The organism is Streptomyces sp. NPDC020742 (genome assembly GCF_040641675.1).
Taxonomy (GTDB): Bacteria; Actinomycetota; Actinomycetes; order Streptomycetales; family Streptomycetaceae; genus Streptomyces.
This window is the reverse complement of sequence record NZ_JBFAEA010000001.1, coordinates 458,920-571,186: the sequence shown is the minus strand read 5'-3', so window position 1 is coordinate 571,186 and position 112,267 is coordinate 458,920. Positions and strand designations below refer to the sequence as shown.

The following is a 112,267-nucleotide window of genomic DNA, read 5'->3' as shown; positions in this document are numbered from 1 at the left end:
GATGTGGTTCTTGTACTGCGCCAGGCCCGGCTGGCGGTACTGGTCGGAGTCCACGCCGATCGCCCAGGCGCCCTTGTGCTTGCTGATCTCCTCGATGGAGCCGGCGCCCGACTGTCCGGCCGCCGTGTAGATCACGTCGATGCCGTTGTCGAGCATGCCGCCGGCCTTGGCCTTGGCGGCGGCCGGGTCGTTGAACCCCTTGTCGTTGTTGGGGTACAGGTACTGCGAGGTGACCTTGGCCTTGGGGTCGGTGTCCCGCACCCCCTGCTCGAAGCCGGCCTGGAACTTCTGGATCAGCGCGTTGTTCACACCGCCGATGAAGCCCACCTTGTGGGTCTTGCTCTTCAGCGCGGCGGCCACGCCGGCGAGGTAGGAGCCCTCGTGCTCGGCGAAGACCATGGCGTCGACGTTCCTGCCCTGCGGTACGGCGTCCACCACGCCGAAGGTAGTGGCGGGGAAGTCCTTGGCGACGTTCTGCACCGCCTGGCTGTAGGCGAAGCCCACGCCGATGACCGGGTTGTAGCCGGCCTCGGCGAAGGAGCACAGCCGCTGCTCGCGGTCCGCCTCGGTCTCGCCGTTCTTGGCGGTCAGCATCTTGACCTTGACGCCCAGCTGCTTCCGGGCGTTCTCGGTGCCGCGGGCGGCCGCCTCGTTGAACGAGTGATCGTCCCGGCCGCCGATGTCGAAGGCCAGCCCGACCCCGGCGTGCTTGGCTCGATTGGCCTCGGCAAAGCTCTGGCCGCACGCGGTGGCGGTGAGCGCGAGACACGCTGTGGCGGTAGCCGCGGCGGCAATCCTGATGACCCGACGCACGGGGCCTTCCCTTCGCTCTAAGCGCCCCCTTTGGCGCTGGCTTGTCGGGAGATTAACGCGCGTAGACCTGGCGCAAAACCCTCCACTGCGCGGACGTTATCGATTCGAGGCGTAGGACATCGTGTAGGGAACCCCCACAAGATCACGGCCGCCACCGGGGGACGGTGACGGCCGTGACGCGGGGTCGATGCAGGGTGGCGCTATGTGTGCTCCAGCAGCGCGGCGGCCGTGAAGAGCTCCACGCCGACCTTGATCGCGTGCTCGTCGACGTCGAAGTCGCCGCGGTGCAGGTCGAGGCGGCTCGGCTCGCCGGGCGGCCGCACGCCGAGCCGGGCCATCGCGCCGGGCACCTGCTCCAGGTACCAGGAGAAGTCCTCGCCGCCCAGGGACTGCTCGGTGTCCTCGACGCTGTGCGCCCCGCGCCGGGCGGTCATCGCGTCCTGCAGCAGCTGGGCGCTGGAGGCCTCGTTGACCACCGGGGGCACCCCGCGGACGTAGTTGACCTGCGACTTGGCGCCGTGCAGCGCGGCGATCTCGTCGATGGCGGCGAGCACCATGTCCGGGGCCCCGCGCCAGGCGTCGAGATCGAGACAGCGGACGGTGCCGGAGAGCTCGGCGTGCTGGGGGATGACGTTGCAGGCGTGCCCGGACGCCAGCCGGCCCCAGGTCACGACCAGCCCGGCCCGGGCGTCGATCCGGCGGGCGAGCAGGGCCGGCACATCGAGGGCGACCCGGGCGGCTGCGGTGACCAGGTCGGTGGTCAGATGCGGGCGGGCGGTGTGGCCGCCGGGCCCGTCCAGCCCGACCTCCAGCCGGTCGCAGGCCGAGGTGATCGGCCCGGTGCGCAGCCCGATCCGCCCGGCGTCGACCCGCGGGTCGCAGTGCACGGCGAGGATCCGGCCGACGCCGTCCAGCGCACCGGACTCGATCGCGTCGGGGGCACCGCCCGGCAGCACCTCCTCGGCGGGCTGGAAGAGCAGCCGCACCGGGCGGGGCAGCGCGCCGGCCCGGGCCAGCCCGGCCAGCACCAGACCGGCGCCCAGTACGACGGTGGTGTGCACGTCGTGGCCACAGGCGTGCGCCCGGCCGGGGACCGTGGAGGCGTAGTCGACGGTCTTGGTGTCCGGGATGGGGAGAGCGTCGATGTCCGCGCGCAGGGCCAGCAACGGAAGCTCGCCGCCACCGGCACCGCCGGCAGCGTCGCCCGCGCCCGTACCGATGTCACAGACCAGGCCCGTGCCGGTGGCCAGGACGCGCGGCTGCAGCCCGGCCCGCTCCAACCGCTCCTTGATCGCCGCGGTGGTGCGGAACTCCTGGTTGCCGAGCTCGGGGTTCCGGTGCAAGTCGCGCCGGAAGGCGATGAGTTCGGCGCACAGCGCCTCGGGGAGCGTGCCGGGGAGCGAGGCTCCTCGGGCGGCGTCGGCGGGGGCGTCGGAGTCGTCGGTGGCGCGGGACTTCAGTTGGTTCACCCGTTGAAGGTTACGGGCCCCGACCGGGCAACTGTCCCTCGATCAACAAAAGTTCAGCCCGTTAGGGGAAGAGAATCTAGGCCGCTCGGCGCATGGACGGCTTATGGGAAGGGTATGAACTTTGGCTTCAACCGGCTGCCATCCGCTGGGTGAACGGCAGTCGTTGCACGTCACGGGCGGTTCCGGTGACCCCGTCGAGGAAGCCCTGTGCACGCGGTGAGGCGTTGGCCGTGAGCCACTGGGGATCGATGTCACAGACCGCGACCTTCACCCCTGTACCCAGCAGCGCGAGCGGCAGGGTGTGCACCACGGTGGAGGGGAAGCTGACGATCAGCCGTCCGATCGGGCCCCGCCGGGCGATCAGTTCGAGCGGCAGGTCGGGCCGGACGATCTCCAGCCCGCTCTCGGCGGCCAGCCGGCGCAGCTTCTCAGCGCTCTCCCGGCGGTGCGCGAAGTAGCGGGTCGCACCGTGCGTGGTGGCCAGGGTGCGGACCGCGTCCAGATACCGGTCGGCGTCCACCACCCCGGTCTCCACCAGCGAGGTGCCGACGATGTCGGCCGCACCCATCAGGCGGGGCGGGCCGAAGCGGTCCCGGGTCCAGGCGAACGCGTTGGTGGTGACGCACACCCCCGGCGGTGCCTCGACGGGCATCGAGCTGAACAGGCCCACGGTGCGCCGGCCGCCCTCGGGCGCGGGGGTGAGCCGGCGCCGGGCGGTGGCGGAGAACGGCGCGAAGACCAGGTCGCGGGCGCCGCGCCCGTTGCCGTGCCGGTGCCAGCGCACCAGCCGCTCCCCGCGGGCGAGTTGGGAGATGAACTCCATGGTGGCGGTGCCGTCGTCGACCACCACCAGGTCACGGGCCCGGGTGAGGGTGAGCAGCAGCTGCACATAGCGGGAGAACGGGTCGCCGATGACGATCCGGCGCGCACGGCGCAGCAGCGGGGTGAGCCCGCCGATGGTGCGCACCGGCGCGGTCGGACCGCCGCGGGCCTCCTCCCAGCGCACCGTATGGCCTTCGTCGCGGGCGAGTTCGGCCATCCGGCGCAGCTGGCCGCGGGTCATCGGGTCGTGCGGGGAAAGCACGACCACGGTGATCCCGCTGGCGGGCCGGGGTCCGGCGTCACCAGCCGGGGAAGCGCATGCCGCACGTGCCGTGTGCGCCCATTCCAGGACGTTGAGCAGCTGCACCGGGCTCTCGACGAAGGCGAGGGTGCCGGTGTCCGGGGCGGTGGCCCCGGGTGCGGTGCGGTGGCGCTGCCGCGGCACCCCCAGGAGACGGCGGGCGGGAGAACCCGCCGTCTCCTGGGGCAGGACCCCGGCGCCGGGCTCAGACGGCGCGGCGCGGGTCCCCTCAGGTGAGCTCACTTCGGCTCCCGTCGGCTCGTGGGCCGGTGTCAGACGGCGGCCGGCTCGGCGGCCTCGGCCTCGGCGACCACACCGGCGACCCGGCGCAGCTTCTTCATCGGGCCGAGCTCGCTCTCGTAGACCTTCTTGACGCCGTCGCCGAGGGAGTCCTCGATGGTGCGGATGTCGCGGACCAGGCGGGTCAGGCCGCCGGGCTCGACGGAGGCGGCCTGGTCGGAGCCCCACATGGCGCGGTCGAGGGTGATGTGGCGCTCGATGAAGGTGGCGCCGAGGGCGACCGCGGCGAGGGTGGTCTGCAGACCGGTCTCGTGGCCGCTGTAGCCGATCGGGACGTTGGGGTACTCCTCCTGCAGGGTGTTGATCATCCGCAGGTTGAGCTCCTCGGCCTTGGCCGGGTAGGTGCTGGTGGCGTGGCAGAGCAGGATGTTGTCGCTGCCCAGGACCTCGACGGCGTGCCGGATCTGCTTCGGGGTGGACATGCCGGTGGAGAGGATGACGGTGCGGCCGGTGGCGCGCATGGCGCGCAGCAGGTCGTCGTCGGTGAGCGAGGCGGAGGCGACCTTGTAGCAGGGCACCTCGAACTTCTCCAGGAAGGCGACGGACTCGACGTCCCAGGGGGAGGCGAACCAGGCGATGCCGCGCTTCTTGCAGTACTCGTCGATGGCGCGGTAGCCGTCCTCGTCGAACTCCACGCGGTGGCGGTAGTCGATGTAGGTCATCCGGCCCCAGGGGGTGTCGCGCTCGATGTCCCACTGGTCGCGCGGGGTGCAGATCTCGGGGGTCCGCTTCTGGAACTTCACCGCGTCGCAGCCGGCGTCGGCGGCGGCGTCGATCAGGGCGAAGGCGTTCTCCAGGTCACCGTTGTGGTTGATGCCGATCTCACCGGTGACGTAGACGGGGCGGCCGGGGCCGGCCTCGCGGTTGCCGAGCGTGCGGAGGCGGGTGTTGCTGCTCATGGGGAGGATTCCTTCGTGTGGATAAGGGGGGTGAGCGGATGGGGGGATCGGGGGTGGGTTACAGGGACGGGCCCAGGAGCCAGGCGGCGATCTCGCGGATCGCCCCACTGCCTCCGGGCGTCACGGTGAGCGCGCGAGCCGCACCGCGCACCGCGTCGTGCGCCCCGGCGACCGCGACGGGCCAGCCGACGAGGTCGAAGCACGGGAGGTCGTTGACGTCGTTGCCGACGTAGAGCACCCGCTCGGGCGCGATGCCGGCTTCCTCGCACCACTGTTTGAGGGCGAGGTCCTTGCGGTCGATGCCGTGCAGGACGGGCACCTGCAGCTTGCGGGCCCGTGCGGCGACGACCGGGTTGGTCTCGGTGGAGAGGATCAGCAGCTTCAGCTCCGCCTTGCGCAGCGCGGCGACTCCGAGGCCGTCGCCGCGGTGGACGGCGACGATCTCCCGCCCGTCGGCGTCGATCAGCACCCGGTCGTCGGTCTGGGTGCCGTCGAAGTCGAGCACCACCGCGTCGATGTCCTCGCGGGTGGGCAGGGCCCCGGGGCGCTCGGCGTCCAGCAGCGGCGCCAGCGCGCGGGCGCGGGCGAGGTCGTGCGGGTCGTCGATCTCCAGCACCCGGGCCGGGTCGGTCCGCACCAGCTCGGTGCGGCCGAAGAAGCGGTGGCCGCCGGCGCGGAAGCCGGCCGCGTCCATGGCGTACGCGGCGCCGGTCTCCAGCAGGTCCTGGGGGCGGTCCTGGCGGCGCGGCCGGAAGGACTTGTCGTGGTTGACGCCGTGGCCGCCGTCGGCCGCCCCGGTGACCTCCGCCTCGGCGTCGCGCCAGACGAAGCCGTGGAAGGGGGCGACGGTCAGCGCGCTGTCGGCGCCGTCCTCGACGACCGCGGCGGCCACCCCGTCTATGTCCTCGCGGACCAGGAACGGGCTGGTGCACTGGACCAGCAGCACCGCGTCGACGGTGGTGCCCTGCTCGGCCTCGTAGGCGTCTATGGCGTGCAGCACGGCGGCCTCGCTGGTGGCGGTGTCGCCGGCGATGTCGCCGGGGCGCCGTACGACCACCGCGCCGGCGCTGCGCGCGGCGGCGGCGATCCCGGCGTCGTCGGTGGAGACCACGACATCGGTCACCAGGCGGGCGGCGCGGCACTCGCGGACGGCGCGGGCCACCAGGGGCACGCCTCCGACGGCGGCGAGGTTCTTCGCCGGCACGCCCTTGGATCCGCCGCGGGCGGGGATGACGGCCACAACGGTGGGTGGCATAGCGGGCTCCTTGGTCGCAGTGGGCCGATCGGACGGCGCGGCACGGTGGGCTTCCCGCCGGACGGCGTCCGGGAGGGCCCCGTGCGAGGCGGCGGTGGGCTGGGGGTACCTCCCAGCGGTGGCTGGGGGAGGGTGGGCGGTCACAGCTGCCCCCAGCGGCGGATGGCGGGCGCGACGCGCTGGACGCCGTGCCGGTAGGCGCCGCGGGCGGCCTCGCGGACGGTCTCGCGGGCGACCCGGCGCAGTCCGCCGGTCTGCTCGGGGGCCTCGGCGTGGCCGGGCAGCGGTTCGCCCTCGGGGTCCAGGCCGTGCCGGGCGAGGATGCCGGGGAGGTAGCCGGGGGCGGTGCGGGGTGTGTAGTACGGGGCCAGGGCCGGCAGGCGGTCGGCCGCGCGCAGCTCGGTGACCCGGGCGCGGGCGGCGTCGAAGGCCTGCTCGTAGTCCCCGTCGGCGGCGACGCCCTGGGCGGCCAGCCACTCCCGGTCGGGCTGCGGGAGGTGTCCGGCATCCAGCTCGTCCCAGGAGGCCAGGCAGCCGGAGCCGAGGAAGTGGTGGTTGCCGAGGACCTCGCGGACGCCGAGGTCGGTGAGGACGGCGGTGGGGATGCCGCGGTGCAGCGACTCCAGGGCGGCGGTCGAGCTGACCGTCACCAGCAGGTCGGTGCGGTCCAGGACCTCGCCCATGTTCCCGTACACCAGGCGGCAGTTGGCGGGCATTCCGCCGGGGACCTTGGCGGCGAGCTTCTGGTAGGGCAGTTCCTCGATGTGGGTGGTGTGCTCGCCCGGCTTGCTGCGGAGCTTGATCAGCACCTCCCGGCCGGGGTGCCGGCGGGCGTGCTCCACCGCCCTGCGCAGCAGGTAGGTGCGGTCCGCGCGGCTGTCCGGGACGGAGGGCTGGGCGGCGAACACCACGGTGTGGGGCCGGCTTTCGGCGCCCGGGCCGGTGTAGCGGGCACCGCCCAGGAAGGGCAGCGCGCACTCCACGACGCTGTGGTCATCGGCGCCGACCCCGCGGTAGACCGCGCGGAACCGGTCGGCGTCGTAACGGGAGTTGGCGAGGACGACGTCCGCGCCGTGCCGCAGCAGCAGCCCGTCGGCGAGCTTCTCGTAGACCACCCCGACGTAGCCGGTGACGACCACGGGGCGGCGCTGCCCGGCGGCGTCCGCCGGCGCCTCCTGCTGCCAGGCGCGGGCGAGGCCGTGCAGCATCGCCTGCACCGCTCCGCCGACACAGGCCAGCACGATGACGTCGTACCGCGTACGGTCGAGGGACCGGACGAAGTCGACTCCCCTGATTTCGCGCAGCGAGTCCGCACGGGCGCCGACCTCGTCGAGCTGGCGGACCGTGGGAGTGGCGCGGCCGCGGAGCAGGTACCCGTCGAGTCGGATGTCCGATTGGATCCGGTACGCTGTCAAAGCGCCCCATTTCCACCGGGTGTCCGAATCGGCGAGCACGGCGATCCGCGGAGTAGAAGCGGTACGTGATGGCACGTCGATGACGCTAGGAAGGCATTCCGTTTGTCGGGCCAACTGGGTCGCAACAAAGGGTTAACAGCGGGTCGACGAATGGCTAACCGGCCCGACAATCGACCTGGTTAACCATCCCGCCATTCTTCGTTCACCTGGGTGCCCGCACCGCGTAAAGACGAATGGCGGCTCGGCACCTAACGTCACCCGGGTGGTTAAGCTCTCCGTCATCGTGCCGTTCTACAACGTGCAGACATACGCGCCCGACACCCTGAAAAGCCTGGCGGCGAACGCCCGCGAGGACTTTGAATTCCTGCTCGTCGACGACTGTTCGCGCGACGGGACCCCGGAGATCCTCGCGCGTGCCGAACGCGAGCTGCCGGGTGCCAGAGTCCTGCGGCACGAGCGCAACGGCGGCCTGGCCACCGCGCGCAACACCGGCCTGGACGCGGCCCGCGGGGAGTATCTGACCTTCCTGGACGGCGACGACTGGCTCGCCCCCGGCTATTACCCCGAACTCCTGTCCACCATGGAGGAGTTGGGGTGCGACTTCGTCCGCACCGACCACGTCCAGTGCACCGCCCGGGCGCGCACCGTGCACCGCGTGCCACACGGCCGGCGCGGAGTGGTGCTGGACCCGCGCTCGGTGATCCTGCCAGCCGACCGCTCCACCTCGGTCGACTACGCCTACGCCTGGGCGGGCATGTACCACCGCCGGCTACTGGACGACGGGGTGCTGCATTTCAAGGACGGACTGCGCACCGCGGAGGACCGGCCGTGGATCTGGCGGCTGCACCGCGAGGCGAGGTCCATGGCGGTGGTCGGACTGCTCGGCGTTTTCTACCGGCGCGGCGTCGCCTCCTCGCTCACCCAGATCGGAGACGTCCGGCAATTGGACTTCATTCGCGCATTCGACCAGGTGATCGAGGAAACCGCACAGGACCGTGATGCGGAATTGCTGCTGCCCAAGGCGGTGCGCACGTATTGCGCGATCATTTCTCACCACCTCGGTTCGATCGAACGATTCGAGCCGCAGGTCGCCCGTAAATTGCGCTCGATGAGCGCCGCGGCCATGAAGCGCATGCCGCAGGACGTACTGAAGGAAGCTCTGGATTCGATGGATGTGCAGCGCGCGTCCCGGCTGCGGCGGCTGCGCCGCCGTCCCTCCCCCACCGCGGAGGTGGCCGCCTGATGTCCACCCGACCGCTCACCCAGATCTTCATGGCGTCCACGCTCTACGGCGCCGCGACGCTGGCCGCCGCGCTGGACGCCGACTGCTTCGCACCGGCCGACCGCCGGCTGCTGCTGCTCAGCAACAACGCCATGACCCCGGAGACCGCCCCGTCGGTGGACACCATGCCCGGCTTCGACCGGCTCCGGAGCCGCTTCGGCCGGGTGCTGTCCTGGAACGAGACGATCAGCCCCTTCCACCCCGGCGGCTGGTCCCCGCGCGCGGGCGACGCCCCGCTATGGGAGCGCCACCTGCGGCTGCTGTGGGGGCTGGGCGACGACCGGATCGAGCTGGTGGTGGAGTCCATCCAGGTCAACCCGGCACAGGCGGTCGCCCAGCTCTTCCCCGACGCCCCGATCGACGTCTACGCCGACGGCCTGATGAGCTACGGCCCCACCCGCGACAAGCTCGACCCGCTGATCGGCACCCGGATCAACCGCCTGCTGCACCTGGACCTGGTGCCGGGCCTGACCCCGCTGCTGCTCACCGAGTTCGGCGTACCGGCGCAGACCGTGCCGACCGATGCCTTCACCAAGGTGCTGTCGGAGATCTCCGACGCCAGCGGGGAGCTGGACGTCCCCGAAGGAGCGGCCCTGCTGCTCGGCCAGTACCTCTCCGCGCTCGACATCCTCTCCCCCGAGGAGGAGGAGCAGCTGCATGTGCGGATGCTGCGCGGCGCGCACGAGCGCGGGCACCGGGAGGTCGTCTTCAAGCCGCACCCGTCGGCGCCGGCCCGCTGGTCGCGGCTGCTGGAGCAGGAGGCGGAGCAGCTGGGGGTCGCGCTGACCGTGCTGGACAGTCCGGTGCTGGCCGAGGTCCTGCACCAGCGGATGCGGCCCGCGCTGGTGGCCGGCTGCTTCTCCACCGCGCTGCTGACGGCGTCCTCCTTCTACGGCCTGCCGACCGCCCGCACCGGCACCGGCCTGCTGCTGGAGCGCCTCAAGCCGTACCAGAACAGCAACCGCATCCCGGTCACGCTGGTGGACGCGCTGCTGCCCGACCTCGGCGACACCAGCGACCACCCGAGGGCGTTCACCACCGCCGACCGGGTCGAGGGCCTGGTCAGCGCGGTCGGCTATGCGATGCAGCACCAGATCTACCCCGAGCTGCGGCCGGCCGCCGAGCGCTATCTGGCCGCCCACCTCGACGCCCACACCTGGCGCTACTTCAAGCGCCGCCGGCTGAGCGCGCTGGCACTGCCCGGGGCGATCCCCTCGCAGCTGTCGTTCATCCCGCGCAACGCCACGGTCCGCCGGGTCGCCCGCCGAGCCCGAGCGGTGCAGCGGCGGCTGAAGAAGCGGGCCGTGTTCGGATGACCGCCTCCCCGCTGACGGCCGGCGCGCCCCCGCTCGCGCCGGGCGACGCCGCCGGCCGGCAGTCCGTCATACCGGGGCGCAGCACGGGCGTCCCCCCGGCCGCACGGGCCGGGGGAGGGCCGTCCCGGCTGCGCGCCCTCGACGGGCTGCGGCTGCTCGCCGCCCTGATGGTCGCCGCGTACCACTACGGAGGGCGCGACGGCGAGATAGCCCAGGCCTGGGGCGGTTCCCCGGCCCATCAGTTCCCCACCGCGGCACCGCTGTTCGCCTACGGCTGCCTGGGCGTCCAGATCTTCTTCGTGATCAGCGGCTTCGTCATCTGCCTCAGCGGCTGGGGCCGTACGCTCAGGGCCTTCATCGCCAGCCGCATCTCCCGCCTCTACCCGGCGTACTGGGTCGCGGTCCTCCTGGTCACCGCGGTCTTCGCGCTCCCCTGGGTCGCCTACAAGGCGCTGCCGCCCAGTGAGGTGCTCACCAACCTCACCATGCTCCAACAGCCGCTCGGCGCGCACCGGGTGCTCGGCGTCTGCTGGACCCTGTGGGCGGAGATGCGCTTCTACGCGCTCTTCGCGCTCTGCGTCGTCCTGCCGGGGGCCACCCGCAGCCGCGTCGTCCTCTTCTGTGCGGGCTGGACGCTGGCCGCCGCGCTCGCCCAGGCGGCCCACCAGCCGTTCCTCGACACCGTCCTGATGCCGGAGTACGCCCCGTTCTTCATCGGCGGCATCGGCCTGTACCTGCTGCACCGCTACGGCGGCAAGGACCCCGTCGCCTGGGCGATCGTCCTGGTCAGCTGGCTGATCGGGCAGCACTACGCGGTCGCCGGCCTCTGGCACGCCCCGTCGGTGCACGCCTTCTCCTACCGCTCCACGGCCGGCATCATCGCCGTCGTCACCCTCGGCTTCGCCCTGGTCGCAGCGGTCGCCCTGGGCAAGCTGCACTGGGCGAACTGGCGCTGGCTGACCGTCGCGGGCGCGCTGACCTACCCCTTCTACCTGGTGCACGAGCACCTGGGCTGGGTCGTGGTGCACACCCTGCACCACGACCTCGGCCTGCCCTCGTACGCCACCTTGCTGCTGACGGTGGCCCTGATGCTCCTGCTGGCCTGGCTGCTCCACCGCTTCATCGAACGCCCGCTGACCCCCCGCCTGAAACAGGCCATCGACCCCCGCCGCGGCCCTTCCTGAGCACTGCGGCACCGGCCCTCGGGCCAGCTACGACGCCGAGGTACGGGCTTGGGATCGGCCCCCGTCGCCAGGGTGGGCTGCGGGAGCCAGTAGCTTGATTACGGCCTGTCGTCTCCGGGATCAGGTTCAGGTTGAAGGTCGTCGTCAGATGCGGGCAGGCGAGCCCCTCGGCTCTCCGCCACCCGGTGGACATCGGCAAGGGCCGCGGTCAACTCGACGGCCAGCAGGTGCAGTTCCCCGGGCGTCCACGTCCGGCCCGCAAGCATGCCACGGGCTTCCTCGATGAGTTCGGCAGCCGAATCGAGCTGCACCGCCTCCATCCTGTCAGCCATTCGCGAGACGTATCCGGTCCCGTCACCTGCCACGAAGCACGGCTTCCCCTCCGGGCTCGACCACGGCAGCAGACGCACGGTGTCCATGGGGTTCATCCGGCCGCCACCTCCACACTCCGCGCGGCGGGGTGGCCGCCCGCCGCGCGGTGGCGGCCCCCGGCAGGCAGTAACCGGCACAGCACCGGTTCCAAGATCTTCCCGATTGTGTGCAGCACTGTCTTCAACTCCCAGCGGTGAGTGCCACGCCCCCAGCCGGTCGGACGGTCGTGGGCTCTCGCATGTGGCCAGTCGGGTAGGGCAACCGCCCCTCAGGGGCGTTCGAGCCGTGGGGCAGCTCGTTCGTGTCGTCCTGCACAGGGCGGAGGAGTTGTCGCAGCACTCTCCTCGCCACCGCTGCTCGGATGAACGTGCGTCAAGACTCCTGGTCGCACACGCTGATAGCGAGGACTCCCAAAGGACTTTTCACTGCACCAATAAGGACTCTTGGCTCCCAATACGGGTGATGTGTGGCCACAGTGAGGACCCGGGCAGGACACTGCTCAGAGGCCCACAACGGAGGTGCAACATGGCGCGGCCCGTAGGTAACTTCAGGCTCAAGTCGGCCCGTGTGGCAGCGGGTTACCCCACCCAGCAGGCATTCGCCGAGGCGCTCGGCGTAGACGTACGCCAAGTCCGCCGCTGGGAGTCCGACAAGCCGCCATGGCCGCACCCCGACATGCAGCAACGCCTCACGCAGCTCACCGGCCAGGACATGGAAGCGCTGGGATTCGCCATCCCTGCCGGCCGCGACCGCCCGGCCGCAGGGCGAAGCACCCCGCACGTGCCACGCGGTGGATCGGCCCAACTGCCGGCCGTACCCTCACGGTCCGGCACGTCCCTGCAGCCCTCGTCAGTGGCAGCTGACTACGAGAGCGTCACCCGCTCCCACCGACACCTGTACTGGTCCGTGGCACCGGCCACCCTCCACCCCGCCGTCCGCGCGCACGCAGATCTGGGGTGCGCACTCCTCACTGAGACGGCTGGGCAGACTCGCCGGTCTGTGGCGACGGCCCTCGCTGAGACCTGGCTGCTCGCAGGGCGCATTGAATTCTTCGATCTTCGCGATCCTGATGACGCCGGCCCCACCCTGCTCCGCGCTCTTCAGGCCGCGGGCGAGGCGGACGACTCTCTGATCGGGGCCGCGATCCTCGCCCACAGCGCCTTCATCCCCGGATGGTCGGGCGACCGCGACGCTGCATTGGAGCGCATGGTGGCCGCCCGGACATACGCCCGGCGCGGCCCCGCCTCGACGGAGTTCCTGGCCTGGCTGGACGCAGTCGAGGCGGAGTGCGAGACCCGGTGCGGGAGTCTGCGCACGGCAATGCACCTGATCGGACACGCCGAAGAGACCCTCACCCAATGCTCCGAGCACCCCAGCCCGCCATGGATGGACTGGTTCAGCCCCGTACGCCTGGCCGCTTTCAAGGGCAACACCCAGCTGACGGCCGGGCACCTGCCCCAGGCGCGCACCACACTGCTCGACGTCCTCGATCAGATTCCGGCCGCACAGAACAAACAACGCACCGTGGTCTACGGTGATTTGGCAGCCGTCGAAGCCGCCGCCGGACAAGCACAGGAAGCATGCCGGTACGCCTGCCTCGCACTCGATCAGCTGGAGATCACCTGGTACGCGACCGGCATGGAACGCATCCGGGAGGTGCGCCGTGCTCTCGCCCCGCGCCAACACGATCAGTGTGTGCGGGACCTCGACGAGCGCCTCTACGGATGGGCGACGACCGTCAGCGCCCTGTCACGTTGAATTTCGCCACCGCTTCCGGGAGCTCCGCGAGGGACTCGACGCGGAACGTCGGAAGTTCACGCGCCTCCTGGGTGTTCCACTGGATCGTGGCCCACGGCCCGCGGTGCACAAGAGCGGTGTGCATTCCGGCGGCAGCGCCGGGCCGTAGGTCGTTGTCCACCCGGTCACCGACGTAAAGGATCTCTTGCGGCTGGAAGGGGACCGCCGCCGCGACGCTGGCGAAGAACTCGGGATCCGGCTTGCTGGCGCCCCAGTCGTCCGACGTGCCGATGAGGTCGACGTCGTCCGCGAAGAGACCACGCAGGATGCCGCCGGCGCGCACCGTCTGGTTCCCCGCGATGCCGAGCCACAGCCCCTCGCGGCGCAGATGCGCCAGGGCCGGCCGGACGTCCGGGTACAGGTCCGACTCGTCGAAGTGCTCTGGCTGCCCGGCAGCGGCGCGCGCCGCGCGCTGCTCGTACAGATCGAAGCCGGGCCGGAACTCCTGGAATACGTCGCGGTAGTCCCGTCCCTGCGCGATCACCGCCCCGAACATCGCCGCGAAAGTGTGCCGCGGCACGCCAAGCCAGTCAGCCCACGTGCCATACTCCCGCGTCTCGTCGACCAGGCACTCACCGACGTCGAAGACCACCGCACGAATCATGCGCACACCCTACTGACCACCCGAACCGCCCGGCTGCCGCTCGCCAAGCGGTCCATGCCCTCTCCTGACCGCCCGGCCGCTCACCCCCGCCCGCCGGAGGCCGTCGCCTCCATGCCCGCGATCACGATGCGCAGGCCGGCCTCGAAGTTCCGCTCGATGTCGCCGAACATCTCCTCGCCGGCCGCCGTCGCCAGCGGAAGGCCCTCCCCGATCTGGCGCGCTCGGAGTTCCAGGTCGTACGCCGGATCGCGGGTGTCCGGGGAGCCCGGTTCCGGGTGGACCGACTGCTCCTCGATCACCAGGCCGATGGTGAAGTTGTAGGCGGTCCACCACCCCTGGATCGCCTCGCGCAGGGTGAATCCCGCCCCGGTGAGCCGTTGCAGGATGCCCTCCAGCGGCCCGGCGAAGGTCTCATCGGTCATCCGGGTGCCGCTGAAGACCTTGCCGCCGTCGCGGTAGCCGAGCAGTTGGCGGCGCAGCTCCCGGCAGCCGGAGGCCATCAGCTCCTGCCAGCCGTCGTCCGGTGCGGGCCCCTCGGTGGATACGGCCACGAGCGGGGCGACCATCCGCCGGAACATCTCGGTGGCCATCTCGTCCAGCAGCTCCTGCTTGTTCTTGAAGTGCCAGTACAGCGCGGGGGCCTGGACGTTCAGCTCCTTGGCGATGCGCCGCAGGGTGAGCCCTTCGAGGCCGACCTCGTTCAGCTGCCGCAGCGCGGTGTCGACGACCTGTTTCCGATCGATTCGCGAAACCATGTTGACAACTTAACACCGTTAAGCCCATCCTCGGAGCCATGGAACTTAACAACGTTAAGGGCGCGTCCGGTGTTACCCACGACCTCCCCACGACCGTCGACGTACTGATCGCCGGCGCCGGCCCGACCGGCCTCGCGCTCGCCACCGACCTGGCGCGGCGGGGCGTGACCGCGCTGACCGTCGAGCGGCAGGAGCACCTCGCCCCCGGCGCCCGCGGCACCGCGGTACAGCCCCGCACCCAGGAGGTCTACGACGACTTCGGGCTGCTGGAGGCCCTGCACGCGGCGGGCGGGCGGTACCCGGACATGGCCCTGTGGCAGGACGGGCGGATCGCCGAGACCCAGGAGGTGATCGAGCGGGTCGACCCGACGCCCGCCGTGCCGTACTCCAACACCCTGATGGTGCCGCAGTTCCGCAACGTCGAGCTGCTGCACGACCGGCTGACGGAACTGGGCGGCGCGCTCCTCATGGACACCGAACTCACCGCGTTCCAGCAGGATCCGGCGGGCGTGACGGCCCACCTCCGGCTGCCCGGCGGCGCGTTGCACACCGTCCGCGCGCGCTACCTCGTCGCCGCCGACGGCGGGCGCAGCACCGTACGCCGGGCTCTGGGCACCCCGATGAGCGGCCCGGAGCTGGAGCCGGGCGCCGCGCTGCTCGCCGACGTCCGGATCGACGGCCTGGACCGCGACCACTGGCACCGCTGGATGCTGGCGGACCAGGGGTTCGTCTCGGCGCTGCCGCTCGCCGGCACCGACCGCTTCCAGGTCCTCCTCGCGGCGTTCGGCGAACCGCCCGAGACCACACCGGAGTTCGTCCGGTCCGCGTTCGCCCGGCACACCCACCTCGCCGAGGAGCAGGTCCGCGAGGTCATCTGGACCTCCGTCTACCGCCCCCGCGCCGGCATGGCCGACTCCTACCGCACCGGACGGGTCTTCCTGGCCGGCGACGCTGCCCACATCCACTCCCCGGCCGGCGGCCAGGGCCTGAACACCAGCGTCCAGGACGCCTACAACCTCGGCTGGAAGCTCGGCCAGGTGCTGCGGCACGGCGCACCCGACACCCTGCTCGACACCTACGAGGCCGAGCGCCGCCCGATCGCCGCGCGCATCCTGGAGACCAGCACCCGGCTGCACCGCTCCGGTACGCCGCGCCGCGGCCGGGACCTGCACCAGCTCGACATCGGCTACCCCGAGAGCCCGTTGAGCACCGAGCTGCGGACGGGCCTCCCGGAGGGCGTACGGGTCGCCGGGGACCGGGCGCCCGACGCGCCCTGCCGCACCGCCGACGGCACGCCCACCCGCCTCTTCGACGTCTTCCGCGGCCCGCACTTCACCCTGCTCGCGCTGTTCGGCGCCGAGATCGACGAGACCGCGCTGCCGTTGGGCCCGGAGCTGCTGCGCACCGTCCGGGTGGGCGGCCCGTCACCCGACCTGGTGGACACCGACGGCCACGTCCGCGACGCCTACGGCGCCGACCCCGCCGTGCTGCTCATCCGCCCCGACGGCTACCTCGCCCTGGGCGCACCGGCGCAGGACGCCACCGCGCGGGTGGCTGCGGCGCTGACCGCGTACGCGGGGGTGCCGGCCGCGTCGTCGGCCGCCTGACGACACGTACGAGGCCGCGCCCCGCGGGATGTCCGCGGAGCGCGGCCTCGTATCGGTGCCAGGCGCCTGAGAGGGGGGTGGGGCGCCCGGGGCGGTGCTCCGCCCCAGGGGGTTCGGCCGCTCGGTCCGTCCGCCGGGCGCTAACCAGCCGGGTGATCCGGAGCGTCCAGGGCACGCAGCGCGGCCACCGCACGGGCGGCGATCTGCGGCGGGGGGGCCGGAGACGTCCACGGCCACGCCCCGCTCGTCGCGCCCGAGCGGTTCGAGGGCGGCGAATTGGGAGTCCAGCAGGGCGGTGGGCATGAAGTGGCCCGTGCGGTCGGCCATCCGCGACACGATCAGCGCGCGGTCGCCGGTGAGGTGCAGGAAGACGAGGCCGGGGGCGGCGGACACCAGCCGGTCGCGGTAGGCGCGCTTGAGGGCGGAGCAGCTGACCACCCCGCCGCGCCCGGCCCGGCCGTGCGCCCAGGCGCCGATCGCGTCCAGCCAGGGGCCCCGGTCGGCGTCGTCCAGCGGGACGCCCGCCGACATCTTGGTGATGTTGGCCGCCGGGTGGAAGGCGTCGCCCTCGGCGTACGGGACGCCCAGTGCGGCGGCCACCAGCGGGCCGATCGTGGTCTTGCCGGTGCCGGCCACGCCCATCACGACGATGACGTCGCGGGCGGCGTCGGGGGTGCTCATCCGGTTGGTACCTCGCTGTCTTCCGTGACGTACGACCCCGCCCTCCCCGCCGGCCTCAGAACAGCGGCTGCTGACCCGGGAACGGGGGCTCCTCGGGGTCGAAGAGCCGCTCGGCCGGGGCCATCAGCGGAGCGACCTTCCGCGACCCCGGGCAGGAGATCAGCTCCAGCCCCGACCGGCGCCCCGGAGGGTCATGGCGGGCGAAGTGGCCGCCGACAACGGCGATCTCTCGGGCGCAGACGGGGCACGCACGGCGGGGTGACGACATGCCCTCAGTCTGACGCAGACCGGCAGGGGGCCCACACCGGGAGCCACCCTCGGCCGGCGGTACGGGCGCGACGGTCAGGGCCAGTGCGCCAGAACGCGATGCCCGGGGCCGGTGTGCTCAGAGCACGGTGGCCTGGCCGGTGCGCTCAGAACGCGGTGGTCGGCACATACGTCCCCCAGACCTCCCGCAGCGCGTCGCACACCTCGCCCACCGTCGCCCGCGCCCGCAGCGCCTCCCGCATCGGCGGCAGCACGTTGTCGGTGCCCTCGGCGGCCTTCCGCAGCGCGTCCAGGGCCGTCGTCACGGCGCGGCGGTTGCGGCGGGACCTCAGCAGGGCCAGCCGCTCGACCTGCTGGGCCTCGATCGCCGGGTCGACTCGCAGCGGCTGGTAGGGCTCCTCCTCGTCCAGCTGGAAGCGGTTGACGCCGACCACCACCCGCTCGCCGGAGTCCGTGTCCTGGGCGATGCGGTAGGCGTTGCGCTCGATCTCGTCCTTCTGGAAGCCCCGCTCGATGGCGGCGACCGCGCCGCCGCTCTCCTCGACCCGCTGCATCAGCGCCACGGCCGCCTCCTCCACCTCGTCCGTCATCGACTCCACGGCGTAGGAACCGGCGAACGGGTCGACGGTGGCGGTCACATCGGTCTCGTGCGCCAGCACCTGCTGGGTACGCAGCGCGAGCCGGGCCGCCTTGTCGGTGGGCAGCGCGATGGCCTCGTCGAAGGAGTTGGTGTGCAGCGACTGGGTACCGCCGAGCACCGCCGCCAGCCCCTGGACGGTGACCCGGGCGAGGTTCACCTCGGGCTGCTGGGCGGTGAGCTGCACCCCCGCCGTCTGCGTGTGGAACCGCAGCATCTGCGACTTGGGGTCGCGCGCCCCGAACTCCTCCCGCATGACCCGGGCCCAGATCCGGCGCGCGGCCCGGAACTTCGCGACCTCTTCGAGGAGCGTGGTCCGGGAGACGAAGAAGAACGACAGCCGCGGGGCGAAGTCGTCGACGTCCATACCGGCGGCCAGCGCGGTACGGACGTAGGCGATGCCGTTGGCGAGCGTGAAGGCGATCTCCTGCACGGGCGAGGCACCGGCCTCGGCCATGTGGTAGCCGGAGATCGAGATGGTGTTCCACCGGGGGATCTCGGACCGGCAGTACCGGAAGATGTCGGCGGTCAGCCGGAGCGAGGGCTGCGGGGGATAGATGTAGGTGCCCCGCGCGATGTACTCCTTGAGGACGTCGTTCTGGATCGTGCCGGTCAGCCGGTCCGGGGCCACCCCTTCCTCCTCCGCCACCAGTTGGTAGAGGAGCAGCAGCAGCGCTGCCGGGGCGTTGATCGTCATCGAGGTGGACACCCGGTCCAGCGGGATACCGCCGAACAGCACCCGCATGTCCTCGACGGAGTCGATGGCCACCCCGACCTTGCCGACCTCGCCGGCGGCGATCGGGGTGTCGGAGTCGTGGCCCATCTGGGTGGGCAGGTCGAAGGCGACCGACAGGCCGGTCGTGCCGTGGGCGATCAACTGCCGGTAGCGGGCGTTGGACTCCCGGGCGGTGCCGAAGCCGGCGTACTGCCGCATCGTCCAGGGCCGTCCGGTGTACATCGACGGGTACACGCCGCGGGTGTAGGGGTAGCTGCCGGGCGCACCGAGCCGGCTTCCGGCGTCCCAGCCGTCCAGCGCCGACGGCCCGTACACGGGCTCGATCGGCAGCCCGCTCTCGCTGTGCCGGACACCGTCCGATTCCTGCGCCATGGAGGTACGCCTCCCGTTGGGGGACCACTTCCGGGGCCCGTTCGCCAGTTCTCCGTCCCCCCGCCCTTCCTTCCCCTCCCCCTTTTTCCTGTTTTCTCCACTTCCTTGTTTCGCGCTTTCCCCACCTTTGTCACAGCATGCCCGGAGGTTCGCCGCGCCGCAGCGCTGGGAAGCATCACCGGTGGCCGGTCGGGCCGCCGAGATCCGGGGGTGAGCGCATGAAGCGGAGCAGCGGACGAGGTAGGGCGCCGGTGATGGCCACGGTGCTGGTGGTGGCGGCGCTCGCGGTGGGCTGCCGGCCGGTGACGATCACCAAGGCCGGCGGCCCGGACGGCAGAGGCGTCCAGTACGCCCCCACCACCCCCGCTCCCCCGCCGCTGGGCCGTCAGACGCCGCCGACCGCCCGGGCCGGACACCTCGCCCCCGCGCGCCCGCACCACACCGTCCGCGCGGCCCCGCCCGCGGCCCGGCCGGTGCTGGCCTTCGGCTCCCACGGAACCCGGGTCCGCGAACTCCAGGCGCGGCTCACCCAGCTGGGTCTGTTCCACCGGGCGCCGACGGGCCGGTACGCCACGGTCACCGCCACCGCGGTCCGCGCCTTCCAGAAGCAGCAGGGCCTGCCGCGTACGGGCACCGTCGCGCCGGCGACCTGGAGCGCCCTGCGCGCCCGGACCCGCCGGCCGTCGCACGGCGAGCTCCACCCGCCCACCGCCCGGCCGGTCGGCACGCCCGATCCGCGCTGCCTGCGGGGCCGGGTGATCTGCATCAGCAAGCGGAGCAACACCCTGGCGTGGGTGGTCGACGGGCGGGTCGTCTCGGCGATGGACGTCCGCTTCGGCTCGCAGTACACCCCCACCCGCGAGGGCACCTTCGCCATCACGTTCAAGAGCCGCCGCCATGTCTCGACGCTCTACCACACGGCCATGCCGTACGCGATGTTCTTCAGCGGCGGTCAGGCGGTGCACTATTCGGCGGACTTCGCGGCCCGCGGCTACACCGGCGCCTCGCACGGCTGCGTCAACGTACGGGACCGGGCGAAGGTCGCGGCGCTGTTCGATGCGGTGAAGAAGGGGACGAAGGTCGTCGTCCATCACTGAGACCTGGCAACTGCCGCCCGGGGCGGGGCCGGTGGGATGGGGCGCGGGCAGGGCCGGGGGAACGTGCCCCGCCCGCGCCGAGTGCGCGAAGCCGTAGGTACGGGGGGAACCCCGGCTCCTCGCTCAGCCGATGACCAGTCGGCTTCACTCAGTACTGCGTCACGGGGCGAAAAAACGTCACACCTTGCTGGTGGCCGTCGCGCCGGGCGCCGCGTTGCCCGGGTCAGCGGGGTTCACGGACGACTGGGGAGCAGAGGGGGAAGGGCCGGAACCGGAAGGAGCACCGGAGGACGAGGAGGGTTGCCCGTCCTCCTTGTCGCCGCCGGAGCCGCCGCTGTCGCCGCTGCCGCCGAGCCCACCGCCGAAGCCATCGTTGTCACCCGAGCCGCCGCCGGTTGCGGCGTGCGCCAGGTACGCCCGGCAGAAGGCGAGCACCTTGTCCGCACCGCCGGCCCGGCTCTCCAGGCGCCGCAGGGCGTCGTGGTCCATGCCGTCCCGTTTGCCGGATGCGTAGCTCTGACAGAGGGACAGCAGGAGGTCCTTCTTGGTGTCGTGTCCGCCCTTGTCGCCGCCGCGGCCCTTGCCGTTGCCGCCGGTGTTGCCCTGCCCGCCCGGCGTGCCGGGGCCCCGCGTCGCGCCCGGGCTGCTGCCGGGGGCCGGGCTGTCGGTGGGCTCGCCGGACTCGCCGCCCGGTGTGGCGTCGGGGGTCTGCGCCGTCGTGCCGTCGGTCTGGGCCCCTGGTTCGGGGGTGTCGATCGCCCCGGGGCTCTCGGCGGCGGAGACGCTGGAGGCCGGCTCGGGGTCGCCGCCCCGGAACGGGGTGGGCAGCACGCCGGTGCCGGCGGCCACCGCGACACCGCCGATGGCGCAGGCGGCGAGCGCGACGGCGAAGCCGCGCCGCAACGGACGGGCGACCCGGGTGCGTTCGGCGCGGACGGCCTGCTGCGCGCGGCCGGTGGCGCGCCCGGCGGACCGGGCGCCAGCACCCTGGTGGGCGGCCTGACGGAACGCCGCGAGGGCGGCCTCCTCGCCGGGCAGCGCGGAGTTCCCCGGCGGCGTGCCGCCGACCGCGGCGGCGGCCTGCAGGAGCTGTTCGAGTTCGCGTGCGCCGTCGCCGTGCCGGGCACCGACCGGTTCACCGCGCAGCAATCGCTCCGCGGCGTCCTTGTCGAGCCAGTTGTACCGGTCGTCGGCCATCACATGTCCTTCTGCGTTCGTGCGGCCGTTTCCGTCACACCTGGTACGTACGATTCCGCCACGCCATTCCGGCGTCTTCGGTCCTGGAGGGGCATTCCGCCCACTGTGCCGCCGCCCGCCTTCGGAGCCCGCGGGGGGCGACCGGAGGAGGCGTCCCCGGCGCGGTCGTCGGTGCCGTCCGCGCCATGACTGCCGGCACCCGGCGGCTCGCCGATCAGCTCGGCGAGCCGGCGTAGTCCGCGGTGCGCGGCGGTGCGCACCGCACCGGGCCGCTTGCCGAGCACCTGCGCGGTGCTCTTGGCGTCCAGCCCGACCACCACCCGCAGCACCACGGCCTCGGCCTGGTCCTGCGGCAGCCTGGCTATCAGCCGCATGGTGCGACCGGTGCCGAGGGCCTCCATCGCCTCGCCGGCGGTGTCGGACGCGGCGGGGGTGTCGGCCAGTTCGCTCTCGTCGCCGCCGACCGCCGGGCGCCGGCCGCGCATCCGGATGTGGTCCAGGGCGCGGTTGCGGGCGATCCGGGCGGCCCAGCCGCGGAAGCGGTCGGCGTCGCCGCTGAAGCGCCCGAGGTCGCGGGTTATCTGGAGCCAGGCCTCGGAGGTGACATCCTCAACGTCCGCTTCGCTCACCAACGTCCGCACATATCCCAGAAGTCGGGGATGTACGGCGCGGTAAACGGTACGGAACGCCGCCTCGTCGCCGCCCTGTGCCGCCTGCACGGCAAGCGTCAGCCGACGGTCGTCCGGCTGAATGTCGTCCCCTCGCACGGGTCCATCCTGTCGCACGTGGAATGTCCGCCGCCCGGTCCTTGCTGCTTTGTCGCCTCGCCCGGCTCCGTCGCCGGCCCGGCCGCCCCGCGACCGCGCCGGCTATCGCCCACCACCGCTGGTCAGGGCACGCCGGGAACCCCCGGTAACCCGGTGGTTCCTGCTGACCGTAACCCGTGAACACCTGTGCGCCGCACTCGGGATGGTCGAGCCGGCCGCCCGGCGGGCGCCGGAATCGCGTCGGCGGCGTCCGGTCGGCGCACCGGAGGAGTGCGCGCACCCATCCATCTGGAGCTCCCGGGGAGGCCGGTTCCGGCCGGGCACCACCGGGGGCGCGACCGGCGCGCCGATCGGCGCGGATCCGCACGTTACGGGCCTGTCCGGGCCCGCGTCCAGAGCACTGGCGGTGCCTCGCTCCGCACCCCGTGTGACGCTTTCGGGCCCCCCGGCGCTGTTACGGATAGAGGGTCGTCACGACCCTTCGCGAACGACGGCCGGGGCCTCTCCTGTGGGGGGTGGCGGCCCCGGCCGTCTCGTGTTCTCACACCCGTTTCTTACCCGGGTCGGCGCTCACACCCGTTGGGCCAGCGCCTTGAAGTCCGCCCAGCTCAGCGCCGGTTTCCCCGGGTGCCACGTCTTCTGCGCCAGCGCCGCCAACGGCAGGTGGATACCGGCCGCCACCTGCTGCTGGGTCTGCGCCTGGGACCGGTCGCACCAGATCGCGAAGCGCGCGCCGGGGATCCGGTCCGGGCCGGTCATGCTCGACGGCACCTGCACCGGCCCGGTCCCGCGGATCACCAGCGGCGTCCAGCTCTCGTAGATCCGCTGACCGGTCGGGTAGACGAACTGGTTGGGCTCGCCGAGGACGTAGTAGAGGAACTCGTCGTTGAAGTTCAGGACGTTGCGGCCCTCGCGCAGGAAGGCCTCGGGGGGACGCTTGCCGGCCTCCTTGCCGGTCCAGTAGTCGACCATCCGGTTCTTGTCGGCGCTGATCGCCGGGCTGGCGAAGAAGCCGTCGTTCCAGGCCTCGATCCGGTTCTTGCCCTGCCCCTCGACGGTCTTCTGCCGATCGTTGAGCCAGCCGGTCGTCAGGTCCTCGATGGTGCCGTTCGGCCCGTACTTCTGCCGGGCGGCCCGGGCGAGCTGGGGGTAGGTCGTCGACGGGGAGGACGACATCAGCGCCTGGTACTCGTCACCGCCCAGGTGCCAGTAGGCGGGGGCGCCCTTGGGGTTGGTGAACAGCTCGCTCATCTCCTTGAGGAGCGAGTCGATCAGCGGGCCCGCCTTGGGGTTGGAGATGTCGATGGCGCCGGTGATCACCCGGCCCGAGGCGTTGCGCAGCTGGAGGTCGGGGTAGTGCGCCAGCACGGCACCGAGGTGTCCGGGCGAGTCCAGCTCCGGGACGACGGAGATGTGCAGGCGCCGCGCCAGCAGGACGATCTGGCGGACCTGGGCCTTGGTGAGGTGGTCGGCGGAGACCACCTGGGGGTGGGTGTCGCTCTGGATGCGGAAGCCCTGGTCGTCGGAGAAGTGCAGCTGGAACTGGTTGAGCTTGAGGTCGGCGATCTCGTGCAGCCGGTCCTCGATCCAGCCCTGGGTGAACGGCTTGCGGGCGTTGTCCAGCGACATGCCGCGCTGCGGGCGGTCCGGCCGGTCGTCGATGGTCCCCTCGGGGAGCCCGCCGGCGGCGTGCACGGCCTGCTTGACGGTGCGGGTGCCGTAGAAAATCCCGGCGTCGGTGGGGGCCGTCAGAGTGAGCCGGGTGTCGCGGGCGGTGAGGGTGTAGGCCTCCTCGGCGGTCCCCGAGACCGGGAGGTTGTTTCCGGCGGCGCCCTTGTTCTTTCCGGAAAGCTTCACCTCGATGTCACCGGGCTGCACGGTCTCGTCGCCGTAGACCACGGGCAGGCCGCCCAGGTCCTGGGCCATCAGGCGGGCTTCGTCGGCGACATTGCTCTGGGCGCCGGCCGGGACGACCACCCGCGCCCCCTTCGACGGGCGCCAGCCGCGGCCGTCGGCCCGACGGAAGTCACGCACGGCCGGGATGACCTGTGGCGTTCCGGTCACCGGGGCCCAGGTCGGGGTGGCCGCCGACGAGGGCTTCACCTTGGCGCTCGTACTGCCCGGCGGCTCGGTGTCCGCGGCGCCGGAGCAGCCGGCCAGCAGCAGGGTGCCGGCGAGCGCCGCGGCCGCGAGCCCGCCGCGGGTCGGCCGTATCGGGTTCGACATCGTGCAATCCTCACTTTTCGGGGCGAAGACATTGCCTGGTGTACGGAGCCGGTCGTCCACCGAACGCGTGAAAGCTCTCTCATCCGGGTGAAATTCGCGCATCGGTCGGACCGTGGTCGACAAGCGTGGTTAGCGTGGCGTCGCCTGATCGTCACCCCTTTCCCAGGGCTCTCCTGGAACCGCCGGATACCGCCGGGCCGTCGTGCGCCACACACCACCGCCGCTTCCTCACACGTCCCGGAATCCGGTCCGCTTCCCCCAGCTTCCGTCAGCCGCCCGCCCCGCACCCGTCGAAAAGATCCCTTCGCATCCGTCCGAGGAGCCCACGCTGTCCGGTGACACTCCGGCCGCCAGGCCGACGACACTGCGGCCCCCGCAGCCCCCGTGGTGCGGGATACCTTCGCAGGCCCGCTCCGCCGCGCTGCCTCGGCCCCGGCCCGTGGGCCTCGGCCTGGACCGCTTCAACGCGCTCGGCCGGGACGAGGCGCTGGCCGTACTGCTCGGCTGCTGCGGCAGCCACCGCTGGGCGGAGCGGCTGGCCGCGCACCGCCCGTACCCCGACGCCGGGTCCCTGCTCGCCGCCTCCGACGAGGCCTGCTACGACCTCACCCCGGACGAGCTGGACGAGGCGCTCGCCGAGGAGTCGCTCTCCCCGCAGCCGCTGGTCGGCGCCCGCGGCCCGGCCACGCTCGCCGCCCACACTGCGCTGCGCGCCGCGCACGCCGAGTACGAACGCCGCTTCCGTCACGTGTTTGTGATCTGCCTGGACGGCTACCGCGAGGACGAGCTGCTCGACCAGGTGCTGTCCGGCCTCCGCACCCGACTGGGTCATGAACCCGAGGAGGAGCGGGCGGTCACCGCGGAGGAGATGCGCCGGCTGGCCCGTGGCCGGCTGGCCCGGCTCACGACCCCGGCGCCATGAGCCGGGCCCGGCCACCGACGGTGCGGATCCTCCCACCCGGCACCCAAAGGTCCGCTTCGTCCTTGTGTGATAGCCCGTTGGTGCCTGTTTGATCACACCTAAGGACCCCCGCGCCAGGAACCGACAGCTCGTCGATACGATGACGAGCGGCCGGTGGACCGTACCCGGCCGGGCCCGACCGACAGAGAAGCCGGCGCGGCCCTAGTCCCCGCTCCCGGAGGGTTCTTCCGTGCCGGCTGGAACGCTGTACCGCGGCCGGGAAGGCATGTGGTCCTGGGTGGCTCATCGAGTCACCGGCGTCCTCATCTTCTTCTTCCTGTTCGTCCACGTCCTCGACACCGCTCTCGTACGCGTCTCACCCGAGGCGTACGACAACGTCGTAGCGACTTACAAGACGCCGATCGTCAACGTGATGGAGTACGGCCTGGTGGCCGCCATCCTCTTCCACGCGCTCAACGGCCTGCGGGTCGTCGCGGTGGACTTCTGGTCGAAGGGCCCGAAGTACCAGAAGCAGATGCTCTGGACCGTTGTCGGTGTCTGGGTCGTGCTGATGGCCGGTGCCTTCTACCCCGTGCTGCAGCACACCCTGCGCACGCTGTTCGGGAGCTGACGCGAGATGTCCGCTGAAACCACCCCCGCAGACACCACCGCGACCGACGTCCCGCTGTACGACGTGGACAACCCGGCCCCGGTCATCGAGGCGCCGCGCAAGCGCACCGGCAAGACCGGCCGTGCCTCCCGCGGCAACTTCGAGATGCAGGCCTGGCTGTTCATGCGGCTGTCCGGCATCGTGCTGGTCGTCCTGGTCCTGGGCCACCTGCTGATCCAGCTGGTCCTCGACGGCGGCGTCTCCAAGATCGGCTTCGCGTTCGTCGCCGGCCGCTGGGCCTCGCCGTTCTGGCAGGTCTGGGACCTGCTGATGCTGTGGCTGGCCATGCTGCACGGCGCCAACGGCCTGCGCACCGTCATCAACGACTACGCGCAGCGGGACAACACCCGCTTCTGGCTGAAGATGCTGCTGTACACCGCGACGGTGTTCACCGTCCTTCTGGGCACGCTGGTGATCTTCACCTTCGACCCGAACATCTCCTGAAGCCGGGGCTGACTGGAACCATGAAGATCCACAAGTACGACACCGTCATCGTCGGCGCCGGTGGCGCGGGCATGCGTGCGGCCATCGAGTCGACCAAGCGCAGCCGCACCGCGGTCCTGACGAAGCTCTACCCGACCCGCTCCCACACCGGCGCCGCCCAGGGCGGTATGGCCGCTGCCCTCGCGAACGTCGAGGAGGACAACTGGGAGTGGCACACCTTCGACACGGTCAAGGGTGGCGACTACCTGGTCGACCAGGACGCCGCCGAGATCCTGGCGAAGGAGGCCATCGACTCGGTCCTCGACCTGGAGAAGATGGGCCTGCCGTTCAACCGGACGCCGGACGGCACCATCGACCAGCGCCGCTTCGGCGGGCACTCCCGTAACCACGGTGAGGCCCCGGTGCGCCGGTCCTGCTACGCGGCCGACCGCACCGGCCACATGATCCTCCAGACGCTGTACCAGAACTGCGTCAAGGAGGGCGTGGAGTTCTTCAACGAGTTCTACGTCCTCGACCAGCTGATCACCGAGGTCGACGGCGTCAAGAAGTCGGCCGGTGTGGTCGCCTACGAGCTGGCCACCGGCGAGATCCACATCTTCCAGGCGAAGGCCGTCATCTACGCCTCCGGCGGCTGCGGCAAGTTCTTCAAGGTGACCTCCAACGCGCACACCCTGACCGGTGACGGCCAGGCCGCGGTCTACCGCCGGGGACTGCCGCTGGAGGACATGGAGTTCTTCCAGTTCCACCCGACCGGCATCTGGCGGATGGGCATCCTGCTGACGGAGGGCGCCCGCGGTGAGGGCGGCATCCTCCGCAATAAGGACGGCGAGCGCTTCATGGAGAAGTACGCGCCCGTCATGAAGGACCTCGCCTCGCGTGACGTCGTCTCGCGCTCCATCTACACGGAGATCCGCGAGGGCCGCGGCTGCGGTCCCGAGGGCGACCACGTCTACCTGGACCTCACCCACCTCCCGCCGGAGCAGCTGGACGCCAAGCTCCCGGACATCACCGAGTTCGCGCGGACGTACCTCGGCATCGAGCCCTACACGGACCCGATCCCGATCCAGCCCACCGCGCACTACGTCATGGGCGGCATCCCGACCAACGTCGAGGGCGAGGTGCTGGCGGACAACACCACCGTCGTGCCGGGCCTGTACGCGGCCGGCGAGGTGGCCTGTGTCTCCGTGCACGGCGCCAACCGTCTGGGCACCAACTCGCTGCTGGACATCAACGTCTTCGGCCGCCGGGCCGGTATCGCGGCGGCGGAGTACTCGGCGACCGCCGACTTCGTCGAGCTGCCCGAGGACCCGGCGAAGCTCGTCCAGGAGCAGGTCGAGCGGCTGCGCTCGGCCACCGGCAGCGAGCGGATCACCGAGATCCGCAAGGAGCTGCAGGAGACCATGGACGCCAATGTGATGGTGTTCCGCACCGAGCAGACGATCAAGACCGCGGTCGAGAAGATCGGCGAGCTGCGCGAGCGCTACAAGAACGTGTCCATCCAGGACAAGGGCAAGCGGTTCAACACCGACCTGCTGGAGGCCATCGAGCTGGGCAACCTGCTCGACCTGGCCGAGGTCATGGCGGTCTCCGCGCTGGCCCGCAAGGAGTCCCGCGGCGGTCACTACCGCGAGGACTACCCCAACCGCGACGACGTCAACTTCATGCGGCACACCATGGCGTACCGCGAGGTGGGCGCAGACGGCGCCGAGTCGATCCGCCTCGACTACAAGCCGGTCGTGCAGACCCGCTACCAGCCGATGGAGCGTAAGTACTGATGAGCACCCCGACTCTCGACAAGGACTCCGCGGCTGCGGACACGCCCGAGGCCGGCGCTTCGCACCTGATCACGGTCACCTTCCGGATCCGCCGGTTCAACCCGGAGGTCGCCGAGGAGGCCAGCTGGGAGGACTTCCAGCTGGAGATCGACCCCAAGGAGCGCGTCCTGGACGCCCTCCACAAGATCAAGTGGGAGCTGGACGGTTCGCTGACCTTCCGCCGCTCCTGCGCCCACGGCATCTGCGGCTCGGACGCCATGCGGATCAACGGCCGCAACCGCCTCGCCTGCAAGACGCTGATCAAGGACATCAACCCGGAGAAGCCGATCACCGTCGAGGCCATCAAGGGCCTGACCGTGATGAAGGACCTTGTCGTCGACATGGAGCCCTTCTTCCAGGCGTACCGCGATGTGATGCCGTTCCTGATCACGACGGGCAACGAGCCGACCCGTGAGCGCCGGCAGTCCGCCGAGGACCGCGAGCGCTTCGACGACACCACCAAGTGCATCCTGTGCGCCGCCTGCACGTCCTCGTGCCCGGTGTTCTGGAACGACGGCCAGTACTTCGGCCCGGCGGCGATCGTCAACGCGCACCGCTTCATCTTCGACTCGCGTGACGAGGCCGGCGAGCAGCGCCTGGAGATCCTCAACGACAAGGACGGCGTCTGGCGCTGCCGGACGACCTTCAACTGCACGGACGCCTGCCCGCGCGGTATCGAGGTCACCAAGGCGATCCAGGAAGTGAAGCGGGCACTGATCACCCGCCGCTTCTGATCCGCCCTAGGAGGCGCCCCTGAGAGGGCACCTCCGCTAGCGCCTGAGGGCGATCCGGGTCGCGGCCCGGGCGCCGATCAGCGCAGGTACGTCCCGAAGGGCCCCGCTTCCGGTCAGCCGGAAGCGGGGCCCTTCGGCGTGCTCCCCGCGGGCCTCGGAAGTGGCCGGGGCGGCCGGGGCGCCGAGGGTGTCCGGCGTCTCCGCCACCGGGTACACCAGCACCGGCGGCAGCTCCTCGTCCGCCAGCGCCACCGGTTCGTCCTGACAGAAGTAGGACGGGACCAGGACCAGGCCCCGCCCCTGTAGGAACAGCTCCCGGTCGACGGGGTAGGCGACCTCCAGCACCGGCGGCCGCCAGCGCATCAGCGGACCGAACGTCCGCAGCATCGCCTCCGTCCCCGACTGCCCCAGGGCGTGCACCCGCAGCGCCCGGTCCGCGCACACCCGCCCGGCGATCCGCGACCAGCTCGGGGCGACCGCGAGGTGGTGGTAGGTCCGCAGGCTCCGCGCGAGCTTCCGCAGCGCGGCCGGCTCGCCCTCCCCGATCCCGCGCGCCCAGCCCGGCAGCGCCCGGTGCCCGGACAGCTGCGACAGCTCCGCCCGCAGCCGCGTCCGCGGGGTGCTCATCACCGCCTCCAGCCCGGGCTCCACCCCGTCCAGCGCCGCGAACGGCGTGAGGAAGTCCGGAAAGTAGCCGTGCGGGGGCACCAACGGGAGCAGGGTCCGCAGCGGCCCGGGGCCGTTCCGCACCGCGTACTGCCGCCAGGCCATCAGCGCCGGCTCGGCCCGCCCCTGGCGCAGGCTGTGCAGGCTCAGCACCGTCTCCCACAGCGGGTCGGCCCCTTCGGCCACCCTGGTGCGCGCCAGATCCTCCGCGGTGAAGTGCACTCGTAGCACATCGTCCCCCATGCCTCGTCGCCGCTCCCCCGCGGCGTGCACACGAGGATCGGGCCGGGGGGTGGGCGGTGGCAAGCGGAATCGGGGGGTTGGAGGGGTGAGTTGGGGGGTGAGGGTGCCCGAGGCGGTAGATGCCCGGAGGCGGCGGATCCACGGAGGCGGCGCACCGGGCGTGCCCGGGCTAGTGGCGCGCCCGGGCAGTGGCGCTTGCCCGTCCGCGCCGCCCTCAGGCCGACCGCAGCGCCCGCTCTGCCAACGCCCGGTCCTGCGCCCCGCGCTCCCGCATGACCTGCGCATACGCCCCGAGAGCCGCCCGACGTTCCATCAGCTCGGCTATTTCGGCGTCGAGTTGCGCCATCTGTCGGTCCACGATGCCACTGGAGAGCGCACACGGCACCAGCCCGGGCCCGCCCTGGGCGCAGGGCAACAGCGTCCGAATGTCCTCGGTGTTCAGTCCAGTGGCGAGCAACTCCCTTATTCGCCGGACGCGTTCGACCGCCGCCTCCCCCTCGTAGCGCCGATAGCCGTTGGCGTCCCGCCCGGAGCTCAGCAGCCCCCGCTGCTCGTAGTAGCGCAGCACCCGCGCGCTGACCCCGGCCCGCCGCGCCAGTTCACCGATCCGCATCCGTGTCTTCCCCCTCCTGGCCGGTCGCCGGGGCCTCTCCTGGACCGACTCCCGGCCCATCCCCCGGGTCCCTCCCGGACCGACTTCCGAGCCACCTGGCGGGTCCCTCCCGGACCGACCGACTTCCGACCCATCTCCCGGGCCGACTCCCGGGCCGGCACCCGGGTGGACTTGACCTTGACGCCGGTGTCAGAGTGCAACCTCTTCCGCATGACAGAGATTCCCACGGCCGCCGCACCGGCGTCCGCCCCGCTCCCGCCCCTGTCCACCACCGTCGCCGGCGCCCCCGGCGGCCCCGGCATCCTGCTGGCCCACGGCGCCACCGGCAGCGTCCGATCGAACTTCGCCGCCCTGATCCCCGCACTGGCCGCCTCCGGCCACCGGGTGGTCGCCCCCGACTACCCCGGATCCGGCGAAACCCCGTGCGCCGACGGTCCGTTGGAGCTGGATGCGCTGGCCGACGCGATGGTCGACGAGGCCATCGAGGCCGGTCTGGAGACCTTCACCGTGGTCGGCTACTCGATGGGGACGGCGGTCGCCGTACGGGCCGCCGCGCGCCATCCCGGGCGCGTCCGCGGGCTGGTGCTGACCGCCGGGCTCGCCAAGGCCGACGCCCGTACCCGGGTGTGGATCGACCTGTGGCAGCGGCTGCTGGCCCGCGCCGATCACGCGGGCTTCGCCCAGGCCAGGGCGCTGAGCGGCATCGCGCCCGGCTACTTCAACGCGCTGACTCCGGCGGAGCGCGCGGCGGCGCTGGACCCGGACCCCACGCTCCCGCCCGCCGGCTCGGCGGCGCAGATCGCGCTGGTCGGCCGCCTGGACACCACCGCCGACCTGCCGGACATCGCGGTCCCCACCCTGGTCATCGCCACCACCGAGGACCAGCTGCTGCACCCGGACCACTCCCGCCGCCTGGCCGACCACATCCCCGGCGCCACGTACGCGGAGCTGGCCACCGGCCATCTACCGATGGTCGAACGCCCGCAGGAGTGGCAGCAGTTGATCGCAGACTTCCTGGCGGAGCACGGGCTGTAGCGGGGCGGGGTGATGGGACGGTCCGGGGCACTGCACCGGCCCGACCCGAGCACCGGCCCAGCCCGAGCACCGGCCCGGTCCACGGCGCGCTCCGGTCCAGCCCCGGGATACGGCGAGCCCCGCCGATAGCCCCGGTCTCCGGCACCGACCCACACATGACGCATGTCAGTACCGTCCGGCTTCGCCCGCGCATACGGTCGGTTCCATGAACTCACCGCACAGAACCCACCCCCGCACCGGCCGGCTCCGCACCCGCGGAGCGCGCCGGGCCGCGGTCGCCTTACTCCTCGCGGCCGCACTGCCGCTGCCGGTCGTCGCCGCCGCCGGTACCGCCGTGGCCACGCCCGCGCCGTCCGCCGCCGTCGCGGCCCCCACCCCGCACCGGGCCACCACCGCCCCGCACCTCGAACTCCCGCGTCCCACCGGGCCGTTCGCCGTAGGACGAGACACCCTCCACCTCACCGACACCCGGCGCCGGGACCCCTGGATGCCCTCCGCGGGCGCACGCGAGCTGATGGTCTCGGTGTCCTACCCGGCCCACCGGGGCACCGGGGGCGCCACCGCCCCCTACATGTCGACCAAGGAGGCCCGCCTCTTCCTGGAGGGCATCAAGCACGCCGACGCCCTGCCGCCCGAGGTGCTCGCCGCGACCCGTACCCACGCCCGGACCGGCGCCCGTCCCGTCGGCGGCGCCCACCCGCTGGTGGTGCTCTCCCCGGGCTTCACCCTCAACCGTGCGACGCTGTCCCTGCTCACCGAGGAACTGGCCTCCCGCGGCTATGTCGTGGCGCTGGTCGACCATGCGTATGAGTCCTTCGGCACGTCCTTCCCTGGGGGCCGCACCCTCACCTGTGCCGCTTGCAAGGCGGTCGAAAAGGGGTCGGAGAGCGCCGCACGGAAGATGATGGCGAAGGTCGCCACGGGCCGCGCCGCCGACATCCGGTTCGTCATCGACACCCTGACCGGAGCCGGCGGGCGGGACGGCGACCACTCCGCGGCCCGGCGGTACGCTCCGCTGATCGACGCCCGACGGATCGGCGCCGCCGGCCACTCCATCGGCGGCAACAGCGCGGCAGCCGCCATGGCGACCGACCGCCGCGTCCGTGCCGGCATCAATATGGACGGCTCCTTCTTCGCACCGGTCCCCCGCACTGGGCTCGGCGGCCGCCCGTTCATGATGCTCGGCAGTCTCGACGGCCACGCACCGGGCTCGGACGACACCACCTGGCCGCGCGACTGGCGCCGGCTCGACGGCTGGAAGCGGTGGCTGACCGTACGCGACGCCGGCCACTTCTCCTTCATCGACGTCCCGGTCCTGGCGGCGCAGCTGGGCGTCAGCGACCCCTCCGCCCCGCTCTCCGGCAAGCGCTCCGGCGAGATCACCCGTGACTATGTGGGCGCCTTCTTCGACCAGCACCTGCGCGGCATACCGCAGCCCCTGCTGGCCGGCCCGTCACCGTCCAACCCGGAAGTCACCTTCCAGCGCCCGTAGTTCCCGGTCCCGCACCGCGCGGCGAGGTCGAGGCGACCGGGCGGAGCCAGAGAGAACCGGAACCGCCGGGGGCGGCCAGGAGCCGGAGGACCAGGAGGGGCCAGAAGGAGATCCGAAGGGAAGCGGAGAGGGAGAGCGACGGGCGCGCCCCCGAGCGGTCTACCGCTCCCCCTCCAGCTCCAAGACCTTCTCCACGAAGCCGTCCAGATTCAGTACGGTGCGCGTGATCCGGTCCTCCAACGGCAGCGTCTCCTCGTGCCGCCCGGCGAGCTGGGACTTCTTCCGGCCGCGGACGTAGAGCGAACACGCCAGATCGGCGCAGAAGTACGCCCCCACGGTGTTGCCCTGCCGCCCCGCCGGACCGGCACGACGGGCCGCGAACAGGCTGACCCCGGACCCCGGATGCCCGGTGAGGCACACCGAGCACACCGTCGTCTTGGTGAAGCTCCGCCGCACCCCCTGGGGCACCCGCAGGGTCACCCCGACGATGCCGTCGCCGCGCGGCACGACCAGATAGCCCCGGTCCGGTGCCCCCGGATCGCGCCAGCCCAGAAAGTCCAGGTGTTCCCAGGGAAGTTCGGGCAGCCCGGCCGGAAGATTGAGCCGGCTCGCCTCCCCCTTCGAGCAGTTCACAAAGGAGGCACGTATTTCTTTGTCACCTACGGGGTCCATGATTCCCGAAGCTAACAGCGTGCCCCGGAGCCCGTCGCCCGATTTATTTCCACACGGGGCAGGCCAGGCGGGCCAGGCGCGCCAGGCGGGCCAGCGGGCCAGGCGGGCCAGGCGGGCCAGGCGGGCCAGGCGGGCCAGGCGGGCCAGGCGGGCCAAAAAAGCTACCGGGTGGGGAACGGTGCCGGGCCCTCCTTGGAGTCCGCGGAGTTGTCCTTCCACTGCGCGGGGCGGCCGGTGGCTGCCACCGGAAACCCGGCCCCGGTGCCCCGCCCCTCAGCCAGGAGGCTACGCAGCGGGAGACACCCTGGTGGAGCGCGCTGCCCTTCGCCGCCCGAGGTGTGACCGTGTCTCTCTTGCGGCACTGCGAGGGAGGAGAGCCGAAGACGCTACGCGTGGAGAACGGAACGAGTCGCCACCCGTGCACGCACCGGCGGCGACTCGTTTCCTCACCCACGACTCATGGAGCAGACTGGGCGCCCTTTGCGGATCAACCCCAGGGCTGGGCAGCGGTTTTGCTGCGACGACGGCTGACCACCACCGCGACCACCAAGCCGGCGACGACCAGCACACCGACACCGATACCGCCATAGATGGTGAGCTTGTCACCCAGACTCATGGGCGGATTCGGGTTTGGGTCATTCTTCACGCCGGCAGTTACGGGCGTGCTGGGAGCCTTTCCCTTCGGCATGGGCAGCGGGCCCTGCGCGGGGCCTGCGGGGATGTCCTCGTTCAGCGCCGCCTCGGGAACGATGTAGCCATACCCGTAGTGGTCATCAGGAAGCTTGAGGTGCTTCTTCTTCACCGAAGGGGTCAGAGCGGCTGTCTTCACAAGGCGGTTGGCGATTTGCCCCGGAGTGAGGTCGGGGAACTTTTCACGGAGCAGGGCGACTGCGGACGTGACGTAGGCGGTGGCAACGGAAGTGCCATCGGTCGTGCCGTACTGAGAATCGCTCTTTCCGCCAAGGACCGGAACGTCCACGCCGGGCGCAAGAAGATCGACGGAGGAGTTGTAGTTGCTCATGTCCCAGACCTTCCCGTACTCATCGACCGCGCCGACGCCAATCGCACCGGGACATGCAGCCGGAATGTGCTTCTCCGACGTCCCCTCATTGCCGACAGCCGCCACCACCACCACACCCTTTTCCACGGCGTAATGGATGGATTCACACATGTCCGGCGTATTCGGGTCCGCCCCGAATGACATGTTGATGACATCAGCTCCGTGATCCACCGCAAAGCGAGTAGCATCCGGAACCGCCTTGTCCGCCGTCAAGGGCAAGACCTTCACCCCAGGTGACAGTCCCTTCATGCCTGCAGAGCCACCGGGGCCATGCCCGATCGCTGCGATGAGACCGGTCATTCCGGTACCGTGATCGCGACGATCTTCGCCTGGCTTCAGATACAGGCCGCCGTCATTCGTCGCATTGGGAAATTCCTTGCCTGGGAGGAACTGCCCCTTGAGGTCCTGATGGGTAGTGCGGAACGCCTTCTCGATGACAGCTACGGTGACACCCTTGCCAGTGGCCTTCTTCCAGATGTCCTGGGCGCCGAAAGCAGTCAACGGCCACTGAGCATCCCTGTTTTGGTCCGCTACCGCCGAGCCGCCCGTGGCCAGAAACAGCGCTCCGGTCAGCGCAGCACCGATGGTCGCGCGCAGAGTTCGTGTGACCCTCATGCCTTGCTCCTCATTGCTTCCGTTCCGGGCGGATGATGACCGCCTGACGAGGTGCTCCGTGACGAGTACGCGCGGAGCACCCCTGCACGCCGACAGGGGCGTCGGCGTTCGCCGCCTTACTCAATGACTCGCGGCGCCACATTACGTTGCGGAGTCCAGGTCTCTTCATCCTCGATCAGGTAATCGGGGCGCTGATTGGTGGTGCGCTCCTTCTCGCCCTTGCCGTTCCCCTTGGCTCCAGGGGCGCCGGCCATGCCCTGGCCGGCCTTTGCGCCCCCACGGCTGCGATGCAGCCCGGAGCCGCCCTGCTTGGTGCCGCCCATGGGCGCCCCCGGCTTACCGGCGATGCCACCAGGGGTACGGGCCTGCGCACCACTGCGCCCTGTAGCACCACCGCGGCCTGCTCCGCCTCCGGCTCCGCCACCCATTCCGCCGCCGGGCATACCCGCACGCCCCGCGCCGGATCCGCCGGCCGTACCTGAACGCCCCGCTCCAGACCCGCCGGGCATACCCGCACGCCCCGCTCCGGATCGGCCACCCATGGTTCCGCCGCGGCCACTGCCGCCGGGCCCCATGGTTCCACCTCCCTTGCCGGGCATGACGGGCATCATGCCGCCGGGCATGCCGGTCGAACCACCGCCACCCCCACCGGAGCTGTGGCCACCACCGCCGAGAGAACCGCCGCCGGGGATACCCGGGTTGGCAGGCGTCACGGTGCCGCCCTGCACGCCTTCGAGGTCCGTTCGTACAGGGGGAGACGACGGGTTGATGTTCACGCCATGCGGCTTGAACGGCTCACTCGGGCCACTCGGCGCGTACGGGCCGCTCGGCGTGTGCGGGGAGAGTTGGGACGGCTTGACGCGCGGACCACCAGGAGTCGGCATGTTGACGGGCGCCGGGTGCACAGGCTCCTTCGGCTCGGTAGGCCAGTCATGGCCGGTTCCGGGCGCAGGACCGATACCCTCGGAAAGGTTCGGCCGGTTCGCCCGATAGTTGTACGCCAGCTGTTCCATGACGATGACCGCTTCGACCTGACGCTCTTTACTCAGGGAGAGCTTGTCCCGGTTGAGCTCAAGCGCCATCTTGGCGTCCATCTTCGGGTTGTCCATGTCCTTGTGGAACTGAGCGTCATCGCCGTCTTTGCCATTGGTGTCGAAGAAGCCCTCGACGCTACCGGCATCCTCGATCTTCGACATGCTCTTCTTGGCCTCGCGCAAGCTGTGCGTAATACCGCCCTGCGGCCCGGTCCCGCGAGCTCCAATGAGGGCGGTCTCAACGTTCCGCGCATGGCGATAGGTCAGGTCGATCTTCCTCAGGACCTTTTGCGCTTCTCGCCGGAATGCATCCGATGCTGCCCCGTGCCAGTGTGCCGAGGCATGGTCAACAGCGTCCATGAACGCCTTGCGAATCCCGCCGCTACCGTCTTCACCTGCAAGTCGGTCAGCCGACGCGCGCCAGTGACCGCCCGCCGTCTCGATGGCGTCCGGGTCAGAATTCTTGACCATCTCCCGGAGCGCGTCGAGCCCGTGGTGATGGAAGTCAGAGTCGGACTTCGGGACAGGCTTGTACGAACCGAAGTCTTCTTTGATCTTCTCTTTTCGGTTCTTTTCGTCGATCTGCTTCTCGTAGTCTGCGGTGCCGTCCGTCTTGGGCCCGTCTACCATGGCCTCCCCCTGATCGTCAGTCTGGCGTTCGTTCTACCGTGGGCTCAGTTGCCTTGCCGCATGGAGGCCTTGGCTTCCTGTTCCTGGTCGTCGTACGCTCCCCGACTGCGCTCGGTCTTGTCCCCGAACTCCGTGATGAGTTCGTGGAGCGCATTGATCACCTGGGTCATGTACTGCTGCATCTTGTCGTGCGACTCAGCGATCTGTTTGGCTTCGTCGAAGTTGGAGCCGAACGCCGACTTGTGGATGGCCGTGCTGTACTTCATCTTCTGGCTGGGCTCGTCCATGTCGCCCCGAAGCTGCTTGAGCCTACGCACGACGCCGTCGAGTTCGTCGAGGTCGACCCTGTACTGTTCGCCCACTGGCCCCACTCCCCCGTTAGCTCATCTCGCAGACCGGTGAAGCCTGCGGTATGGGCAGCGTAAAGAAGGTCAAGTCTAGGGAGTTGGCAGCCCCCACAGCAAGATCGAAAGTCGCGATCTGTCCGATTTAGTGCAGGATGGCGCCGCAGTTTGTACAGGGGTTGTTACCTACCCAACGTAACCGGCCCACGGGGCCCGCGCACCCAATCAGGCTCTCCGGGACGCCAGTTCAACCACCGTCACATCCGGCGGCGCCCCCAGCCGTACCGGAGGGCCCCAGGCGCCCGCGCCCCGTGTGACGTACAGCTGGGTGTCGCCGTAGCGGGCCAGGCCGGCGACGGTGGGGTTGGTGGCCTCGGCCACGTAGGTGAAGGGCCACATCTGACCGCCGTGGGTGTGGCCGGAGAGCTGGAGGTCCACCCCGTAGCGAACGGTGTCCTGGATGGTGACCGGCTGATGGGCCATGAGGACGACTGCGCGGGCGGGGTCGCGGCCGTCGAGGGCGCGCTCGTAGTCGGGGCCCGTGTGCTCGGTCTGGCCGGCGAGGTCGTTGATGCCGGCGAGGTCGAAGCCGGGGAGTTCGGTGCGTGCGTTCTCCAGCGGGTGGATGCCCAACTCCCTTACGTGGTCGACCCACGGGGCGGCGCCGGAGTAGTACTCGTGGTTGCCGGTGACGAAGTAGGCGCCGTACCGCGAGCGAAGGGCGCGCAGGGGTTCGGCGGCGGGTGCGAGGTCGGCGACGCTGCCGTCGACCAGGTCCCCGACGATGGCGACGAGGTCGGGGCTGGTGCGGTTGATCGTGTCGACGACCCGCCGGGTGTGGGCGCGGCCGAGGACCGGCCCCAGGTGGATGTCGCTGACCACCGCGATCCGGAACCCGTGGGCGGCGCGCGGGAGTTTGGCCAGCGGGACGGTGACACGCTTGACGGTCGGGCCCCGGAAGGTGGTCGCGGCGCCGTACCCGACGGCTGCCGTGGCGGCCAGGGACGCTCCGGCGGCCACCGTCCGGGAGACGAAGAGCCGTCGGGAGGGGACGGGGAGCGGCGGCAGGGCGGAGTGGCCGGGCGGCAGCAGGGTGGGGGTCTGGGAGGGGGAGGGGGCGGGCGAGGGGGAGGCAGCGGGAGGCCGCTGGGGCGTCGGGCGGCCGGGGACGGGAGCCTCGGTCGTGGCGTGTCCCTGGGGCGTTGCGTGTCCCTGGCGCGTTGCGCGGCCGTGGTGCCTAGCCTGCTCGGTGCCCTGGGCCTGGCCGTGGTGCCCAGCCTGCCCGGTGCCCTCGGCCTGACCGTGGTCCCCAGCCTGCTCGGCGCCCTGGGCCTGGCCGTGGTGCCCAGCCTGCCCGGTGCCCTCGGCCTGACCGTTGTTCCGGGCCGCGCTGCGTCCTGCTCCGGTTTCCCGGCCCTCCGCCTGTTCTGGCCCCGCGCTCTGCTCCCCCACCCGCAGCCACACCGCACGTACCGCCTCCCCCGCCAGCAGGGCCAGCGCGAGGTAGAGCAGGAGCGCGAGCCAGAGGTATCCGGGCCAGGCCAGGGCCTGTTGGAGGGGGAAGGGGAGGCCGGCGCGGCCGGACAGCAGGGCCCCGAGGGCGAGGCAGGGCAGTACGCAGAGCGCTGCCGTGCCCGCGTGCCGGAGCCGGCCGCCCGGTGCGGTGGTGTCGCGGACGAGCCGGCACCACAGGTAGCGGTGCACGCCGAGGAACAGCCCGAGGACCGGGACCAGGACCAGGGCAAAGAGCACGGCGTCTCCCTCGTGGGGTGCGTAGTGGGGGCGGCCCGGCGGCCGGTGGGCGCGCGGGCCGTCCCTTACGCGGGGATTGCGGGCCGCCCTTACGCGGGGATCCGGCCGGACGGCGGGTCCTGCCGTCACGCTTCCGTCGTTCGCCCGGAGGGCCGGGCCCCGCGGCGTCCGGTGCGTGCGATCGCAAGGCGGAGGGGCGCACCGGTACTGGGCGTATCGGCGCGGTCCGGCCATGCGGCGAGCGTACGTGCCGAACGTCGCGGGGCAAGCGGGAGCTTGGCGACGGGGCCTACGCGCCCGACGGGGTCAGTTCCCGCTCCCGCTCGGTCTCGCGGGCGGCGAAGGGGCACTGCCACTCGGCGGGCTTGGGCCGGCCGGAGTAGCGGCGGGCCTCCGAGAGTTCCTCGTACTCCATGAGGTTGGGGTTGATGTCGCCCTGCAGCTTGATGTCCTGCTTGCGTATCTTCTCCGCCAGCCGGTCCCACATCCCGGCGCCCTTGATCCGGTCGAACTGCTCGTGGGAGTTGAAGGCCAGCATCGGGAAGGGAGGACGGCGACCCCACCGGCGGTGGGTCTCGTGCAGGCCGATCACGAAGAACGGATGGCCGGCCACGCTGTAGGCGAACTCCTTGGCCTGGGGATCCGACGCGTACCCCTCGGCCCAGCGATGGGTCTCGGCGTCCTCCTCGTGCAGCAGTTGCAAGTGCTGCCAGAGGAGCTCTTCGAACCGCAGCTCATCCACCCCCCGCGGTCGCTCGAAGGTCGCGATGAAGCTGGTGAACGATCGGGCGCTCCAGTCCGCCCCGTTCACGAACTTCGCAAGGTCGAGCGCCATCAGCCGAGCCGATTCGGCGCCCCCCAGCAGGTCATAGTGCCGGTGTGTGATGCCGCCCTGGCGCCAGGCGGAACGACCCGCCAGGCAGGCGAACTGGTCGCCCAGGAGGAACTCCTCGACCTGCACACGCGCATCCGACGTCATGGCCAGCCTTCCTTCCACCAACATGCCTCCTTGAAAGGGAGATCATCTCCTTCACGCATCCGAAAGCACCCACCCCACACCGCCGTACCCGGGCCCACGGCGGTGGGTGTCACCGCCGCGTGGACCGGACCGGGTCCACGGGAAAAACGGGGAAAGTCGCTGGGTGATTGTCACCGGCGAGAGCCGTTCGGCGAAATCCCTCCGCCGACTCCGTCACGACGAATGGCTCACATCGCAGGGTGAGCACGGCCTTTCACCCAAGGTGAGGGGGTGTCGCGGAGCGCTGTTCCGGGCCGTCCGCGACCGGGCGTCGTACTGCCCGCCGCGGGCGGTGCGGCGCGGCTGCGGTCAGCCGGCCGTCGTTCCGCTCTGGTCGTCCGACGCTCCGGACCGGTCGTCCGCCGCGGGCTCGCCCGCCCCGGCCGTCGCCTCGCGCCGCAGGGCCCGTACCCCGCGGAACCCGATCACTCCGATTGCCGTCCCCAAGAGAAAGGAAACCACCGCGAGCGCGAGATGGACCCAGAAGTAGGCGGTCGGGTCACCTGCGTCGTCGAAGGCGAGTCCGCTGCCGTCCTTCCAGAGGTTCTTGACGAAAGTGATCCAGATGAACCAGCTCCACACCCCGAAGGCGAGCAGGAACCAGGCCACGGGGCGCGAGAGACTCGTGGAGGTGCGGGGGCCGGCCCCGGAAGAACGCAGCATGCGTCCCAGTATGGGCAGCGGCTCCATCCGGCGGTCGGGAGGGGCACTCTTCCGTGGGGTGCTGTCGGCGGCGGCGTCGAAGGGGGGTACGTTCAGCGACGTGCCGACGACCTTCTGTGCCTCCACGGCTCTGCCCGATCCGACCGTCCCGGCTAACGCGTCCGGCAACGCCGGGCGCGCGGCGCGTCACGGCCTGCCCCTGCGCACGCTCACCGCGCTCGCCGCCTCCGGGCTGCTGGCCACCCCGCTGCTGGCCGGCACCGCGCACGCCGATCCCAAGGCGCCCGCTCCGCCGGCGAAGATGTCCAAGGTCGGCGGGGACCGGCTGGGTACGCCCGGCGTCCAGGTGCAGCCGGGCGCCGGTGCGCCGAAGCTGCCGGGGCCGGACGCGCTGACCGCCCGTTCCTGGATCGTCTCGGACGCCGAGTCCGGCAAGGTGCTGGCCGCCAAGAACCCGCACTGGCAGCTGGCGCCGGCCAGCACGCTGAAGATGCTGTTCGCGGACACGGTGCTGCCGAAGTTCCCCAAGGACACCAAGCACACCGTTAAGCCCGCCGATCTGGCCGGGATGGGCGCGGGCAGCAGCCTCGTGGGGATAAAGGAGAACCTGACCTACTCGGTCCACGACCTGTGGCTGGGCGTGTTCCTGCGGTCCGGCAACGACGCGGTGCACACCCTCTCGGCCATGAACGGCGGGACGAAGGCGACCGTGACGGAGATGCAGCAGCGCGCCAAGGAGCTGAACGCCCGCGACACCCATGTGGTGACGCCGGACGGCTATGACGCGCCGGGCCAGGTCTCCAGCGCCTACGACCTGAGCCTGTTCGCCCGGGCGGGGCTGCAGAACGCCGACTTCCGCGAGTACTGCTCGACGGCGAGTGCGCAGTTCCCCGGGGACAAGGGCAAGAACGGCAAGCGGGCGACGTTCGGCATCCAGAACACCAACCGGCTGCTGAGCGGCGACTACGACATCAAGCCGTACCCCGGCATCGCGGGGGTGAAGAACGGCTCGACGACCAACGCCGGGTCGACCTTCACCGGTGTCGCCCAGCGCGGTGACCGCAAGCTGCTGGTGACGGTCATGAACCCGGAGAAGAAGGAGCACAACGAGGCCTACCGGGAGGCCGCCCGGCTCTTCGACTGGGGCTTCGCGGCGGCCGACAAGGTGGAGCCGGTCGGCCGGCTGGTCGGGCCGCACGGCGAGGACGACGGTACGGGCGCCGGCGGCAAGCGCCGGGACGGGCACGGCAGCACCCAGGCCGCGCTCAACGACTCCGGCGGCACCGGCGGCGCCTGGACCGCGGCGGGGATCGCCGGCGGTGCGCTGGTGCTGTGCGGCGCCGTGGGACTGGTGGTGCGCCGCCGCTGGCCGCGGGCCGGGCGGGGGCGCGGCGCGGGGCAGTGAGCCGCCCGGTGGGGCGGCCGGGCGTCAGGCGCCCGGCCGCCCTTCCGGTGCCGCCGTCTCCGCCTCGTCCGCCGTGCCCGGCTGCCGGGCCGTGGCCGTCCAGGCGGCGCAGTACACCAGCAGCTTGGCGGTGAAGTTGATCCACAGCAGCAGCGCGATCGGAGTGCCGAAGGCGCCGTAGATGTTGCGCGCGGCGACGCCCCGGAGGTAGCCGCTGAGCAGCAGCTTGAGCAGTTCGAAGCCGATCGCGCCGAGGAAGGCCGCGATCACCACGGCGCGGCCCGGCGGCCGGACGCCGGGGAACCGGGTCAGGATGTAGGCGAGCAGCACGACGTCCGCGAGGACGGCGATGCAGAAGCCGGCGGCGGCCAGCAGCCCGGCGCCGACGCCGCGCTCGGGCAGCCCGACGGCGTCGGCTGCCCGGCCGACCGCCGCGGTGGCGAAGGCCGAGCCGGCCAGCGAGACCAGGGCGACGCCGCCGAGGCCCAGCAGCAGGGCGCCGTCGCGGAGCTTGCCGAGGAAGAAGTTGGTGTCCTCGCCGTCCCGCTCCCAGACGGCGCGCAGGCAGTCGCGCAGCGACTCGACCCAGCCGATGCCGGTGAGCAGCAGCAGGGCGCCGGCGACCAGGCCGACCGTGGCGGCGTTGGCTACCAGGGCGGCCAGGTCGAGCTGTCCGGAGATCCCGGGGAACTGTTCGGCGATCTTGCCCTGGAGCTTGTGTAGCTGGCCGTCGCTGAGCAGTGCGGCGCCGATCGCGGCGGCGACGGTCAGCAGCGGGAAGAGGGCGACGAAGCTGGTGAAGGTGATCGCGGCGGCGAGCCGGGTCCACTTCACCCGCAGCATCCGCTGGTAGGCGTGCCAGGGGTGGGTGGTCATCAGCCAGGCGACGGCCGGCCCGATCACCGGCAGCTTGCTCAACCAGTCCATGGCGTTCCCCTCGTGCCCGGCCGCCGACCGGCCCGGGCCGGTCGTCCGGCGTGCGCTCCGGACACTCCGGAACCCTAGCCTCCGGCTACCCCGGAAATCCGGTGGGACATCCGGGTCGGTGCTGCCGGGCGGGCGTGGCGCAGGCGGCGGCCGTCCCGCGCCGGGGACGGGCGGGACGTGCTGCGGGCGAGTGCTAGCAGGACGGTGCCGGCGGCCGGGAGAGGTCCGCGGCCTGGCGCGGGACGGCGGCGGTCCGGGGGCCGAAGGGGTACTCGCGCACCAGCCGCCACACCGCGTCCGCGCCCTGCTCGTAGCGGGCGAAGCCGTTGATCGTCCAGGTCGCGGAGAAGTCCGCGAGCTCGGCCTGGGCGCGGTCCATGGCGTCCTCGGCGATGCCGTGCGCGACGGTCACGTGCGGGTGGTAGGGGAACTGCAGCTCGCGGGCGCAGGGGCCGGAGGCGGCGCGCACCCGGGCCTGTACGGCGGTGCAGCCCGCCGCGCCCTCGGTGACCTTGACGAAGACCACCGGGGAGAGCGGGCGGAAGGTGCCGGTGCCTTCCAGGCGGAGCGGGAAGGGGCGGCAGCCGGCCGCGACCTCGGCGAGGTGGCGCTCGATGCCGGGCAGCTCCTCGGCCTGCACCTCGGTCGGCGGGAGCAGGGTGATGTGCGTGGGGATGCCCCGTGCGGCGGGATCTCCGAAGCCCTCGCGCTCCCGTTGGAGGAAGCGGCCGTACGGCTCCGGGACCGCGATCGAAACGCCCAGCGTTACGGTCCCCACTGCGCTCTCCCTCCTGACGTGTGTGCGACGCGCTCGCGCACCCCTCTTAGTGTGCCGGGTGCGCGCCCTTCGCGGGGAGCGTCCTCGGCCCCCGCGCCGGGCGGGTCCACGGGCCCCCGCGGACGGGGCCCGACCTCCGTGCGGTCCGTGCGGGGGCCCGGACCGGACCCCCGCGGACCACCCCGTCAGTGCTTGGCCGGCAGGAATCCGAGCCGGTCATACGTGGTGGCGAGGGTCTCGGCGGCCACCGCCCGGGCCTTCTCCGCGCCCTTGGCCAGGACCGAGTCCAGCGTCTCGGGGTCGTCCAGGTATTCCTGGGTGCGGTCCCGGAACGGTGTGACGAAGTCGACCATCACCTCGGCCAGATCGGTCTTCAGCGCGCCGTACATCTTGCCCTCGTACTTCTCCTCCAGCTCCGCGATCGAGGCGCCGGTGAGGGAGGAGTAGATGGTGAGGAGGTTGGAGACGCCGGGCTTGTTCTCGGCGTCGTAGCGGATCACGGTGTCGGTGTCCGTGACGGCGCTCTTGACCTTCTTCGCGGAGGCCTTGGGCTCGTCGAGGAGGTTGATCAGGCCCTTGGCGGTGGAGGCCGACTTGCTCATCTTGGCCGACGGGTCCTGGAGGTCGTAGATCTTCGCCGTCTCCTTGAGGATGTACGCCGACGGGAGCGTGAAGGTCTGGCCGTAGCGGCCGTTGAAGCGCTCGGCCAGGTCGCGGGTCAGCTCGATGTGCTGGCGCTGGTCCTCGCCGACCGGGACCTGGTGGGCCTGGTACAGCAGGATGTCGGCGACCTGCAGGATCGGGTAGGTGAACAGGCCCACGGAGGTGCGGTCGGCGCCCTGCTTGGCGGACTTGTCCTTGAACTGCGTCATCCGGGAGGCCTCGCCGAAGCCGGTGAGGCAGTTCATCACCCAGGCGAGCTGGGCGTGCTCGGGCACATGGCTCTGCACGAACAGGGTGCAGCGCTCCGGGTCCAGGCCGGCGGCCAGCAGCTGGGCGGCCGCGATCCGGGTGTTGTGGCGCAGCTCGGCCGGGTCCTGCGGAACGGTGATCGCGTGCAGGTCGACGACCATGTAGAAGGCGTCGTGGGACTCCTGCAGGGCCACCCACTGGCGCACCGCACCGAGGTAGTTGCCGAGGTGGAAGGAACCGGCGGTGGGCTGGATGCCGGAGAGCACACGCGGACGCCGGGAGGCGGGGCCGTTGCCCTGGGGGCCGTGGTCGGTGACGGGCGCACTGTCGAGAGCCATGGCACCGATTGTCTCAGGTCGTACGGGCTCCCCGGTCCGCGGTCGGGAAATCGCCCGGGGGCGGCCGGTTGGCGCCCCCGGGCGATTCGGGCGGCTCAGCCGGCGACCGGCAGACCGGGTGCCGGGTGGGCGGCCATCAGCGCGGCGACCTCCGCGCGGATCACCGTGAGCGCCTCCTCGTCGCCCTTCGCCGCGGCCCGAACGCCTCGGTCGATCCACGCGGCGACCTGCGGCATCAGGTCGGTGCCCAGCCCGCGGGAGGTGAGCGCGGGGGTGCCGATGCGGATGCCGGAGGGGTCGAAGGGCTTACGGGGGTCGAAGGGGACGGTGTTGTAGTTGACGACGATGCCGGCCCGGTCCAGGGCCTTGGCGGCCACCTTGCCGGGGACGTCCTGGGCGGTGAGGTCGATCAGCACCAGGTGGTTGTCGGTGCCGCCGGAGACCAGGTCGTACCCGCGGGCCAGCAGCGCCTCGGCGAGCGCCTTGGCGTTGGCGACGACGGCGTGCGCGTAGTCGCGGAACGACGGGGCCGCGGCCTCGCGCAGGGCGACCGCGATGGCGGCGGTGGTGTGGTTGTGTGGACCGCCCTGGAGCCCGGGGAAGACGGCCTTGTCGACGGCCTTGGCGTGGCTCGCCCGCGACATCAGCATCGCGCCGCGGGGGCCGCGCAGGGTCTTGTGGGTGGTGGTGGAGATGACGTCGGCGTGCGGGACCGGGGAGGGGTGCGCACCACCCGCGATCAGGCCGGCGATATGGGCGATGTCGGCGACCAGGACGGCGCCGGTCTCCCGGGCGATCTCGCCGAAGGCGGCGAAGTCGATGGTGCGCGGGACGGCCGTACCGCCGCAGAAGATGATCTTCGGGCGTTCCTTGCGGGCCAGGTCGCGCACCTCGTCGAAGTCGATCAGCGCGGTGTCCGGGCGGACGCCGTACTGGACGCCGCGGAACCAGCTGCCGGTCGCCGAGACGCCCCAGCCGTGGGTGAGGTGGCCGCCCATCGGCAGCGCCATGCCCAGCACGGTGTCGCCGGGCTCGGCGAAGGCGAGGTAGGCGGCGAGGTTGGCGGGCGAGCCCGAGTACGGCTGGACATTGGCGTGTTCGACGCCGAAGAGGCCCTTGGCGCGCTCGACGGCCAGCGTCTCGACGCGGTCGATGTTCTGCTGGCCTTCGTAGTAGCGACGGCCCGCGTACCCCTCGCTGTACTTGTTCTGCAAGACCGTGCCGGTGGCTTCCAGGACTGCGGCGGAGACGTAGTTCTCGCTGGGGATCAGCCGCAGGGTGTCGGCCTGGAGCCGCTCCTCGGCGCCGACCAGCGCGGCGAGTTCAGGGTCGGCGGCGCTCAGCGCGGGACGGGCGGTGGAGTGCGAAGGGGGAAGTGACATGGCGTCCTCCGGGGCGCTCGATCGGTGGTCCGGTCGGGTCCCGGGTGCCCAGGCGGGCGGCACCTCGTGGGGGTGGCCGCACACCGCTTCCTCGGGGTCACTTCCCCGTACGCCAGTCGCGGTGCGCACCGCCGAGTCTAGACGCCGCCGCACGGCCCGGTGCCGGGGACACCCGACCGCCGGCGCACGGCGGGCGCCGGGGACACCCCACCGCCCACACACCTTCCGAACGGAACGCCTGCGCGGCAATATAGAGGGCATATCGCCGCATATCCCCTGCTCCCCTCCCCTGCCCCCTGCACCCCCTGCACGGCCCAGCGAAACGGAGTCACGGTGACGTCCACGGAACGCAGCATCGCCGCCGCCGAAGCACACAGCGCGCACAACTACCACCCGCTCCCCGTCGTCGTGGCGACCGCCGAGGGCGCCTGGATGACGGACGTGGCGGGCCGGCGCTACCTGGACATGCTCGCCGGCTACTCCGCGCTGAACTTCGGACACGGCAACCGCCGCCTGCTCGACGCCGCCCGGGCCCAGCTGGAGCGGGTCACCCTCACCTCGCGCGCCTTCCACCACGACCGGTTCGGCGACTTCTGCACCCAGCTCGCCGCGCTGTGCGGGATGGAGCTGGTGCTGCCGATGAACACCGGCGCCGAGGCGGTCGAGACGGCGGTGAAGACCGCCCGCAAATGGGGCTACCAGGTCAAGGGCGTCCCGGACGGCCGGGCGAAGATCATCGTCGCCGAGAACAACTTCCACGGCCGCACCACCACCATCGTCTCCTTCTCCACCGACCCCGAGGCCCGCGCCGGCTTCGGCCCGTACACCCCCGGCTTCGTGACCGTCCCCTACGGCGACCTCGCGGCCCTGGAGGCGGCCGTCGACGCCGACACCGTCGCCGTCCTGCTGGAGCCGATCCAGGGCGAGGCGGGCGTGCTGGTGCCGCCGGCCGGCTATCTGGCCGGCGTACGGGAGCTGACCCGGCGCCGGAACGTGCTGTTCATCGCCGACGAGATCCAGTCCGGCCTGGGGCGTACGGGCCGGACCTTCGCCTGTGAGCACGAGGACGTGGTCCCGGACATGTACGTACTGGGCAAGGCGCTGGGCGGCGGTGTGGTGCCGGTGTCGGCGGTGATCTCCTCCCGCGAGGTGCTGGGGGTCCTCGCACCGGGCGAGCACGGCTCGACGTTCGGCGGCAACCCGCTCGCCTGCGCGGTGGCCCTGGAGGTCATCGCCATGCTGCGGACCGGCGAATTCCAGCAGCGGGCCACGGAGTTGGGCGACCACCTGCACAGCGAACTGCGGCTGTTGGTCGGCGAGGGCTCGGTGGACGCGGTGCGCGGCCGGGGCCTGTGGGCCGGGGTGGACATCACCCCCTCCCGCGGCACCGGACGGGCCGTCTCCGAGCAGCTGATGGACCGCGGGGTGCTGGTCAAGGACACCCACGGCCAGACGATCCGGATCGCCCCACCGCTGGTGATCAGCAAGGAGGACCTGGACTGGGGGCTGGCGCAGCTCCGCGGGGTACTGGAGGCGTGAGGGCGCGGCGCACACGTGCAGCGGGCGACCGGCGGGCGAAGGGGCCCCGGCCGCTCGCTGCGCCATGTGCGCCGGCCGGGGCCGCTCAGCGGATCACATGGGGCACGAAGCGCGCGTACTCGTCGGTGACCGGCCCCGCCGACTCGCGGATGCCCAGCCCGGCCGCCTCGTCCTCGACGACCCAGGCGCCGAGCACCACCCGGTTGCCGTCGAAGTCCGGCAGCGGCGCCAGCTCCTGGTAGCAGCAGGGGTCGTCGGCCCCGCGCGGCTCCGGCTCCTCGCCCGGGGCGTGCAGGGTGACCCCCGCGCCCTCCCGGCCGAACAGCGGCTTGGCGGCCCAGCCGCGGGTGGTGGCCAGTTCGCGGGGGCCGTCGAGGTAGGCGGGCAGCAGGTTCGGGTGGCCGGGGTAGAGCTCCCACAGCACCGCCAGCAGCGCCTTGTTGGAGAGCAGCATCTTCCAGGCGGGCTCGATCCAGAGGGTGGAGCCGGTGCCGCCCCCGTTGTCGAGGGTGTCCAGGACGTGCGGGCCGAAGTCGTCGGTGGCCAGCCACTCCCACGGGTAGAGCTTGAAGCAGGCGCGTACGAAGCGCAGCCGCTGGTCGACGAAGCGGCCCGAGAGCCGGTCCCAGCCGATCTCCTCCACCGGGATGGTGAGCGTCGCAAGGCCCGCCTGCTGGGCGGTCTCCTCCAGGTAGGCCACGGTCATCAGGTCCTCCCCGAGCTCATCGCCCGCGGAGTGCGCGAAGTGCACCGGCGCGCCCGGCGGCAGCAGCTGCGCCTGCCGCTTCCAGGCCGCCACCAGCCGCTCGTGCAGCGAGTTCCACTGGTCGGCGCCCGGGAAGCGCTCCTCCATCCAGAACCACTGCGGGCTGGCCGCCTCGACCAGCGAGGTCGGTGTGTCGGCGTTGTACTCCAGCATCTTGGCCGGGCCGGTGCCGTCGTAGTGCAGGTCGAACCGCCCGTAGAGGGAGGGCAGTTCGTCCCGCCGCCGCCAGGACTCGGCGACCAGGCGGGCCAGCCGGGGGTCGTCGATGCCGAGGTCGGCGAAGCGGTTCTGCTCGACGATGTGCGCGGCGGCGGCCAGGCACATGCCGTGCAGCTCCTCGACGACCTCCTCCAGCGCCTCGACCTCGGGGAGGGTGAACGCGTAGTAGGCGCTCTCGTCCCAGTACGGGCGCAGCGCCCCGTCCGGGTAGCGGGTCAGCGGATAGATCAGGCCCTGCGCCTCGACGGTCTGCTGCCAGCCGGGGCGGGGCTCGATGGTGTGGCGTTCCATCGGGGTGCCGGGCCCGCTCAGCCGCCGTAGGAGCCGTGGCCGCCCGAGCAGCCGAAGCCGCCGCGGTTGACGGCCGTGCTCTTGCTGAAGGTGCCGCTGTCGGCGTACGAGCCGCCCTTGTTGTCCGGGTCGTAGTACCACTGGGCGTCGACCGGCTGCCGGCTGCCGCCGCGGCCGTTCTTGCCGTACCCGCCGCCGGTGCCGCCGGTCCCGGAGGACGACGAGCCGCCCGCGGAGCAGTTCTTGGAGTCGACGATGCGGTAACCCTTGACCATGTCGTAGCTGTTGCGGTCCACGCAGCGCTTGTCGGGCTCGGAGCCGCAGGACGTCAGGGCCGCCGCCAGCGCCCCCATGCCGCCCAGGATCACCGTGCTCGACCGCAGCCGCCGACGCGCCTTCTCCGCCATCTTCCGTATCCCCCGTGAAACAGACGTCCGAACAGACGAGCAAGCCTAGAGGGGAGCCGCCCGCTCCCGGGCAGGGCCCCTGCCCGGTTTCCGACTCGCCCCCTACAGTCGGCTCCATGGTCCTTGGGATGATCTGCGCCCTTGCTTCCGCGGTGTGCTTCGGCACCGCCTCCGTCCTACAGGCGGTGGCCGCCCGGGACACCCCGTCCGGTACGGGGGCCGGGGTCGATCCGCGGCTGCTGCTGCGGGTGTTGAAGCAGTGGCGGTTCCTGCTCGGGCTGGCGCTGGACGGCGTCGGTTTCGTACTGGAGCTGATCGCGCTGCGGGCGCTGCCGATCTACACGGTCGGGGCGGCGCTCGCGGCCACCCTGGCGGTGACGGCGGTGGTGGCGGCGCCGGTGCTGCACCTGCGGCTGCGCCCCCGCGAGTGGCTGGCCGTGGGGGTGGTCTGCGGCGGACTGGCGCTGCTGGCCCTGGCCTCCGGCGAGGAGGGACATCTGCGCGGCGGCACCGGGCTGCGGGTCGCGGTGCTGGTCTTCGCCCTCGCGCTGCTGGCGTTGGGATTCCTGGCCGGGCGGCTGCCGGACCGCTCCCGGGCGGCGGTGCTCGGGCTCGGCGCCGGGCTGGGCTTCGGTGTGGTGGAGGTCGCCGTCCGCCTCCTCGACGGCTTCACCCCGTCCGCGCTGCTGGCCAACCCGGCGAGCTACGCCCTGCTGATCGGCGGCGGCACCGCGTTCCTGCTGCTCACCACCGCCTTCCAGCGCGGTTCGGTGACCGCCGCCACGGCCGGCATGGTGATCGGCGAGACGATCGGCCCGGCGCTGGTCGGGGTCGCCTGGCTCGGCGACCGCACCCGGCCGGGCCTGGCGCCGCTGGCCGTCCTCGGTTTCGGGTGTGCGGTGGCCGGTGCGCTCGCCCTGGCCCGCTTCGGCGAGGCGCCGGCGGCGGAGCCGGACGCGACGCCGGACGCGACGCCGGGCCGTCCCTGAGGGAACGGCCCGGCGTGCCGGCGCGCCGCACGCGCCAGGGGGTCGGATCGGAAGGGTCGTCGTCGGGATGGTCGTGTGCCTTACGGCCCGACCGGGCTGACGGTCTGGGTGTCCGTGTCGCTGGAGCCGGTGAAGTTCCCGTCGCCGCCGTAGACCGCCGTGACGAGGTAACTGCCCGGTGTGGTCAGCGCGGTGCTGACCGCGGCGACTCCGCTGCCGTCCAGGGTTCCGGTGAGGGTCACCGTGTTCACGCCGTCGGTGATGGTGAAGGTCACCGTCCCAGTCGGGATGCCCAGCGCGGGTGCCACCGCCGCGACGAACGCGATGAAGGCCACCGTGTCACCGGAGTTGGACGGGTCGGGGAACGAGGTGACCGTGGTGGTCGTGGACGCCTGGTTCACCGTGTGGGTGTCCGTCCCGGTGGAACCGGTGAAGTTGGCGTCCCCGCTGTAGGTCGCGGTCACCGTGTGCGCGCCGGCGTCCAGCGAGCTGGTGGTGACGCTCGCCGTGCCCCCGGTGACGGTGGCGGTCAGCGAGCCGCCGCCACCACCGCTGATCACAAAGGTCACGGTGCCGGTCACGGTGCCGGAACCGGGCGCGACCGGGGTGACCGTCGCGGTGAGGGTCACCGGCTGCCCGACGGCGCTCGGGTCCGGGGTGGAGGTGACCGTGGTCGTGGTCGCCGCCTGGGCCACGGTCTGGGTGTCGGTGCCGCTGGAGCTGGTGAAGTTGGCGTCACCGCTGTAGGTCGCGGTCACCGTGTGCGCACCGGCGTCCAGCCCGGTGGACACGCTCGCGGTGCCCGCGGACAGCGTCGCGGTCAGCGTGGGACCACCGCTGATCACGAACGTCACCGTGCCGGTCGGGGTACCGGCACCCGGCGCCACCGCCGCCACGGTGGCGGTGAAGGTCACCGACTCCCCGGCCACGGACGGGTCCGGCGACGAGGTCACCGTGGTCGTGGTCGCCGCCTGGGCCACGATCTGGGTGTCCGTACCGACCGAACCGGTGAAGTTGGCGTCACCGCCGTACGTCGCGGTCACGGCGTACGCCCCGGCCGTCACCAGGCCGCTGGTGCTGACGGTGACCGCCCCTCCGCTGAGGGTCCCGGTCAACGTCACCGTGGTCGCCCCGTCGGTGGCCACGAACGTCACCGTGCCCGTCGGGGTACCGGCGCCCGGAGCCACCGGCGCCACCGTCGCGGTGAAACTCACCGACTGCCCCACCACGGACGGGTCCGGGGTGGAGGTGACCGTGGTCGTGGTCGCGGCCTGGACCACGGTCTGGGTGTCGGTGCCGCTGGAACCGGCGAAGTTGGCGTCCCCGCCATAGGTCGCGGTCACCGTGTGCGTACCGGCGGCCAGCGCGCTGGTGGAGGCGGTCGCCACTCCCCCGACCAGGGTCGCGGTCAGCGTGGGACCACCGGTGACCACGAACGTCACTGTGCCGGTCGGGGTACCGGAACCCGGCGGCACGGCCGTGACGGTGGCCGTGAAGGTCACCGACTGGCCCACCACCGACGGATCCGGCGCGGACGTGACCGTCGTGAGGGTCGACGCCTGCGTCACCGTCTGGGTGTCCGTACCGACCGAGCCGGCGAAGTTGCCGTCGCCGCTGTACGTCGCGGTGACGGTGTACGTCCCGGCCGTCACCAGCCCGCTGGTGGTGACACTGGCCGACCCCGCACTCAGCGTCCCGGTCAGGGTCACCGTGGTGACGCCGTCGGTGGCGAGGAAGGTGACCGTGCCGGTGGGGACGCCGGCACCCGGCGAAACCGGGGTGACCGTGGCGGTGAAGGTCACCGGCTGACCCACCACCGACGGATCCGGGGTGGAGGTGACCGTGGTGGTGGTCGCCGCCTGGCTCACCGTCTGGGTGTCGGAGCCGCTGGAACCGGTGAAGTTGGCGTCCCCGCTGTAGGTCGCGGTCACCGTGTGCGAACCGGCGGCCAGCGCACTGGTGGAGACGCTCGCCATGCCCCCGACCAGGGTCGCGGTCAGCGTGGGACCGCCCGTGATCACAAAGGTCACGGTGCCGGTCGGCGTACCGGCGCCCGGCGGCACGGCCGCGACGGTGGCCGTGAAGGTCACCGACTGGCCCACCACCGACGGATCCGGCGATGAGCTGACCGAGGTCGTGGTCGCCGCCTGACCCACCGTCTGGGTGTCCGTACCGACCGAGCTGGCGAAGTTGGCATTGCCGCTGTACGTCGCGGTCACGACGTACGCCCCGGCCGTCACCAGCCCATTGGTGCTGACGGTCGTCGACCCCGCGCTCAGGGTCCCGGTCAACGTCACCGTGGTCACCCCATCGGTGGCCACGAACGTCACCGTCCCGGTGGGCGTCCCCGCACCCGGCGCCACCGGCGCCACGGTCGCGGTGAAACTCACCGTCTGCCCCACCACCGACGGATCCGGCGTGGAGCTGACCGTGGTCGTGGTCAGCGCCTGCAGCACCGTCTGGGTGTCCGTACCGACCGAGCCGGTGAAGTTGGCGTCACCGCTGTAGGTCGCGGTGACGGTGTAACTCCCGGCCGTCACCAGCCCGTTGGTGCTGACGGTCGCCGACCCCGCGCTCAGGGTCCCGGTCAACGTCACCGTGGTCACCCCATCGGTGGCCACGAACGTCACCGTCCCGGTCGGGGTACCGGCGCCCGGCGCCACCGCCGCCACCGCCGCGGTGAAACTCACCGACTGCCCCACCACCGACGGATCCGGCGAGGTCGACACCGACGTGGTCGTCGCCGCCTGGGTCACGGTCTGGGTGTCGGTGCCGCTGGAACCGGTGAAGTTGGCATCGCCGCTGTACGTCGCGGTGACGGTGTACGTCCCGGCCGTCACCAGCCCGTTGGTGCTGACGGTCGCCGACCCCGCGACCAGGGTCCCGGTCAATGTCACCGTGGTCACCCCATCGGTGGCCACGAACGTCACCGTCCCGGTCGGGGTACCCGCACCCGGCGCCACCGCCGCCACCGCCGCGGTGAAACTCACCGACTGCCCCACCACCGACGGATCCGGCGAGGTGCTGACCGTCGTCGTGGTCGCCGCCTGGTTCACCGTCTGGGTGTCGGTGCCGCTGGAACCGGTGAAGTTCCCGTCTCCGCTGTAGGTCGCGGTGACCGTGTGCGTACCAGCGGCCAGCGCACTGGTGGTGACGCTCGCGGCTCCCGCGACCAGGGTCGCGGTCAGCGTGGGACCGCCCGTGATCACAAAGGTCACGGTGCCGGTCGGGGTGCCCGACCCCGGCGACACCGGCGCCACCGTCGCGGTGAACGTCACCGGCTGACCGACCACCGACGGGTCCGGCGAGGAGGTCACCGTGGTCGTGGTCGCCGCCTGCGTCACCGTCTGGGTGTCGGTACCGACCGAGCCGGCGAAGTTGGCGTCCCCGCTGTACGTCGCGGTCACCAGGTGCGAACCCGCGCCGAGCGCGCTGGTGGTGACGCTCGCCGTGCCGCCGGAGAGCGGGGCGGTGAGCGTGGGACCGCCCGTGATCACGAAGGTCACGGTGCCGGTGGGGGTGCCGGCGCCCGGCGGGACCGGTGCGACCGTCGCCGTGAGGGTGACCGGCTGCCCCGCCACGGACGGGTCCGGCGACGAGCTGACCGTGGTCGTGGTCGCCGCCTGCAGCACCGTCTGGGTGTCGGTGTCGCTGGAGCCACCGTAGTTGGCGTCCCCGCCGTAGGTCGCGGTGACGGTGTAGACGCCGGCGGTGACCAGCCCGCTGGTGCTGACCGCCGCGACCCCGCTGCCGTCGAGCGTGCCGGTGAGGGTGACGGTGGTGAGCCCGTCGGTGGCCACGAACGTCACGGTGCCGGTCGGGACGCCGCCGCCGGGAGCCACCGGCCCCACGAAGGCGGTGAGGGTGACCGGCTGCCCCACCACGGACGGGTCGGGGAAGGTGGTGACCGTGGTCGTCGTCGACGCCTGGTTCACGGTCTGGGTGTCGGTGCCGCTGGACCCGCTGAAGTTGGCGTCCCCGCTGTAGGTCGCGGTCACGGTGTGGCTGCCGGCGCTCAGCGAGCTGGTCGTCACGCTCGCGGTACCGCCCGACAGGGTGCCGGTCAGGGTGCCCCCGCCGCCGCCACTGATCACGAAGGTGACGGTGCCGGTCGGGGTGCCCGCGCCGGGCGGGACCGGCGCGACTGTCGCCGTGAAGGTCACCGGCTGCCCCACCACCGACGGATCCGGCGTGGAGGTGACCGTGGTCGTGGTCGAGGACTGGCCAACGGTCTGGGTGTCGGTGCCGGTGGAGGTGTTGAAGCTGGCGCTGCCGTTGTAGGTCGCGGTGACCGTGTGCGTACCGACGCTCAGCGCGCTGGTCGACACCGTCGCCACGCCCCCGGACAGCGTCCCCGTCAGCGTGGGACCACCGGAGATGACGAAGGTGACCGTGCCGGTCGGGGTCCCCGCGCCCGGTGCGACCGGCGCGACGGCCGCGGTGAAGGTGACCGTCTGCCCGGAGGCCGAGGGGTCGGGCGCCGAGGTGACCGTGGTGGTCGTCGACGCCTTGTTCACGGTCTGGGTGTCGGTACCGGTGGAACTAGTGAAGTTGACGTCCCCGCTGTAGGTCGCGGTGACCGTGTGCGAACCGACGCTCAGCGCACTGGTCGACACCGTCGCCACACCCCCGGACAGCGTCCCCGTCAGCGTGGGACCACCGGAGATGACGAAGGTGACCGTGCCGGTCGGGGTGCCGGCGGCGGGCGGGACGGGCGCGACGGTCGCCGTGAAGGTCACCGTCTGCCCGAACACCGAGGGGTCGGGGGACGAGGTGACCGTGGTGGTCGTCGCGCCGTTGGACTGGACGGTCTGGGTATCGGTCCCCGAGGACGCCGCGAAGTTGCTGCTGCCGTTGTAGGTGGCGGTGATCGCATGGGTGCCGACGCTGAGGCTGCTGGTCGTGACCGTGGCCGTACCGCCTACCAGGGGCGCCGTCAGCGTGCCGCCCCCGCCGCCTCCGATGACGAAGGTGACCGTGCCGGTCGGGGTGCCCGCACCCGGTGCCAGCGCGGTGACGGTGGCGGTCAGGGTGACCGGCTGCCCGAACGTCGAGGGGTCGGGGGACGAGGTGACCGTGGTCTTGGTCGACGCCTTGTTCACGGTGAGGATCGTGGAGCCGGAGGACGGCGAGAAGAAGGCGTTGCCGTTGTAGGTGGCGGTGATGTTGTGGAGCCCGACGGACGGTGCGCTGGTGGTGACGGTCGCGGTGCCGCCGACCAGGGTCCCGGTCAGGGTGCCCCCGCCGGCGACGACGAAGGTCACGGTGCCGGTGGGTGTGCCCGGTCCGATCGGGATGACCGTTGCGGTCAGTGTCACGGTTTGTCCGAAGACTGCCGGATTCGGCGCTGCGGACACCAACGTGATGGTAGGTGCCATAGTGCGGCCCTTCGAGTGGGTGGAGGGTGGCGGGCCGTCAGCCTCCGCGCCGAGCCGAACTGCTCGGGAGGCGCTGGCATCCTGAGGGATGGCGCCGGGCACCATCAGGTAATGGGGATGCGCAGGTGCACACCGATTCCTCCCCCGGATGGGTGACCCGCCGGTCTATAGCATCAGTAAGGGTGTTGACCGATCCGCCGTGCCAGAGTCGTTCCCGGGATTACCCTGAATGGCGCAGCGCTCATCGCCCCGGCGTCACGCACGGCGTGCACCACGGACAGAGGGAGTGCGTACGCCGGTGCAAGCCGTCCGCCGTCCTGCGCCCGCGCACCGTAGGTCGCGCCAACGGCCGCTCCGCACACCATGGTTGACCAGGCGATGCGCCCGGCACGGCGGCGGGACCAGGGGCGGCATTCTTGCTGCGCGCCGCCCGGGCCACACCTACGCTGATCTTCATGGACGACGAACTCGGCATGGACTTGACGCTCCGTCATCCCACCCCGGCGGACCACGCACGGCTCCGCGTGGCGCTGGCCGAGTGGTGGGGCGACCAGGGTGGGGACGCGGGGGCGCGGCAGCGCCAGTCCCTGCTGCCGCGGCTGTTCCTCCAGCACTTCGCCGACACCAGCTTCCTGGTCGAGCGCCCGGACCACACCCCGCAGGCGTTCTTGATCGGCTTCCTCTCCCAGACCGACCCCGCGACCGCCTATGTCCACATCGTGGCCGTCCACCCGGACGGCCAACGGACCGGGTTGGGCAGCGCCCTCTACCGCCGGTTCTTCGCGCTGGCACGGGCGGCCGGCCGCACCCAAATCCGCTGCATCACCAGCCCCGGCAACCGCAACTCGATCGCGTACCACACCCGTATGGGGTTCCGGCTGGAGCCGGGGGACTGGACGGATGAGCACGGGGTGCCGGTGCACCGGGACTACGACGGACCGGGACTGGACCGGGTGTCGTTCGTCCGGGAGCTGTGACGCCGCGGCCCGGCAGCGCCCGCACCTGACCACCGGCGCCCGTGGCCGCCGGGACCCGTCACCCCCGGCGCCCGCCGCCGGGGCCCCGCACCGCCGGGGCCCCGCGCCGCCGGAGCCCGCGCTACTCCCCCGGCGGCAACGCCCTTACCAGCGCGTCCAGGACGCCGCTGAAGGAGTGGTCGGGCGGGGTGCCGTAGGCGACCACCAGGGCGTCGCGGGGCACCGGCGGGGCGGCGGGGTCGCGGAAGGCGCTCAGGCCTTCCAGGGCGAGACCTTGCCAGCGGGCCGCCTCCACGATGGACCGCTCGGTGCCGGGCGGGAGTTCCAGTACGGCGTGGAGTCCGGCGGCGATGCCGGAGACATGGACGTGCGGCGCCCGCTCGGCCAGCGCCGCGACCAGCTGGTCGCGGCGGCGCCGGTAGCGCAGCCGCATCCCGCGCAGATGCCGGTCGTAGCCGCCCGAGGAGATGAACTCGGCGAGGGTGAGCTGTTCCAGCTGCCCGGACTGCCACTCGCCGGTGCGCTTGACCGCGAGCAGCGGGTCGACCAGGCGGTCCGGCAGCACCATCCAGGCCAGCCGTAGCGCCGGAGCCAGGCTCTTGCTCGCGGTGCCCAGGTAGACGACGTGGTCGGGGTCGAGGCCCTGAAGGGCGCCGACCGGCTGCCGGTCGTAGCGGAACTCCCCGTCGTAGTCGTCCTCCAGGACGTAACCGCCGGTGGCACGCGCCCAGTTGACGACCTCGGCACGGCGGTCGGGGTGCAGGGGGACGCCGGTGGGGAACTGGTGGGCGGGCGTGAGCAGGGCGGCGGCTACGTCCGCTACGCCATCGCGAGCGGTCAACTCATCGATTCGGGCGCCGTGTTCGTCGACGGTGAGGGGAACGGTGCGGTGGCCGGCGCGCTGGAGGACGCCGCGGTGGAAGTCGAGCCCGTACGCCTCGGTGGCCAGCGGACCGGCGTCCAGGGTGCGGCCGAGCAGGGCCAGCGCCTGCATGAAGCCGGTGCAGATCACGATGCGGTCGGGGTCGGCCCGTACGCCGCGGGCGCGGGCCAGGTAGTCGGCGAGGACGGCGCGCAGCTCCGGGCGGCCCGCCGGGGTGCCGTAGCCGAAGGCCTCGCTGGGCGCGGCGGTCAGCGCACGGCGGGCGGCGGCGAGCCAGGCGGTGCGGGGGAAGGCGGAGACGTCCGGGGTGCCGGGGGTGAGGTCGAAGCGCGGGCGGCCGGTGCGGTGGACGGGGCCGGGCGCGCGCCGGGCGACGGGGGCGGGGCCGGAGGCGCGCCGGGCGACGGGGGCGGGGCCCGGCAGCGCCCTCCCCCGCACGCCGTCCGGCAGGTGCCCCCAGGCGACGCGGGTGCCGGAGCCCTGGCGGGCGCTCAGCCAGCCCTCCGCGACCAGTTCGGCGTAGGCGTCGGCGACCGTGTTGCGGGCGATGCCGAGGTCGGCGGCGAGCGAACGGGAGGACGGCAGCCGGGTGCCGGGGGCCAGCCGGCCGGAGCGTACGGCCTCGCGCAGGGCGCGCATCAGGGCGGCCCGCAGCCCACCCGGACCGGTGAGGTCCAGGTGCAGGTCACGACCGAAAGTGGCCCAGGAATCCGCCATGGAAGTGGACCATACAGCTGTGCCACTACCGCCGTAGCGTGCTCACCATGACCACCGAGAACACCCTGGTGCACACCGCCGAGAACGCCCCCGTGCACGCCTCCGAGAACGCCCCCGGGAACACCCCCGCAACGGCACCGCAGCCCACCCACGCCCACGGCCCCCGGCTGCACTGGGCGAAGCTCGCCCCCGAGGTCTACAAGGCCATGATCGCGCTGGACGTCGCGGCCCGGAAGGGGCTGGACCGGACGCTGGTCGAGTTGGTGAAGATCCGCGCCTCGCAGCTCAACCACTGTGCGTTCTGCCTCGACATGCACCTCACTGAGGCCCGCAAGGCCGGGGAGAGCGAGCAGCGCATCGTCCTGCTCAGCGCCTGGGAGGAGGCCGGCGGCCTCTACACGGAGAAGGAGCGGGCCGCCCTCGCCCTGACCGAGGCGATCACCATGCTGGCTGGGGGAGGCTTCGTCCCCGACGCCGTCTACGAGCGCGCCGCCGCCCACTTCGAGGACGCCGAGCTCGCCCAGCTGATCGCGATGATCAACACCATCAACGCCTGGAACCGCTTCGCCGTCGCCACCCGCATGACCCCGGGGCAGGCATGAGCACCGCCCCGGCCCGCCTCCCGGGCGGCGACACATGACGGCCGCCGCGCTGCGCGCCCTGCACCACGGGCCGGAACTCCCCCTGGTGCTGCCCGGCCCCTGGGACGCGGCCAGCGCCCGGGTGTTCGCGGACGCCGGCTTCCCGGCACTGGCCACCCCCAGCGCGGGGGTGGCGGCCTCGCTGGGGTACGAGGACGGGCGGACCCCGCCGGACGAGATGTTCGCGGCCGTCGCCCGGATCGCACGGTCAGTGGACGTCCCGGTCTCGGCCGATGCGGAGGCCGGGTATGGGCTGTCCGCACGGGAGTTGGTCGGCCGGCTCCTGGACGCCGGCGCGGTCGGCTGCAACCTGGAGGACACCGACCACGCCACCGGTGCGCTGCGGGAGGCGCAGGAGCAGGCGGACTGGCTGGCGGAGGTACGCGCCGAGGCGGGCGGGGCGCTGGTACTCAACGCCCGGATCGACACCTACCTGCGCGGCGTCCACGACCGGGACGAGACGGTACGCCGCGGCCGGCTGTACGCCGCGGCGGGCGCCGACTGCGTCTACCCGTTCGCCGCCCCACCCCCGTTGTTGGCCGAGCTTGCCGCGGCCATCGGCCTCCCGGTCAACGCCGTGGCCCTCCCGGACGGCCCCGGCCCACGGGAGCTCGGCGCCCTGGGGGCGGCCCGGATCACCTTCGGACCCGCACTCCAGCGGCGGGCGATGGCATCGGTGGCGGAGACGGCCGCCGCGCTGCGGACGGAACTGCGGCCAGGGACGCCGTCCGAGCGGGCCGGCCGCGGTGGTCGGGGTGGCGGGCCGCCACGGACGGACCCGCCGACGGAGAGCTGAGCGACCGGGCCGGGCGTACGGAGCCGGGGGCCGGCGGGGGGCGCGTACGGAGCCGGGGGCCGGCGGGGGCGCGTACGGAGCCGGGGGCCGGCGGGCCGGCGGCCCGGCGTGGGCGTACGGGGGCGTCCGCGCCGGCCACCAGGGCCGGGGCCGGCCCGTCGGCGTGGGCCTATAGGGGTGTGAGCGCCGGCCCGCCGGGCTCACCGCTCGTCGGTTCCCGGCACCTTCGCCGTACTGAGGGCGATCCGGTTCCAGGTGTTGATGGTGAAGATCAGCGCCAGCAGTCGGGCCAGCTCGTCCTCCGCGAAGTGCCGCGCCGCGCGCCGGTACACCTCGTCCGGCACCCCGTCCCGCGCAATCAGGGTCACCGCCTCAGTGAGCGCGAGGGCGGCCCGTTCCTTCTCCGTGAAGAAGTGTCCCGCCTCCTGCCAGACGGCGACCATGTGCAGCCGCTCCTCGCTCTCCCCCGCCTTGCGGGCGTCGGTGGTGTGCATGTGCAGGCAGTACGCGCACTTGTTGAGCTGTGAGGAGCGGATCTGGACCAGCTCCACCAGGGCCGGGTCCAGCCCCTCACGGGCCGCGGCGTCGAAGCCGATCAGCGCCTTGAAGGCCTTCGGCGCGGCCTTGGCGAAGTTCACCCGGGGGCCGTGGACCACCACGCCCTCGGCACTCTCACAAGTCGCCCCGTCCGCCCTCCCGTTCGCCCTCGCGTTCACCGTCTCGACCGCCGTCTCGTTCACCATGCCGTTCGCCATACCGTTCGCCATGCCGTTCGCCATTCCGTCCGCCACGTCCGCCATCTCCTTCGTCATCTCCTTCGTCATGACTCGAATCTAGAAGCGCAGGCGACCGGCTGTAGGGTGCATTTCCATGCCGAAATCGTGGGTCAATCTCACGGCGGGCCTGGGCGCCGATCTGCACCTGGATCTGACCGGTCCCGGCGGCCGTCGCGCCGTCCTCGCCCGTGCCCTGCGAGACGCCGTACGCTCCGGCCGGCTGGCCCCCGGCACCCGGCTGCCGCCCTACCGTTCCCTCGCCGCCGACCTCGGCATCGCCCGCAACACCGTCGCCGACGCCTACGCCGAACTCGTCGCGGAGGGCTGGCTGAGCGCCCGTCAGGGCTCCGGCACCCGGGTGGCGCACCGCGCCGAGCCGCTCGCCCCCACCCGCGCCCCCGCTCCCCCCGTCCCAGCTGCCCGCCCGACCCACACGCTCCTCCAGGGGCAGCCGGACGCCGCCTCCTTCCCCCGTACCGCCTGGCTCGCCGCCGCCCGCCGTGCGCTGACCGCCGCCCCGCACGAGGCCTTCGGCCCCGGAGACCCGCGCGGCCGCCCCGAACTGCGCCGCGCCCTGGCCGACTACCTGGCGCGCACCCGCGGGGTGCGCACCGACCCCGACCGCATCGTCATCTGCTCCGGGTTCGCCCATGCGCTGCGGCTGCTGTTCCCCGCCGTGCTGCCCGATCCGCTCGCCGTCGAGTCGTACGGCCTCGCCTTCCACCGCGCGCTCCTGGCCACCGCGGGCGTCCGCACCCACCCACTCGCCATCGACGAACACGGTGCCTGCACGGGCGAGTTGACCGCACACGACGACGTAGGCGCCGCCCTGCTCACCCCCGCCCACCAGTTCCCCACCGGCGTCCCCCTCCACCCCGACCGCCGTGCCGAGGCCGTCAACTGGGCCCGTGCCACCGGGGGTTATCTGATCGAGGACGACTACGACGGGGAGTTCCGCTACGACCGCCGGCCGGTCGGCGCCCTCCAGGGCCTGGATCCCGAGCGGGTGCTGCACATCGGCTCGGTCAGCAAGAGCCTGTCCCCGGCGCTGCGGCTGGGCTGGATGGTGCTGCCCGCCCGGCTGGTGGACGCCGTACTGGCGGTGAAGGGCGAGCGGGAGGCCTGGGCGGGCGTCACCGATCAGCTCACCCTCGCGGAGTTCCTCACCCACGGCGCCTACGACCGCCATATCCGCCGGATGCGGCAGCGCTACCGCCGCCGGCGCGACCGGCTGATCGAGGCGGTGGCGGCGCACGCCCCGCAGCTGGCGGTCACCGGGATCGCCGCCGGCCTGCACGCGGTCGTGGAGTTCCCCGGGGACTCCGCCGCCGCGGAGGAGGACAGTGCGCTGCGGGCCGCCCGCTGGCAGGGCCTGGCCCTCGACGGTCTGGCGTCCTACCGCCACCCGGAGGCCACCATGCCGCCCCGCCACGGCCTGGTCGTGGGGCATGCCACCCCGTCGGAGAGCGCGTTCCCGGCGGCGCTGGCGGCCCTGTGCCGGGCGCTGCCGGCGGCGCCGTAGGTCCGGGGCCACGGCCCCCGGGACTTCCGCTGACGCACCGCGGCCCTGGCACACCGGTACGCCGGCGTGCCAGGGCCGCGGTGACGCGGGGGGGGACCGGGGCGGCTCCAGGACACGCACTACGCCCGGTCCGCGCCGCCTACTGCCCGGCGAACTTCCGGCTGACGGCGGTGAAGACGCGCTCGGCCTCCGGGCCCAGGTGCGGGCCGGCGAGCCAGGTGTGGGCGTTGGAGCTGATCGAGGTGTTGGAGACCAGCGTCAGCTTGCTGCCCCGGTTGACGAACCAGCCGCCGCCGGAGGTCCCGCCGGTCATGGTGCAGCCGATGCGGTCCATGGCGGGGGTGCCCTGCTGCATGACCAGGCGCCCCGGGCGGTCCAGGCAGGCCATCATCCGCGCCCCGTCGTACGGCGGCGCCGCCGGGTAGCCGAAGGCCTTCAGGGTGCTGATGCCGTTTGCGGAGGGGGCGTTGAACCAGACCTGGGCGGCGGCGCCCACGGTCTCCTGGAGCGACTTGCCGCTGCCGTTCTCCGGCTTGACGTGCAGCACCGCGAAGTCGTACGCGGAGCCGCCGTTGCCGCTCTCCTGACTGCCCATGTCGATCCACTCACCGGAGGTGGAGATCCAGTCCGCCCAGAAGCGGCCGTAGGGGGTGACCTGCTGGGCGGGGGTGCTGTCGACCTGGTTCATCGGGACGCCGCTGTCGTTGTACGACGGCACGAACACGATGTTGCGCATCCAGCCGCCCTGCTTGCCCGAGTGCACGCAGTGGCCGGCCGTCCACACCAGGTTGGACTTGCCCGGGTGCGCCGGGTCCTCGACGATCGTGCCGGAGCAGACCATCGGGCCCTTGGGGCTGTCGAAGAAGATCTTCCCGACCGGGGCCATGTTCCGGTGGTAGGGGCGGGCGACCTGCTCGGCGGTGACCGGCCGCGGCTCGGGGTCGGTGGCGTCGAACTCACTGCCCGCGCCGGTGGCCTGCACCCCGATCTCGGGGGCGGCCTTCGCCTTCGCCAGCCGGTCGTTCTTCCAGTGGTCCTTGATGATCGGGTTGGCGAAGTCCTGGGCCTTGCGGGCCCACTCGTCCCAGTTCTGCCAGCCGCCGTCCTTCCACTTCTTCAGGCCGTCGATGCTGGTGGGCATGCCCTTGGGCAGTCCCGGACCTCCGCCGCCCTTGTGGTCGGTGGCCGAACTCCCGCTTCCCGCAGCCGAGTTCTCGCTCGGGCCGCAGGCGGTGACGGTGACCGCGAGCAGTGCGGCCAGGGCCGCGGTCGCGGCGGTGGAGCGGCGGATGGATGGCATGGCGCGAGTCCCCCTGATACCCGGCGGCGCCGCCCCGTCCCGGGCCACGCCGCGTGTGTGTCATGTCCCTTACCGGACCCGCTCTACTATGCCGCCATCGCCCGGCCGCCCCACGAGCGGGCCCTCGGGACGACGAGAAGCTTCCGTTACGGTGCCGGTTTTCCCCTTTGCGGGGGAGTACGGGTTACTTGGCGACAGCGGGAGGGAGGCGCCGACGCCAAGACGAAACCGGCCCCTACTGGCGTCAGCGAGGGCCAGTCCTCGTACGCGTCTGTTTCCCGCGCCAGCCGCTCGTCGAGGTCGCCGGCCCACTGCTGGGCCCAACTTCTCAAGGCAGTGGTGTCGTCCTCGGTGAGACCGTAGGCAGCGAATTCCTCGTCGTCGTACCACTCGGCGCCGGCCAGACGATCGCGCAGGTCATCCAGGCGGAAGGCGTCGCGTCCGTGGCGTTGGCCGAGGTGCTCGAGTTCCGGGTGGGTGCGGCGTTCGGCTGCGGCGTGAACGTCGATGAGGTCCCGAACAGCGCCGCGGTCGGCCAGGGCGCGGACTTTGGTGCCGATGACGTCATCGAGCGACAGGACCGGGCCGTACTCGGTGTCGCAGGGCGGCGACCACAGGTTTTCCTTAAGGATGTCGACTTCACACGCCGCGCCGTCGGCGTCAGTGGCCACAAGCCGGGCGGAGAGCGGGTCGGCGCTGATCACCGTGGTGTGCCAGCCTCGCTCGGACAGGCCCTGCTGGAGGGCGCGGGCGATGTCGGCCATGGGCGCGGGGTTCTCGGTGGCGACGGCGAGGTCCTGACTGAGGCGGTCGACCAGTCCGTGGGCCTGAACGGCGTAGCCGCCGGTGATGACCAGGGGGTAGGGACTGCCGATGGCGAGTACGTCGGCCAGGAGGCGGTGGTGGAGTGCGCTGAGGTTCACGCGGCTGCGGACGTCCCGCCGGCCAGAGCGGGGAAGGCCGCTTCCCACACCTCGCGGATGTGCCGGCTGACAAGAGTCCGCAGCACGGGCCACTGCGAGACCAACAGTTCGCTGTCGAGCAGCGCGGTGAGGTCGTCGCGCTGTCCTTCGGCCAGGACGGTGCGGTAGTAGCTCATGCGCTGGCGGGGCCGGTGCAGGTCGTAGGTCCGCAGGCCGGACCAGGCGATGTGCAGCGGCAGCTCGACCTCGCCGTGGGTGGGGCCGGTGAGGTCATGGAGGGAGGCTGGCAGGCGGTCGGCGTACCGCTGGCGCAGCACGTCTGCGGCGGACGGTGCGGCGGCGGGGATGGACTCCGAAACCATGCCGTGATTATCCCCTGCCGAAGCACTGACGGGTACCGTCGGGGCCCGACCGGCCCATTTGAGCGATCGCTCCTGTGCGGTGACCTCCGCGACGCCCACTCTGGAGACCGCGGAAGCAGCGCGCCCCAGGGCGCCCCCGCTTTCGGCCCACCTCTTCATCAGGATCGCAATCTGGGCCAGGAGGAGGATGGTCGTGCTCCAGCGGGAGCCGTCATCGAGATCCACGGAGACGTCGACGCTGGAGGCCTACCGCCGCGCCGGTACCCGGGGATCGCGGTACACCGGCCCGCCCTGTGGGCCCGCCAAGCCCGCCAGGCCCGGCTGGGCCGGGGTCGAGACCCCGTGGCGGAAGTCCCGGTGCTGGTCGGCGGTGGGGTACCACTGCTGACGGCAGCGGCAGCACCACCAGCGCCAGTTGTCCCAGTCGGTGTCGGTGTGCGTGGTGTCCTTCCACAGCAGGGAGTCGCACTTGGGGGTGGGGCACTTCGGCGGCAGCGGCATGGGGCCAGCCTCATGGGCCGGGTGCCGTGGCGCGCGGTGACGCGAGGGCGGCCATCCGAACGAGTGATGCCGGCGGCCGGGCCGGAGACGAAGGGGCCGGAGGCGGTGGGGCCGGAGGCGGTGGGGCCGGAGGCGGTGGAGCCGTACGCGAAGGAGCCGTACGCGAAGGGGGGTGAGGGCCGTCGGGCCCTCACCCCCCTTCGCGCGTCCGGTAGGCGGCTACTTCTTCTTCGGCAGCCACTGCTTCCAGACATCCGGGTGCTTCTGCACCCACTTCTTGGCCGCCTCATCGGCCGAGAGGCCGCCCGAGGCGATGGACTCGGAGACCTCGTTCTGGTCGTCCTTGGTCCACTTGAAGTTCTTCAGGAACGCCGCGGCGCTGCCGCCCTTCTTGGCGAACTCGGTGTTGAAGAACTTCTGCAGCGGAGTGGTCGGGTACGCGCAGTCGATCGACGTCGGGTCCTTGGCACCCTTCGCCGCACAGGCGTCGGTGTACTTGGGGAGCTTGACCTCCACCATCGGCACCTGGTTGAAGAGCCACTGCGGCTCGTACCAGTACGTCAGGAAGGGCTTCTTCTCCTTGGCGAACTGCTTGATCTGGGTGATCTGGGCCGCCTCGGAGCCGGCGAAGACGACCTCGTAGTTGAGGTGCAGGTTCTTCACCAGGGCCTTGTCATTGGTGACGTAGGACGGCGAACCGTCCATCAGCTGGCCCTTGTTGCCGCTCTCGGACGTACGGAGCTGCTTGGCGAACTTGTTGAGGTTCTTCCAGTTGGTGACCTCGGGGTGCTTGTCGGCCCAGTACTTGGGGACGAACCAGCCGATGTGGCCGGTGACGCCGTTGCCGCCGCCCGCCGTGATGGTCTTCTTGTCCTTGACGTACCGCTTCTCCTGGTCCGGGTGGCCCCAGTCCTCCAGGATCGCGTCGACCCGGCCCTGGCTGAGGGCGTCCCAGGCGGGGATCTCGTCCACCTGGACGGTGTCGACGTGGTAGCCCATCTCGTGTTCGAGCAGGTACTTGGCCACCGCGACGTTCGACTGGGCGCCGACCCAGGTCTGCACCGAGAGTGTGACCGACTTGGAGCCCTTGGCCGCGGCGAACGGCGAGGTCTGCTTGGTCATGTCGGCCTTGCCGCAGGAGGACAAGGAGAGGGAGAGGACCGCCGTGCCGGCCAGCGCGGCCGCCCCGATAGTCATGGTGCGCTTACGGGACATGGTCAGGCTCCCTTCCCCGTCGTACGGCGTTCCGTGGGCTGGGTGACCCGGTCGAGCATCAGGCCCAGGCACACGATCGCCACACCCGCGACCAGGCCGAGGGCCAGGTCTCCAGTGGCGAGGCCGGTGACGACGTCGTAGCCGAGGGCACCGCCGCCGACCAGGCCGCCGATGATGACGACGGCGAGGACCAGAACCACGCCCTGGTTGACGGCCAGCTGCAGCGCGGGCCGGGCCAGCGGGAGTTGGACCTGGCGCAGGATCTGCCAGCGGGTGGCGCCCAGGGAGCGGGCCGATTCCATCGCCGCGGGGTCGACCTGGCGCAGGCCCTGGGTGGTGATGCGGATGACCGCAGGCAGCGCGTAGACGACGGCCGCGGCGGCGGCCGGGGCGCGGCCCACCGCGAAGAGGGCCACGACCGGGATCAGGTACACGAACTGCGGCATGGTCTGCATCACGTCGAGGACCGGGCGCAGTATCGCCTCCAGCCGCTTGCTGCCGGCGGTCAGGACGCCGATGCCGAAGCCCAGCACCAGGGTGACCGCCAGGGCGGCGAGCACCTGGGAGAGGGTGTTCATGGACGGCTTCCAGATGCCCAGCACCCCGATGGCGGCCATCGCGAGGACGGCGGTCAGGGCGGTGCGCCAGGTGCCGATGACCCAGGCCAGCGCGGCGACGATGAGCAGCGTGCCGTACCAGGGCAGCGCGGTCAGGCCGTCCCGCAGCGGGTTGAGCACCCAGTCGGTGAAGTGCGCGGCCCAGTCGGCGGTGCCGCCGACCACGGGGATCCCGGAGTAGAGGTGGTTGACCATCCACTCCTTGAAGTCGTTGACGGGGCGGGCGATGTCCACGGCCCAGCCGGTCGGCCAGATCAGGGAGCCGGCCGCCCGGCCGGCCAGGGCGAGCACCGCGGTGATCGCGGCGATGCCGGCCCAGGAGCGCCAGCCGCGCAGCCACGCGGGGCCGCCGGCGGCGGCGCCCGAGCCGAGCCGGGCACCGGCCGCGGCGGTGGTGCGGTCCATGACGATGGCCAGCAGCACGATCGGGACGGCGGCGGCGAGCGCGGCGCCGACGTCGACCGAGGCGAGCGCCTGGTAGACGCGGTCGCCGAGACCGGCGGCACCGATCATGGAGGCGATCACGACCATGGACAGCGCCATCATGATCGTCTGGTTGACGCCCAGCAGCAGTTCCTTGCGGGCCAGCGGCAGGCGGGCGGTCAGCAGCCGCTGCCGGCCGGTGGCGCCGAGCGAGGAGACCGCCTCCAGGACGCCCGGGTCCGCGCCGCGCAGGCCGAGCGCGGTCAGGCGGGCCATCGGCGGCGCCGCGTAGATCACGGTGGCCAGCAGGGCGGCCGGTACGCCGATGCCGAAGACCAGCACGACGGGCAGGAGGTAGGCGAAGGCCGGCAGCACCTGCATGGTGTCCAGCACCGGGCGCAGGATGCGGAAGAGCCGCTCCGACAGGCCGGCGGCCAGGCCCAGCAGGGCGCCCACGGCGACCGAGGCGACGACCGCCACGACCATCAGCGCGAGCGTCTGCATGGTCGGGACCCACATCCCCAGCGCACCGCTGACCAGGAAGGAGACCAGTGCGGTGACGGCAATGCGGAGGCCGGCCACCCGCCAGGCGACCAGCGTGACGCCGGCCGTCACACCCGCCCAGCCGAGGGCGAGCAGCAGCATGTAGACGACGCGTACGGAGATGACCACGGCGTTGGAGAGGTGGCCGAGGAAGTACACGAACAGCCAGTGGCTGTCGCGGTTGTCGATGATCCAGTCGCTGGTCTTGCCCAGCGGGCCGGAGACGTCGACGGTCAGCGCCGACGGCCAGGCCGCGCCCGGCCAGGCGTGCTCCACCAGCGGGACGATGACCGCCGCGGCGACGGCGAGCAGCAGGAGCTTGGCGAGGCCGCGGCGGCGCAGCAGGGCCTGGGCCGGGCCGGCCTTGGGGGCGTCGGCGCCGAGGCCGCGCTGAGCCGCGGGGGGTGCGGACACGGTACTCATGCGCGCCCCCTTTTCACGGTGCCGGCGGGCACGTTCAGGGCGGCGGCGCGCTGGGCCTCGCGCCACTGGCGCAGCAGGGCCGTGCGCAGGCGGGCCCGGGGGGAGGCCGCGGGAGCTCTGGAGCCGACGGCGCGTATCGCACCGCCGCGGGGGGTCGCGGCGTACATCATGCGGCCACCTCGCCCTGCTGGGGCTGGTCGATCCGGGCGACCACGTTGAGCAGGCAGGCGTGGTCGACGATGCCCAGGCAGCGGCCGTCCTCGACGACGCGGGCGGCGCCGCCGGAGCGGGCGACGGCCTCGATGGCGTCGGCGATCAGGGTGTCGGCGCCGAGCGCCGGGCCCTCGTCGGCCTCGCCGTCCTTGGCCGGGCGCATCGCGCGGCGCACGGTCAGCACCTGCTCGCGCGGTACGTCACGGACGAAGTCGCGGACGTAGTCGTCGGCCGGGGAGCCGACGATCTCCTCGGGGGTGCCGAGCTGGACGATCTCGCCGTCGCGCATCAGGGCGATCCGGTCACCGACCCGCAGCGCCTCGGAGAGGTCGTGGGTGATGAAGACCATCGTCCGGCCCTCCTCGCGGTGCAGGCGGACGACCTCCTCCTGCATATCGCGGCGGATCAGCGGGTCGAGGGCGCTGAACGGCTCGTCGAACAGCAGGACTTCGGGGTCGACGGCGAGCGCGCGGGCCAGGCCGACGCGCTGCTGCTGACCGCCGGAGAGCTGCCCGGGGCGGCGCTTCTCCAGGCCGGCCAGGCCGACCTTGTCGACCATCTCGTTGGCCTTCTCGCGGCGCTCGGACTTGCCGACGCCCTGGATCTCCAGGCCGTAGGCGACGTTGTCGACGACGGTGCGGTGCGGCAGCAGGCCGAAGTGCTGGAAGACCATGGCGGCGCGGCGGCGGCGCAGCTCGCGCAGGGTGGCCTTGTCCATGGCGAGCACGTCCTCGCCGTCGATCTCCAGGTCGCCGCTGGTCGGCTCGATCAGCCGGGTCAGGCACCGGACGAGGGTGGACTTGCCGGAGCCGGACAGGCCCATGACGACGAAGACCTCGCCCTTGTGGACGTCGAAGGAGACATCGCGGACGGCGGCCACACAGCCGGTCTTCTCGCGCAGTTCCTGGACGCTCAGCCCGGCGACGGAGGTGTCGTCGGGGATCTTGTCCGCTTTGGGGCCGAAGACCTTCCAGAGGTGTCGGACGGAGAAGACGACCTCCCGGTCCTCCTCCGAAGTCCCGCTGTCGTGACGGGCGTTGGGCATCTCCGATGCGCCGGCCGGGGTGGTGGTGGCCATCACGCATCACCTCCCTGGGTCGGAGCCTTATGAAGCAGGTCAGCGCACTTCTCCCCCACCATGAGCACGCCCAGCATCGGGTTGACGGCCGGCATCGTCGGGAAGACCGAGGCGTCGGCGATCCGGATGCCGTCCAGTCCGCGGATCTTCAGCTCGGGGTCGACGACGGCGAGCCGGTCGTCGGCGGCGCCCATCTTGCAGGTGCCGGCCGGGTGGTAGACGGTGTGCGCGGCCTTGCGCACCAGTTCGCTGATCTCCGCGTCGTCGGTCACGTCCGGACCGGGGAAGACCTCGCGCTTGAGCCACTTCTTGAACGGCTCGGCCTGGGCGACCTTCCGGGCCAGCTTGATGCCGTCGACCAGGGTCTGCCCGTCGTAGTCGCCCTCGTCCTCGAAGTACTTGAAGTCCAGGGCGGGCTTGACCTCGGGGTCCGCGGAGGTGAGGTAGAGCCGGCCGCGGGAGCGGGACTTGGGGATGTTGGGGGTCATCGACACCCCGTGCTCGGGCCGCTCGTAGCCCAGCCGCTCCGGGTTGTCGGTGAAGGGGATCTGGTAGAAGTGGAACATCAGGTCAGGGCCCTTGTGCTCCGGGTCCCGCTTGACGAAAAGGCCCGCGTCGGAGTCCATCGCGGAGTTGCCCGGGATCGGACCGTCGGTCTCCCAGACGATCACCGACTCGGGGTGGTCGATGAGGTTCTCCCCCACGCCCGGCAGGTCGAGCACGCACGGCAGACCGAGCGCCTCCAGATCCTTCTTCGGCCCGATGCCGGAGTGCATCAGCAGCCGGGGGGTGTCGACGGCGCCGGCGCAGACCAGCACCTCGCGGGCGGCCTCGACGTAGACGTCCTCGCCGTCCTTGGTGCGGACGTGGACGCCCTTGGCGGTGGTGCCGTCCAGTTCCAGCTTGTGCGCCCAGGTCTCCAGCATCAGCGTGAGGTTGGGGCGGTCGCCGGCCTCGATGTGCGGGTGCAGGTAGGCGACCGAGGCGGAGGAGCGCTTGTTGTTCTCCGGGTGGTAGGAGAGGTCGAAGAAGCCGACGCCCTCGTCGAAGGGCTGGTCGTTGAAGCCGACGACCTCGGGCACACCGAGGGCGGTCTGCACCGCCTCGATCCAGTCCGACGCGATCTGGTTCTGGTCCTTCTTCGCCACCCGCACGATGTTGTTGCGCAGCTTGCCGAAGTAGGGGTCCATCTCCTCGGCGCCCCAGCCGGCCGCGCCCGCCTCCGCCCACTCGTCCCAGTCGGACGGCAACGGCTTGAAGGAGATCAGGGTGTTGTGCGACGAGCAGCCGCCGAGGACCTTGGCCCGGCTGTGCAGGATGTGCGAGTTGCCGCGCGGCTGCTCGGTGGTCGTGTACTCGTAGTCCAGCTCGCCGCCGAGCAGCCCGAGCCACTTGCGCAGCGTCAGGACGTCCTCGCGGTCGATGTCGGAGGGGCCACCCTCGATCACGGCGACGGTGACGTCCGGGTCCTCGGTGAGCCGGGAGGCGATGACGGAACCGGCGGTACCGCCGCCGACAACGACGTAGTCGTACACGGGCATGGGGGTCGATCTCCTTCTGCGAAGGTCACAGCTGACGCTGCGTCGCACGTTCTGCAAGGGGGAGCGGGACTGGGCGGCGGGGCCGGCGCCGCGGGGGAATCGGCGCCGGCCCCGGGGCGTCAGCCCGCGAACCAGCGCACCGGCTCGGGCCGGAGGTTCTCGTAAATGTGCTTGCTCTCGCGGTACTCGTCCAGACCCGAGGGGCCGAGTTCCCGGCCGATGCCGGACTTGCCGAAGCCGCCCCACTCCGCCTGCGGGAGGTAGGGGTGGTAGTCGTTGATCCACACCGTGCCGTGCCGCAGCCGGGCGGCGACCCGGCGGGCGCGCGCGGTGTCGGCGGAGAACACCGCGCCGGCCAGGCCGTACTCGGTGTCGTTGGCGAGCGCGACCGCCTCGTCCTCGGTGGTGAAGGTCTCCACCGTCAGGATCGGGCCGAAGGTCTCCTCGCGGACCACCTTCATCTCGCGGTGGCAGCCGTCCAGCACGGTGGGCGCGTAGAAGTAGCCGGTGGCCGGGCGGACGTCGGACGGCTCGGGGCGGGTGCCGCCGCAGCGCAGCTGGGCGCCCTCGGCCAGGGCGGAGGCGACGTACGCCTCGACCTTGTCGAGCTGCTGCTGGGAGACGAGCGGGCCGCACTCCACGCCGTCCTCGGTGCCCCGGCCGAGCTTGATCTTCTCGGCGCGGCGGGCGAGTTCGGCGACGAAGCGGTCGCGCACCGACTCCTCGATGATCAGTCGGGCACCGGCCGAGCAGACCTGGCCGCTGTGGATGAAGGCGGCGTTCAGCGCCTGGTCCACGGCGGTGTCGAAGCCCTCGTCGGTGGCGCAGGCGTCGGCGAACACCACATTGGGGTTCTTACCGCCCAGCTCCAGCGCGATCTTCTTGGCGCCGGAGACCGCCGCCGCGCCCGCCTTCGTCCCGCTGACCAGGCCACCGGTGAAGGAGAACAGGTCCACGTCCGGGTGCTCGGCCAGCCGCTGGCCGACGGGGAGGCCCGCGCCGGTGACGATGTTGGCGACGCCGTCCGGGAGTCCGGCCTCGACCAGCAGCTTCACCAGGTGCACGGTCGACAGCGGGGTGACCTCGCTGGGCTTGACCACGAAGGTGTTGCCGGCGGCGAGGGCCGGGGCGATCTTCCAACTGGCCTGGAGCAGGGGGTAGTTCCAGGGCGTGATCAACGCGCAGACGCCGACCGGCTCGTGCACGACCACGCTGTGCACGTCCGCCGAACCGGCGTCGACGACCCGGCCGCCGCTCTCGTTCATCACCACATCGGCGAAGTACCGGAAGGCGTTGGTGACGTCGTCGACGTCGACCCGGCCCTCCTCCAGCGTCTTGCCGGTGTCCCGGCTCTCGATGAGCGCGATCTCCTCGCGGTCGCGCTGCAGCAGGTCAGCGACCCGGCGCAGCAGCGCGGAGCGCTCGGCCACGGCCGTACGGGGCCAGGCGCCGGCGCCGCCGTCGAAGGCGCGGCGGGCGGCCGCCACCGCCGCATCGGCGTCCTCGGCCCCGCCCTCGGCCACCACCTGGAGCGTTGTCGCATCGGCGGGGTCGAGGACCTCCCGCGTGGTGCCGGACGCAGCGGCCCGCCACTCCCCGTCTACGTGAATGGTCTCGCTTGCCGACACGTTGCTCTGCCTTCCGGTTCCTGAAGTGTTCCCACTGGTGCAACCACTGGCGTCACCAGCAACGGGGACCCCTCCCCGGAAGCTCCGGACCTATGCCCAGACGTTCATGGAAAGTGAGCCGAGTCACTGAAAGTGCGAAGGAATGTCCCGGAACGTACCCTGAATAGCCGTATGTCCTTGAGCGATGTACAGACAAGGCTGTGCATCCGTCCTGCATCCGTCGCACGCCCCCTCCGTACCGGAGGTGCCGAGATGACCAGCAGACGCCGTGCCGTCGCCGCCACCGCCGCCCTCAGCTGCGGAGCGGCCCTGCTCGCCGGGGCCGCCTGTACGGGCGCCGCGGCGGCCGACGACCCCGACGGCGAGGGGGACCTCGCGGGCAAATCGGCCCAGCAGATCTCCGATGACGCCCTGCACGAGCTCACCACCGCGACCTCCCTCCGCCTGCGCACCCAGACCTCCACCGACCCCACCAAGCTCGACCTCACCCTCGACCGGTCCGGCAACTGCACCGGAGCCATCAGCAAGGGGTCGCTGGGGAGGGTGGAGCTGATCAAGCACGGCGACCAGGTGTGGATGAAGCCGGACGCGGCCTTCTGGAAGAGCCAGTTCCCCGGCAAGAAGGGCACCGACGCCGCCGCGAAGTACCGGAACACCTTCCTGCACGGCACCACCCGCGACAGCTTCCTGGGAAACCTCTCCCAGGCCTGCGACCTGGCCGCCTTCCAGAAGTCGGCGAAGCCCGAGAAACCCCCGTCCGGCGCCCCGTCCGGCACCCCCGGGCCGTCGGCCACCCCCACCCTCACCAAGGGCCGCCCCACCGTCCAGGAGGGCACCCCCGTGCTGCCGGTGGTCAAGAAGGCCGACGGGGCCGTGCAGACCCTCTACGTCGCCATCAGCGGCAAGCACTACCCCCGCAAGCTCACCGCCGAGGTCGACCACCAGACCGCCACGATCCTGCTGAGCAACTACGGCGACCCGGTGTCCACCAAGACCCCCGCCCCCGGCGACACGGCCGACATCTCGGTACTGGAGGACGCGCTACAAGGGACACAGGCCGCGTGACCCGCACACACGGCACGTGACCGTTCGCACATACGTATCGTTGAACCGTGCGGCTCCCCGCGCCCGCGCGGCAGCGGGGAGGAGCGGCACGGTGACCATCGAACTGACCGACAGGACCGAGATGGCCGAGAGCGGCGAGCTGGACGACTGGTTCGAGCGGCTGGAGCAGGCGCACATCCCCGAGGGCTACAAGGTGGAGATCGTCGAGGGGAACGTGCACATGGCGCCGCAGCGGGACGTCCATTGGCAGACCATCCGCAGGATCGTGCGGGCGCTGGAGGACCGCTTCGGGATGGACGCCCCGGTCACCTCCGACGTACGGATCGATTTCCCCGGCGAGTTGAACGGCTTCGCCCCTGACGTCGCCAAGTTCGCCGACGATGCCGAGAAGGACGAGCTGGGCCGCTGGCGCTACCAGGATGTCGAGTTCGTCGCCGAAGTCATCTCCAAGGGCACCGCGGCGAACGACTACGGCCCGAAGAAGAAGGTCTACGCCGCCGCCGGGGTCCCCGTGTATGTGATCGTCGACCCTTATCTCGGCTGTTGCCACGTCTTCACCCGCCCGCGGGGCGACGACTACATGAGCGACCTCACCCTCAAATACGGCGAGCCCATCGATCTGACCGGCAGCTTCGCCGACCTCACCCTTTCCACCGAAGAATTCCCCCGCGACTGACCCCGGCGACCGCCCGGCCCCGTCACCCGCGCTGCCGAACCGGACGGGCCGGATGCGGTGGGCCGGACGAGAATGCAGGCATGGCTGACACAGCGGTGAAAGCGGTGCTCGAAGGCGGCCCCGAGGAGCTTCCCGAGCGGATCGTGCCGGTCGATCCGCCCGGGGCCGAGCTCAAGATCCCGTTCCGGAACGGCTACGAGCACTTCCGGGCCACCAGCCGGCAGAAGCACACCGCCGAGGGGCCGCTGCCCGTCTACGAGTGGTGGGAGCGCACGGAGCTGCCCGGGTAGGGACCGGCCCCGCGGGCCCGTGTCCGGCGGGCAGCGCGCTCAGCTGCCGGGAACGAAGCTCCGTAGGACGTTCTGCTGGGTCCCCTCCTGCTCCGGCCAGTCAGCCTCGGGGCCCAGGACGAGTACGGCGAACTGGCGGCCGTCGGCGACGGTGAAGGCGCAGTCGACGACCTTGACCCGCTCGTGGAGACGCTCGCTGTCATAGGCGTAGACCAGTTGGGTGGCGTCGGTGCCGGGACCCGGGTACCCCAGTGGTTCGAGGCTTATTTCCTGGTAGCCGGGGTTGCCGGACAGCCCCCGCGACGCCGTCTCCAACGCCTCGTACGGGGTGGTGTCCGGTTCGCTGACCTCGAAGATCTGCAACAGTCCGCGGTCGTCCGGGGCGGTGTAGAACACACCGGTCCGGCGTTCGCTGCGCTTCCAGGTGCTGGGTACGGCCAGGGTGAAGCCCTTCTCGTCGTGGACGAGGCGGTAGCCGTCGGGCAGCTCGGTGGAGAGGGGGGTGGGGGTCCCGGTGCCGGCCGTGGCACCGGACGAGGCACCGGTGGGCGAGGCGGTGGTGGTTGCGTGGTCCGAGGCGGTGGCCTTGGTGCGGGCCGCCGGGCGGGCGACGGCCGGAGCGTCGCCGGGGTGGCCCCAGAGCAGATAGCCACCGCCGGCAGCCGCCGCGATCACGGCCACCGCCACACCGGCGACCAGCGCCGTGCGGTGTCGGAAGCCGGCTGCGGGCTCGTCGGCCGGTAAGGGGGCGTAGCGGGAGTCGGGGGCGAAGCGCAGTTCGGTGGCGGGCGAGGGGACGGTACCCGCCGGTGTCCCGCCCGCCGACGGCCCGCCCGTCGGCGTACCGCCCGTCGGCGTACCGCCCGCCGACGGCGCGAAGGTCGGCCGGGGCGGCATCGGGCCCGTGTAGGGCGCGGGGGGTGGGGTGCCGTCCTCCCAGCGCTGGGTCTCGTTGTTCCAGCGGGGCTGGCCGCCGTGCTTCACCGTCAGCCTCCCGTCAGGGCCGCGACCGCCTGGGTCACCGCCGCGCCGGAGGCCAGCAGGCCCACCACCGCGCCGGCGTCAGCGAGCGCCGCACGGAGCCGGGCCAGCCGGCCGGGGCCCGCCGCACCGCTGTCCGCGATCTCCGCTTCGGTCTCGGCGAGTTCCCCGCTCAGGGCCGTGATCTGCGGGCTCTCCACCGCCCGGGACAGGTCGTCGCGCAAGGCACGGACGGCGCGCAGCAGTTCCTCCTGCGCCGGGTCCGCCGACGGTGCCGCCTGGCCCTCGTAGTGGGTCACCGTGTTGTGGTCGCCGATGGCGAAGGCACCCCGGACGCTGCCGATGTGGATGCCGTTGCCGCGCTCGTCAGCCGTTGCCACGCTGGGCACTTCCCTTCTTCTCGGCGCCGCGCCGGGGGGTGGAGTGGTGGGTGATCGTGTTGTGGTCGCCGATGCCGACGGCGCCCTGGGCGGACTCGACGTAGACGCCGCCCTCGGCGACATGCACGATCCGCTGCTCGAACTCGTCGGTCTGGTAGCCGGCCTCGCGCAGCGCCGTGGTCACCCCGGCCGCCACCCGCTGCTGAACGGTCTTCAGATAGCGGGCGACATCCATGTCCTGGAAGAGCGAGGACTCCCCGTACGAGCCCAGCTCACGCACGGAGACGCCGGGGCCCTCGGGCAGCGCCGCGCCGTGCCCCGCGGTGGCCAGCCGCCAGGCCGACAACAGACCGCGGGCCAGCGTGCCGAGTGCGCGACCGGCGGAGCGTGGCGTGCTTCCCAGCGCCCACACCGCCTTGCCGAAGTGGTGATGGTGACGGTACTGGTGGGCGAGCCGGTCAGCGTCCTGGAAGCGCTGCCGCAGCGGCCACAGCACATGCGGCGCGACCTCCAGCATCAGCATCCCGCCCTGGGTGTGCACCCGGACGAACAGCGTGACGACGACGCCCTCGTTCCAGCCACCGACCCGGATGCGCAGGAAGTGCCGCCGGGTCTCGCCGCCCTCCTCCACCGCGGCCACCCGGTGCTCCTCGAACGCCGCCGGGGCGTACGGCGCCGCCGCCCGGGTCGGCAGCCCCTCGGCCGGGAGGAAGACGCACTCGTCGATCTCCAGCGCGCGCAGCCGGTCGCGGACCGCCGCCGCCGACTCCGGCGAACCGTGCGGGGACGGCACCCGCAGCGCCGCCACCAGCGGCACGATCCGGGCCAAAATGGCGCCGTTGTCCAGCGGTTCGGCCTCCTGGTCCGCCCTGGGGCTCAGCTCCACCGACAACGACCAGGTCTTGTACGGGTCGCCGGCCCCGCAGAACGGGTTGGCGGCCCGGTACATCACCAGCGGTCCGTGCTGTTCGGTCCGTACCCGGTCCCGCAGCCGCTGGAAGCGGAGGCCGTCGGCGCGCTCCGCGGGATCGGACATGACGTCGGGGAAGCGCTCCCGGGACAGTTCGTTCGCCAGTACCCGGGCGAACTGCCCGCGTTGCAGCGCGACCAATACGGCCAGTGCCACCGGCAGCAGCAGCGCGACCCACACCCCGAACAGCATGCCCACCGCCGCTCCGCCGCCCCCGTACGAGGACCCGAAGCCGCTGTCGTAGCCGTAGCCCCCCGTGGAACCACCCGTCAGGGAGCCCAGCAGTTCCGGCAGCAGCGTGACGAACGGCGACCGCGCGCCCAGCAGGCCGATCCCGCCGGCGAACGCCGCCACCAGCAGCGACACGTAGAAGAAGGCCAGCGTCAGCCGGCCGTACCAGCGCAGTACGAAGGAGAGGATGCGGGCCGGCCCCGGCAGGACCGGTGACCTGCGGACGACGCGGGCCACCGCCATGAGGACAACGGGGAACGCATAGAGCGCCGCGAGTCCGGCCGACAGCGGGAGGGCCACGAGCCACAGCAGCAGGATCGCCGCCGCCCAGCCGAGCTGGAGCCGCCGGGCGCGCAGCGCGTGGGCCAGCACCCGGGCGGCGTCGATGCCCAGGGAGGGCGCGGCGAACCGCTCCTCGTGGACGTACAGCTCGTCGATGACCGCGTCACGGAAGGCGTCGTCCAGGTACGTGCCGGCGCACAGCAGCCGGGTGGCCTCGCTGGCACCCGGCGGGGTCGGCGGGAGCTGCGGCGGGGGCGGGACAACGCCGTCCGGCTTCCGTAACCGCTGTGGGCCGTCCGGGTCGCCAGGCTGGGCAGGCACATCCGTCCGAGTCATCGGCTTCCCCCATAGCAACACCAACGAACCATCGCCGCGGGCCTGTTGGGCGGATGAGCTGCGGTTCCGGCCACGGCGGTACAGAAGCCGCAGCATAGGGGAGCGGAGCGTTCCGTGTCAGCGGGATAACACAAGGTCGCCACGCGGGCTGCGGAAAACCATCAGTGCCAGGCGCTCTCGCATGTGGTGGGTTCGTTGTCAGGACGTTCCTCGACCTCCACCCCGCCTCAGCACATGACGGAAGCCGTCTCCGTCATCACACTCGGGCCTTCTCGCCCATGTCCTGCGCCAGGGGCTCCGCACCGTCATCGGCTGTGCTGGGGAGGGTCTTCGGCATCCAGCGCAGGGCGAGGAAGCCGAGTGTGCCGTGCAGGACGCCGGCGACTATGGCGGCGACATGCAGGCCGGTGACGAATGCGGTCTTCGCGTCACTGATCACCTCGGGTGCCAGGCCGGGGATCTGGAGTGTCCCGCTGAGGGTGTCGGCGATGTCCGGTCCCTGGATACGGAAGAGCAGGGCGGCGAGCGAGCCGAGGAGCGCGATGCCGAGGGCGTTGCCGATCTCGTTGCTGGTTTCGGCGAGCGCGGCCGCGGACCCGGCACGTTCCGTGGGCACGGCGGCGACGGCGGTATCGGCCACCACGCTGAACGAGATGCCGTAGCCGAGCCCGGCGACGACGGTCGAGACGACGTACCAGACGATGCCACCGGAGACGCTGGTGGGCACCAGCAGGAGCAGCCCGATGGCGACGCAGAAGTGGCAGGTGAGGAGCGCCGCCCGCTTGCCGATGCGCCCGACCAGCGCCGGAGTGACGATGCAGGTGACAGTGAGGACGGCGGCGCCAGGCAGGGCGAGGAGAGCCGCGTCCAGGACGGACAGTCCAAGCACCGACTGGAGGTAGCTGCCACCGAGGTAGGCGGCAGCCGACCACGCCATCAGCGGAAGAAGCCCGGTGATGATCGCGATCGTGAACACCCGGTCGCGGAACAGGCCGAAGTCAATCAGCGGATACCGGAGGCGGCCTTGCCGCCGAGCGAACCAGCCCAGGATGACGATGCCGGCGATTCCCGCGCCGGCTGAGGTGGCCGTCAGCCCCTCTGTGGCGGCGTGCTTGACCGCGTAGACGGTCAGCAGCAGGCCCACAGCGGAGAGCAGGACGCTCCAGGCGTCGACGTGGCCGGCCCGGGGGGCACGCACTTCGCGGAGCAGCACCGGGGCCAGAACCAGGAACAGCACAACGACGGGCAGATTGACGAGGAAGACCGATCCCCACCAGAACCGGCTCAGCAGTTGCCCGCCGACGACCGGCCCGAGGGCGAACCCTGCGGCGAAGGTGGCTGCGAAGATCCCGATCGCCCTTGCTCGCCGGTGTGGGTCGGTGAACAGTTCGCTGAGTACCGCCAGCACCGACGGCAGCAGAGTGGCACCGGCCACGCCCATCAGCGCGCGGAAGGCGATCAGTAGTTCCGGGCTGGTCGCGAACGACGCTCCCGCCGAGCCGATGCCGAACGCCGCCGCGCCGATCATCAGCAGCTTCAGCCGGCCGTAGCGGTCACCGATGCTGCCGAACGAGATGAGCAAGGACCCGACCGCGAATCCGTAAACGTCCAGGATCCACAGGGCCTGATCGGCGGTCGGCGAGAGGGCCTCGGTGACCTTGGGCATCGCCAAGAACAGCACCGAGCCGTCCATCGCCACCAGCAACACCGGTCCGAGGATCACCAACAGGCCGAGCCACACCCGAAGACCGGGCCGGTGAACTACACGCTGTCCGTTCATGCCGTCGACCGTGCAGCGCCACCCGCTCGGCGACCAGACCCACGCCATGGGTACACCTCACAGGGACACCTTGAACAGACCCGCGCCGCCTACGCTGAAGGTCATGGAGCTGGAGAGCCTGGGGACGTATCTCAAGACCCGCCGGGACCGGATCACGCCCGCCGACGCCGGACTGCGCACCTACGGCACCACCCGCCGCGTACCGGGTCTGCGTCGCGAGGAGCTGGCCCAACTCGCAGGCGTGAGCGCCGGGTACTACGTCAGGTTGGAACAGGACCAGGCCGGCACCGCCTCCCAGCAGGTCCTCAACGCGCTCGCCCGGGTCCTCCAGCTCGATCCGGCCGAGACGGCCCACCTGCACAACCTCGCCCACCAGCCCGCCACACCCCGCCTCGTCCGGCCCGGCCCCGAAACACCACACCCACGAGTACTGGCGCTGTTGGCGTCCCTGGGCGAGAGCACACCGGCCGTCATACTCGGCCGCCGCGGCGACGTATTGGCCTGGAACCGCACCGGACACGCCCTCGTCGCCGAACACGTCGACTTCGACGCCCCCCACCACCTCGCGCGACGGCCGTCCATCCCCCGGATGTTCTTCCTGGACCCCCTTACCCGCGACCTCTTCCGAAACTGGGCAGAACTCGCCCAAAATCATGTCGCCTACCTGCGTCTGACCGCGGGCCGTTACCCCACCGATGCGCGACTGGCCGAACTGATCGGTGAACTCGCCATGCGCAGCGACGACTTCGCTGAGCTATGGGCCGCAGGCGACGTCGCGGACTGCACCGTGGGCACCATGCTCGTGCAACACCCCACCGTCGGAGCGCTCAACATCGACTACCAGGTGTGGCTTCAGCCTGAGAGCCCCGGCCACCGGCTTGAGGCCTACACCCCCAATGACGCCGCCTCGGCCGACGGGCTGCGCCTGTTGGCCAGCCAAGTCGCTACCCCCGTTGCGGACGGCAGCGAGCTGCCGGAAGTGGCCCCCCACGTCGACGCGTGACACGGCTGCGCGTCTTCCCCGCGGAGGTCAGACGGCCGCGGGGAACTCCCCGCTCTTGAGCGCCGCGACGAACGACGACCAGCCGCCCGTCGGGAAGACCAGCACGGGCCCATGCGGGTCCTTGCTGTCACGGACGGGGACGGCGTCGGGGATACCGGGGGCTACTTCGATGCAGTTGCCGCCGTCGCGATCGCTGTAGCTGCTCTTCATCCAGGTGAGCGCTACCTCGATGCAGTTGCCGCCGTTGTTGTCGCTGTAGCTGCTCTTGATCCAGGTCGCCGCGCCGAGTTCGAACCTGTCCATGATGCTCGTACTCCTCCATCACGTCGCTGATCAGAGCGGCGGACTCCCGGGCTGACAGAGCGTCCGCCCTGAGCACATCATAGGTCTGGCTGTGGCGTACATAGACTTCCGGATCGTTGTTGAAGTAGCCACTGTCCAGCGACTCCGAGTACACCCACCGCCCCTTGGGCAGTTCGATCAGCGACATGGAACCCCTGGGGCGAACCAGCCCGAAGAGGCCCGCTGGGGCCACTTGGATGCGGATGTTGGCGTGCTGGCCGACACTCAACAGATGCGCGCACTGGTCACGCATGACTTCCGGGCTCCCCACCGCATTGCGCAGACAGCTCTCGTCCAGAACCGCGACGTACAGCGGACCGTTGTCTGCCAGAAAGCGTGGCTGGCGGCTCAGTCGAGCCCGGACGCGCTCCTCCACTGCGGCACCGCTCAAGACCTGAGAGAACAACCCGTGCGCGTAGCCTGGCGCCTGCAACAGTCCGGGAATGACTCGCTCTTGATACTCCCGCAAGGCGACCGCCTCGGCATCCATCCTCGCCCGCCGCTCGAACCAGTCCGGGTGTTGCACCTCCGGATACCAGTCGATCCGCCCCCACAACCGCAGCAGCACTCCCCCCGTCCCCAGCAGCTCGTCGCACTGCTTGGCGAAGGTGTCCTGTGGCACGCGGGTGCCCGCCTCCACGCGGGCCACCTGCGAGCGGTCGCACGGGATCTTGTTCGACAGGCCCTCCTGCGTGAGGCCCGCCGCCTCCCGGAAGTGCCGCAGCACCTCCCCGAACACGGCGGCGTTGGTGGCTGCCGGTCCACTCTCTGCATTGCGTCGTCGTCGGCTCACCGCATCCCCCTTGGTGCCAGAAGGTGAGTGTCACGCGTCACACGTTGCGACCCGCACTACTCGGCGCAACGCTGAACACACCCAACGTAATGGGTCGTTCGGCCGACTGCGCCGCCTTCTTGCGCAACCAACCTCTGGGAGTCACTGAGCATGAGTTACGACCGGGATGCCGCCCTCGCGCCCGTGCCGGGGCTGCGCCTGTTGCCGTGGGAGGGCGAAGGCGGGAAGCCGTGCTTCTTGTCGGCCGACGGGACCGGGGGTGTGCTGTCGCGGTTGGCGGACGAGATCGAGGCGGAGCAGCTGTGTGACGGTGCCGATGTGCTCAGGGGCGCGGTGGCCGTGTTGGACGACGGCAAGGCGGGGGAACACGCGCTGCGGCTGGCGCTGCGGGCGACCACGCAGGCCTTCGGCAATGTGCTGCGCGTCGCCGACAGCCGGGGCGCGCGCCTGCCCGTGGCGGACGGCGCTCAGGAGGCGGACTTAGGTCACGGGTGACGGGCTCCCGGCCGGGCCCGCACGACCGAGCCCGCACGACCCTTGCAGGCCGTACGGGCTCGTAGGTGCTGCGGTGCCGCCCGGGAGGGGCGGCCGCGGCGGTGGGTCAGCCGAGGAGGCCGAGGGCGCGGACCGCGTCGCGCTCCTCCGCCAGCTCCTGGACGGACGCGTCGATGCGCGCACGCGAGAACTCGTTGATCTCCAGGCCCTGGACGATCTCGTACTTGCCGTCCTTGGTGGTGACGGGGAAGGAGGAGATCAGACCCTCCGGGACGCCGTAGGAGCCGTCCGAGGGGATGCCCATCGAGGTCCAGTCGCCGTCGGCGGTGCCGTTGACCCAGGTGTGCACGTGGTCGATGGCGGCGTTGGCGGCGGAGGCCGCGGAGGACGCGCCACGGGCCTCGATGATCGCCGCACCGCGCTTGGCGACGGTCGGGATGAAGTCCTCGGCCAGCCACTTCTGGTCGTTGACGACCTCGGCGGCGTTCTTGCCGGCGACCTCGGCGTGGAAGATGTCCGGGTACTGGGTCGCGGAGTGGTTGCCCCAGATCGTCAGCTTGCGCAGCTCGGAGACCGGGGTGCCGGTCTTCTTCGAGAGCTGCGAGAGCGCACGGTTGTGGTCCAGACGGGTCATCGCGGTGAAGCGCTCCGCCGGTACGTCCGGCGCGGCGGCCTGCGCGATCAGCGCGTTGGTGTTGGCCGGGTTGCCGACGACCAGGACCTTGATGTCGTCCGCGGCGTGGTCGTTGATGGCCTTGCCCTGCGGCTTAAAGATGCCGCCGTTGGCCTCCAGCAGGTCGCCGCGCTCCATGCCCTTGGTACGGGGGCGGGCGCCGACGAGCAGGGCGACGTTCGCGCCGTCGAAGGCCACGTTCGGGTCGTCGGTGATCTCGATGCCCTGCAGCAGCGGGAAGGCGCAGTCGTCGAGCTCCATCGCGGTGCCCTCGGCGGCCTTCAGGCCCTGCGGGATCTCCAGGAGGCGCAGCTTGACCGGCACGTCCGCGCCGAGCAGATGACCGGAAGCGATGCGGAAGAGGAGTGCGTAACCGATCTGGCCGGCGGCGCCGGTCACGGTGACGTTGACGGGAGTGCGGGTCATGGCGATCTCCTGCGCGGTGTTTTCCGGGGGCAAGCCCCTGGACCACCATGGGTGGCGGTGGGTGTCCCTGCCCAGCTATGAGGTCTCTTGGTATCGAGAGACCCGGTCGTCAGGCTATCGGACCCCCGCCGGCGGCAGGTGACGGGCCGGTGTGGGACACCTCACCGGGTGTACCGGTGCACCGTCGTTCGCGCCACGGGCTTCGGCGGCCGCCCGCTCGATGGAGGGGGGATGCGGGCGGCCGCCGGGTTGTGCCACACCCGTGGGGGGATACAGGGCGCATGCCCGGGATGCCGGGGGGCATGCCCCCCGATTCTCGGAACTCTTCCGCGGGGGGCGATTCCCGGCCAGCGGTGGGCGGGCCGCCCACCGCACCGGCACCAGCCGGCCGTCAGCCGGCCGTCGGCCGGGCGCAGCCCTGGACGCCGGCCGCGGTCGCCCCGCAGGCCGTGATGGTCGCCGGGCCGCCCGCCACCTTGACCATCGCGGTGTACGCCGCGCCGTTCCGCTCGACCCGCGCCGAGCGGCTGCTGCCGTCCGCGCTGATCGTCGCCCGGTCGCCGGGCGCGGCACCGCTGATCCGCGCCCAGGCCGCGCGGCAGACCGGGCTGTAACGGATCTCGATCAGCGCGCGGCCCACCGTCCTACGGGACGGACTGCTGGCCCGCGCCCCGCCACACCCCATCGCCTCGGGGTCCTTGCCCGTGCAGTCGGCACCGCTGCACCGCACCCCCGCCGGCCGCTGCGGCAGCGCCGACTGCTCGCGCGGTGCCGCCGCCGCCCGCGGCGCCGCCGCCGTGGCCTTCTTGGCGCTGTGAGTGGCCGGATTCAGCAGGAGGACGGCGGTGACCGCGACCAGCACCGCGCCAACCGCACCGGCCCCGACCATGACCGCCCGGCGCCGCCGGACCTGCCGTTCCGCGGACTCCGGGGCGTCCGCCGCCGTGGCCGCGGCCCCGGACGCGCCGGATACGGATGCCCCGTCGACCGACACCGCCTCCCCGCTCCGCTGCCGCGGCACCGGCGGGATCCCCGGCACCGGCCCCGTACGGTCCGCACCCGGCAGATCCACGGCCTGCGCCCCCGCCCAGGACGGCGCGCTCCCGGCGGACTGCGCGGCCACCGTGGCGTTATGGGCGGTCTTGACCTTCTCGGCGTTCTTGGCGTTCTTGGTGGTCTTGGGCTTCTCAGCGTTCTTGGCGGTCTTGGTCTTCGCGGACCCCGCCGGTGCGTTCCCCGCCGCCTCCCACTCGCTAAGCGCGGTCCGTGCCTGGGCGACCCGGATCGCCTCCATCGTGACGTCGTGCCGCATCTCCGACCGGCTCCAGGCGCGTTCGGCCAGCTCCCACAGGGTGATCAGGTGGCCGGCGTGGGCGTCGGTGACCTTGGCGAGCGCGATCACCGCGCGCTGCGGAGGCAGCAACCGGCCGTTGAGGAAGCGCTCCCACGACGTCTTGGAGAAGTTCGTACGGTCCGCAACGGCGGCCACGCTCAGCCCGCTGCGGTCGACGAGTCCGCGCAGTCGTTCCGCGAACTCCCTTACTTCCGAATCGAGTTCCTCCGGAAGCGCCTTCCAGCGAGGCATGGCCTCCCCCTCACCCCACGTACCCGACGTGCGGCTTCCCCCGGTCCGCACGCCCTTCCTTGCTTGCCCAAGGGGCGCGTCCTGGTCAGGAATCGTTCCCCTTGCGTTGGGCGCACGGGAGCAAGCGGGGCGCATCTCGCACACCCATACGCGCCTCGTGGCCCACGGCAGTCTGTCAGTTACCGCTCGGTATCGACGACTTCCGTATGTATTCCGACAAGAACAGACCGAACTGCTCCAGGATGTGCGACCTCCTGACGGGCCGCCACACCCCGCGCCACCACACATCCCACGGCACCCCAGCGCCGCACCGCCCCACCCGTCACGGCATCCCGCCGCGGCACCCCCGGCCACGGCACACCGTCCCCTACGACGCCCTCCCCCCCCCGCTACCGGGAGAAGCACTCCCGTTCCGCGCCGCCCGCCGGAAAGAGGCACAGCCGGATGCCACGCGGTCCACGGGCCGCCGCCATGGGGGTGACCAGGTATCCCTCGACGTCGAAGCGGTCCCGCACCCGTACCGAACGCGGCCGGGCCCCCGGCACCGACACCTCGATCCGGTCGCCGACCCGCCCGTTGCTCAGCCGCCCCCAGGCCGCGCCGCACGCCGTGCCGTAACGGACCTGGAGGTGCCGTCCCCCGGCCGCGGTGCGCTCCAGCACCGTGTCCACCAGGCCCTCGCCGCCGCAGAAGATCGACTGCGGGTCCTTGCCGTCGCACGCCGCACCCCGGCAGCCGGTCACCACCGACGGGGCGGGGGCGGCCCGCCCGGCCGGGCCGTCGCCCCGCTCCCGGTCCGCCCAGAAGGCCAGGGCGACCACCACCGCCAGCCCGCCGGCGCAGGCCGCGGCCGCCACCGGCACCCACGCCCGAGGCAGCCGCACAGCCCGCCCCGCCCCCGCCGGCTCCGCCGCCACCCGCTCCGCCACGACCTGCTCCGCCGCCGCCTGCTCCGCCACGGCCGGCTCCGGCCCGGTGGATCGCGGCCCGGCAGACCGTCGCCCCGTCGACTCCTGCTCGCCGGACCCCCGCCCGGCCGGTGCCTCCGGCGCGGGGCCGGGCCCGGCGGAGGGCGCGGCCCGTCCGCTCCAGGCCGCGTCCGCCAGCTCCCACAACGCCGTCAACCGCCCGGCCGGTTCGCCCGCCAGCCGGCACAGCGCCCCGACCGCGTCCCTGGGCGGCAGGTTCTTGCCGTTGAGATAGCGCTCCCAGGACGACTTGCTGTACGGCGTGCGCTCCGCCAGCGCGGCCAGGCTCAGCCCCGTACGCCCCCTCAACTCCCGCATCCCGGACGCCAGTCGGGCGCTCTCGACCCCCGCACGCAGCTCACTGCCGTCGCTCACCGGCGCAGCGCCTTCCAGGTGTCGGGCCCCACGACCCCGTCCGTGGGCAGCCCCGCGCCGGCCTGCAGGCGCTTGACCGCGCGCCGGGTGTTCTCACCGGCGACGCCGTCCACCGGGCCGGGGTCGTACCCCCGATGGTGCAGCAGGCACTGCGCCTCCACGACGTCCCAGCCGATGGAGCCGCTGCCCACGATCGCGGTGGCGGTACGGCTGCGCCCGGCGTACAGCCCGTGCGCGGTGCGCCGCACCCGGCAGGCGAAGGTCTCCCCCACCCGGTGGGTGAAGCTCGGGACGGCCGCGGGCAGTTGGGTGCCCGTCGCGGCGCCGGTCCCGCGGGCGGGGGCGGCCTGGTGCTGCCAGGGGCGGACGGTCAGCAGCACGGCGACGGCCACCGCCAGCACGGCCAGCGCCCCCAGGGCGACCAGGGGTCCGGTGCGCGGGCGGGCCGCGGTGCGCCCGCCCGGTGCGGGCGCCGCCTCCGGCGCGGGCGCCACTTCCGGCGCGGGCACCGGACCGGCCGGCGGACCGGCCGACGGGCCGCCCCCGGACGCCGGACCGTCTTCAGCCGACGGACCGTCCCCGGCCGACGTCACCGGGCTGGCCGCCGGGCCTGCCGCCGGCGCCGGCCGCTCCGTCTCCCACGCCTGCGCCGCGACCTCGTGCAGCGCCAGCAGCCGGGTCGGATCGGCGCCGCAGACCCGCGCCAGGGCCTCCACCGCGTCGCGCGGCGGCAGCTTCTTGCCGTTGAGGTAGCGCTCCCAGGACGACTTGCTGTACGCGGTCTTGGCGGCGAGCGAGGCCAGGCTCAGCCCGCTGTGGTCCTTGAGTCTCCGCAGCTGTACGACGAGCTGCCGCACCCGCTGGTCGAGCGATTCGGGCAGCCCTCTCCAACGCGACATGTTCCACCCCATACGCGTTCGTTCTCCCCCGAGGCACGAGCCCCCTGTGCCGCCGATGATGGCGCGGACCCGACCTCCGATTCCCCCTTTTACTGTTTCCGGACGGTATCCGGACATGCCTGCGGCGCCCCTCGCCGTCCCGGAGCGGCGCCGGGACGGCGGGCATCTCCGCAGGTCGGAGTCGAGGTCGTCGCACCCTGCCCCGCCGGTCACGGACGGCGGCAGGCGCACCCGCAGTGGCGCACGGCCGGTGCCGCACCACCATGCGACGCGGCTCACCCCGCACTGCCGCCTGCAACGCGCGCCTGACGACAGCGACAGGGGCGTGCAGGGGGGGCAGGGGCCTGCAGGGGGCAGGGGCAGAGGGGGCAGCCTGAGGGGGAGAACGGCCCGGGGTGGGTGGAGGACCGGCCCGGGGAGGGCAGGAGCGCCCCCGGGCCCCCGGGCCCCCGGCTAACGGACGGTGAAGTGCACGATGTCGTCGAGGAACGGGATGTGGATCCACGGCCGGGGCTGCACCATCATGGCCAGCATCACGATCACGAAGCCCAGCAGCCCGTAGATCAGCATGTCGGTGAAGCGGGAGCGCACGGCGAGCATCCCCACCGACGGCAGCGCCCACCGCAGCACCGCCCCCGCCAGCAGGGCGAGCCCGATCACGATCGAGCCGATGCGGAAGGCATCGAACGCGACCAGCAGCAGCCCGAACCCGACCCCGGCCATGACCGTGAGCAGCGGCCACTGCCGGGCGGGTGCGGGGTAGCCGCCCGCGGCGGCCCGGCCGCCGCCCTCCGGGCGGGCGGTGTCGCGGGTCAGCGTGGGGAAGCGGCGCGAGGTGCGCTGCGGCTCGGAGGCCCCCTCCGAATGCGCTTCGGCAGCCATGGCGGGCGGTTCCTTCCGGGGTCCGGGTGGCATCTGTCGGTCGGTGGGTGCGGGTGGCACCACGGCCAGGATCTCAGGTCCGGCGCGCGGGCTCAGCCGGCCGCGCGCTCGGCCGCCTCGACGACGTTGACCAGCAGCTGGGCGCGGGTCATCGGGCCGACACCGCCGGGGTTCGGGGCGACCCAGCCGGCCACCTCGGCGACGCCCGGGTGCACATCGCCGACGATCTTGCCCGCCTCGTCCCGGCTGACGCCGACGTCCAGGACGGCCGCGCCCGGCTTGACGTCCTCGGGCTTGATGATGTGCGGGACACCGGCGGCGGCGACGATGATGTCGGCCTGCTTGAGGTGCGCGGACAGGTCGCGGGTGCCGGTGTGGCACTGGGTGACCGTGGCGTTCTCCGACTTGCGGGTCAGCACCAGCGGCATCGGCCGCCCGATGGTGATGCCGCGGCCGACCACCACCACGTGGGCGCCCTTGATCTCGACGTCGTGCCGCCGCAGCAGCTGGACGATGCCGTAGGGGGTGCACGGCAGCGGGCCGTCGATGCCCAGCACCAGCCGGCCCAGGCTCATCGGGTGCAGCCCGTCGGCGTCCTTGGCCGGATCCATCAGCTCCAGCACCCGGTTGGCGTCGATGCCCTTGGGGAGCGGCAGTTGGACGATGTAGCCGGTGCAGGCCGGGTCCTCGTTGAGTTCGCGGACGACCGCCTCGATCTCCTCCTGGGTGGCGGTCTCCGGCAGCTCCCGCTGGATCGACGCGATGCCGACCTGGGCGCAGTCGCGGTGCTTGCCGTTGACGTACCAGCGGCTTCCCGGGTCGTCGCCGACCAGGAGGGTGCCCAGACCGGGCTGCACGCCCTTGGCCTTCAGGGCCTCGACGCGGGCGGCGAGCTCGGACTTGATAGCGGCTGCGGTGGCCTTGCCATCCAGAATCTGGGCAGTCATACCCACCATCCTCCCGGATGGGGGCGGCCACGTTCCAATCAGGGCTCTTTACGGCCGCACTGGCCGGAATTGATCATTGCACTTGCACAACGGGCAGAGACCTTGACTGGACAGACCGAATGCGCAACTAGAAGGATTGTCGTGCAGTGCCGCAGGCTTCGTCGGGGGGTGGCCAGTGATTCCTGTTTTTCCTCCGCGTCACGCCGCGTGTCCGCAGTGACCCAACGGAGGAAAACAGCAGATGAGCTTCGGTGATCCGAACAACCCGTACGGCCAGCAGCCGCAGGCCCCTTACGGCCAGCCCCCGCAGGGCGCCTACGGCCAGCAGCCCCCGGTCCCGCCGCAGGGCCAGCCCGGCTACGGCTACCCGCAGCAGGCCCCGCAGGCTCCGCAGCAGCCGTACGGCTACCCCCAGCAGGGCGTCCCGCAGCAGCAGGCCTACGGCGGCTACCCGCAGCAGGCGGCCACCCCCTACGGCCAGCCCATGGCGGGCATGGGCATGGGCATGCCCACCGGCTACGCGAGCTGGGGTGCACGTGTCGGCGCGTACCTCATTGACTACCTGATCGTGGGCCTGGTCCCGACGATCCTCTACTTCGTGGCCGCGGCGATGTCCGCCAGCACGACCACCACGCCGGACACCTCGTCCTGCCCGCCCGGCGACGTGCAGTGCATCACCGACGCCTACCACAAGGCGTCGGAGGCCAGCACCCCGGCCGGCACCATCGTGATGACCGTGCTCGCCGTCCTGATCGGCTGCGCCGCCGGCATCTTCGTCCTCATCAAGGAGGGCAGCACCGGTCAGACCCCGGGCAAGAAGGCCATGAGCATCCGCCTGGTCAGGGAGACGACCGGCCAGCCCATCGGCTTCGGTATGGCCTTCGTGCGCAAGCTGTGCCACATCCTCGACGGGTTCTGCGGCCTGGGCTACCTGTGGCCGCTGTGGGACGAGAAGTCCCAGACCTTCGCGGACAAGATCGTCGGCACGGTGGTCGTCAAGTCCCAGTGACGCGGAGCGGGGCGACGCCCGGCCCGCTGTACTCCACTCCCCGAAGGCCCCCTCGCACCTGCGCGATCGGGGCCTTCGCGGCTCCGTTCAACTCGCTTGAAGGACACCGCTCGTGAGTTACCCCCACCAGAACCCTTACGGTCAGCAGCAGGGCCAGCAGCCCGGCTATGGCTTCCCCCAGCAAGGCGTCCCGCAGCAGCAGCCCTACGGCCCGTACCCGGGCGGTCAGACGCCCGGTGTGCAGCAGCCGTACCCGATGGTGATGCCGGGCGGGGTCAAGGCCGCCCGCGTGCTGCTGTTCGTGCTCGCCGGCCTCAACCTCATCGGCCTGGTCCTCGCCGTGGCGGGCCTGGGCGGCGTCAGCAAGGCCTCGCACGACGCCTCGCCGTACGCCGCCCCGGACAGCATCACCGCGATGAACGTCGGCAAGGGCCTGCTGATCGCCGTGATCGTGATCATCGTGATCTTCACCGTGATGGCCATCACGCTGGGCACGCAGTTCGCCAACGGCGGCAGCGGCGTCCGCGTCGCCACCATCGTCTTCGGCGTCGCCGACATCATGCTGAGCCTGTTCACCTTCCCGATCGGCCTGGTCCACACGGTCCTCGGAATCCTGGTGATGGTCTTCGTCTCCAAGGACGAGAGCACCGCCTGGTTCAACCGGCCGCGTTACTGACCGGCGCACCGCGCAACGGCACAGGGCCGCACCTCCGCGAGGAGGTGCGGCCCTGTGTGCGTGCGGGCGTACGGCTCAGTGGAAGAAGTGCCGGGTCCCGGTGAAGTACATCGTCACGCCGGCCTTCGCGGCGGCCTCGACGACCAGCTCGTCACGGACCGAACCACCGGGCTGGACCACGGCCTTGACGCCGGCCTCGGCCAGCACCTCGAAGCCGTCCGGGAAGGGGAAGAAGGCGTCGGAGGCGGCGAAGGAGCCGCGCGCCCGCTCCTCGCCCGCCCGCTCCACCGCGAGCTTCGCGGAGTCCACGCGGTTGACCTGGCCCATCCCGACGCCGACCGTCGCACCGTCCTTGGCCAGCAGGATGGCGTTGGACTTCACCGCGCGGCAGGCCCGCCAGGCGAAGGCCAGCTCGGCCAGCTCCGCGGCGGGCAGCGCCGACCCGCTGGCCAGCGTCCAGTTGGCCGGGTCGTCGCCCTCGGCCTGCAGCCGGTCGGTGACCTGGAGCAGCGCACCGCCGTCGACGGGCTTGACCTCGACGGGGTTCGACGGCGCCTCGGGGCAGCGCAGCACCCGGATGTTCTTCTTGCGGGCGAGGATCTCCACCGCGCCGTCCTCGTAACCGGGAGCCACAATGACCTCGGTGAAGATCTCGGCGACCTGCTCGGCCATCGCCACCGAGACCGGGCGGTTGACCGCGATGACCCCGCCGAACGCGGACAGCGGGTCACAGGCGTGCGCCTTGCGGTGCGCCTCGGCGACGTCCGCGCCGACCGCCACACCGCAGGGGTTGGCGTGCTTGATGATCGCCACACAGGGCTCGGCGTGGTCGTACGCGGCCCGGCGCGCGGCGTCGGTGTCCGTGTAGTTGTTGTACGACATCTCCTTGCCGTGCAGCTGCTCGGCCTCGGCCAGGCCGCCCTCACCGGTGACGTAGAGCGCGGCGCCCTGGTGCGGGTTCTCGCCGTAGCGCAGGACGTTCTTGCGGGTGTAGGCGGCGCCGAGGAACGAGGGGAAGCCGGAGTCGTCGGCCGCCGCGTAGTCGTCGGCGAACCAGGAGGCCACCGCCACGTCGTAGGCCGCGGTGTGCTGGAAGGCCTCAGCCGCCAGCCGCTTGCGCTCGGCGAGCTCGAAGCCGCCGTCTGCGACCGCCTTGAGGACGTCGGCGTAGCGGGCCGGGTTGACCACGACGGCGACGGACGGGTGGTTCTTGGCGGCGGCGCGGACCATCGAGGGGCCGCCGATGTCGATCTGCTCCACGCACTCGTCGGGGGTGGCGCCGGAGGCGACGGTCTCCCGGAACGGGTAGAGGTTCACGATCACCAGGTCGAACGGCTCGACCCCGAGGTCGGCCAGCTGCCGGCGGTGGTCCTCCAGGCGCAGGTCGGCCAGGATGCCGGCGTGCACCTTCGGGTGCAGGGTCTTGACCCGGCCGTCCAGGCACTCGGGGAAGCCAGTGAGCTCCTCGACCTTGGTGACCGGCACCCCGGCGGCGGCGATCTTGGCGGCGGTGGAGCCGGTCGAGACGAGCTGGACGCCCGCCGCGTGCAGCCCCTGCGCCAGCTCCTCCAGCCCGGACTTGTCGTAGACGCTGACCAGTGCGCGGCGGATGGGGCGCCGAGTGGCTTCGGTGGCGGTCACGAGATACGTACCTTTCGTCCCTCAATGCGGTAGCCGTGCCGGGCCAGACGCCCCACGACCTCGACGAGCAGCGAGCGCTCGACGTCCTTGATGCGCTCATGCAGCGCGGATTCATCGTCCTCGTCCCGGACCTCGACCACGCGCTGGGCGATGATCGGGCCGGTGTCGACACCGTCGTCGACGAAGTGGACGGTGCATCCGGTGACCTTCGCGCCGTACGCGAGCGCATCGCGTACGCCATGGGCACCGGGAAAGCTCGGCAGCAGCGCCGGGTGGGTGTTGACCGTACGGCCGCCGAACCGGGCCAGGAACTCCTTGCCCAGGATCTTCATGAAGCCCGCCGAGACCACCAGGTCGGGCCGGTACGCGGCGGTCGCCTCGGTGAGCGCGACGTCCCAGGCGGCCCGGCTGTCGTGGTCCTTGACCCGGCAGACGAAGGTCGGCAGGCCCGCCCGCTCGGCGCGCTCCAGGCCCGCGATGGCGGTGCGGTCGGCGCCGACGGCCACGATCTCGACGCCGTAGGCCGCGGAGCCCTGCTCGGCGATGGCGTCCAGCAGCGCCTGCAGGTTCGTGCCGGAGCCGGAGACCAGGACGACGACGCGGGCGGGGCGGCCGGGTCGGGAGGGCGGGGCGGAGGAGGGGGACGAAGCCACGGTGGGGCTCTTTCTCGTTCTCAGGTGCGTGAGCTCACAGGGTTTGTGTGGTCGCACAAGGCCGCGGGTACCGCACATCCGGGGAACCCTACGAAGGCGCCGACCGTCAGCAACGATACCGGCACACCGAGCGGCCCCCGCGGGACGGGGGCGAGGACGGGAGGTAGCGTCGGGCGTAAGACCGCATGCCGTTCGTGGTAACCGGGCGCGCCGGCCCAAGGGCCCGCGTACGGACGAGACAAGGGGAAGACGCACTCCAGATGACGGACCGACGCCGCCGCGCGGCCCTCCCGCTTCCTCTCCCAGCCACCGCTGGGTGGTACCCCCGGCCAGCCACCTCTCCCGGGGTGGTGCTGTTGCCGCGGGAGCGCAAGTCGTCGTCCTCGGAGTCCTCCCCGGCGTCCTCGGGCCCCGACCGGGACGACAACCCCTTCGCCCCGCCCCCGGCGGGCACCCCCGACCAGGAGTGGCGCCCGCGCCACCCGGACCCGTACGCCCACGGCCAGGGGCAGGACCAGGGCCAGGGCGGTCCCGACGGCGAGGAGGAGCGGCCCCAGGACGGGCCCCCGCCGAGCTGGGGCAGCCACTGGAGCCCCCGCCAGCCGGGCCGGCAGAGCGGAGGGTTCGGCTCCCGACCGGGCGGCCGCAACGGCCAGCAGAACGGCGGCCCCGGCGGGCCGGGCGGTCTGCGCTGGGACCCCACCGACCCCGCCCAGCGCCGGGCGCGCTATGCGCTGCTGGCCGGCATGTGGGCGTTCTTCTTCGTGCTCTTCAGCCTGCCCGAGGTCGCGCTGCTGCTGGCGGCGCTGGCCCTCTACTGGGGCGTCAGCGCACTGCGTGCCAAGCCGGACCCCGCCAAGCAGGCCGCCGCGAAGGCCGCCGCCATGGAGGGCCGCCCGACCGAGGGCGGCCCCGCACCCGCCCCGGGACGACAGCCCGGCGCCGGCAGCGCCCCGGGCAGCATCGGCAGCACCCGGCCGCAGGTCACGGCGGCGATCGCGGGGCTGGTGACCGCCTCGCTGGCGCTGGTGATGGTGGCCGCCACCTTCACCGTGCAGCTGGTCTACCGCGACTACTTCACCTGTGTGAACGACGCCCTGACCCAGTCGGCCAGCAAGTCCTGCGAGGACCTACTGCCCAAGGAGCTGCGCCCGCTGCTGAGCGTGCAGCAGTAGGGGGCGGCGTACGCGGCGGGCACGGCGGGCGCGGCGTGCGGTGCGCCGCAGGGCCGTGGCTCTGGTGGGCCCAGGCAGTCTCCCGGGGGCTCTGGCGGTCTCCCGGTGGGCTCTGGCGGTCTCAGCGGGGTACGCCGTGAGCGGTGTGCCCTGAGCGGTAGGTCGTGAGCGGTACGCCGTGAGCGGTGCGCCGCGGTCAGCGGACCGGTTCGGCGGCCGGGTCCCCGGCCTCGGGCGCGGAGGCTTCCGCACCGTCCGGCCCTTGCCCCTCCGCGGTACTCCGGGGGTCCTCGGAGGCCTGGGGGGCCTCGCTCCCCCGGGCGGCCTCGGCACCCCGGGTGTCCCCGGTGCCACGGGCGTCCTCGCCCTCCTCGGCGCGCCGGGTGTCCTCGCCGTTCCCCGTGTCCCCGCTGTTCGCAGCATCCCCGGCGTTCGCAACGTCCCCGGTGTTCGCACCGTCCCCGGCGTGCACAGCGTCCTCGGCGACTGCGACAGCCCCGGCACCGGTCCCGCCGTCGACCACGCCGTCGACCACGCCGTCGGCCGGCTGCCCCCGGCGCCGCGCGGTCCGCAGCCGCCAGGCCCGTGCCGCCACCGCGCCCGGGACACCAGTCACCGCCGTCCAGGCCGCCGCCGCCAGCCCCGTCGCCCACCAGCTGGGCCCGAAGTCCGCGAGCGCGCCGCTGCCCAGTGCGCCGCCGGCCAGGCCCGCCAGCGCCGCCGTGAGGACTCCGCACACCCCGGCCGCCAGGCCCGCCGCCCCGGCCGTCGTCCACCACGACCAGGGCCCCGCCGCGCCTCCGGGCGCCGCCGCCGGACGGGCCACGAAGCGGGCGAGCAGCACCCCCGCGCACACCGGCACCACCACGACCGCCCAGGTCAGCGGGGTGCCCGGGCCCACGTCCGGCACCCCGCCGAGCAGGGGCAGTGGGGGCGGAACGGGGTGCGGCGAGGCGCCCAGCGGCCCGACCACGCTGCCCGCGCCGAGGGTGAAGCCCGGCCCCAGGCCGTAAGCGGCGCCCCAGACCGCCGCGTTCGGGAGCAGCAGCAGGCACAGCAGCAGCACCGTGGCCCGGCTCGCCCAGTCGGGCGCGAGCCGGAGCAGGTCCGCGCGCACCTGCCCGGCGTGCAACGCGAGGCCGAGCAGGGTGAGCAGGGCGCCGGCGGCCAGCAGCGCCGCCACGGCGGCACCCCCGGCGCGCACCGCGGCGGTTCCGCGGGGGCCGCCGAACAGGGTCCGCAACCGGTACGGCAGCCGCACCACGACCCGCCGGATCCGGGGCGGCAGCAGGACCGCGCCGGCCGGGCCCAGGATGTGCCAGGCGGTCACGGCGACGGTGGCGAGCGCGGTGGCCGGGACGGCCGGCAGCGCACTGAGCGGTGCGGCGTGCAGCTGCCCGGTGCCGGCGTAGACCAGCGCACCGGCGGCGACCAGCAGGTACCCGGTGAGCAGCGCACCGAGCAGGTGGCGCGCCGCGACGGCGCCGACGGGCCGGGCGGCGCCGGGCTCGGCCGGGGCGCCGGCCGCGGTCGCCAGGGTGTGCCGGGCGGCACGGTGCAGCAGCCAGACGGGGAGGACGGACAGCAGCAGCGGGGTCACCGCGACCGGGGCCGGGCCGCCGGAGGGCGTGGCGGTGCGGACCAGGTCGCCGCCGTGCGCCAGCAGCCACAGGTCGGCGGCGAGGTGCAGCGCCCGGGAGGGGCCGCTGTCGGGGAAGGGGGAGGCCACCCAGAGCAGCAGCACGGCGACGGTCAGCGCGCCCAGGCCCAGGCCGGCGGCGGTCACCCCGCCGAGGAAGGCCGCACCGAGGGCGGAGGAGCGCTGTGCTGCGGTCCGGCCGTGCGAGGAGAGCAGGGGGCCGCGGTCGGTCAACTGGCTCACGCGGCCATGCTGCCAACAACTGCCGGTGCCGCCCCGTACTGAGCAGATGATCGACGTGTCGCGTATGCCGGTTGAGTCTGGCTTGCCTGGTGTGTCGGGTCGTGTCCGCCGGCGCCGGTTTTCCACACTGCTGTGCATGACCCCGTGCGAGCAGGCCCCGGCCGCCACCGCTTTCGACGACCTCCACACCCGCCGTGCCGCGGAGCTGACCCGCCAGGCCTATCTGCTCACCGGGCGGCCCTGCCTCGCCCGGCGGGCCGTGGAGCGGGCCTTCCAGCTGGCCTGGCAACGATGGCCGGAGGTCGCAGTGGATCCGGATCCGGCGGGGTGGGTGCGGGCGGCGGCCTACGAGTACGCGCTGACGCCGTGGCACCGGCTGGCGCCCCGGCTGCGGACCGCCCGGACGCCGCAGCGCCTCCCGCTCTCCGCCGGGCCACAGGACCGTGCGCTGTTGGAGGCGGTGCTGAGCCTGCCCGCGCCCCGCCGGCGGGCGCTGCTGCTGCACGACGGTGCCGGTCTCGGGCTCGCGGCGACCGCGGCCGAGTGCGAGGCGAGCCGGCCCGCCGCGGCCGGGCGGCTGGACCGGGCACGCGGTTGGGTCGCCGCGCGGGTGCCCGGTCCGGGCCTGGCCGGCCGGCCCCCGGAGGAGCAGGGCGCGGTACTGCGGGCCCGGCTCGCGGCGGTGATGGCCGCGCTGGAGGTGACCGTGCCCACGGCGCCGGAGGTGCGCGCCGGCAGCGAGCGCAGCGCGCGCCGGACCACCCGGGCGGTGTTCGCCCTGACCGGCCTGTTCGCCCTGACCACGCTGACCGTCGCGGTCGCCGCACCGGACCACGGCGACCTGCCGCGGACCCGGCTGGGCACGGCCGCCCCGGTGCTGCCGGAGGCCGCCCGGCTCCGCCCCGACCTGCGCTGAGTCGTCGGCCGCACAACGGGCGCGGGGGCCGGGCCCCCCGGGGGGCGGGGCCCCGGGGCGGGGGCGGGGGGGGGGGCGCCCGCGCGGGGGGGGGGGGGGCCGCGGGGGCCCACCCCCACCACCTATATCAACACCTCTCCCCAAACACTCTCCCCCACCCCCCGGCCGTGCCGACCGCGGGGCCCCGGCCGCCCGGCCGCGGCCGTCCTCCCCGGGGAGGACGGCCGCCCGCCACCCCCTACCCCGGTATCACCCGGAGTTGGCTCCGCGGTGTGACGCCGCTTCAGGGACCCGCTCCGTACGTTTCCCTCCGTCACACCAACGGAGGGAGACCCGATGTCCGTGCTGCGCACCGCCTTCGGGCGCGGCCGGCGACTGTTCGTCGGCGCCGCGCTCGCGGTGACGCTGGTCGCCGGTACCGGCGGCTGGGCGGCCGGTACCGCGCAGACCGCGGTCACCGGACCCCCGCCCGGCGCCGCCGCGTTCCGGGCCGACCGCGTCCTCGGGGTGCCGCTGCCGGACCCGGCGAGCGCCGGCCCCGCCGCCGTCGCCCGGTTCTTCGGCACCCTGACCGACGCCCAGCGGCACGCCCTGGTGGTCCGGCACCCGCTGACCGTGGGCAACCTCGACGGCGCGCCGGTCGCCCTGCGCTACGAGGCCAACTCCCGTGCCCTGAAGGCGGAACGGGCCCGCCAGCTGAGCCGAGCCACCGACCCGGCCGGCACCCTCCAGGACCACCGGCAGGCCAGGAAGGCGGCCCGGCGGTGCGCCGAGCTGCTGGCGCCCGGCCGCCGGATCCTCGCCTTCGACCCCCGCGGTCGCGGCCAAGTGGCCGAGGTCTACGGCGATCTGACGACCGCCGGACACACCGCGGTGCTCGTACCGGGCTCGGACATCGACCTGGGCACCTTCGACCGCGCCAAGGACCCGTACGGCACACCGACCGGGATGGCCCGTTCGCTGCGCCGGGAGTTGGCCGCCCAGGCGCCCGGGATGCGTACCGCGGTCATCGCCTGGGCCGGGTACACCACACCGGTCGGGCTGGGCCCGGACGCGGCCACCGGGCGGCTCGCCGAGGCCGGGGCCCCGCGGCTGGCCCGGCTGCTGTCCGGGCTGGCCGCCACCGGCGCCCCGGCGCCGGCCGTGCTGTGCCACAGCTACGGATCGGTGGTCTGCGGGCTGGCGGCGCCCCGGTTGGGCCGCGGCGCCCTGCGCGACCTGGTCGTCTTCGGCTCCCCCGGGATGCGCCGGGACAGCGTGGCCGACCTGCACACCGCCGCCCGGGTCTGGGCGGCGCGGGACGCCTCGGACTGGATCGCCCGGATACCGCACATCGAGCTGCTGGGCCTGGGGCACGGCACCGATCCGGTCTCCGCCGCCTTCGGTGCCCGCCGGGTGCCCGCCGAGCGGGCCGTGGGCCACACCGGCTACCTCGTCCCCGGTACGGACTCCCTCCGCGCCTTCGCCGCCATCGTGCTGGGCCGCTACGGCGCGGTGCGCTGACCCGCACCCGAGCGCCGCCGACCCGCCCGCACCTCACCCACCGATTCCCGGCCCCAAGGACGTCTCATGACAACCGCACTCCTCGCGCCGCTCGGCGGCGCGGTCCGCACGGCACTGCGCACGATCGAGGCCCGCACCCCCGGGGACCGCGACCGGGCGGTGGACGGGCTGCGCGCCCTGGCGCTGGTCAGCGTGCCCACCGGCCACTGGCTGCTCGGTGGCTTCACCCGGGACGCCGGCGGGGCGCTGCACAACGCCAGCCCGCTGACCGTCTTAGGGGCGCTGGCGCCGGCCAGTTGGGTGCTGCAGATGCTGGGCATCTTCTTCCTGGTCGGCGGCCATGCGTCGGTGCTCTCGCTCCGGCGGGCCACCGCGCGCGGTGCGTCCACCGGCGCCTGGTTACGCGGCCGACTGCTCCGGCTGGGGCGCCCGGTGATCGGTGTGACGGCCGTATGGGCGGCGCTGCTTCCGGTCCTGTACGCGCTGGGGGTGCCGGAGGCGACGCTGCGGACCGGGGCGACGCTGGTGATCCAGCCGCTGTGGTTCGTCGGCATCTATGTGGTGATCACCGCCCTGACGCCGTACTGCGTACGGGCGGCGCGGCGGATGGGCGCCTGGGCTGCGGTGCCGCTGCTGGCGGCCGTGGCGGTGGTGGACGCGCTGCGGTACGGCCCGTTCGCGGACGCCGTGCCGTCCTGGCTGAGTCTGCTGAACCTGCTCCCGGGCTGGATGTTCGCCTATCAGCTCGGCGTCTGCTGGGGCGAGCGGCGGCTGGGCCGGCCCGCGGCCCGGGTGCTGTTGCTGGGCGGGGCCGCGCTGTTCGCCGCGCTCCTGCTGTTCTTCCACTACCCGGCGAGCATGGTCGGCGTCCCGGGGCAGGACCGGACCAACTCCCACCCGCCGTCGCTGCTGGTCCTGGCCCTGGCCGCGGCCCAGTCGGGGGCCGCGATCCTGCTCCGCGACCGGCTCGCCCGGGTGCTGCGCCGGCCGGCGCTGTGGGCACCGGTGGTGCTCATCAACCTCGCGGCGATGACGATCCTGTGCTGGCACCAGACGGCGATGCTCTCGGCCGCGGTGCCGGCGTCGTTCGTCGGTACGGTGCCGGGTCTGACCACGGCGCCCGACACCGTCGGCTGGCTGGCGGCCCGGCTGGCCTGGCTGCCGCTGTTCGCCGGGCTGCTGGTGCTGATCGCCCGTACCACCCGCCGGTTCGAGGCGCCCTGGACGGGCGTGACCCGGATGCGGCGGACGCTGGCGGGGGTGCTGGCCACCGGGTTCGCGGCCTTCGCCCTGGGCCTGGCCTGAGGGGCCGGCGTAACGGGCCCGGCGTGCTGCGCGGGGCGCGGCGTGGTCCGGCGTGACGGGCCACGCGTGCGGCGATCCGGTGTCACGGATGATCCGGCGTGACACCGCCCCGGGGTGGGCCTTGCCAAGACCCGCCCCGGAGCGCCGGGTTACTCCCGCCCCGCCGAGGTGAACGACATATCGGCGTAACGGTCGCCGCTGACCCGGCCCGCGATCGGCTCCAGCAGCGCCAGTTCCTCCTCGGTCAGCCGGATGCGGGTCGCGGCGGTGTTCTCCTCGATCCGGGTGCGCTTGCGGGTCCCGGGGATCGGCACCACGGACAGCCCGTGGACATCGGCTCGCTGCTGCACCCAGGCCAGGGCTATCTGGCCCGGTGTGGCGCCGTGCGCCTCGGCGAGGGTACGGACCGGCTCCAGCAGCGCGGCGTTGGCGGCCGCGTTGTCCCCAGTGAAGCGGGGCTGGGTACGGCGGAAGTCGTCCGTGCCCAGCTCCTTGTCGGCGTTGACGAACCCACCGGTCAGGAAGCCCCGGCCGAGCGGCGAGTACGGCACCAGGCCGACCCCGAGCTCGGCCGCGGTCGGCACCACACCGTCCTCGATGTCCCGGCTGAACAGCGACCACTCGGACTGCACCGCGGCGATCGGGTGCACGGCGTGTGCGGCGCGCAGCTCGGAGCCGGTGACCTCGCTCAGCCCGAGGTGCTTCACCTTGCCCTCGGCGACCAGCTCGGCCATGGCGCCCACCGACTCCGCCAGCGGGACCTCGGGGTCGCGGCGGTGCATGTAGTAGAGGTCGATCTCGTCGACGCCCAGCCGGCGGAGGCTGCCCTCGACGGCCTGGCGGATGTACGCCGGCTCATTGCGGATGATCCGCTTGGTCGGGTCGTCGGGGTCGAGGGAGATCGCGAACTTGGTGGCGAGCACGACCTCGTCGCGGTGCGCCGCCAGGAAGGGGGCGAGGAACTTCTCGTTCTCCCCCATGCCGTACATATCGGCGGTGTCGTAGAGCGTCACGCCCAGCTCCAGCGCCCGCTCCAGGGTGGCCCGCGCCTCGTCGGCGTCGGTGGGGCCGTAGGCGAAGCTCATCCCCATGCAACCCAGGCCCTGCACCCCGACGCGGGGGCCGTTGGTGCCCAGCTCGACCGTCCCGATCGTGTCGTTGCTCATGAAGTCCTCAGAACCTCTCGGACGCCCGCCGGGCGTCGGCATAGATGTTGATCTTGTAGTCGAGTACGTCCAGGGTGCTCTGCAGCTCCGCGATCCGCCGTGTGACGTCCTCGCGGTGCGCGGTCAGCAGCCGCTCGCGCTCGGCGAAGGTGCTCTCGCCCACCCGCACCAGCTCGGCGTAGCGGACCATGTCCGCGACCGGCATCCCGGTCAGCCGCAGCTTGGTCACCAGGCTCAGCCAGTCCAGGTCGCGGTTGGTGAAGCGGCGCTGGCCGGTGTGGGTGCGGTCCACGTGCGACATCAGGCCGATCCGCTCGTACCAGCGCAGGGTGTGCGCGCTGAGGCCGGTGTGCTCGGCCACCTCGCTGATGGTGTAGCGGTCGCGGCCGAAGGGCTGCGGATGCGCCCGGGTGGACCGGCAGTCGCGCACCCTCTCCGGCACCTCACCGGTCACGGTCGCCCCGCCCATCACCGGCTCGCTGTGCGTCAGCGTCATTCCCCGTCTCCCCTGTTCCGCCGAATGTCTTCTCGACCTCCTCAACGCTAGAGAGTTCGAGCGCACTCCAAGCAAGCGTCGATCATCCGCAGACTTGACCGGAATTTGGTGCCGTTAGGCTCGGGGCATGCAGAGCCTGGGGATGATCGAGAACTGGCCGGTGCCCACCGCCGCGGCCGCCGTCGTACGCGCCGACGGGGTGGTGGCCGGTGCGTACGGCCCGTTGGAGCACCGGTTCGCGCTGGCGTCGGTGACCAAGCCGTTGGCCGCGTACGCCGCGCTGCTGGCCGTCGAGGAGGGCGCGATCGAGCTGGACGAGCCGGCTGGGCCCGAGGGGTCCACGGTGCGCCACCTGCTCGCCCACACCTCCGGCCTCGCCTTCGACGAGCACCGCACGATGGCCGAACCGGGCACCCGCCGGATCTACTCCAACGCCGGCTTCGAGGCGCTGGGCGACCACATCGCCAAGGCGACCGACATCCCCTTCTCCCAGTACCTGCACGAGGCGGTGCTCGCCCCGCTGGGCATGACCGCGACCGAACTCTCCGGTTCGCCCGCCAAGGACGGCGTCTCCACCGTCGCCGACCTGGTCCGCTTCGCCGCCGAACTGCAGGCCCCGCGACTGCTGTCGCCGGAGACCCTGGCGGCGGCTACCGAGGTGGTCTTCCCCGGGCTGTCCGGCGTCCTTCCGGGCTACGGCCACCAGAAGCCCAACGACTGGGGGCTGGGCTTCGAGCTCCGCGACGGGAAGTCCCCGCACTGGACGGGCGCCGGCTCCTCGCCCCGCACCTTCGGGCACTTCGGGCAGTCCGGCACGTTCCTGTGGGTGGACCCGGACGCCCGGGCCGCCTGTGTGGCGCTCGCCGACCGGGACTTCGGACCGTGGGCGATCGAGGTCTGGCCGCGGCTGACCGATGCGGTGCTGGCCGAGCTGGCGCAGTCGGCCTGAGCGCCCGCCCGGCGGCGGAAGGACCCGGTCACCGGCGCCGGGCCCGCCGTCTCACAGGTAACCGGGCTCCTCGGACATCTCCCACACCAGGCACTCCGACGCCGCCAGCCCCGTCAGTTCCAGGTCCGACGCATCGGTGATCCGCGCCGCGTCGCCCGCCTCCAGCCGCTGGTCGCCGAGCCGCACCGCGCCGCGCACCACATGGACGTAGGCGCGGGCGGCGTCCGGGAGCGCGGTGCGCCCGCCCTCGGGCAGCCGGCGTAGATGGAGCAGCGCGCCGGCCTCCGGCACCGCGTACGGAGTGCCGTCGGCGATGCCGCGCACCACCTCGTACGACGGCTCCCCGCCGAAGGCGACGGGCGCCAGCCACATCTGGACGAACCGCAGCGGCGCGTCGCCGGCGTTGCGCTCCACGTGTCGGACGCCGCCGGCCGAGCTCAGCCGCTGGAGATCACCCGGACGCACCGTGGTCTCGTGGCCGGCCGTGTCCCGGTGGGTCAGCTCGCCCTCGATCACCCACGTCACGATCTCGGTGTCGCGGTGCGGATGCTCGTCGAAGCCGGCACCGGCCGCCAGCCGCTCCTCGTTGCAGGCGATGAGGGCACCGAAGCGCAGATTGTCCGGGTCGAAGTGGGGCCCGAAGGAGAACGCGTGCAGTGATGCGATCCCGGCGTCCGGATCGCCGCCCCGATAGCGCTCCGCGCCCCTGCGCACCTGAATCATCTGCCCACCGTAGCCCCCGCCCCCTCACCTCTCCGCCCCGATGGTGCAGGCTTGTCCCGTGTCTGAACCCGCATCGCGCGACGCGCACCCGCACTCCGCGACCCTTAGGCGTCTGGAGAACTCGTCCGGCAAACTGGCCGCGGCGGCCATCTCCCGCATGGACGCCACGCTGCCGTGGTACCGCGCGATGCCGCCGGAGAACCGCTCCTGGATCGGCCTGGTCGCCCAGGCCGGCATCGCCGCCTTCACCGAGTGGTTCCGGCACCCGGAGACCCCGCAGGCGATCAGCACCGATGTCTTCGGCACCGCGCCGCGCGAGCTGACCCGGGCGATCACGCTCCGGCAGACCGTCGAGATGGTCCGGACGACCATCGAGGTCATGGAGTCCGCGATCGACGAGGTCGCGGCCCCCGGGGACGAGTCGGTGCTGCGGGAGGCGCTGCTGGTCTACGCCCGGGAGATCGCCTTCGCCACCGCCCAGGTGTACGCCCAGGCCGCCGAGGCGCGCGGCGCGTGGGACGCCCGGCTGGAGTCGCTGGTGGTCAACGCGGTGCTGTCGGGGGAGGCGGACGAGGGCGCGGTGTCCCGGGCCGCGGCGCTGGGCTGGAACGCGCCGGAGCATGTGTGCGTGGTGCTGGGCACCGCGCCCGACGGGGACAGCGAGCTGACCGTGGAGGCGATCCGGCGCGCCGCCCGGCACGCCAAGCTGCAGGTGCTCACGGGCGTGCTGGGCTCCCGCCTGGTGGTGATCGCGGGCGGCTCGGACAACCCGCTCAAGGCCGCCAAGGCGCTGATCGGCCCGTATGCGGCCGGTCCCGTGGTGGCCGGGCCGGTGGTCTCCGACCTGCTGGCCGCGACCCGCTCGGCACAGGCCGCGGCGGCCGGACTGCGGGCGTGCGCGGCCTGGCCGGACGCCCCGCGGCCGGTCCTTGCGGACGATCTGCTTCCGGAGCGCGCGATGGCCTCGGACCCGGTCGCGCGGGAGCAGTTGGTGGAGGAGATCTACAGACCGCTGGAGGAGGCGGGGTCGGCGCTCCTGGAGACGCTGAGCGTCTATCTGGAACAGGCGAGCAGCCTGGAGGGGGCCGCGCGGATGCTCTTCGTCCACCCCAACACCGTGCGCTATAGGCTCCGACGTGTGACGGACGTCACCGGATGGTCACCCTCCGACGTCCGCTCGGCGTTCACCCTCCGTATCGCACTGATTCTGGGGCGCCTGGCTGACAGTGAGGCCCAACCCTAGACTTTTGTCGGAGACCAACAATTACCCCGATGGTTCTTCGTCCTTGTCCCCACGGGCGGGCGGAACCACCCACAAGAGAGAGTGTGAGGGTGCTCGTACTCGTCGCTCCCGGCCAAGGCGCTCAGACGCCCGGCTTCCTGACCCCCTGGCTCGACCTCCCCGGTGTCGAAGACCGGCTCCGTGCGTGGTCGGCCGCCATCGACCTGGACCTGGTCCACTACGGCACCAAGGCCGACGAGGAGGAGATCCGCGACACCGCAGTGGCGCAGCCGCTGCTGGTGGCCTCCGCCCTGATCTCCGCCCGCCAGCTCTTCCCGACGGCCGACGCCCTCGCCGCGCAGGTCGGCGCCACGGCCGGCCACAGCGTCGGTGAGCTCGCCGCCGCCGCGCTGACCGGCACGCTCTCGGACGAGGAAGCGATGACGCTGGTGCGCCGGCGCGGGCTGGCGATGGCCGAGGCCGCCGCCGTCACCGAGACCGGCATGGCCGCGCTGCTGGGTGGCGACGAGGCCGTCGTCCTCCCCCATCTGGAGCGGCTCGGGTTGACCGCGGCGAATGTGAACGGCGCCGGCCAGATCGTCGCCGCGGGCACCGCCGAGCAGATCGCCGCGCTGGTGGAGAACAAGCCGGAGGGCACCCGCCGGGTCGTACCGCTGAAGGTGGCCGGCGCGTTCCATACTCACCACATGGCACCCGCCGTCTCGGCCCTGGAATCCGCGACCTCCCAGCTGTCGGTCGCCGATCCGCGCACCCGCTACGTCTCCAACAAGGACGGACAGCTGGTCTCCTCCGGGCAGGAACTCGTGCAGCGCCTGGTCGGCCAGGTGGCCAACCCGGTCCGCTGGGACCTGTGCATGGAGACCTTCAAGGCGCTCGGCGTCACCACGCTCATCGAGGCCGCCCCCGGCGGCACGCTCACCGGCCTGGCCAAGCGTGCGCTGCCCGGCGTGCAGACCCTCGCCCTCAAGACGCCCGAGGACCTCGACGCGGCCCGCGCGCTGATCGCCGACGCGCCCTCGGCCGTCACCGCTGGCTCGGCACCGGCCGAATAGGAGTCCGAAGCGCATGACCTCGAAGATCAAGCCCTCGAAGGGTGCCCCGTACGCCCGGATCATGGGCGTCGGCGGGTACCGGCCGACGCGGGTGGTGCCAAACGAGGAGATCCTCAAGCACATCGACTCGTCCGACGAGTGGATCCGCTCGCGGTCCGGTATCGCCACCCGCCACTGGGCCGGCCCCGAGGAGACCGTCGCGACCATGTCGGTCGAGGCGGCCGGCAAGGCCATCGCCGACGCCGGCATCACGCCCGAGCAGATCGGCGCGGTGATCGTCTCCACCGTCTCGCACTTCAAGCAGACCCCGGCCATCGCGACCGAGATCGCCCACCGCGTCGGCGCCGGCAAGCCGGCCGCCTTCGACATCTCGGCGGGCTGCGCGGGCTTCGGCTACGCCCTGACCCTGGCCAAGGGCCTGGTGACCGAGGGCAGCGCGGAGCACGTCCTGGTCATCGGCGTCGAGCGGCTCTCGGACCTCACCGACCTCGAGGACCGGGCGACGGCCTTCCTCTTCGGTGACGGCGCCGGCGCGGTAATCGTCGGCCCGGCCAAGGAGCCGAAGATCGGCCCGACGGTCTGGGGCTCGGAGGGCGACAAGGCCGAGACGATCAAGCAGACCCTCGGCTGGGACGTCTACCGTTCCACCCCGCTCCCCGGGGGTGACGGGCCCGAGGCGCGCCCGGCCCTCGAGGAGATCCGGTACCCCGCCATCACCCAGGAGGGCCAGGCGGTCTTCCGGTGGGCGGTGTTCGAGATGGCGAAGGTCGCCCAGCAGGCGCTGGACGCGGCCGGAGTCAGCCCGGACGACCTGGACGTCTTCATCCCGCACCAGGCCAACATGCGGATCATCGACTCGATGGTGAAGACTCTGAAGCTGCCGGAGAGCGTCACGGTCGCCCGTGACGTGGAGACCACCGGCAACACCTCGGCCGCCTCCATCCCGCTCGCCATGGAGCGGCTGTTGGCGACCGGTCAGGCCAAGAGCGGCGACACCGCGCTGGTCATCGGCTTCGGGGCGGGTCTCGTCTACGCCGCAACGGTCGTTACCCTCCCCTAGGGCAAGATCTGGGCAGGGCCGTACGTCTCCGGACGTGTCGGCCACCGCACGGATCTTCACCGCAAGTAACGCAGTTTCCCGTTAAATGACCGAAGGAGCGCCATCATGGCCGCCACTCAGGAAGAGATCGTCGCCGGTCTCGCCGAGATCGTGAACGAGATCGCCGGTATCCCCACCGAGGACGTCCAGGTGGACAAGTCCTTCACCGACGACCTGGACGTCGACTCGCTGTCCATGGTCGAGGTCGTCGTCGCCGCCGAAGAGCGCTTCGACGTGAAGATCCCGGACGACGACGTCAAGAACCTCAAGACCGTCGGCGACGCGACCGACTACATCCTTAAGCACCAGAGCTGACCCAGCTCTCCCGCGCATGTCGCCACCCCGCGGTGGCGCCGTCGATTCAGACACCTCTACCCGTGGAGTAAGAATTCCCGTGAATGCGACCAATCGCACCGTGGTCGTCACCGGTATCGGCGCAACCACACCGCTGGGTGGCGACAGCGCTTCGACCTGGGAGGCCCTGCTCGCCGGACGCTCCGGCATCAGCGCGCTCGACCAGGACTGGGCGGCCGATCTGCCCGTCCGTATCGCCGGGCAGATCGCCGTGGAACCGACCGAGACCATTCCGCGACCCAAGGCCCGCAAGCTGGACCGCTCGGCGCAGTTCGCGCTGGTCGCGGCCCAGGAGGCCTGGAAGGACGCGGGCTTCACCGCCAAGGCCGGCGAGGACACCTCGGTCAACCCCGACCGGCTCGGCACGGTCATCGCCTCCGGCATCGGCGGCGTGACGACCCTGCTGGACCAGTACGACGTGCTCCGGGAGAAGGGCGTACGCCGCGTCTCCCCGCACACCGTGCCGATGCTGATGCCCAACTCGCCGTCCGCCAACGTCGGCATCGAGTTCAACGCCCGCGCCGGTGTGCACACGCCGGTCTCGGCGTGCGCGTCGGGCGCGGAGGCCATCGGCTACGCGATCGAGATGATCCGCTCCGGCCGCGCCGACGTCGTCGTCGCGGGTGGCACGGAGGCCGCCATCCACCCGCTGCCGATCGTGGCGTTCGGCAACATGATGGCGATGTCCAAGAGCAACGACGACCCGCAGGGCGCCTCCCGCCCCTGGGACGCCGACCGCAACGGCTTCGTGCTCGGCGAGGGCGCGGGCGTGATCGTCCTGGAGTCCGAGGAGCACGCCAAGGCCCGCGGCGCACGCATCTACGCGGAGGCCGTCGGCCAGGGCATCTCCTCCGACGCCCACCACATCACGCAGCCCGAGCCGTCCGGCAACGGCATCGCGGCGGCGCTGCAGAACCTGATCGACAACACCGGCCTCAAGCCCAGCGAGATCGTGCACGTCAACGCGCACGCGACCTCGACGCCGACCGGTGACGTCGGCGAGCTCCGGGCGCTGCGCAAGGCCTTCGGTGACGACGTCGACCACATGGCCGTCACCAGCACCAAGTCGATGACCGGTCACCTCCTCGGTGGCGCCGGCGGTGTCGAGACGGTGGCCACCGTCCTCGCGCTCAAGAACCGCGTCGCCCCGCCGACGATCAACATCGAGAACCTCGACCCCGAGGTCGAGGCGGACGACGTCCGGGCGGACATCGTGCGCGGCGAGCCGCGCCCGCTGCCCGAGGGCCCGATCGCGGCCCTGAACGACTCGTTCGGCTTCGGCGGCCACAACGTGGTGCTCGCCTTCCGCACGGTCTGACGCACCCTCAGTCCACCCGAAGGGCCTGCCCGGTGACGCTCACCGGGCAGGCCCTTCGGCGTGCGTCAGCCCATGTGTCACTCCGGGAAGCTCGCGAAGTAGGCCGCGGCGCCGTCCTCGTCGCCGTGCCCCTGCGCCTCGGCCCGCCGGAACCGCTCGGCGGCGGCCGCCACCAGGTCCGTCCGCACGCCGGCCGCCGCGGCGGCCTCCGTGATCAGCCGGGCGTCCTTGCGGGCCGCGGACACCGTGAAGCTCGCGGGATAGTCACCGGACAGGATCAGCTCGGATTTCAGCCGCAGATACGGCAGATCGAGCGCGCCACCGGCCACCGCGGCGAGGAAGTCACGCGGGTCGACGCCGAGCCCCTCGGCGAGCGCCAGCGTCTCACCCGTACCGCTGATAACCGTCAGCACCCACGTGTTGACGACGAGCTTGAGGCGACTGGCGGCGCCGCCCGTGCCGTCCTCGCCGACCCACTGGGTACGCCCCCCAATCCGGTCGAAGACGCGCCCCGCGCGCTCCCGTACGTCCTGCGGGCCGGCCGCCAGGATCGTCAACTCGCCCTTCTCCGCGGGATCCTTGGTGCCCAGGACGGGGGCGTCGACGAACCGCAGCCGGTGCTCGTCGGCGAAGCGGGCCAGCCTTTCGAGGCCCTCGGTGCCCACCGTGCTGGACTGCAGCCAGAGGGTGCCGGCCGCGAGTGACGGGGCGGCCTGCCGCATCGCGTCCAGGACGGCGTCCCCGTCGAGCAGCATCGTGAGGACCACACCGGCGCCGTCCACGGCCTCTGCGGGGGTGTCGGTGACCAGGGCGCCGTCGGCGGCCAGCGGCTCGGCCCTGGCGCGGGTGCGGTTCCAGACGCGGACGTCCAGCCCGGCCCTGGCGAGGTTGCGGGCCATCGCCGCGCCCATGATTCCGGTGCCGAGCACCGCGACGGACGGGGTGCCGGAAGAGTTGTTGTCGGCCATGGCGGCACGCTAGGCGCTGGAGCGGGCTCCGGGGCAACGCTGCCGCGTGTCGGGATCCGGGCGGGTTCGCCCCAGGGTGCTTCTTTGGGATCTTCGTGGATCAGCGAGCCCACGAAGACCCGAAAGAAGCGCCCTAGACGACCTGGTGGAGCCAGCGGACCGGGGCGCCCTCACCGGCGTAGCGGAACGGCTCCAGCTCGTCGTCCCAGGGTTTGCCGAGGAGCTTGTCGACCTCGGCGGCCAGCTCCGTCTCCCCGCGCGCGGAGCGGGCGACGGCGGCGCGCAGCCGGTCCTCGGGGATGAGGATGTCGCCGTGGATGCCCGTGACGGCATGGAAGATGCCCAGGTCGGGGGTGGAGCTGTAGCGCTCCCCCTCGGCGCCGGAGCAGGGTTCCGCGGTCACCTCGAAGCGCAGCAGGTGCCAGCCGCGCAGTGCGGAGGCGAGCTTGGAGGCGGTGCCGGCCTCGCCCTGCCAGGAGAACTCGGCTCTCCAGGTGCCCGGAGACGCCGGCTGGCGGATCCAGTCGAGATTGACGCGCACGCCGAGGACGCCCGCCACGGCCCATTCAACGTGCGGGCACAGCGCGCGCGGAGCGGAGTGGACGTACAGAACTCCACGTGTCGTCACCGGGACCTCCAGTGCGGTTCGAGGTTCGCCTTCCCCAGCGGCCTCGTGCCCGTTCCGGTTGCGGCCGGGACAGTCGTCATTCTGCCCCGGCGATCACTTCGGCACCAGCCTGCAAGGTGACCTACAGTAAACACCATTAGGCGGAATTTGCCGCAAAAGGGACAGGAAATGACGTGATGTAATTTGTCTGTGCCGACTGCACTTGCCACTTTGGGTCACCGCCCGGCAGGCACGGGGCAAAGCTACCGCGCGGTGCCGGGCGAGGGGTGACGTACCGTCGGTACCGAAGAGATATCACTCGCACGCCGGAGGGGACAGGGGATGACCCGGATCGATCGGCCCTGCCGGCCCCGGCGCCGCCGCTTCGGCCACCGGTTCTCACGTACCGTCACGGCCGCTGCCGCACTGCTGATCACCCTCACCGCATGTGGCGCGGACGGCACGGCCGGCCCGCACTCCGGCGCGTCACCCAAGCGGAAGACCCCGGTGTGGCGCACCGATCCGGACTCGATCGCGGCGCTCGGCGATTCGATCACCGTCGGCTTCGACGCCTGCACGGTGCTCTCCGAGTGCCGCGAGGTCTCCTGGGCCACCGGCACCGACCCCCGGGTCGACAGCCTCGCCCACCGGCTGGTCAAGCGCCCCGCCGCGCACAGCTGGAACCTCGCCCGGACCGGCGCCCTGATGAGCGATCTGCCCGGCCAGGTCGCGGCGGCCGTACGGCGCAAGCCCGAGCTGGTCACGGTCCTGATCGGCGCCAATGACGCCTGCCGGCCCACCACCGACGCGATGACGCCGACGGCCGCCTTCCGCGCCGACTTCGCCAGGTCCCTGACGTCGCTGCGCCGCGCCCTGCCGCACACCCAGGTGTACGTCGCCTCGGTCCCGGACCTGCTGCGGCTGTGGTCCGAGGGGCGCAAGAACCCGCTGGGCAAGGAGGTCTGGAAGCTGGGGATCTGCGGGTCGATGCTGCGCGACCCGGACGATCTGACGAAGCCGGCGCAGGACCGGCGGGCGGCGGTCCGCAGCCGGGTGGTGGCGTACAACGCGGCGCTGGCGGAGGTGTGCGGCAAGGACCCGCTGTGCCGGTTCGACCGATCGGTCTTCGACTACCGCTTCAGCGGACGGCAGTTGAGCACCTGGGACTGGTTCCATCCGGGCGCCGGTGGCCAGAAGGAGCTGGCCGAGCTGGCCTTCAAGGTCATCACCCGGAAGGAGTCCTAGGCGGCGTGTCGCACCCGGGTGTGCGGCGGCGGCGCGGCGAGCCGTCCTGCGGGCATAGGCTCTCCGGCATGAACACCCAGGTCAGCAGCGAGGTCTTCGGCACACTGGACGACGGCGGCCGGGTCGACCGCTGGACGTTGGAGACCGGGCCGGGGCCGGACGCCCTCCGGGTGCGCATCCTGACCTACGGCGGGATCGTGCAGAGCATCGAGGCGCCGGACCGGGACGGGGTGCCGGCGCAGCTGGCGCTGGGCTTCGCCGGGCTCGCGCCGTACGTGGCGCACGGCGCGTGGCATTTCGGGGCGCTGGTGGGGCGGTACGCCAACCGGATCGCCGGGGCGTCCTTCGCGCTCGACGGCCGCAGCCACCCGCTGACGCCCAACGACGGGCCCAACAGCCTGCACGGCGGGCCGCGGAACTTCTCTCGGGTGGTGTGGGACGCCCGGCCAGTGGCGGACGGGGTGGAGCTGCACCGGGTCAGCCCGGACGGCGAGGAGGGCTTCCCCGGCACCCTGGACGTCTCCGTGACGTACACACTGACCGCCCGCCCCGGAGGCGGCGCACTGCGCATCGCCTACCGGGCGCAGACCGACGCCCCGACCGTCGTGAACCTCACCAACCACAGCTATCTGAACCTGTCCGGGGACGGCAGCGGCAGCGCCACCGGGCACCGGCTGCGGCTGGCCGCCGCCCACTACACGCCGGTCGACACGGCCGGCATCCCGCTACCGGGCGGGCCTGCCGAGGTGGCGGGCACCCGCTTCGACTTCCGGACCGCGCGGCCGGTGGACGGTGCGTACGACCACAACTTCGTGCTCGACGGCGGGGTGACCGCACAGCCGCGGGCGGTGGCCGAACTGTCCGATCCGCGCTCCGGGCGGGTGCTGGAGCTGGCCACGACCGAGCCCGGGGTGCAGTTGTACACCG

Annotated in this window: 98 protein-coding genes, 3 pseudogenes and 1 riboswitch (2 of these 102 running past the window's edge); of the genes and pseudogenes, 39 read left to right on the top strand and 62 right to left on the bottom strand. The window is 72.3% G+C overall.

What is annotated here, in order from left to right; genetic code table 11:
* The 6 genes from AB0G84_RS02410 to AB0G84_RS02385 form a co-directional block, all read right to left on the bottom strand.
* A protein-coding gene (locus AB0G84_RS02410; protein ID WP_361314263.1) for a BMP family ABC transporter substrate-binding protein crosses the window boundary here: on the bottom strand, positions 1-813 show its 5' portion. Its footprint begins 219 nt before the window's first position; only the first 813 of its 1,032 coding nucleotides appear in the window; its start codon is at positions 811-813; the stop codon falls past the left edge of the window.
* A 200-nt stretch (positions 814-1,013) separates the two neighbouring features.
* Positions 1,014-2,273 carry an amidohydrolase gene (locus AB0G84_RS02405; RefSeq protein ID WP_361315095.1) on the bottom strand — a complete coding sequence of 420 codons (1,260 nt, stop codon included), beginning with the start codon at positions 2,271-2,273 and terminating at the stop codon, positions 1,014-1,016.
* 136 nt (positions 2,274-2,409) lie between these two features.
* Positions 2,410-3,549: a hypothetical protein gene (locus AB0G84_RS02400; protein WP_361315092.1), complete on the bottom strand. Its 1,140-nt coding sequence runs from the start codon at positions 3,547-3,549 to the stop codon at positions 2,410-2,412.
* A 128-nt stretch (positions 3,550-3,677) separates the two neighbouring features.
* Positions 3,678-4,604 carry an N-acetylneuraminate synthase family protein gene (locus AB0G84_RS02395; protein ID WP_361314260.1) on the bottom strand — a complete coding sequence of 309 codons (927 nt, stop codon included), beginning with the start codon at positions 4,602-4,604 and terminating at the stop codon, positions 3,678-3,680.
* Positions 4,605-4,662: 58 nt separating this feature from the next.
* Positions 4,663-5,859, bottom strand: coding sequence for an acylneuraminate cytidylyltransferase (locus AB0G84_RS02390; RefSeq protein WP_361314258.1), 1,197 nt, complete (start codon positions 5,857-5,859; stop codon positions 4,663-4,665).
* Positions 5,860-5,999: 140 nt separating this feature from the next.
* Positions 6,000-7,313 (bottom strand): DUF6716 putative glycosyltransferase, encoded by a 1,314-nt coding sequence (locus AB0G84_RS02385; RefSeq protein ID WP_361315089.1) that lies wholly within the window; start codon positions 7,311-7,313, stop codon positions 6,000-6,002.
* Between the two features lie 223 nt (positions 7,314-7,536).
* On the opposite strand from AB0G84_RS02385, the gene AB0G84_RS02380 reads away from it, so the two are divergent.
* From AB0G84_RS02380 to AB0G84_RS02370, 3 genes are read left to right on the top strand one after another with little or no spacing between them, the layout of a single operon-like run.
* A complete protein-coding gene (locus AB0G84_RS02380) occupies positions 7,537-8,517 on the top strand; it encodes a glycosyltransferase family 2 protein (RefSeq protein ID WP_361314255.1) in 981 nt (326 codons plus the stop codon).
* Positions 8,517-9,872, top strand: coding sequence for a polysialyltransferase family glycosyltransferase (locus AB0G84_RS02375; protein WP_361314252.1), 1,356 nt, complete (start codon positions 8,517-8,519; stop codon positions 9,870-9,872). The genes AB0G84_RS02380 and AB0G84_RS02375 overlap by 1 nt, the downstream gene beginning before the upstream one ends.
* Positions 9,869-11,056 (top strand): acyltransferase, encoded by a 1,188-nt coding sequence (locus tag AB0G84_RS02370; protein WP_361314250.1) that lies wholly within the window; start codon positions 9,869-9,871, stop codon positions 11,054-11,056. The genes AB0G84_RS02375 and AB0G84_RS02370 overlap by 4 nt, the downstream gene beginning before the upstream one ends.
* Before the next feature lie 98 nt (positions 11,057-11,154).
* On the opposite strand, the gene AB0G84_RS02365 is transcribed toward AB0G84_RS02370, so the two are convergent.
* On the bottom strand, positions 11,155-11,484 hold the full coding sequence (locus AB0G84_RS02365) for a hypothetical protein (protein WP_361314247.1): 330 nt from the start codon (positions 11,482-11,484) through the stop codon (positions 11,155-11,157).
* 469 nt (positions 11,485-11,953) lie between these two features.
* Between AB0G84_RS02365 and AB0G84_RS02360 the strand changes: the two genes are divergently transcribed.
* Positions 11,954-13,186, top strand: a complete 1,233-nt coding sequence (locus AB0G84_RS02360) for a helix-turn-helix domain-containing protein (protein ID WP_361314245.1) — start codon at positions 11,954-11,956, stop codon at positions 13,184-13,186.
* On the opposite strand, the gene AB0G84_RS02355 is transcribed toward AB0G84_RS02360, so the two are convergent.
* Positions 13,167-13,829, bottom strand: coding sequence for an HAD family hydrolase (locus tag AB0G84_RS02355; RefSeq protein WP_361314242.1), 663 nt, complete (start codon positions 13,827-13,829; stop codon positions 13,167-13,169). The two genes, AB0G84_RS02360 and AB0G84_RS02355, sit on opposite strands and share 20 nt — an antisense overlap.
* Before the next feature lie 80 nt (positions 13,830-13,909).
* Positions 13,910-14,584, bottom strand: coding sequence for a TetR/AcrR family transcriptional regulator C-terminal domain-containing protein (locus AB0G84_RS02350; RefSeq protein ID WP_361314239.1), 675 nt, complete (start codon positions 14,582-14,584; stop codon positions 13,910-13,912).
* Between the two features lie 38 nt (positions 14,585-14,622).
* Between AB0G84_RS02350 and AB0G84_RS02345 the strand changes: the two genes are divergently transcribed.
* Entirely contained in the window at positions 14,623-16,191 is a 1,569-nt protein-coding gene (locus AB0G84_RS02345; RefSeq protein WP_361314237.1) for an FAD-dependent monooxygenase, read from the top strand.
* Positions 16,192-16,331: 140 nt separating this feature from the next.
* Here AB0G84_RS02345 and AB0G84_RS02340 read toward each other — a convergent pair.
* The 3 genes and pseudogenes from AB0G84_RS02340 to AB0G84_RS02330 all read right to left on the bottom strand — a co-directional run bounded on the left by AB0G84_RS02340 (position 16,332) and on the right by AB0G84_RS02330 (position 18,884).
* Positions 16,332-16,872, bottom strand: a pseudogene (locus tag AB0G84_RS02340) (gluconokinase).
* Between the two features lie 55 nt (positions 16,873-16,927).
* On the bottom strand, positions 16,928-17,140 hold the full coding sequence (locus AB0G84_RS02335) for a hypothetical protein (protein WP_361314235.1): 213 nt from the start codon (positions 17,138-17,140) through the stop codon (positions 16,928-16,930).
* A gap of 145 nt (positions 17,141-17,285) precedes the next feature.
* Positions 17,286-18,884: a methylmalonyl-CoA mutase family protein gene (locus AB0G84_RS02330; RefSeq protein WP_361314232.1), complete on the bottom strand. Its 1,599-nt coding sequence runs from the start codon at positions 18,882-18,884 to the stop codon at positions 17,286-17,288.
* 218 nt (positions 18,885-19,102) lie between these two features.
* Between AB0G84_RS02330 and AB0G84_RS02325 the strand changes: the two genes are divergently transcribed.
* Positions 19,103-19,981 carry a L,D-transpeptidase family protein gene (locus AB0G84_RS02325; protein ID WP_361314230.1) on the top strand — a complete coding sequence of 293 codons (879 nt, stop codon included), beginning with the start codon at positions 19,103-19,105 and terminating at the stop codon, positions 19,979-19,981.
* A gap of 177 nt (positions 19,982-20,158) precedes the next feature.
* Here the strand turns inward: AB0G84_RS02325 and AB0G84_RS02320 are convergent, their stop codons facing one another.
* The 3 genes from AB0G84_RS02320 to AB0G84_RS02310 all read right to left on the bottom strand — a co-directional run bounded on the left by AB0G84_RS02320 (position 20,159) and on the right by AB0G84_RS02310 (position 24,171).
* Positions 20,159-21,178 carry a hypothetical protein gene (locus AB0G84_RS02320; protein WP_361314228.1) on the bottom strand — a complete coding sequence of 340 codons (1,020 nt, stop codon included), beginning with the start codon at positions 21,176-21,178 and terminating at the stop codon, positions 20,159-20,161.
* Positions 21,178-21,945 (bottom strand): RNA polymerase sigma factor, encoded by a 768-nt coding sequence (locus tag AB0G84_RS02315; protein ID WP_361314225.1) that lies wholly within the window; start codon positions 21,943-21,945, stop codon positions 21,178-21,180. The genes AB0G84_RS02320 and AB0G84_RS02315 overlap by 1 nt, the downstream gene beginning before the upstream one ends.
* A gap of 570 nt (positions 21,946-22,515) precedes the next feature.
* Positions 22,516-24,171, bottom strand: a complete 1,656-nt coding sequence (locus tag AB0G84_RS02310) for a glycoside hydrolase family 20 protein (RefSeq protein WP_361314223.1) — start codon at positions 24,169-24,171, stop codon at positions 22,516-22,518.
* 439 nt (positions 24,172-24,610) lie between these two features.
* On the opposite strand from AB0G84_RS02310, the gene AB0G84_RS02305 reads away from it, so the two are divergent.
* From AB0G84_RS02305 to AB0G84_RS02285, 5 genes are all read left to right on the top strand, one after another.
* On the top strand, positions 24,611-25,093 hold the full coding sequence (locus tag AB0G84_RS02305; protein ID WP_361314221.1) for a 2-oxo-4-hydroxy-4-carboxy-5-ureidoimidazoline decarboxylase: 483 nt from the start codon (positions 24,611-24,613) through the stop codon (positions 25,091-25,093).
* Positions 25,094-25,322: 229 nt separating this feature from the next.
* Positions 25,323-25,703, top strand: a complete 381-nt coding sequence (gene sdhC, locus AB0G84_RS02300) for a succinate dehydrogenase, cytochrome b556 subunit (protein WP_079123594.1) — start codon at positions 25,323-25,325, stop codon at positions 25,701-25,703.
* 6 nt (positions 25,704-25,709) lie between these two features.
* A complete protein-coding gene (locus AB0G84_RS02295; protein WP_361314217.1) occupies positions 25,710-26,186 on the top strand; it encodes a succinate dehydrogenase hydrophobic membrane anchor subunit in 477 nt (158 codons plus the stop codon).
* 20 nt (positions 26,187-26,206) lie between these two features.
* The gene (gene sdhA / locus AB0G84_RS02290) at positions 26,207-27,961 is read left to right on the top strand and encodes a succinate dehydrogenase flavoprotein subunit (protein WP_361314215.1); all 1,755 of its coding nucleotides are present in this window, start codon (positions 26,207-26,209) and stop codon (positions 27,959-27,961) included.
* Positions 27,961-28,734 (top strand): succinate dehydrogenase iron-sulfur subunit, encoded by a 774-nt coding sequence (locus tag AB0G84_RS02285; protein WP_361314212.1) that lies wholly within the window; start codon positions 27,961-27,963, stop codon positions 28,732-28,734. The genes sdhA and AB0G84_RS02285 overlap by 1 nt, the downstream gene beginning before the upstream one ends.
* A 36-nt stretch (positions 28,735-28,770) precedes the next feature.
* Here AB0G84_RS02285 and AB0G84_RS02280 read toward each other — a convergent pair whose 3' ends face one another.
* Together AB0G84_RS02280 and AB0G84_RS02275 are read right to left on the bottom strand one after the other, a co-directional pair.
* Positions 28,771-29,643, bottom strand: a complete 873-nt coding sequence (locus tag AB0G84_RS02280) for a hypothetical protein (protein WP_361314209.1) — start codon at positions 29,641-29,643, stop codon at positions 28,771-28,773.
* A 214-nt stretch (positions 29,644-29,857) separates the two neighbouring features.
* Entirely contained in the window at positions 29,858-30,256 is a 399-nt protein-coding gene (locus tag AB0G84_RS02275) for a MerR family transcriptional regulator (protein WP_361314206.1), read from the bottom strand.
* A 210-nt stretch (positions 30,257-30,466) separates the two neighbouring features.
* Between AB0G84_RS02275 and AB0G84_RS02270 the strand changes: the two genes are divergently transcribed.
* Both AB0G84_RS02270 and AB0G84_RS02265 read left to right on the top strand, forming a co-directional pair.
* Complete coding sequence (locus AB0G84_RS02270; protein ID WP_361314204.1) at positions 30,467-31,291, top strand: alpha/beta hydrolase; 825 nt, start codon at positions 30,467-30,469, stop codon at positions 31,289-31,291.
* 205 nt (positions 31,292-31,496) lie between these two features.
* Complete coding sequence (locus AB0G84_RS02265) at positions 31,497-32,783, top strand: alpha/beta hydrolase (RefSeq protein ID WP_361314201.1); 1,287 nt, start codon at positions 31,497-31,499, stop codon at positions 32,781-32,783.
* 159 nt (positions 32,784-32,942) lie between these two features.
* Here the strand turns inward: AB0G84_RS02265 and AB0G84_RS02260 are convergent, their stop codons facing one another.
* The 7 genes from AB0G84_RS02260 to AB0G84_RS02230 all read right to left on the bottom strand — a co-directional run bounded on the left by AB0G84_RS02260 (position 32,943) and on the right by AB0G84_RS02230 (position 40,571).
* Positions 32,943-33,455 (bottom strand): FBP domain-containing protein, encoded by a 513-nt coding sequence (locus tag AB0G84_RS02260; RefSeq protein ID WP_361314198.1) that lies wholly within the window; start codon positions 33,453-33,455, stop codon positions 32,943-32,945.
* A 487-nt stretch (positions 33,456-33,942) separates the two neighbouring features.
* The gene (locus AB0G84_RS02255; RefSeq protein WP_361314195.1) at positions 33,943-35,130 is read right to left on the bottom strand and encodes a S8 family serine peptidase; all 1,188 of its coding nucleotides are present in this window, start codon (positions 35,128-35,130) and stop codon (positions 33,943-33,945) included.
* Positions 35,131-35,246: 116 nt separating this feature from the next.
* Positions 35,247-36,794, bottom strand: coding sequence for a hypothetical protein (locus tag AB0G84_RS02250; protein ID WP_361314193.1), 1,548 nt, complete (start codon positions 36,792-36,794; stop codon positions 35,247-35,249).
* 44 nt (positions 36,795-36,838) lie between these two features.
* The gene (locus AB0G84_RS02245) at positions 36,839-37,156 is read right to left on the bottom strand and encodes a hypothetical protein (protein WP_361314190.1); all 318 of its coding nucleotides are present in this window, start codon (positions 37,154-37,156) and stop codon (positions 36,839-36,841) included.
* Between the two features lie 207 nt (positions 37,157-37,363).
* A complete protein-coding gene (locus tag AB0G84_RS02240) occupies positions 37,364-38,890 on the bottom strand; it encodes a metallophosphoesterase (protein ID WP_361314187.1) in 1,527 nt (508 codons plus the stop codon).
* Positions 38,891-39,179: 289 nt separating this feature from the next.
* Positions 39,180-39,869: a guanitoxin biosynthesis heme-dependent pre-guanitoxin N-hydroxylase GntA gene (gene gntA, locus AB0G84_RS02235; RefSeq protein WP_361314184.1), complete on the bottom strand. Its 690-nt coding sequence runs from the start codon at positions 39,867-39,869 to the stop codon at positions 39,180-39,182.
* A 348-nt stretch (positions 39,870-40,217) separates the two neighbouring features.
* Positions 40,218-40,571 carry a hypothetical protein gene (locus AB0G84_RS02230; RefSeq protein WP_361314181.1) on the bottom strand — a complete coding sequence of 118 codons (354 nt, stop codon included), beginning with the start codon at positions 40,569-40,571 and terminating at the stop codon, positions 40,218-40,220.
* A gap of 10 nt (positions 40,572-40,581) precedes the next feature.
* Between AB0G84_RS02230 and AB0G84_RS02225 the strand changes: the two genes are divergently transcribed.
* Positions 40,582-41,976: a D-alanyl-D-alanine carboxypeptidase gene (locus AB0G84_RS02225; RefSeq protein WP_361315086.1), complete on the top strand. Its 1,395-nt coding sequence runs from the start codon at positions 40,582-40,584 to the stop codon at positions 41,974-41,976.
* Positions 41,977-42,000: 24 nt separating this feature from the next.
* Here the strand turns inward: AB0G84_RS02225 and AB0G84_RS02220 are convergent, their stop codons facing one another.
* From AB0G84_RS02220 to glyA, 4 genes are all read right to left on the bottom strand, one after another.
* Positions 42,001-42,903 (bottom strand): YihY/virulence factor BrkB family protein, encoded by a 903-nt coding sequence (locus AB0G84_RS02220; RefSeq protein ID WP_361314178.1) that lies wholly within the window; start codon positions 42,901-42,903, stop codon positions 42,001-42,003.
* A 193-nt stretch (positions 42,904-43,096) separates the two neighbouring features.
* Positions 43,097-43,681 (bottom strand): 2'-5' RNA ligase family protein, encoded by a 585-nt coding sequence (locus tag AB0G84_RS02215; protein WP_361314176.1) that lies wholly within the window; start codon positions 43,679-43,681, stop codon positions 43,097-43,099.
* A 185-nt stretch (positions 43,682-43,866) separates the two neighbouring features.
* Positions 43,867-44,931, bottom strand: coding sequence for a tryptophan--tRNA ligase (gene trpS / locus AB0G84_RS02210; protein ID WP_361314173.1), 1,065 nt, complete (start codon positions 44,929-44,931; stop codon positions 43,867-43,869).
* A 95-nt stretch (positions 44,932-45,026) separates the two neighbouring features.
* On the bottom strand, positions 45,027-46,313 hold the full coding sequence (gene glyA, locus AB0G84_RS02205; protein WP_361314171.1) for a serine hydroxymethyltransferase: 1,287 nt from the start codon (positions 46,311-46,313) through the stop codon (positions 45,027-45,029).
* A 39-nt stretch (positions 46,314-46,352) separates the two neighbouring features.
* A riboswitch (ZMP/ZTP riboswitch) is annotated at positions 46,353-46,443 on the bottom strand.
* A 203-nt stretch (positions 46,444-46,646) separates the two neighbouring features.
* Between glyA and rocD the strand changes: the two genes are divergently transcribed.
* A complete protein-coding gene (rocD, locus tag AB0G84_RS02200) occupies positions 46,647-47,852 on the top strand; it encodes an ornithine--oxo-acid transaminase (protein WP_361314168.1) in 1,206 nt (401 codons plus the stop codon).
* Positions 47,853-47,937: 85 nt separating this feature from the next.
* On the opposite strand, the gene AB0G84_RS02195 is transcribed toward rocD, so the two are convergent.
* Together AB0G84_RS02195 and AB0G84_RS02190 are read right to left on the bottom strand one after the other, a co-directional pair.
* Positions 47,938-49,128 (bottom strand): glutathionylspermidine synthase family protein, encoded by a 1,191-nt coding sequence (locus AB0G84_RS02195; protein WP_361314166.1) that lies wholly within the window; start codon positions 49,126-49,128, stop codon positions 47,938-47,940.
* Between the two features lie 17 nt (positions 49,129-49,145).
* On the bottom strand, positions 49,146-49,535 hold the full coding sequence (locus AB0G84_RS02190; protein ID WP_361314163.1) for a hypothetical protein: 390 nt from the start codon (positions 49,533-49,535) through the stop codon (positions 49,146-49,148).
* A gap of 116 nt (positions 49,536-49,651) precedes the next feature.
* On the opposite strand from AB0G84_RS02190, the gene AB0G84_RS02185 reads away from it, so the two are divergent.
* Positions 49,652-50,524 (top strand): hypothetical protein, encoded by an 873-nt coding sequence (locus tag AB0G84_RS02185; protein WP_361314161.1) that lies wholly within the window; start codon positions 49,652-49,654, stop codon positions 50,522-50,524.
* A gap of 80 nt (positions 50,525-50,604) precedes the next feature.
* On the opposite strand, the gene AB0G84_RS02180 is transcribed toward AB0G84_RS02185, so the two are convergent.
* A complete protein-coding gene (locus AB0G84_RS02180; RefSeq protein WP_361314159.1) occupies positions 50,605-55,902 on the bottom strand; it encodes an Ig-like domain-containing protein in 5,298 nt (1,765 codons plus the stop codon).
* Between the two features lie 455 nt (positions 55,903-56,357).
* Between AB0G84_RS02180 and AB0G84_RS02175 the strand changes: the two genes are divergently transcribed.
* Positions 56,358-56,879, top strand: coding sequence for a GNAT family N-acetyltransferase (locus AB0G84_RS02175; protein ID WP_361314157.1), 522 nt, complete (start codon positions 56,358-56,360; stop codon positions 56,877-56,879).
* Between the two features lie 121 nt (positions 56,880-57,000).
* Here the strand turns inward: AB0G84_RS02175 and AB0G84_RS02170 are convergent, their stop codons facing one another.
* Positions 57,001-58,479, bottom strand: coding sequence for a PLP-dependent aminotransferase family protein (locus AB0G84_RS02170; RefSeq protein ID WP_361314155.1), 1,479 nt, complete (start codon positions 58,477-58,479; stop codon positions 57,001-57,003).
* Positions 58,480-58,526: 47 nt separating this feature from the next.
* Between AB0G84_RS02170 and AB0G84_RS02165 the strand changes: the two genes are divergently transcribed.
* Together AB0G84_RS02165 and AB0G84_RS02160 are read left to right on the top strand one after the other, a co-directional pair.
* Positions 58,527-59,081 (top strand): carboxymuconolactone decarboxylase family protein, encoded by a 555-nt coding sequence (locus AB0G84_RS02165; RefSeq protein WP_361314152.1) that lies wholly within the window; start codon positions 58,527-58,529, stop codon positions 59,079-59,081.
* Positions 59,082-59,115: 34 nt separating this feature from the next.
* Positions 59,116-59,916, top strand: coding sequence for an isocitrate lyase/phosphoenolpyruvate mutase family protein (locus AB0G84_RS02160; RefSeq protein ID WP_361314150.1), 801 nt, complete (start codon positions 59,116-59,118; stop codon positions 59,914-59,916).
* 200 nt (positions 59,917-60,116) lie between these two features.
* On the opposite strand, the gene AB0G84_RS02155 is transcribed toward AB0G84_RS02160, so the two are convergent.
* Positions 60,117-60,575: a carboxymuconolactone decarboxylase family protein gene (locus AB0G84_RS02155; protein ID WP_361315083.1), complete on the bottom strand. Its 459-nt coding sequence runs from the start codon at positions 60,573-60,575 to the stop codon at positions 60,117-60,119.
* 211 nt (positions 60,576-60,786) lie between these two features.
* Here AB0G84_RS02155 and AB0G84_RS02150 point away from each other — a divergent pair, with 211 nt between their 5' ends.
* Complete coding sequence (locus AB0G84_RS02150; protein WP_361314148.1) at positions 60,787-62,214, top strand: PLP-dependent aminotransferase family protein; 1,428 nt, start codon at positions 60,787-60,789, stop codon at positions 62,212-62,214.
* Positions 62,215-62,353: 139 nt separating this feature from the next.
* Here the strand turns inward: AB0G84_RS02150 and AB0G84_RS02145 are convergent, their stop codons facing one another.
* The 9 genes and pseudogenes from AB0G84_RS02145 to AB0G84_RS02105 form a co-directional block, all read right to left on the bottom strand.
* Positions 62,354-63,514 carry a hypothetical protein gene (locus tag AB0G84_RS02145; RefSeq protein ID WP_361314146.1) on the bottom strand — a complete coding sequence of 387 codons (1,161 nt, stop codon included), beginning with the start codon at positions 63,512-63,514 and terminating at the stop codon, positions 62,354-62,356.
* 284 nt (positions 63,515-63,798) lie between these two features.
* Positions 63,799-64,437 (bottom strand): annotated as a pseudogene (locus tag AB0G84_RS02140) (nucleotidyl transferase AbiEii/AbiGii toxin family protein); the annotation flags it as partial.
* Positions 64,434-64,799: a hypothetical protein gene (locus AB0G84_RS02135; protein ID WP_361314144.1), complete on the bottom strand. Its 366-nt coding sequence runs from the start codon at positions 64,797-64,799 to the stop codon at positions 64,434-64,436. The gene AB0G84_RS02135 and the pseudogene AB0G84_RS02140, both read right to left, overlap by 4 nt.
* A 246-nt stretch (positions 64,800-65,045) precedes the next feature.
* Complete coding sequence (locus AB0G84_RS02130) at positions 65,046-65,300, bottom strand: hypothetical protein (RefSeq protein ID WP_361314141.1); 255 nt, start codon at positions 65,298-65,300, stop codon at positions 65,046-65,048.
* Between the two features lie 219 nt (positions 65,301-65,519).
* A complete protein-coding gene (locus AB0G84_RS02125) occupies positions 65,520-66,515 on the bottom strand; it encodes an ABC transporter substrate-binding protein (RefSeq protein WP_361314139.1) in 996 nt (331 codons plus the stop codon).
* Positions 66,516-66,517: 2 nt separating this feature from the next.
* Entirely contained in the window at positions 66,518-68,521 is a 2,004-nt protein-coding gene (locus AB0G84_RS02120) for an ABC transporter permease subunit (protein ID WP_361314136.1), read from the bottom strand.
* A gap of 166 nt (positions 68,522-68,687) precedes the next feature.
* Positions 68,688-69,779 (bottom strand): glycine betaine/L-proline ABC transporter ATP-binding protein, encoded by a 1,092-nt coding sequence (locus AB0G84_RS02115; protein ID WP_361315081.1) that lies wholly within the window; start codon positions 69,777-69,779, stop codon positions 68,688-68,690.
* Positions 69,780-69,811: 32 nt separating this feature from the next.
* Positions 69,812-71,353: a GMC oxidoreductase gene (locus tag AB0G84_RS02110; RefSeq protein WP_361314134.1), complete on the bottom strand. Its 1,542-nt coding sequence runs from the start codon at positions 71,351-71,353 to the stop codon at positions 69,812-69,814.
* Between the two features lie 119 nt (positions 71,354-71,472).
* Positions 71,473-72,981, bottom strand: a complete 1,509-nt coding sequence (locus AB0G84_RS02105) for an aldehyde dehydrogenase family protein (RefSeq protein ID WP_361314131.1) — start codon at positions 72,979-72,981, stop codon at positions 71,473-71,475.
* 252 nt (positions 72,982-73,233) lie between these two features.
* On the opposite strand from AB0G84_RS02105, the gene AB0G84_RS02100 reads away from it, so the two are divergent.
* The 3 genes from AB0G84_RS02100 to AB0G84_RS02090 all read left to right on the top strand — a co-directional run bounded on the left by AB0G84_RS02100 (position 73,234) and on the right by AB0G84_RS02090 (position 75,012).
* Positions 73,234-74,046: a hypothetical protein gene (locus AB0G84_RS02100; protein ID WP_361314128.1), complete on the top strand. Its 813-nt coding sequence runs from the start codon at positions 73,234-73,236 to the stop codon at positions 74,044-74,046.
* Positions 74,047-74,137: 91 nt separating this feature from the next.
* Entirely contained in the window at positions 74,138-74,722 is a 585-nt protein-coding gene (locus tag AB0G84_RS02095) for a Uma2 family endonuclease (RefSeq protein ID WP_361314125.1), read from the top strand.
* Positions 74,723-74,802: 80 nt separating this feature from the next.
* Positions 74,803-75,012, top strand: coding sequence for a DUF5988 family protein (locus tag AB0G84_RS02090; protein WP_361314123.1), 210 nt, complete (start codon positions 74,803-74,805; stop codon positions 75,010-75,012).
* A 39-nt stretch (positions 75,013-75,051) separates the two neighbouring features.
* Here AB0G84_RS02090 and AB0G84_RS02085 read toward each other — a convergent pair whose 3' ends face one another.
* From AB0G84_RS02085 to AB0G84_RS02070, 4 genes are all read right to left on the bottom strand, one after another.
* Positions 75,052-75,996 carry a hypothetical protein gene (locus tag AB0G84_RS02085; RefSeq protein ID WP_361314121.1) on the bottom strand — a complete coding sequence of 315 codons (945 nt, stop codon included), beginning with the start codon at positions 75,994-75,996 and terminating at the stop codon, positions 75,052-75,054.
* Between the two features lie 2 nt (positions 75,997-75,998).
* On the bottom strand, positions 75,999-76,373 hold the full coding sequence (locus AB0G84_RS02080; RefSeq protein ID WP_361314118.1) for a hypothetical protein: 375 nt from the start codon (positions 76,371-76,373) through the stop codon (positions 75,999-76,001).
* The gene (locus tag AB0G84_RS02075; RefSeq protein WP_361314116.1) at positions 76,360-78,192 is read right to left on the bottom strand and encodes a hypothetical protein; all 1,833 of its coding nucleotides are present in this window, start codon (positions 78,190-78,192) and stop codon (positions 76,360-76,362) included. Before AB0G84_RS02075 ends, AB0G84_RS02080 begins: the two co-directional genes overlap by 14 nt.
* 256 nt (positions 78,193-78,448) lie before the next feature.
* Positions 78,449-79,972, bottom strand: a complete 1,524-nt coding sequence (locus AB0G84_RS02070; RefSeq protein WP_361314113.1) for an MFS transporter — start codon at positions 79,970-79,972, stop codon at positions 78,449-78,451.
* A 103-nt stretch (positions 79,973-80,075) separates the two neighbouring features.
* On the opposite strand from AB0G84_RS02070, the gene AB0G84_RS02065 reads away from it, so the two are divergent.
* Entirely contained in the window at positions 80,076-80,975 is a 900-nt protein-coding gene (locus AB0G84_RS02065; protein WP_361314110.1) for a helix-turn-helix transcriptional regulator, read from the top strand.
* 27 nt (positions 80,976-81,002) lie between these two features.
* Here the strand turns inward: AB0G84_RS02065 and AB0G84_RS02060 are convergent, their stop codons facing one another.
* Together AB0G84_RS02060 and AB0G84_RS02055 are read right to left on the bottom strand one after the other, a co-directional pair.
* Entirely contained in the window at positions 81,003-81,278 is a 276-nt protein-coding gene (locus tag AB0G84_RS02060; protein WP_361314108.1) for a DUF397 domain-containing protein, read from the bottom strand.
* Positions 81,279-81,315: 37 nt separating this feature from the next.
* Positions 81,316-82,044, bottom strand: a pseudogene (locus AB0G84_RS02055) (helix-turn-helix transcriptional regulator); the annotation flags it as partial.
* A 216-nt stretch (positions 82,045-82,260) separates the two neighbouring features.
* Between AB0G84_RS02055 and AB0G84_RS02050 the strand changes: the two are divergent.
* Positions 82,261-82,605: a hypothetical protein gene (locus tag AB0G84_RS02050; protein WP_361314105.1), complete on the top strand. Its 345-nt coding sequence runs from the start codon at positions 82,261-82,263 to the stop codon at positions 82,603-82,605.
* 106 nt (positions 82,606-82,711) lie between these two features.
* Here AB0G84_RS02050 and AB0G84_RS02045 read toward each other — a convergent pair whose 3' ends face one another.
* From AB0G84_RS02045 to AB0G84_RS02020, 6 genes are all read right to left on the bottom strand, one after another.
* A complete protein-coding gene (locus AB0G84_RS02045; RefSeq protein WP_361314103.1) occupies positions 82,712-83,704 on the bottom strand; it encodes a malate dehydrogenase in 993 nt (330 codons plus the stop codon).
* A 391-nt stretch (positions 83,705-84,095) separates the two neighbouring features.
* Positions 84,096-85,289, bottom strand: coding sequence for a DUF2690 domain-containing protein (locus tag AB0G84_RS02040; protein ID WP_361314100.1), 1,194 nt, complete (start codon positions 85,287-85,289; stop codon positions 84,096-84,098).
* Positions 85,290-85,678: 389 nt separating this feature from the next.
* Entirely contained in the window at positions 85,679-86,632 is a 954-nt protein-coding gene (locus AB0G84_RS02035) for a DUF2690 domain-containing protein (protein ID WP_361314097.1), read from the bottom strand.
* Entirely contained in the window at positions 86,629-87,531 is a 903-nt protein-coding gene (locus AB0G84_RS02030; RefSeq protein ID WP_361314094.1) for a peptidoglycan-binding protein, read from the bottom strand. The genes AB0G84_RS02035 and AB0G84_RS02030 overlap by 4 nt, the downstream gene beginning before the upstream one ends.
* A 453-nt stretch (positions 87,532-87,984) precedes the next feature.
* A complete protein-coding gene (locus AB0G84_RS02025) occupies positions 87,985-88,413 on the bottom strand; it encodes a DUF3017 domain-containing protein (RefSeq protein WP_361314091.1) in 429 nt (142 codons plus the stop codon).
* A gap of 92 nt (positions 88,414-88,505) precedes the next feature.
* On the bottom strand, positions 88,506-89,360 hold the full coding sequence (locus tag AB0G84_RS02020; RefSeq protein ID WP_361314088.1) for a bifunctional methylenetetrahydrofolate dehydrogenase/methenyltetrahydrofolate cyclohydrolase: 855 nt from the start codon (positions 89,358-89,360) through the stop codon (positions 88,506-88,508).
* A 241-nt stretch (positions 89,361-89,601) separates the two neighbouring features.
* Here AB0G84_RS02020 and AB0G84_RS02015 point away from each other — a divergent pair, with 241 nt between their 5' ends.
* Positions 89,602-90,369, top strand: coding sequence for an RDD family protein (locus tag AB0G84_RS02015; RefSeq protein ID WP_361314086.1), 768 nt, complete (start codon positions 89,602-89,604; stop codon positions 90,367-90,369).
* Positions 90,370-90,481: 112 nt separating this feature from the next.
* Positions 90,482-91,045 (top strand): hypothetical protein, encoded by a 564-nt coding sequence (locus AB0G84_RS02010; protein ID WP_361314083.1) that lies wholly within the window; start codon positions 90,482-90,484, stop codon positions 91,043-91,045.
* Between the two features lie 75 nt (positions 91,046-91,120).
* Here AB0G84_RS02010 and purH read toward each other — a convergent pair whose 3' ends face one another.
* A complete protein-coding gene (gene purH, locus AB0G84_RS02005) occupies positions 91,121-92,686 on the bottom strand; it encodes a bifunctional phosphoribosylaminoimidazolecarboxamide formyltransferase/IMP cyclohydrolase (RefSeq protein WP_361314080.1) in 1,566 nt (521 codons plus the stop codon).
* Positions 92,683-93,339, bottom strand: coding sequence for a phosphoribosylglycinamide formyltransferase (purN, locus tag AB0G84_RS02000; protein WP_361314077.1), 657 nt, complete (start codon positions 93,337-93,339; stop codon positions 92,683-92,685). Before purN ends, purH begins: the two co-directional genes overlap by 4 nt.
* Before the next feature lie 260 nt (positions 93,340-93,599).
* On the opposite strand from purN, the gene AB0G84_RS01995 reads away from it, so the two are divergent.
* Positions 93,600-94,514: a hypothetical protein gene (locus AB0G84_RS01995; RefSeq protein WP_361314074.1), complete on the top strand. Its 915-nt coding sequence runs from the start codon at positions 93,600-93,602 to the stop codon at positions 94,512-94,514.
* A 196-nt stretch (positions 94,515-94,710) separates the two neighbouring features.
* On the opposite strand, the gene AB0G84_RS01990 is transcribed toward AB0G84_RS01995, so the two are convergent.
* Complete coding sequence (locus AB0G84_RS01990; RefSeq protein WP_361314071.1) at positions 94,711-96,396, bottom strand: DUF6350 family protein; 1,686 nt, start codon at positions 96,394-96,396, stop codon at positions 94,711-94,713.
* A gap of 136 nt (positions 96,397-96,532) precedes the next feature.
* Between AB0G84_RS01990 and AB0G84_RS01985 the strand changes: the two genes are divergently transcribed.
* The 3 genes from AB0G84_RS01985 to AB0G84_RS01975 all read left to right on the top strand — a co-directional run bounded on the left by AB0G84_RS01985 (position 96,533) and on the right by AB0G84_RS01975 (position 100,120).
* A complete protein-coding gene (locus tag AB0G84_RS01985) occupies positions 96,533-97,312 on the top strand; it encodes a hypothetical protein (protein ID WP_361314068.1) in 780 nt (259 codons plus the stop codon).
* 336 nt (positions 97,313-97,648) lie between these two features.
* The gene (locus AB0G84_RS01980; RefSeq protein ID WP_361314065.1) at positions 97,649-98,815 is read left to right on the top strand and encodes an alpha/beta hydrolase; all 1,167 of its coding nucleotides are present in this window, start codon (positions 97,649-97,651) and stop codon (positions 98,813-98,815) included.
* A gap of 66 nt (positions 98,816-98,881) precedes the next feature.
* Positions 98,882-100,120, top strand: coding sequence for an acyltransferase family protein (locus AB0G84_RS01975; RefSeq protein ID WP_361314063.1), 1,239 nt, complete (start codon positions 98,882-98,884; stop codon positions 100,118-100,120).
* Between the two features lie 149 nt (positions 100,121-100,269).
* Here AB0G84_RS01975 and AB0G84_RS01970 read toward each other — a convergent pair whose 3' ends face one another.
* Both AB0G84_RS01970 and AB0G84_RS01965 read right to left on the bottom strand, forming a co-directional pair.
* On the bottom strand, positions 100,270-101,286 hold the full coding sequence (locus AB0G84_RS01970; RefSeq protein ID WP_361314060.1) for an aldo/keto reductase: 1,017 nt from the start codon (positions 101,284-101,286) through the stop codon (positions 100,270-100,272).
* A 7-nt stretch (positions 101,287-101,293) separates the two neighbouring features.
* Positions 101,294-101,782 carry a MerR family transcriptional regulator gene (locus AB0G84_RS01965; RefSeq protein WP_361314057.1) on the bottom strand — a complete coding sequence of 163 codons (489 nt, stop codon included), beginning with the start codon at positions 101,780-101,782 and terminating at the stop codon, positions 101,294-101,296.
* A gap of 127 nt (positions 101,783-101,909) precedes the next feature.
* Here AB0G84_RS01965 and AB0G84_RS01960 point away from each other — a divergent pair, with 127 nt between their 5' ends.
* Positions 101,910-102,731, top strand: coding sequence for a serine hydrolase domain-containing protein (locus AB0G84_RS01960; protein ID WP_361314054.1), 822 nt, complete (start codon positions 101,910-101,912; stop codon positions 102,729-102,731).
* Between the two features lie 51 nt (positions 102,732-102,782).
* Here the strand turns inward: AB0G84_RS01960 and AB0G84_RS01955 are convergent, their stop codons facing one another.
* Positions 102,783-103,454: a pirin family protein gene (locus AB0G84_RS01955; RefSeq protein WP_361314051.1), complete on the bottom strand. Its 672-nt coding sequence runs from the start codon at positions 103,452-103,454 to the stop codon at positions 102,783-102,785.
* A gap of 58 nt (positions 103,455-103,512) precedes the next feature.
* On the opposite strand from AB0G84_RS01955, the gene AB0G84_RS01950 reads away from it, so the two are divergent.
* The 5 genes from AB0G84_RS01950 (at position 103,513) to fabF (ending at position 108,520) form a co-directional block, all read left to right on the top strand.
* The gene (locus AB0G84_RS01950; protein WP_361314049.1) at positions 103,513-104,697 is read left to right on the top strand and encodes a helix-turn-helix domain-containing protein; all 1,185 of its coding nucleotides are present in this window, start codon (positions 103,513-103,515) and stop codon (positions 104,695-104,697) included.
* 89 nt (positions 104,698-104,786) lie between these two features.
* Positions 104,787-105,749 (top strand): ACP S-malonyltransferase, encoded by a 963-nt coding sequence (locus tag AB0G84_RS01945; RefSeq protein WP_361314046.1) that lies wholly within the window; start codon positions 104,787-104,789, stop codon positions 105,747-105,749.
* A 13-nt stretch (positions 105,750-105,762) separates the two neighbouring features.
* Positions 105,763-106,809 (top strand): ketoacyl-ACP synthase III, encoded by a 1,047-nt coding sequence (locus AB0G84_RS01940; protein ID WP_361314043.1) that lies wholly within the window; start codon positions 105,763-105,765, stop codon positions 106,807-106,809.
* Between the two features lie 105 nt (positions 106,810-106,914).
* Positions 106,915-107,163 (top strand): acyl carrier protein, encoded by a 249-nt coding sequence (locus tag AB0G84_RS01935; RefSeq protein ID WP_006605825.1) that lies wholly within the window; start codon positions 106,915-106,917, stop codon positions 107,161-107,163.
* Between the two features lie 79 nt (positions 107,164-107,242).
* The gene (gene fabF / locus AB0G84_RS01930; RefSeq protein ID WP_361314038.1) at positions 107,243-108,520 is read left to right on the top strand and encodes a beta-ketoacyl-ACP synthase II; all 1,278 of its coding nucleotides are present in this window, start codon (positions 107,243-107,245) and stop codon (positions 108,518-108,520) included.
* A 77-nt stretch (positions 108,521-108,597) separates the two neighbouring features.
* On the opposite strand, the gene AB0G84_RS01925 is transcribed toward fabF, so the two are convergent.
* Complete coding sequence (locus tag AB0G84_RS01925; protein WP_361314035.1) at positions 108,598-109,488, bottom strand: NAD(P)-dependent oxidoreductase; 891 nt, start codon at positions 109,486-109,488, stop codon at positions 108,598-108,600.
* A gap of 133 nt (positions 109,489-109,621) precedes the next feature.
* Positions 109,622-110,116 carry a DUF3145 domain-containing protein gene (locus AB0G84_RS01920; protein ID WP_361314032.1) on the bottom strand — a complete coding sequence of 165 codons (495 nt, stop codon included), beginning with the start codon at positions 110,114-110,116 and terminating at the stop codon, positions 109,622-109,624.
* A 321-nt stretch (positions 110,117-110,437) separates the two neighbouring features.
* On the opposite strand from AB0G84_RS01920, the gene AB0G84_RS01915 reads away from it, so the two are divergent.
* Both AB0G84_RS01915 and AB0G84_RS01910 read left to right on the top strand, forming a co-directional pair.
* On the top strand, positions 110,438-111,340 hold the full coding sequence (locus tag AB0G84_RS01915; RefSeq protein ID WP_361314030.1) for an SGNH/GDSL hydrolase family protein: 903 nt from the start codon (positions 110,438-110,440) through the stop codon (positions 111,338-111,340).
* Positions 111,341-111,408: 68 nt separating this feature from the next.
* Positions 111,409-112,267, top strand: the 5' portion of a protein-coding gene (locus tag AB0G84_RS01910; RefSeq protein WP_361314028.1) for an aldose epimerase family protein. It continues 203 nt past the right edge of the window; only the first 859 of its 1,062 coding nucleotides appear in the window; the start codon lies at positions 111,409-111,411; the stop codon falls past the right edge of the window.

What these genes read in the sequence shown, in the direction of transcription:
- AB0G84_RS02065 (WP_361314110.1), top strand. Translation starts at nt 80,076, where the DNA reads ATGGAGCTGGAGAGCCTGGGGACGTATCTCAAGACCCGCCGGGACCGG.
- AB0G84_RS02050 (WP_361314105.1), top strand. Translation starts at nt 82,261, where the DNA reads ATGAGTTACGACCGGGATGCCGCCCTCGCGCCCGTGCCGGGGCTGCGC.
- AB0G84_RS02185 (WP_361314161.1), top strand. Translation starts at nt 49,652, where the DNA reads ATGGTCCTTGGGATGATCTGCGCCCTTGCTTCCGCGGTGTGCTTCGGC.
- AB0G84_RS02025 (WP_361314091.1), bottom strand. Translation starts at nt 88,413, where the DNA reads ATGGCTGCCGAAGCGCATTCGGAGGGGGCCTCCGAGCCGCAGCGCACC.
- AB0G84_RS01965 (WP_361314057.1), bottom strand. Translation starts at nt 101,782, where the DNA reads ATGACGCTGACGCACAGCGAGCCGGTGATGGGCGGGGCGACCGTGACC.
- AB0G84_RS02180 (WP_361314159.1), bottom strand. Translation starts at nt 55,902, where the DNA reads ATGGCACCTACCATCACGTTGGTGTCCGCAGCGCCGAATCCGGCAGTC.
- AB0G84_RS02355 (WP_361314242.1), bottom strand. Translation starts at nt 13,829, where the DNA reads ATGATTCGTGCGGTGGTCTTCGACGTCGGTGAGTGCCTGGTCGACGAG.
- AB0G84_RS02320 (WP_361314228.1), bottom strand. Translation starts at nt 21,178, where the DNA reads ATGGCCGACGACCGGTACAACTGGCTCGACAAGGACGCCGCGGAGCGA.
- AB0G84_RS02275 (WP_361314206.1), bottom strand. Translation starts at nt 30,256, where the DNA reads ATGCGGATCGGTGAACTGGCGCGGCGGGCCGGGGTCAGCGCGCGGGTG.
- AB0G84_RS02330 (WP_361314232.1), bottom strand. Translation starts at nt 18,884, where the DNA reads ATGGCGCAGGAATCGGACGGTGTCCGGCACAGCGAGAGCGGGCTGCCG.
- AB0G84_RS02120 (WP_361314136.1), bottom strand. Translation starts at nt 68,521, where the DNA reads ATGAGTACCGTGTCCGCACCCCCCGCGGCTCAGCGCGGCCTCGGCGCC.
- AB0G84_RS02125 (WP_361314139.1), bottom strand. Translation starts at nt 66,515, where the DNA reads ATGTCCCGTAAGCGCACCATGACTATCGGGGCGGCCGCGCTGGCCGGC.
- AB0G84_RS01955 (WP_361314051.1), bottom strand. Translation starts at nt 103,454, where the DNA reads ATGATTCAGGTGCGCAGGGGCGCGGAGCGCTATCGGGGCGGCGATCCG.
- AB0G84_RS02390 (WP_361314258.1), bottom strand. Translation starts at nt 5,859, where the DNA reads ATGCCACCCACCGTTGTGGCCGTCATCCCCGCCCGCGGCGGATCCAAG.
- AB0G84_RS02135 (WP_361314144.1), bottom strand. Translation starts at nt 64,799, where the DNA reads ATGGTTTCGGAGTCCATCCCCGCCGCCGCACCGTCCGCCGCAGACGTG.
- AB0G84_RS02285 (WP_361314212.1), top strand. Translation starts at nt 27,961, where the DNA reads ATGAGCACCCCGACTCTCGACAAGGACTCCGCGGCTGCGGACACGCCC.
- AB0G84_RS02030 (WP_361314094.1), bottom strand. Translation starts at nt 87,531, where the DNA reads ATGTCGCGTTGGAGAGGGCTGCCCGAATCGCTCGACCAGCGGGTGCGG.
- AB0G84_RS02375 (WP_361314252.1), top strand. Translation starts at nt 8,517, where the DNA reads ATGTCCACCCGACCGCTCACCCAGATCTTCATGGCGTCCACGCTCTAC.
- AB0G84_RS02170 (WP_361314155.1), bottom strand. Translation starts at nt 58,479, where the DNA reads ATGGCGGATTCCTGGGCCACTTTCGGTCGTGACCTGCACCTGGACCTC.
- AB0G84_RS02265 (WP_361314201.1), top strand. Translation starts at nt 31,497, where the DNA reads ATGAACTCACCGCACAGAACCCACCCCCGCACCGGCCGGCTCCGCACC.
- AB0G84_RS02150 (WP_361314148.1), top strand. Translation starts at nt 60,787, where the DNA reads ATGCCGAAATCGTGGGTCAATCTCACGGCGGGCCTGGGCGCCGATCTG.
- glyA (WP_361314171.1), bottom strand. Translation starts at nt 46,313, where the DNA reads ATGTCACTTCCCCCTTCGCACTCCACCGCCCGTCCCGCGCTGAGCGCC.
- AB0G84_RS02115 (WP_361315081.1), bottom strand. Translation starts at nt 69,779, where the DNA reads ATGCCCAACGCCCGTCACGACAGCGGGACTTCGGAGGAGGACCGGGAG.
- AB0G84_RS02130 (WP_361314141.1), bottom strand. Translation starts at nt 65,300, where the DNA reads ATGCCGCTGCCGCCGAAGTGCCCCACCCCCAAGTGCGACTCCCTGCTG.
- AB0G84_RS02190 (WP_361314163.1), bottom strand. Translation starts at nt 49,535, where the DNA reads ATGGCGGAGAAGGCGCGTCGGCGGCTGCGGTCGAGCACGGTGATCCTG.
- AB0G84_RS02395 (WP_361314260.1), bottom strand. Translation starts at nt 4,604, where the DNA reads ATGAGCAGCAACACCCGCCTCCGCACGCTCGGCAACCGCGAGGCCGGC.
- AB0G84_RS02280 (WP_361314209.1), bottom strand. Translation starts at nt 29,643, where the DNA reads ATGGGGGACGATGTGCTACGAGTGCACTTCACCGCGGAGGATCTGGCG.
- AB0G84_RS02075 (WP_361314116.1), bottom strand. Translation starts at nt 78,192, where the DNA reads ATGACTCGGACGGATGTGCCTGCCCAGCCTGGCGACCCGGACGGCCCA.
- AB0G84_RS02110 (WP_361314134.1), bottom strand. Translation starts at nt 71,353, where the DNA reads ATGCCCGTGTACGACTACGTCGTTGTCGGCGGCGGTACCGCCGGTTCC.
- AB0G84_RS02015 (WP_361314086.1), top strand. Translation starts at nt 89,602, where the DNA reads ATGAGCTTCGGTGATCCGAACAACCCGTACGGCCAGCAGCCGCAGGCC.
- AB0G84_RS02165 (WP_361314152.1), top strand. Translation starts at nt 58,527, where the DNA reads ATGACCACCGAGAACACCCTGGTGCACACCGCCGAGAACGCCCCCGTG.
- AB0G84_RS02370 (WP_361314250.1), top strand. Translation starts at nt 9,869, where the DNA reads ATGACCGCCTCCCCGCTGACGGCCGGCGCGCCCCCGCTCGCGCCGGGC.
- AB0G84_RS02295 (WP_361314217.1), top strand. Translation starts at nt 25,710, where the DNA reads ATGTCCGCTGAAACCACCCCCGCAGACACCACCGCGACCGACGTCCCG.
- AB0G84_RS02160 (WP_361314150.1), top strand. Translation starts at nt 59,116, where the DNA reads ATGACGGCCGCCGCGCTGCGCGCCCTGCACCACGGGCCGGAACTCCCC.
- AB0G84_RS02195 (WP_361314166.1), bottom strand. Translation starts at nt 49,128, where the DNA reads ATGGAACGCCACACCATCGAGCCCCGCCCCGGCTGGCAGCAGACCGTC.
- AB0G84_RS01970 (WP_361314060.1), bottom strand. Translation starts at nt 101,286, where the DNA reads ATGAGCAACGACACGATCGGGACGGTCGAGCTGGGCACCAACGGCCCC.
- AB0G84_RS01940 (WP_361314043.1), top strand. Translation starts at nt 105,763, where the DNA reads ATGACCTCGAAGATCAAGCCCTCGAAGGGTGCCCCGTACGCCCGGATC.
- AB0G84_RS01960 (WP_361314054.1), top strand. Translation starts at nt 101,910, where the DNA reads ATGCAGAGCCTGGGGATGATCGAGAACTGGCCGGTGCCCACCGCCGCG.
- AB0G84_RS01915 (WP_361314030.1), top strand. Translation starts at nt 110,438, where the DNA reads ATGACCCGGATCGATCGGCCCTGCCGGCCCCGGCGCCGCCGCTTCGGC.
- AB0G84_RS02040 (WP_361314100.1), bottom strand. Translation starts at nt 85,289, where the DNA reads ATGCCTCGCTGGAAGGCGCTTCCGGAGGAACTCGATTCGGAAGTAAGG.
- AB0G84_RS02365 (WP_361314247.1), bottom strand. Translation starts at nt 11,484, where the DNA reads ATGAACCCCATGGACACCGTGCGTCTGCTGCCGTGGTCGAGCCCGGAG.
- AB0G84_RS02310 (WP_361314223.1), bottom strand. Translation starts at nt 24,171, where the DNA reads ATGTCGAACCCGATACGGCCGACCCGCGGCGGGCTCGCGGCCGCGGCG.
- AB0G84_RS02255 (WP_361314195.1), bottom strand. Translation starts at nt 35,130, where the DNA reads ATGAGGGTCACACGAACTCTGCGCGCGACCATCGGTGCTGCGCTGACC.
- AB0G84_RS02345 (WP_361314237.1), top strand. Translation starts at nt 14,623, where the DNA reads ATGGAACTTAACAACGTTAAGGGCGCGTCCGGTGTTACCCACGACCTC.
- AB0G84_RS01980 (WP_361314065.1), top strand. Translation starts at nt 97,649, where the DNA reads ATGTCCGTGCTGCGCACCGCCTTCGGGCGCGGCCGGCGACTGTTCGTC.
- AB0G84_RS02250 (WP_361314193.1), bottom strand. Translation starts at nt 36,794, where the DNA reads ATGGTAGACGGGCCCAAGACGGACGGCACCGCAGACTACGAGAAGCAG.
- AB0G84_RS02045 (WP_361314103.1), bottom strand. Translation starts at nt 83,704, where the DNA reads ATGACCCGCACTCCCGTCAACGTCACCGTGACCGGCGCCGCCGGCCAG.
- AB0G84_RS02020 (WP_361314088.1), bottom strand. Translation starts at nt 89,360, where the DNA reads ATGACTGCCCAGATTCTGGATGGCAAGGCCACCGCAGCCGCTATCAAG.
- AB0G84_RS01995 (WP_361314074.1), top strand. Translation starts at nt 93,600, where the DNA reads ATGACGGACCGACGCCGCCGCGCGGCCCTCCCGCTTCCTCTCCCAGCC.
- AB0G84_RS02225 (WP_361315086.1), top strand. Translation starts at nt 40,582, where the DNA reads ATGGGCAGCGGCTCCATCCGGCGGTCGGGAGGGGCACTCTTCCGTGGG.
- AB0G84_RS02175 (WP_361314157.1), top strand. Translation starts at nt 56,358, where the DNA reads ATGGACGACGAACTCGGCATGGACTTGACGCTCCGTCATCCCACCCCG.
- AB0G84_RS01935 (WP_006605825.1), top strand. Translation starts at nt 106,915, where the DNA reads ATGGCCGCCACTCAGGAAGAGATCGTCGCCGGTCTCGCCGAGATCGTG.
- AB0G84_RS02145 (WP_361314146.1), bottom strand. Translation starts at nt 63,514, where the DNA reads ATGCCATCCATCCGCCGCTCCACCGCCGCGACCGCGGCCCTGGCCGCA.
- sdhA (WP_361314215.1), top strand. Translation starts at nt 26,207, where the DNA reads ATGAAGATCCACAAGTACGACACCGTCATCGTCGGCGCCGGTGGCGCG.
- AB0G84_RS02335 (WP_361314235.1), bottom strand. Translation starts at nt 17,140, where the DNA reads ATGTCGTCACCCCGCCGTGCGTGCCCCGTCTGCGCCCGAGAGATCGCC.
- AB0G84_RS02360 (WP_361314245.1), top strand. Translation starts at nt 11,954, where the DNA reads ATGGCGCGGCCCGTAGGTAACTTCAGGCTCAAGTCGGCCCGTGTGGCA.
- AB0G84_RS01975 (WP_361314063.1), top strand. Translation starts at nt 98,882, where the DNA reads ATGACAACCGCACTCCTCGCGCCGCTCGGCGGCGCGGTCCGCACGGCA.
- AB0G84_RS02325 (WP_361314230.1), top strand. Translation starts at nt 19,103, where the DNA reads ATGAAGCGGAGCAGCGGACGAGGTAGGGCGCCGGTGATGGCCACGGTG.
- AB0G84_RS01985 (WP_361314068.1), top strand. Translation starts at nt 96,533, where the DNA reads ATGACCCCGTGCGAGCAGGCCCCGGCCGCCACCGCTTTCGACGACCTC.
- AB0G84_RS02090 (WP_361314123.1), top strand. Translation starts at nt 74,803, where the DNA reads ATGGCTGACACAGCGGTGAAAGCGGTGCTCGAAGGCGGCCCCGAGGAG.
- AB0G84_RS02260 (WP_361314198.1), bottom strand. Translation starts at nt 33,455, where the DNA reads ATGGACCCCGTAGGTGACAAAGAAATACGTGCCTCCTTTGTGAACTGC.
- AB0G84_RS01925 (WP_361314035.1), bottom strand. Translation starts at nt 109,488, where the DNA reads ATGGCCGACAACAACTCTTCCGGCACCCCGTCCGTCGCGGTGCTCGGC.
- AB0G84_RS02070 (WP_361314113.1), bottom strand. Translation starts at nt 79,972, where the DNA reads ATGAACGGACAGCGTGTAGTTCACCGGCCCGGTCTTCGGGTGTGGCTC.
- AB0G84_RS02270 (WP_361314204.1), top strand. Translation starts at nt 30,467, where the DNA reads ATGACAGAGATTCCCACGGCCGCCGCACCGGCGTCCGCCCCGCTCCCG.
- AB0G84_RS02350 (WP_361314239.1), bottom strand. Translation starts at nt 14,584, where the DNA reads ATGGTTTCGCGAATCGATCGGAAACAGGTCGTCGACACCGCGCTGCGG.
- AB0G84_RS02060 (WP_361314108.1), bottom strand. Translation starts at nt 81,278, where the DNA reads ATGGACAGGTTCGAACTCGGCGCGGCGACCTGGATCAAGAGCAGCTAC.
- trpS (WP_361314173.1), bottom strand. Translation starts at nt 44,931, where the DNA reads ATGGCTCTCGACAGTGCGCCCGTCACCGACCACGGCCCCCAGGGCAAC.
- AB0G84_RS02230 (WP_361314181.1), bottom strand. Translation starts at nt 40,571, where the DNA reads ATGCTGCGTTCTTCCGGGGCCGGCCCCCGCACCTCCACGAGTCTCTCG.
- AB0G84_RS02100 (WP_361314128.1), top strand. Translation starts at nt 73,234, where the DNA reads ATGACCAGCAGACGCCGTGCCGTCGCCGCCACCGCCGCCCTCAGCTGC.
- AB0G84_RS02220 (WP_361314178.1), bottom strand. Translation starts at nt 42,903, where the DNA reads ATGGACTGGTTGAGCAAGCTGCCGGTGATCGGGCCGGCCGTCGCCTGG.
- gntA (WP_361314184.1), bottom strand. Translation starts at nt 39,869, where the DNA reads ATGACGTCGGATGCGCGTGTGCAGGTCGAGGAGTTCCTCCTGGGCGAC.